This is a genomic window from Mycolicibacillus koreensis (assembly GCF_002104795.1).
GTDB lineage: Bacteria > Actinomycetota > Actinomycetes > Mycobacteriales > Mycobacteriaceae > Mycobacterium > Mycobacterium koreense.
Window position 1 is genome coordinate 1 of sequence record NZ_NCXO01000010.1, and the last position, 97,668, is coordinate 97,668.

Below are 97,668 nucleotides of genomic sequence, written 5' to 3' on the forward strand. Positions count from 1 at the left end.
GGGTAGTCGTGGACCACGTCGGGCTCGCCGCCCGGCGGCATCTGCCAGCGTTCCCACGGTGCGCGCATCGGGCGACCGGCAGCGGCGTTGTCGCCGTCACTCATGTCTTAGCGGCCTCCGAAGTGCGGTGGGTGGCGGGGTGGCGCGAGGTGCTCCTGCTTGTGCTGCGATGCACACCGAGACGCCGGGCCGCCGCGGGGATCACAGGGGAGCCGACCGGGGCGGCGGCGCAAAGCTGCTTCGATGATACTGAGCGGAGGCCTCCGACGCGATTTCGAGGGTGTCTCGATTCAGCCACCGGAGTGCATGATGTCCGCGCCGGCGGGCACCGCGCAGTCGTCGGGGTCGGCCAGCCACCCCTCGGGCAGCGCCACCTTGGCCGGCGAGCCCTGGCGGCCGCGCGGGCCGGTCGCCGTGGCCGGGAACGGCACCGTCGGGTCGAGACGGGCGAGCAGCTCGTCGAGCCCGTCGAGGGTTGTGACCAGGGCCAACGACCGGCGCAACGCCGAGCCGGCGGGCAGCCCGTGCAGGTACCAGGCGACGTGTTTGCGGATGTCGCGCATCCCCTTGTCCTCGCCGAAATGCTCGGCCAGCAGCGCACCGTGGCGGCGGATGATCCGGGCGACCTCGCCCAGCGTCGGCGGTGTGGGCGCGGGGGCGCCGGTGAACGCCGCGGACAGCTCGGCGAACAGCCACGGCCGGCCCAGACAGCCCCGGCCGATCACCACCCCGTCGCAGCCGGTGGAGGCCATCATGGCCAGGGCGTCACGGGCCTCGAAGATGTCGCCGTTGCCCAGCACCGGGATGGTCGTCACCGCCTCCTTGAGTGCGGCGATCTGGGACCAATCGGCGGTGCCGGAGTAGCGCTGGGCGGCGGTGCGGGCGTGCAGCGCCACCGCCGCGGCCCCCTCCGCCTCGGCGATCCGGCCGGCGTCGAGGTGGGTGTGGTGGCCGTCATCGATGCCGACCCGGAACTTCACCGTCACCGGCACGTCGGCGTCGGCGGTGGCGCGCACCGCGGCGGCGACGATCTGACCGAACAGCCGCCGCTTGTAGGGCAGGGCGGCCCCGCCGCCGCGGCGGGTGACCTTGGGCACCGGGCAGCCGAAGTTCATGTCGATGTGGTCGGCGAGGTTCTCCTCGACGATCATCTTCGCCGCGGCGTAGGTGGTGGCCGGGTCCACGGTGTAGAGCTGCAGTGAGCGCGGCGACTCGTCGGGCGCGAACGCCGTCATGTGCAGGGTGCCGGGGTGGCGTTCCACCAGGGCGCGGGCGGTGACCATCTCACAGACGTACAACCCGCTGACGGTGCCCATCAGCGAGCCCTCCAGCTCCCGGCACAGGGTGCGGAAGGCGACGTTGGTCACCCCCGCCATCGGTGCCAGCACGACCGGGCTGGCGAGCGTGATCGGCCCGATCCGCACCCGGGTTACCGCCGGGACAGCGTGAGGGTCCCCGCGGTGGCGAGCACGTCCTCCGCCGAGATCGACCGGCCGGTCTTGGCCTCGCGCTCCAGCCGGCGGTGCTTGGCCGCCTCGAACTTCTCGCAGGAGTCCTCGAGGTCCTTGATGACCACGGCGAGTTCGTTGCGCAGCCGGTCGGCTTCGCCGGTGAGGTCGTCGCGCTCGAAGATGCGCCACTTCTTGAGCACCGGCATCACCACGTCCTCGAGGTGGATCCGCGGGTCGTACACCCCGCCGAGGGCGATCACCAGGGCCTTGCGCCGGAACCCCGGGGTGACGAACCCGGGCATCTTGAAGTCCTTGAGGATCTTGTACATCGACTGCATGGCCAGGGTGGGGGAGAGCTCCAGGGCGGCCTCGGACAGGTCGCGGTAGAAGATCATGTGCAGGTTCTCGTCGTGGGAGATCCGCGCGAGCAGCTTGTCGGCGATCGGGTCCTCGCAGGCCTTGCCGGTGTTGCGGTGCGAGATACGGGTCGCCAGCTCCTGGAACGTGACGTAGATGATCGAGTCGAACAGGTTCTCGGCGCGCTCGTCGCCCTGGCGGTTCTGGCCGGGGGAGAACCCGCGGGTGACCTGCTCGACGCGCAGCAGCTCCAATTCGACCGGGTCGACCGCACGGGTGACCACCAGGTAGTCGCGCAGGGCGATGCCGTGCCGGTTCTCCTCGGTCGTCCAGCGGTTCACCCAGTTGCCCCAGGCGCCGTCCATGCCCATGTAGGTCGCGATCTCGCGGTGGTACGACGGCAGGTTGTCCTCGGTGACGAGGTTCTGCACCATCGCGACCTTGGCGACGTCGGAGAGCTGCGACTGGCCGGGCTCCCAGTCCTGGCCGCCGAGGGCGTAGTAGTTCTTGCCCTCCTGCCAGGGGATGTAGTCGTGCGGACTCCAGTCCTTGGTCATGGACAGGTGCCGGTTGATGTACTTCTCGGCGACCGGCTCAAGCTCATGCATCAACTGCAGATCAGTCAGTTCTGCCGACATGGCAATGGGTGCCTTTCCGAGAGGTCGAGGTATCTGTGTCGATAAGTTGCAGTCAATATATCTGTGTATGCCGGTGACATCAAGTTGATGGGTCGGTGCGCCGCGAACCGGTTCCGACCGACTCCGGGCGCCCCGCCGTGACCAGCATGTCTACGCAGAAGTCGATGAACTGGCCCCGGTCCGCGCTCAGCCGGCCGTTCAGGTAGGCGGAGAACAGCCCGGTCAGCCCGCCGATGAGGCTGGTGGCCACCAACTGTTGGCGCACCGGGTCGCCGAGGCGGGTGAGTTTGTGCTGCAGCAGCGCGATGAAGTTGGGCATCCACTTCGACCCGGAGCGGGTCAGGGCGGGTTCGGTCTCCGGGCCCAGCAGCAGCACCCGGCCCAGGATCGGGTCGTCGACCATCAGTGCGACGAACTGTTCGACGGCCTCGCGGGCGGTGTGTGCTGAGGCCAGGGCGGCCATCGCGCGGGTGCCGACGTCGTCGTAGACGGCGCGCACGAATTGGTCGCGGTCGCTGAAGCTTTCGTAGAAGTAGCGCTCGGTGAGGTCGGCCTGCCTGCACACCGCGCGCACGGTCAGCGGCGCTCCGTCGGCATCGCCGAGGACCCGCACGCCGGCGGCGAGCAGTTGGTCACGGCGCAGCGCCTGACGGTCGGCCAGGGGAACACCCGACCATCGGCCCCGGCGTTGACTCGACGTCACGCGCCCTCCTACACTCCATTGTGACAACGCCCGTAGTCAAAGTTTGACTGACGTGACAGGAAGTCCCCATCGTGACCCAAGATACGTCCCACGCCGTGCCGCTGACCAGCGAAAGCAGCGCCGAAGTCGCCGTCACCGGCGGCTGTCCGGTCTCCGCCTCCGGCTACGACGCCGTCCCGCTGGGGCCGGACTCGTTGACCTGGAAGTACTTCGGGGACTGGCGCGGCATGCTGCAGGGCCCCTGGGCGGGCTCGATGCAGAACATGCACCCGCAGCTGGGCGCGGCCGTCGAGGAACACTCCATCTTCTTCCAGGAGCGCTGGCCGCGGCTGATGCGCTCGCTCTACCCGATCGGCGGGGTGGTCTTCGACGGCGACCGGGCCCCGCAGACCGGCGCGGAGGTGCGCGACTACCACATCCCGATCAAGGGGGTGGACGCGCAGGGCCGGCGCTACCACGCGCTGAACCCGGACGTCTTCTACTGGGCGCACGCCACCTTCTTCGTCGGCACCCTGATCGTGGGTGACTGGCTGTGCGGCGGGCTCAGCGAGGACGAGAAACGCCAGCTGTTCGACGAGCACATCCAGTGGTACCGGATGTACGGGATGAGCATGCGCCCGGTGCCGGGGACCTGGGAGGAATTCCAGCAGTACTGGGACCACATGGTCCGCGAGGTGCTCGAGGACAACAAGGCCACCCGCGACGTGCTGGACCTGTCCACCCTGGACAAGCCGCCGTTCATGCCGTGGCTGCCCACCTGGCTGTGGAACTTGCAGCGACGGATGGTCAACCCGCTGTTCATCTGGGTGACCGTGGGCCTGTACGACCAGCCGGTGCGCGACCGGCTCGGCTTCGAATGGTCGGCGCGCGACGCGTGGCTGCACCGCCAGTTCGGCAAGGTCGTCAACGCGGTGTTCAAGCTGGTGCCGCGCCGCTACCGGATGCACCCGCGCGGGCGGGCCGGCTGGGACCGCGCCACCGGGCGCATCCCGGCGGATACGCCGCTGGTGCACACCCCGGCGCGCAACCTGCCGCCGCTGGAGCACCGGGACAGTCCGATTCACTACTGCCCGAAGGTCTAAGCCCCGCGGCCTGTGATTAGGTAGCTGCGCAGCCGAGTTTCAGGAGGCGAGATGGCGCGCAGCGATGCCGACAGTTGGGATCTGGCCACCAGCGTGGGGGCCACCGCGACGATGGTGGCCGCCCAGCGGGCGTTGGCGGCCGCCGGTCCCGAGCCGCTGATCGACGACCCGTTCGCCGCGCCGCTGGTGCGCGCGGTCGGCATCGACGTCTACACCCGCCTCGTCGACGGCGAGATCCCGGTCACCGAGGATTCCGGGTTCGACCCGGAGCGCATGGCGCGGGGCATGGGGCTGCGGACCCGCTTTTTCGACCGGTTCTTCCTCGACGCCGCCGCTGCCGGGGCGCGCCAGGCGGTCATCCTGGCCGCCGGGCTCGACGCGCGGGCCTACCGGCTGGCCTGGCCCGCCGGCACCACCGTCTACGAGGTCGACATGCCTGCGGTCATCGAGTTCAAGACCACCACCCTCGAGCAGTTGGGCGCCGAGCCCACCGCGCAGCGACGCACCGTCGCGGTCGACCTGCGCGACGACTGGCCCGCCGCGCTGAAGGCCGCCGGTTTCGATCCCGGCGCCCCGACCGCCTGGAGCGCGGAGGGGCTGTTGGTCTATCTGCCGCCGGCGGCCCAGGACGCGCTGTTCGACAACATCACCGCGCTGAGCGCACCCGGCAGCCGGCTGGCGTGTGAGTTCATGACCGACACCGCGCCGTTCGACTCCGAGCAGTGGCGCACCCAACAGCAGAAGATGGCCGAACTCGGGTTCAGCCTCGATGTCGCCGAGCTGATCTACCACGGGGAGCGCACCCACATCGTGGAGCACCTGAGCGCCGCGCAGTGGCAGGTCGATGCGCGCACCGTGGCGCAGCTGCACGCCGACAACGGGTTCGTCTACCCCGACGACGAGCTGGCCAGCCGGTTCGCCGACATGACCTATCTGCGGGCCGAGTTGGGCGGTTGATCGATCTGGTTGGTGCCCCCACTAGGACTCGAACCTAGGACCTGCGGATTAAAAGTCCGTAGCTCTACCAACTGAGCTATAGGGGCGCGAGCAACAGGATAACGCCTCCGGTTTCCGGGCGCGTTTGAGGATTGGGCATACTGTGCCCTAAGCTAGCGTGGCTCCCAGCGACACCACGTTGTGAGTACCCCGGAGAGATTCGGTTCTGGCCCCCTTCGTCTAGCGGCCTAGGACGCCGCCCTTTCAAGGCGGTAGCGCGGGTTCGAATCCCGTAGGGGGTACGTGCGACGCGGAGACGCGGAGCAGGTAGTAAGTAAGTAGTAGCAAGGCCCTGTGGCGCAGTTGGTTAGCGCGCCGCCCTGTCACGGCGGAGGTCGCGGGTTCGAGTCCCGTCAGGGTCGCTTAGTACGGCGAGGCACACGCTGCCTTCCGGCCAGGTAGCTCAGTTGGTACGAGCGTCCGCCTGAAAAGCGGAAGGTCGCCGGTTCGATCCCGGCCCTGGCCACCGAGATGGAGTGGGTGAAGTCCAGCAAGTTCCTACGTCGGCCGGGCATCGAAAACCCAGCGGGCTGTTCTGTGCTCGAGCAAGCCAGGTGGCCGGGTTTCGCAGGTCGACGGGATTGCTCGACAGTGGGTGGACGATCAGCGCAGCCACGCCGAGACGGTGCCGAAGTAGTTGTCGATGAACACCCGCTCGGGGGTGCGCAGCCGCAGCCGGCCGCCCCAGGTCCAGATCGTCAACGTCAGGGTGCGGTCCGCCAGGTCGGGCACCACCTCACTGAGCAGGACCACCCAGTGGTTCGGGAACAACTCGGAGATCCAGGAACTCTGCTCCTTGGGTGCGGTGTCGCTGTCGACGATGGTGCTCCCCGAGATCAGGTCGGTGTGCAGCAGAACCGCGGTGTCGGTGCCGGCGTACATGCCGATCGCCGTCGCGTCGGGGATGCCGGGGTTACTGGCCCAGCGGCCGTCGTCATCGACACGTGACCAGATACCGGTCTGTCGCATCCAGTCGGCGAGTTCCTCGGGCCGGGTCATGCCGGCCAACTCCTGGTCGGGGTCCCCGCGCCACTGCGGCTGCCAGAACGGCTGGGCGGTGTTGCGGATCGCGCCCAACATCATCCATTCGGCTTGCGATGAGATGCTTCCCCGCGCAGACATAGCGCCGAAGTCGGCGTCGAGCAGGTCCTGGCCGGCGTGGACCGCGAAGGTGCCGATCGAACCTGAGCCGGTATCGAAGAGGTCGGTGGCATAGCGGGCCACGGCGACCGGGTCGCGCCCCATGGCCATCATCAGCAGTGCTGCCGGTCCGCACAGGTTGAGCCCCGCCTGCTGCAGGCTCCGATAGCCCACCCCCGAGTCGCTGCCCTGGGTGGGGGCGATCAGTGTGGCCAAGCGCGCGGCGACGGTGGCGCGGTCCAGCGATCGCCAGGCGCCCGCGGACGGGGAGGCGGCGAACGTCGCGATGAGCGTCTGCGCATCGGTGAACGAACTGAGCGTCTTGTCGTCGGCGAAACGTTCGTCTTCCATCATGGTGCGCAGGGCGTCGGCGTCGGTGAACCAGCCGGTGTCGGTCGGGCTGGGCAGGTCGGAGTCGGTTGTCATGGCGGGGCCTCCGTCGGTCAGTCGGATCGGTTCCACCCCAGCCCGGGAGCCGGGTCGGGCGTTTTGGGCAGCCGTTTGCAGATGAACGCGAGGATGGACAACTCGTCGCTCTCGGATGTCGGTGTTGGCGGCGTCGGGGGGCCGACCGGGTGAGGCCGCGGTACCACCGCGACCGGCCGCAGTGGGCGCGCCGCGAGGCTGCTGTGCCACACCGGCCGCGCCACCGCGGTGCGCGCCGCGAGCGCGGCGGCGTGTGCCGGCGACGGTGTGGCGACGGTGAAAGTGCTGGCGTCCAGGCTGCGAAACAGGCGCGCGGTCACCGACACCGGCGGCGCGGGGGCCGATGTCGGGGTGCGCATGTCACGCACCTGCACCCGCTTCAAGATCTGCGGATCAAGCTTGACCGTCCGATGATCCCGGGCCGCCAGTAGGTTGGCGTCAAGGGTGAACCGGAGATCGCGTCGGGGCCTGGGGGTGTCGGATCCGACCTCACGGACGACGATCTTGCGGACGAACACGCAGGCGACCGGATAGGCGGGACACCTCCCCTGCGGAGGGTCGGCTCCGTCGCTGAGCCTGAGCCCGGGATCCGCGCTGCGCCAGATGCCGGAGGTCAACGCCTGGGCGTCGAACCAGGGCCGCACCAGGGTCACCGACCGGTACTCGAACGCCACGCTTTCCAGCAGTGCCCCGGTGTCGTCGTCGAGCACGACCTTCAACGAATCCGGGGCCGCAGCAACTAGTGAACGCATCTCGGCCGCGGCGAGATCGAAGCTCAGCCACGCGTTCTGCTCGGCGAAGTTCAGCGGGGAGTACCCGGTGGGTGCGTACCGGTTGCCGCCGGCGTCGGTGGCCATGTCGACGTCGGGGTTGAACGCCTCCTGCCATTCGGTCCACCGGGCCCTTGGCGCGTCGAGCGCGGTCGCCCGTAGCGCCTGCAGCGCCTGTTCGATCAGGGCGCGCTGACCCAACGTCTCCCAGTCGTTCTCCGCCGCGTCGAGTACGCGGCGGAGCGCCGGTTCGTCGACCTCGGTCCAGTGCTTGCGGGCCTCCGGGTCGTCACCCTCCTCGGCGGAGAGCTTGTGCTGCCCGTAATCCTCGCGCGCAGCGAACCACGCGTCCCGGTATTGGCGGTAACGCTTGAGGGCGTCGCTTTCCACGCGGCTGCCGTCGGAGGCCGTGGTGAACAGAATGCTCGTCTGGTCGGCGCCATCGGCGGGTTGGCGGGTGGTGGAGGCCACGTCGGCGCGGTCGAGGACATCGCGGTAGATGTCCCACAGCATCGGCCCGGAGGCGTTGGCCACCAGGCCACGCGGTACGAAATTGACGATGCGGGCGAAGTCGGCGGCGGCGGCATAGTCTGCCGCCGACGCGGGCGCGGCCAGCGCCGCGAGTTCCGCGGCGGTGAAGGTGAGCGGCGAGAGCAGCGGGAAACACAGGTCGACGTCCGGATCGACGGCAAAGACGCGTTTGGCCTTTTCGATCAGCGCCAGCTGGACGAATGCTTCCATGCCACCGCCCCTTCCGGGCCCGGTTCAGATCCAGGAGTCGGCGGGAATGTCGGCTGCGGGGTCGGGGCTCTTGGGCAGCAGATGGCACTTGAAGCCGATGAGCTGCATGCCGTCGACCGCCATGGTGTTGTTCTCGAACTTGAAGCCGTAATCCCGCCGGGTGTCCCCGGAGCCCGAACGGGTGGCCCCCTGCCCGCCGGCGAAGAACGGCCCGAAGCTGAAGTACCCGCCGGCACCGGTCGCCTGTGAGCGTGCGTTGTCGACGTAGTCGCTGAAGCTGTGGTTTTCGCCGAACTTGAGGGAGAGCTTTCGCACGAAGATCGCCGTCATCGGAATGGCCGGCATCTTGCCTTTCGGCGGCGAGCCACCGTCGGACAGCCGGTCTCCCTTGACCACCACGTTGTTCTGGTCGAAACGCCAGTAGTGGCTGGTCAGAAACGCGGTTCGCAGCCACGGCCGGGCGATGGGAACCTGGGCGATCTCGAAGCTCATGTCGACGTAGCTGCTGTCGAACGTGCCGTGGTACTCGTTGTGGCTACTCGACGACGAATGCGAGGCGCTGCCACCGAAGATGCCGAGAAAACCGCCGCCACCGCCGACACTGCTGCGCGACCATTGGTAGTTGGAGTTCGAATGGCTCTCGTAGTCGCCGGCCGTGAAGCCGAATCGGGTCCAGCCGGTCGACGTGGCGAAATTCCCGGGCACCAGCGAGGTGAAGAAGAAGTCCGAACCCGACACCGGCGAGGTGAGTCGTGCCTTTTCCAGGTCCTCGACATACTCCTGTTTGAGTAGCGCCATGTCCCGACGCCCCACCTGCTCGAAGAACGCGGCGATTTTCTCGAAGTCGGTCTTGTGCCCGGCCGTCTCCCAATCGGCCAGCGCCGCCTTTACCTTGTTGCGATAGATATCGGCGTTGATCGCCCAATCGTGCACCGCGCGTGAGTCGGTCGCGGTAAGCGCGTCGATGCGGCGTGCGTTGTACTCCAGCGCCGCATCGCTGTAGGCCGCCATCTTGGCGTTGTAGGCGACGACCAGGTCACTGGGGACTGTGCACTCGGTTTCCTCGCCGGTGATGATGTCGGTGGACTTGACGGTTTTCTGCAACAGCCCGTTGAGGCGTTTGATCTGCTCCACCGTCTCCGGCGGCAGGTCGACCTTCATGACCTGGCTCATTCTGAGTGCGTAGTCGTAGATGTCGGAGAGCGTGCCGTCGTTGTTCTGCACCGACAGGCGGGCGAACTGCTCGTTGGTGCCGGCGGCGACGTCGGGGACAAAATCCAGCAGCCGGGCCATGTTCTCCGCCTGCATGTACAGCCGCGAGGTGTCCTTGGCCATCAGGTCGGCGAGCTGCTCGGGTGTGAGCGGCGGCGGCGGTGGCGGCGTGCCGCCGGAGGCGGCCACCGCGCTGGGTTGCATGGCGTCAACTGCGGACTTCTTCACCACCCCGGTCAGCCCCTGCGTCAGGTATTCCAGGTCGGCGGGCTCGATCGGGATGCCCGGCGTGCACCAGGAAAAGAAATTGTCGTCGGACGGCGGCACGGTGTCGTCGCCGTTGGTCAGCACGTCGTAGAGCTTGCTCATAATGGTGTTGGCGAGCACGCTCGGTTCTATCAAGGCCATGGCCGCTGCTCCTGGCTAGCCGATCGGGGAAAAACGGATCTGCCGCGCTCGCCTGCCCGCAGGGCCTGCGGGCGGGTTCTGCGTACCTAATTTGTGACGGACCGAAGGTCGGGGTGCACCCCTAGGGGCAGTATCGCCGGTCGGCGCCACATCGCACACGGGTAGGCGCCTACCCCAAAATTGCGCGGGCAGCCGGACGGAGGTCCGCGCCCCGTCGGACCGTCGAACCCGGATGCGGATGTTTCGTTTTTGGCGATCCACCCCGCCCGCCGCGTTCTACGCGCTTTGGCCGATGTTGCCGAGATCGGTCTCGTCGGATAGTCGACGTATCAGATCTCGGTGTGCGGTGCCCCCGTACCCAACCAGGAGGGATGTCATGGCGCCCCACAGGCTGCGCGTGCTGATTTCGTCGGCGTTTTCACTTGCGGTGCTGGCGGCCGCTATAGGCCAGGCACCGGCGGTGGCCGAACCGTTGCCCTACGGCCCCGACACCTGCATCGACGGCTACGTCTGGCGCGACGGCCGCCCCGGCGATCACGTCTGCGTCACCCCGGCGGTCCGTGACGCGACCGCCCAACAGAACGCCGACGGCGCCGTCAACCGGGAACCGAACGGCGGAGAATACGGTCCTAACACCTGTAAGCAGGGCTTCGTGTGGCGGGAGGCGTTCGGTGGCGACGCGGTCTGTGTGACCCCCGACGTGCGCGATCAAGCCCGAGCCGACAACGGGGCGGCCGAATCGCGGAAGCTCGCCAACCAGGCGCAGCCGCCGGTCGACCCCCCGATCGGCCCGCCGCTTGACCCACCGAAACCGCCGGATGGGCCGCCGACCTGTCCGCAGGGCCAAAGCCTCGGATCGGACGGCACCTGCATCACCAAGCGAATGGTAATCACCATCCCCTGCCTCGGCCACAATCTGATCGGCGACGAGATCTGCCCGCTGTGGGCACCGCCGCCGCCCTCGGCGTGGACGTTCTGCCCGGACGTCTTCAACGCAGCCGAAACCCTCAAGGGGCCGGGAGGCTGCCCCAAGCCGTGGTGAACGGTCAGGCTTCGTCTCTCCCGGAGGACGGTGTCCTCGAACTCATCGACAACTGGCGGGCCCGAGGGCCCCGGCGTCGCTCAGGAGGCGGTCCCCTCCTGAGCCTCCGACCCGCCAGCCCCGGACTCTGCCCCCGCAGCGGGGATCGTCTTGGCCGCCCGATTGTAGTCATCCAGTTCGTCGCGGACCGCGGCCGTCAGCGCCCGGTCAAGGCTGGCGTGCGCGGCGCGCCCGGCCACCCGGCGCATCACCGCGATGATGTCGGCGGCCCAGGCGAGTTCGGCGTCGTCACCGGGATACCAGCCGGGCCCGCGTTGCCGGGTGATCTCGGTGTGGCCGTGGCGCACGATGGCGCGGGCCGCGGCGTCCAGCTTCTTGTCGGTGGCCGCGGTGGCCTTCAGGATCGCGGCCAGCGGCATGCCACGGGCGATCAGCTGCGCATAGTCGTCGATGATCCGGCGGTCCGGCACCAGGTAGCTGTCCGCGTCGCCGGTCGGCTCGATCACCCCGGTGCTGCACAGTCGTCGCAGGGTCGGCGCGTCCAAATCGCCGAGCCGCTCGGTCAACTGCGCCAACGACATCGTCCGCGACTCCGGATGCGACCACGGCGCGGTGACCAGCTCCGCCAGGTCATCGAGGTTGAGCACCTCCGCCAGTTCCTGGCCGTCGCGCAGCCCGGTCAGGAACTTCAGTATGTGCTTGACGGTGAATCCCTCGCCGAGCAACCGGATGACGGTCTGCAACTGGCGCAGGTGCCGGTCGGTGTAGATGGCGACCCGGCCGCGCCGCACCGGGCGGGTCAGCAGTCCGTTCTCCTGATAGACTCGCACGTTGCGTGTCGTCGTCCCGGCCTCCCGCGCCAGGTCGTCGATCCGGTACTCCACCACGGCCCGCCCCTAGCCGACCGCAACCGGGCTGCCCAGCTCCTGGCGGGCGACGATCTTGTAGTCCTCCAGGTCAACGTGCTTGAGCTGGTTGACGTATTGGGTGGCGAAGCCGGGGAACATGGTGGCGTTGAAGCCGTCCTCGGTCAGATACCAGCTCTGGCATCCGGAGTTCCACGTGGTGGACTGCAGCCGCTGCTGGATGTCCTCGTTGTAGCGCGCCTGCACTTCGGGGCGCACGTCCAGAGATTTCCAGTTGAACTGCAGCAGCTTGCCGATCGCGGTGACGATGTAGTCGATCTGGGCCTCCATGTACACCAGCGCCGAGTTGTGGCCCGGCCCGGAGTTCGGCCCGAACGTGAAGTACAGGTTCGGGTAGCCCGACACCGCGACGCTGCGGTAGGCGAACGCGCCGCTGCTCCACTCCGAGGCCAGATCCCGGCCATCGACACCGGTGATCGCAAACGGGGTGCCGGCTTTGGAGACGTCGAATCCCGTGGCGAAGACGATGCAATCGAATTGATGCTCGATGCCCTCGACGGTGCGGATCCCGTCGGGCGCCAGCCGCGCGATCGGCCAGGTCACCAGCGTGCAGTTGTCGGCCTGCAGCGCGGGGTAGTAGTCGCTGGTCATCAGGATGCGTTTGCACCCGGCGGAGAAGTCCGGCGTCAACTGCCTGCGCAGCCACGGGTCTTTGACCTGTCGGCGCAGATTGAGCGCGCTGACCGCCTCCACGATCCGGGTCACCGGGGTATCCCACACCAGCCCGAGAGCCATCGACTCGTGGCCCCAATACCAGGCCGACCGCGCCACCTTCTGAGCCAGAGGCAGCTCTGTGAAGACCCGCTTGACCAGCTCACTGCTGCGTGCGTTGACCCGGGGCAGCACCCAGCCCGGGGTGCGCTGAAACACCTTGACCGCGGCGGCCGTCTTGACCAGCTCCGGAACGATCTGCACCGCGCTGGCGCCGGTGCCGACCACGGCCACCCGCTTACCCGCGAAGTCGTAGTCGTGGTCCCAGCGCGCACTGTGGATCTTGTGCCCCTGGTAGTCGTCGATGCCCGGGATGGCCGGAAAGCTGACGTTGGCCAGCGGGCCGGAGGCGACGACGACAGCGCGGGCCCGCACCGGATCCTGGTCGGCAAAGCTGACGGTCCACTCGCCTGCGGTCTCGTCGTAGACGATCCCGGTCACGTTGTGCCCGAAGCGGATGTGGCCACCGATGCCGTTGGATGCGACCATGTCGTCGATGTAGTCGAGAATCTCGGCGCTACCCGAATAGGTGCGCGACCAGTCGGGCTTGGGCGCGAAACTGTAGGAGTACAGGTGCGACGGGATGTCGCACGCCGCACCCGGATAGGTGTTGTCCCGCCAGGTGCCGCCGACTTCAGTGTCCCGCTCGAAGATCACGAAATCGGTGATGCCCTGATCCTTGAGCCGTATCGCGGCGCCGATGCCGGCGAAGCCGGCACCGATGATGGCTACGGAGAGCGTCATTGCGTGCGACTCCTTCAGGCGACCGGCTCGTAGGTCAGTTCACGCGACCAGGTCGGGGTGTTCCGCACCAACGGCAGCGGGATGATGCTGGTGGCCTTCACCAGCGAGTCCGCCAGCCAGTGGTATTTCGAGGTGCGGTCGATGACCTTGCGGGCCTGCCAGGACACGATCCGGTACATCGGCAACCTGCGGGTGAATTCGCTGCGCTCGCCGACTCCTTGGAACCGGCGCATGGCCTGGTACAACTTCTCCTCGTTGACGCCCATGGCGACGATGTTGTCGCGCATCTTGTTCAGCAGCGGGAAATAGCTCAGGACCCCGATCAGGAAAGAGGGTTTGATCCATCCGCCGACCAACTCGATCAACAGCCTGTGCATGTCGGCCTGGCCGAGCAGATGCATCACCTCGAAATCAACGGCCAGGTGCCGAGATTCGTCGGAGTTGATCCGCCGGAACACCTCTTGGGCGATCGGGTCTTTGACCTCGTCGGTGATGAACTTGATCAGCGCCCCGTCCAGGGCCACCTCCAACATCGGGATGACGGTGCCCAAAAACGTCAGGCCCATCCCGTCGGAGTGCTTGTCGAGCCAGTTGATCACCAACTGCACGTTGACGTTCGGCGCCGGGATCTCGTCGTCGTCGAGCATCCCCCAGCGGCGCATCAGAGCGAGTTCGGCGTTAGCGTGCTTTTGTTCCTCGGCGTGGAAATGTTCGTAGATGCTCTTGAGGGTGGGTGTCGGAGCCTTCTTGGCCAGCGCGGCAAAACCGCGGGCGCCGACGTTCTCGATCCACATCAGATCCGACATGAACGGTTTGAGCTTGGCCCACAACTCCGGCTCAATGAGTTCCGCACCCGGTGCGTGCCAGTCGATGTCGGCCAGCGCCCACTGCCGGTCCTTGATCGTCTGGAGCATGGCGTCCATGTCCATTGCCATGATCGATTCCTTTCAGGGGAGGGCGGGTCAGTTGTCGGGCAGCAGCCGGCCGAGCAGCCCGGCGCCGCGCACGTAGAGGCCCGGGAGGTGTCGTTTCAGGTGCCAGATGACGGTGGCGTCGAGCTGCGGCACCACGTAGAGGCGGCCGGCGTCGTGGGCATCGAGGGTGCGGGCCGCGACACTGTCGGCCGACAGCCCGGTCCAGCGGGCCAGCTGCTTGCTCAGGTTCATCGAGCCGGGGGTGATGCGGCCGTCGTCGAAGACGTTGGTCTTGACGAAGGTCGGGCACAGCACCGTCACGGTGATGTCGGTGTCGTTCAACTCCGCGGCCAGGGTCTCCGACAGCGACATCACCCCGGCCTTGGAGACGTTGTAGGCCGCCATCGACGGCGCGGCGGCGAACCCGGCGGCCGAGGCCACGTTGATGACGCCGCCGCGACCCGCCTCCCGCAACAGCGGGGTGAACACCTCGCAGCCGTAGATCACGCCCCACAGGTTGATGCCCAGGGCCCAGTCCCAATCCTCGAAGCCGATGTCGCCGACGGGCTTTCCACCGATACCGACCCCGGCGTTGTTGATCACCAGGGTGGGCGGCCCGCCGAATACCTCCTGGGCGGTCGCGGCGAGTTTCTCCACCGCGGCGCGATCGGACACATCGCACTGTGCCGCGTGCGCACTGCCGGTGGGCAACTCGGCGATCAAGGCGACGGTCTCCGCGGCGCGGTCTGGATCGATATCGGCGCAGATGACCTCACCGCCGCGGCGGGCGAGTTCCAGGGCGAACGACCGCCCGATGCCGCTGCCCGCGCCGGTGACCACCGCCTTGGCGTCAGCGGAGCGTCGGTCGGTGCGCAGCATGTTGAGCAGGGAGTCGAGGCCGAACATCAGCACATCTCTTCGATGTCGCGGGTTCGCGCGGCCCGGCGTGGGGCGTGGGCAGGCGCCAGCGGCAGATGTGGTTCGTCGGATTCCGTCACGCACAGCAGTTCACCACGGATTGTGCCGTTTGACAATGGCACAGTCGAAGATGACGTGCTTGGTGGTGGTGGGTGACAAGGGGTTGCCGGCGCCCTCACCACCCGCGCCCGATACTTGCACGGGGTGTCCGGGTGGCAGGGCAGGCCGCGACGTCGTTCAGTCGGTGGAACCGGCGGCGCCGCGTGCCAGGTTCACAGTGATCGACTCCAGGGCTCGAGACAGGTCGGCCTCGGCCCGTTCGTGATCCACCCCGGCCCGATGCAGGGGACCGGCGTCGTCCTCTTCCTCGAACAGCGCCAGCAGCAGGTGTTCGGTGCCGATGTAGTTGTGGCCGAGGCGAAGTGCGGTGCGGAATGTCAACTCCAAGACCTTGCGGGCCGGGCCGCTGAACGGAATCAACGCGGGCGATTCGGTGCCGCCGGGCGGCAGGGTGACAGCGGCGACGACAGCATCGGGGTCGACCTGCTGGGCGGTGAGCAACTCGGTGGCCAGCGCGCCGCGATCGTGCAGCAGGCCCAGAACCAGATGGTCGGGGGTGATCTCGGCGTTGCGCGCCTGGTGGGCGGCGTTTTGGGCCGCCACCACCGCGCTGCGTGCCCGTGGCGTGAAGCGGTTGAAGCCCTGCTCGGCGTCGATTCCGGTGGCCTCGGCCCGCGGGACGAATCTCTTCTGCGCCGCCTGTTTGGTGACGCCCATGCACTTGCCGATCTCGGTCCACGACGCGCCGGACCGGCGGGCCTGGTCGACGAAGTGGCCGATCAGATGGTCGGCGACCTCGCTGAGGTGCTCGGCCGCCAGGACCGCGTCGGTCAACTGGTCCAGGGGATTGTCGTGCACGCCGGTGATGGCGTTGATCAGATCGTCGAGGCGTACGGATTGCGCGAGGGGTGTCGGGTCAACCATGACGTCAACCATAGGTTGACGTCATGGGGTTCGTCAACCGTGGGTTGACGACGGCGGGGCCCGGCAGCCCCAACGGGGGTCCGCCGGCGCCGGTGCTCATCGTTTGCGGCCGCGCGTGGCGGTCAGGGATCGCGGCGCCCGCAGAAACCAGGACTCCTCGATGAGTTCGTAGAGCTCGTCGACGCCGACGGCAGGAAGGCGGACCAGCACGACCGGATGCCCGTCGTAGTGGGCGGTCGTGAAGAACTTGCCCGGGTCGGCGGCCAGGAGCATGTCCTTCTCCTCCACCGACCCGACCCACACCACCAGCGCGCCCTCGTCATCGCGGATCCACGCGAACATGCGCGGTGTGGTCCGCCACGATGGGCTGCCGCCGTAGCTGGCCTGTTCGTACGCTCCTGGCAGGCCGAGCGCGAGCCGCCGGACGTCGTCCTCGGTGGCCATCACCGCCCCTTTCGTGCCTCCGGCGCGCGGCCAGCGCCGGCGGCCGTCCCCGGTGCGGGCACTCCACCCTGTCGTGGAAAACGTGTCAGCAGAGACTACCGGCGCACCGCCTGCGAGAGCGCCGAATGCAGCGTGGGCGGCGGGTACGGCGCTTAAGCTGACTCGGTGCCGACGCGGTCGCTCAACGCTGTTTCGCCGACCGCCGCGCTCGCGGGCATCACGACCGCCGTAGCCGCGGTCGCAGGGTCGGCCGCGGCGCTGCGCAGCCCCGCGGTGATCCGGCGCCTCAACGACTGGGCGCAGCGCCGCCTGACCGACGCGCAGCGCGCCGACCGGCACGCGGCGATCCTGCCCACACCCATTACGGGAACCGGTTTCTACGCCCCGGCAGGCGATCTCGCCGCCCGCAGCAACGGTGCGATCATCCGCGACGAGCGTGTTTCACCGCGGCTGCCGATCCCCGGCGCGGACGTCCGCCGGTTCATGGTGCGCTCCACCGACACCGCGGGAAGGGCGGTGCCGGTGACGGCCACGGTGATCGAGCCGCGCCGTCCCTGGCGGGGCAGCGGGCCGCGGCCGGTGGTGGTGCGCAACCAGCCGATCAACGCACTCGGTCTGAAGGCCGCGCCGTCCTACCGCATCGCGCACGGCGTGTACCTCGACGTCCCGCCCCTGTTGCCGCTGTTGTTGGCGCGCAACTACGCGGTCCTGGTGCCCGATCACGAAGGTCCGCGGATGGCGTACTCGGCCGGCCGGATGGCCGCACATGCGGTGCTGGACTCGGTGCGCGGCATGCAGACACTGCGACCGGCGCTCGCCGAATCACCGATGGTGATGGACGGCTACAGCGGTGGCGCCATCGCCACGGTGTGGGCCGCCCAGGAACAGCCGACCTACGCCCCGGAGCTTCGCTTCAGTGGCGCCGTGGCCGGTGGCACCCCGACCGACTACGCGATGCTCTACCGCAGCATGAACGGCGCCCTGGGCTCCGGGCTGTTCGCCGCGGCCGTCATCGGCCAGGCCCGCGAATATCCGGAGATGGTCGAGCTGTTCGGCGATTTCGCGTTCTACGTGGCGACCCTCATCAAGGACCTGCCCCAGGCCCCGTTGGCCGCGGCCGGCGTGGCGCGCATCGATCTGGGACGGATCGCCGCGGTCGCCGACCCGATGGAATCAGAGATCGCGCAGGCCGTGATCGCCGACAACAAGCCGGGCGCCGCGGCGCCGACGATGCCGGTCCTACTTCATCACGGTTCACGCGACCGTTTCCTCGGTGACCAGTTCGTCCCCGAGCAGGGCGTGCATGACCTCGTCGCCGCCTGGCGCTCGCACGGGGGAACCGTCGACTACCTGCCCGTGCCCGGTGAGCACCTGATCGCCGCGGGTTGGGCCATCCCCGCCGTGCTGCGGTGGATGACCGGAGTGATCGAGCCCCGCCTCGCCGGTAACTAAATAGTCAACAATTGAAAAAGTTTTCAATTGTTGTTTTCTTTGTTACGGTCTGGTGCCATGTCGGAGCCGCTGTACAAGTTGAAGGCCGAATTCTTCAAAACCCTCGGCCATCCCGCGCGGATCCGCATCCTGGAACTGCTCGTCGAGCGGGACCGCACCGTCGGCGAGTTGCTGCCCGAGGTGGGTTTGGAAGCCTCGAATCTCTCCCAGCAGTTGGCGGTGCTGCGACGAACCGGCGTCGTTGTGACAGCGAAATCCGGCAACACCGTGGTGTATTCGATCGCTTCAGCCGGCATCGCGGACCTGCTCGCCGTGGCACGCACCGTGCTCGCGGGCCTGCTGAGCGACCAGGCCGCGATCCTTGACGACCTTCGGGGCGCCCCGTGAGCTGGCTGACCCGGATGGTGCGCAGCGGTCGCTTCGCCGAGCCCGCCCCACCCGCGCCGACCGCGCGCCGCACTCCTCCCGCCGGGGTGCGGGGCAGCCTTCAGGTACGCCACGTCGACGTCGGGTCCTGCAACGCGTGCGAAGTCGAGATCGGCGCCGCGTTCGGACCGGTCTATGACGCAGAACGCTACGGAATCCGGCTGGTCGCCTCCCCGCGGCACGCCGACGCCCTTCTGGTCACCGGCGCGGTCACCCGCAACATGGTCGACCCGCTGATCAACACGGTCGCCGCCACTCCGCAGCCCCGTGTCGTGATCGCCTGTGGCGACTGCGCATTGGGGCGGGGTCCGCTCGCCGACGGCTACGGGGTGATCGGCGCGGTGGCCGATTTCGTCGATGTCGACGTCGAGGTACCGGGCTGCCCGCCGACACCGGAGGACATCATCGCCGCGCTGCGATCGGTGGCCGGGCGGTGACGGTGACACAGACACGTCCGGCCAGCGGCGACCCCACTGCGTTGCCGCGTGGCGGTGCGGCCGCTGCCGTCAGCGGAGCGGCCACGGTCGTCGTCGGCGCGGTCGGCGTCATCGTCGGTCTGATCGCACTGACCGGTTCCCGCCCGTCGGTCGATCTCGGATGGGCACTGCCGTTGATCGGTGTGCGGTTTGCGGTCGAACCGCTCGGTGGGTTCTTCATGGTGCTGATCGGCGCCGTCTCGGGGATCGTCGGCGTGTACTGGATCGGATACGCCACCCGAGAACGGTTGGGCGCCATCCCCTTGACGCTGTTGCCGGCGTTCGTCGCTGCTCTGCTGACGGTTCCCGCGGCGGGAACGATCACCACCTTTCTGCTCGGCTGGGAACTCATGGCGATCGCGTCGCTGGCATTGCTGCTGACGGGGCACCGACGTGCGCCGGTGCGCTCGGCCGCCGTGGTGTACGCGGTGATGACCCAACTCGGGTTCGTCACGATTCTCGTGGCGTTGATGCTGCTCGCCGCGGCGGGCGGTGCCGACGATCTCAGCGCGATCGGTGCGGTGCCCGACGGTGTCGCCAATACCGTCTTCGTGTTGACCCTGCTCGGTTTCGGCTCCAAGGCCGGGCTGCTCCCATTGCACGCCTGGCTGCCGTGGGCCCACCCGGAGGCGCCGAGTGCGGTATCGGCGTTGATGAGCGCCGCGATGGTCACCCTGGGCGTCTACGGACTGATGCGCATCGATCTGCAGGTGCTCGGACCCGGACCGCGGTGGTGGGGTGTGACGCTGCTGGTGGTCGGGGCGGTCTCCGCGGTCTACGGGGTGTTGCAGGCTTCGGTGGCCACCGACCTCAAACGCCTCCTGGCGTACTCCACCACCGAGAACATGGGACTGGTCGTGCTGGCGCTGGGGGCCGCGACACTGCTCGCCGCCGGCGGCGCCCATCCCGCTGCGATGGTGGCGGCGGCCGCGGCGCTGCTGCACCTGCTCGCCCACGCCGCATTCAAGACCCTCGCCTTCTTCGGCGCCGGTGCCGTGTTGGGCGCGACCGGGTTACGTGACCTGGACCGCCTCGGTGGTCTCGCCCGACGCATGCCGGCCACGACGGTGCTGTTCGGCATCGCCGCGCTGGGGGCATCGGGATTGCCGCTGGGCGCCGGCTTCGTCAGCGAGTGGCTGCTGATTCAGTCATTCATCCACACCGCGTCGAGCACCGACGCGGTGATCGCCCTGGCGATGCCGCTCGCGGTGGGGGCGGTCGCGCTCACCGCGGGACTCGGCGTCGCGTCGATGGTGAAGGCCTTCGGCATCGGATTCCTCGCCCGGCCGCGCTCCGACGCCGCCGCCGCGGCCAAGGAGACCTCGCCGAGCATGCTGGTCGCGATGGCGCTGGCCGGGATCGGCTGCATGATGTTGGCGGTGCTGCCGGTCGTCGTCACGCCGCTGTTGCGAGGTGCCCTCGACGTCCTGCCGGCCGCGGCGGGAGTCGACCCGCCGCAACTCGGGGCGATTGTGCGGTTGCCCGGCATGGCCGGGACGATGGGGCCGGGACTGCTTGCCGCGGCGCTGATCGCGGCCGTGCTGAGCGTGATCGCGCTGTCCGGTTGGCGTGCCTCACTGCGGCCCCACGCGGTGAGAGCCCCGTTGTGGGCATGCGGTGCCGATGATCTCAGCACCCGGATGCAGTACACCGCAACATCGTTCGCCCAACCCCTGCAGCGGGTGTTCACCGGGGTGCTGCGGCCCGACACCGATTTCGCGGTGACCCATCTGGTGGGATCACGGTATCTGGTCGACACGCTCTCCTACCGCAGCGCGATGACCGACATCATCGAAGACCGGCTGTACCGGCCGGTGCTGCGGGTGATCGGCGGTGCGGCGCAACTCATGCGCCGCGCCCACACCGGCAGTGTTCACCTGTATCTGGCCTACGGCGCTCTCGGGGTGCTGGTGATCCTGGTGGTGGCGCGGTGACGGTGATGGCGTATCTGGCCGGGGCTGTCCAAATCGCCCTGGTCGTCCTCGGGGCGCCGGTGATCATCGGCGTGATGCGGCAGGTCCGGGCACGCGCTGAGGGGCGTATCGGAGCCGGTGTGCTGCAGCCCTGGCGGGACCTGCGCAAGCAACTCGGCAAGCAGTCGATCAAACCCGACGGCACGACCGTGGTGTTCGCCGTCGCACCGGCGGTCGTGGCCGGTAGCACCGTGGTGATCGCCGCCGTCGCCCCGCTGGTGGCCACCGGATCGCCGCTGGACCCGGTGGCCGACCTCGTCGCAGTCGTCGGGCTGTTGTTCGTCGGAACCGTCGCGCTGGCACTCGCCGGGATCGACACCGGCACCGCGTTCGGCGGAATGGGCGCGAGCCGCGAGATGACGATCGCCGCCCTGGTGGAACCCACCATCCTGCTGGCGGTGTTCGCCCTGTCGATACCGGCCGGGTCGGCCAACCTCGGTGCGATCGTGGCGAATTCGATGGCCAACCCGACCCAGGTGATCTCCCTGGCCGGCGCTCTGGCGTTCGTCGCGCTGGTCGTGGTGATCATCGCCGAGACCGGCCGGCTGCCCATCGACAACCCCGCCACCCATCTGGAGCTGACCATGGTGCACGAGGCCATGGTTCTCGAATACGCCGGACCCAAACTGGCACTGGTCGAATGGGCCTCCGGCATGCGACTGACCGTGTTGCTGGCGCTACTGGCGAACCTCTTCGTGCCGTGGGGCATCGCCGGGACCGATCCCGCGCCGATCACCCTGCTGATCGGCGTGGCGGCGGTCGCCGCCAAGGTGATTGTCCTGGCGGTGGCGTTGGCCTTCGCCGAGGTGTTCATCGCCAAGCTGCGGCTCTTCCGGGTTCCGGAGTTGCTCGCCGGGTCGTTCCTGTTGGCTCTGCTGGCGGTGACGTCGGCCAACTTCTTCACCGGATCGGGGTGAGCCGGTGGTCGACTACGTGAGCCTGTTGGACCTCGCGGCCGGAACGGTGCTGCTGGCCGCCGTGCTGATCGTGTGGCGCCGGGACCTGCCCGCGATCGTGCGGCTGCTGGCGCTGCAGGGCGCGGCACTGGCGATGATCCCGATCATCCGCGGTGTACACGACCACGACACGGCGTTGATCGCCGTGGGGATCGCCGTGTTCGGTGTGCGCGCCGTGTTGCTGCCCTGGCTGCTGAGACGGGTGGTCGGCCAGGAACGCCGCGACCAGCGCGAAGCCACCCCGCTGGTCAGCACCGGCGTGTCACTGCTGGTCACCACCGCCCTGGTGATGGTGGCCTTCGCGGTGTCGCGCCCGGTCGTGGCGCTGCAACCGGTGGCGACGACGGCAGCGGCCCCGGCGGCGTTCGCCGTGGTGCTGACGGCGCTGTGGGTGATGACCACCCGTCGGCACGCCATCTCGCAGGCAGCCGGATTTCTCATGCTGGACAACGGGATCACCGCGGCCGCCTTTCTCCTCACCGCCGGTGTCCCGTTGATCGTGGAGTTGGGGGCGTCGCTGGACGTGCTGTTCGCGTTGATCGTGATCGGTGTGCTCACCGGCCGGCTGCGCCGTGCCTTCGGTGACGCCGACCTCGATCGGCTTCAGGAGTTGAGGGACTGATGACCACAGCGATCCTGATCGCGATCGTCGGCCCCGCGGCGGCGGCACTCGTCACGCTGATCGTCGGATGGCGCACATGGTCGGCGACACTGACCGTGGTCGCGGCGCTGGGGGTACTCGGTTGCGGGATCGCCCTGGCCGTCGGCGGCCACGGGACGGGCTGGCGCCATCTGGCCCTCGGGGGGCTGCTGCGTGCCGACGCCCTGTCGGCCACGATGCTGATCGTCATCGGCGTCGTCGGTTCGCTCGCCACCTGGGCGAGCATCGGTTACATCCGAACAGAACTGGCCGACGGCCACACCGATCGTCGCGGTGCGCGCCTCTACGGCGTACTGACGGGGCTGTTCCTGTCGGCGATGGTCCTCGCGGTCTGTGCCAACGACATCGGCGTGGTCTGGGTCGCGATCGAAGCCACCACCGTCGCCACTGCCTTTCTGGTGGGTCACCGCCGGACCCGCACCGCGCTGGAGGCGACCTGGAAGTACGTGATCGTGTGCTCGGTGGGGATCGCGGTGGCGCTGCTGGGGACGGTCCTGCTGTATTTCACCGCGCGCCTGGCCGGTGCCGGCGCGGACAACGCCCTGCATCTCGATGTACTCACCGCCCACGCCGGTGCCCTCGACCCGGCGGTCACCCGACTGGCCGCTGCCCTGCTGCTCATCGGATACGGAGCCAAAGTCGGCCTGGTGCCGTTTCACACCTGGCTGGCCGACGCCCACAGCCAAGCGCCCGCGCCGGTGTCCGCGTTGATGAGCGGTGTGCTGCTGTCGGTGGCGTTTTCGGTGTTGATCCGGATCAAACCCATCATCGACGCCGCAGTGGGGCCGGGATTTCTGCGCGGCGGGTTGCTGGCGGCCGGACTGGCCACGGTATTGGTCGCCGCGCTGTTGCTGACGGTGACCACCGACCTCAAACGGATGCTGGCCTACTCATCGATGGAGAACATGGGCTTGATCGCCGTCGCCGCCGCGGCGGGAACGCGATTGGCGATCGCCGCACTGCTGCTTCATGTTTTGGCCCACGGTGTCGGCAAGACCGTGCTGTTTTTGACCAGCGGACAACTGCAACACGGCTACTCCTCGACCGCGCTGGCCGACATCGGGGGTGTCTTCGAGCGGTCTCGTCTGCTCGGATCCACCTTCATGATCGGCATGATCGCCCTGTTGGGCCTGCCCCCCTTCGCGATGTTCGCCAGCGAGATCTCCATCGCCCGATCCCTGGCCGATGCACAGCTGTCCTGGGTGCTGGCAGTGGTCTTGGTGCTGATCGTCATCGCCTTCGCCGCGCTGACCCGCAACTCGATCCGGGTGATGTTCGCGCCTACCCGTGATGCTCCGGTGGACATCGCGGTCCCGATTCCGGTCGCCGGTGCGCTGGTGGCCGGCGTCGCGCTCACGGTGGTGCTCGGTGTGACGATCGGGCCTCTGGCGGTCCTGTTCGACGCCGCCGGAACCCAGTTCGGGGTGCGTTGATGACGACGCATCGCCAGACCCGCACCGTCGCAGACCGCGAACTCATTGCTGAGGCCCGCAGACTTCTCGATGCGGGCTTCCGCTTGGGTTTGGTCGCCGCACACGACGACGGTGACCGGCTACGGGTGGTGTACCTGTTTCTGGCCGGCAGGCCCGACCGCCGGATCGAGTTGAGCGTCACCACGTCCGCAGACCAACCCCAGGTGCCCTCCCTCGCCGGGCTCTCCTTTCCCGCCGGTCGTTTCGAACGCGAGATGGCCGACCTGTTCGGGATCGCCCCCCTCGGCCATCCACGCCCTTATCGACTGGTCCGCCACGCGCACTGGCCGCAGGACTGGTATCCGATGCGGCGGGACGCTGGACCGCCACCACCGTTCACCTCGACGGCGCGCTACCCCTTCAAGACAGTCGAAGGGCCCGGCGTCTACGAGATCCCGGTCGGCCCGATCCATGCCGGACTCATCGAACCCGGACACTTCCGGTTCTCGGTCGTCGGGGAATCGGTGCTGCGCTTGAAGATCCGGCTGTGGTTCCTGCACCGGGGAGTGGAACGGGCGTTTCAGGGACGACCCGTCGGCGACGCCACGACACTCGCCGAACACATCAGCGGCGACACCTCGGCCGGACATGCGTTGGCGCACAGCCTCGCCGTCGAAGATGCCCTCGGGGTAGCCGTACCGGATGAGGCACAACGACTTCGTGCCCTGCTGGTCGAACTGGAACGAATGTACAACCATGTCGGTGACCTCGGTGCTCTTGCCAACGACGTCAGCCTCGGTCTGGCCAACGCGCACGCCCTGCAGGTGCGGGAGCGCCTGCTACGGATCAACCGGAGCGTCACCGGTCACCGGTTGTTGCGCGGAGCCATCCGGCCCGGAGGCGTGCACCTGCGGGAGCTGCCCGACCCGGACGAGTTGCGCCGCATCGGCGACGACGTCGCCGAGATCGCTGCGTTGACCCTCGGCAACTCCGTCGTCTACGAACGTTTCGCGCGCACCGCGGTACTGCCGGGCGCCGATGCGCGGGTGCTGGGCACCCTGGGCTATGTGGCGCGGGCCAGCGGCGTGAGCACCGACGCCCGCCTGGATCACCCCGTGACAGCGTTGCCGGTCACCGAGGCCGGCGACGACGGCGGCGATGTGCTGGCCCGTTACATTGTTCGCCGCGACGAGGTCGCCGCCTCGGTCGAGTTGGCCTGCCACCTCACCGAGACCCATGGCGGACCGACGGACATCGCCGTGTCGCTACCCGAGAAGGGCCGGGCCGCCGACGGGGTCGGCATCGTGGAGGGCTGGCGCGGCACCATCGTGCACCGCGTCGAAATCGACGCCGACGGCACGCTGACCCGCGCGAAGATCGTCGATCCGTCCTGGTTCAACTGGCCGGCACTGCCGGTCGCCATGACCGACACGATCGTGCCCGACTTTCCGCTGGCGAACAAGAGCTTCAACCAGTCCTATGCGGGAAACGACCTGTGAGTCCGGTGGGGCGTGGCGCACCCGACAGGGCAGGTGCGGCGTGAGGTCGCCCAGGGGGGCCGCACGCGAACCCTCGTGCGTCGTTCGTGGTTCCGGACCCGTCTCGGACCTCAGTGGGGGACCTTTTTGGTGATGGCGCGCAAAACCGTCACCGCCGCGTCGGGCTTCTGCCCGACGTAGGCGAGGACGTCCACCACGATGTTGTTCACCGAGGTCAGCGCGTGCTGGTAGGTCCGGTTGTTGGTGTCGACGGTGGCGGTGGAGGTCACGATGTCGCCGGGGGTCACCGCGCTGATCAGCCAGTTGTAGCCAGGATCGCCGCCCGATCCGCTCACCCCGGCCGATTTGTAGGCGCACTGCTGCCACAGCGTCCGCTGCCGGGCCACGTGCCGGTCGGCCAGCTGCGGTGACGGGAACTCCACCACCGACGCGATGGTTACCGCGCGCTGCTCCGGGGTGGTGTCCGCGAAATTCTCACCGTACTGATCGGTGGCGCCGCTGTTGTTGTAGCTGGCCTTCTGAAGCGGAAACACCGTGCCCACGCAGCTGTCGTTGCCTTCTTTGACGAGCTCTGTCAAAGGCTCGCCGTTCCGCTTCGCCGGGACCCCGGTGGCAGCGGTGACCTCGTCGACCGAGACCATCAGCCCGGGCAGTTCGTCGGCGGACACGGTCGGCACCGCCTCGATGTTGGGGCCGGTCCCGGATGGATCGGTCGGGGAGTCCTTGCCGCCGAGTATCACCCCGGCGGTCACCCCGCCGGCGACCAGCACTCCGACCGCGGTTCCGAACGCGATCAGTTTGCCGCGCCGGCGCCGGGGCGGCGCGGCCGCACCGTCGGCGGAGGCACCGAAGGCGGATCGTGGGGTGACCACGAGTTCGTACTCCTGCAGTGCGTGGCGGGCGGCGGCGGCCAGTGCCCGCCCGGACGGGAACCGGGCTGCGGGATCCTTGGCCATCGCGGTGGCGATCACCGAGTCGAACGCCTGACCCAACGCCCGGTCCGGTCCGCCGACCTGCGGTGGTGGGCGGCGCAGATGCGCTGCGGCCTGCGCGGCCCCGCCGGCGGTGTCGGCGTAGGGGACTTCGCCGGAGAGCAGGTGATACAGCGCGCATCCCAGCGAGTAGAGGTCGGCGCGGTAGTCGATCTGCTGGCCGGAGAGCACCTCCGGGGCCGCGTAGGCCATCGTGGCCATCACCATGTTGGTGCCGGTCAGTCCGGCATCATCGACGGCGCGCGCGATCCCGAAATCGGCCAGCAGCGCCCGCTCGTCCGGCCCGGCCGGCCCGGTGAGCAGGAAGTTCGCCGGTTTAAGGTCACGGTGCAACACCCGATGCGCGTGCGCGTAATCCAAGGCGTCGGCGACCTGGGCGATGAGGTGCACCGCCCGGCGCGGGGTCATGGTGCCGGAGCGGATCGCCGCGTCGGCGTCGATTCCGTCGACGAACTGCATCGCGATCCACAACTGACCGTCCGGGGTTTCGCCGCGGTCGTAGATCGAGACGATGTTGGGGTGGTCCAGGCGGGCGGCGACATCGGCCTCCCGGATGAACCGGGCGCGGAACTTCGGGTCGGCCGACAGCTCCGCGGAGAGCACTTTGAGTGCGTCCAACCGGGGCAGTGCCGGATCGTCCACGGCGTAAATGGTGCCCATACCGCCGGCGCCGATGATCCGGCGCACCCGGTAGCCGGCGACCACCGAGCCGATCGGAAACGTCGTCATCGCCGGTTCACCCCCTGGTGGGTCCCCGTCAACGTCACCGCCTCAACATATCGCCCGCCGCGGCGGCGGTTGTCACCGATCCTCATTCCGGGTCATTGGGGGGTGCCGACCCAGTAACCGCCGCGATCGTCGGCGAACTTGATCTCTACGGTGCGCTTGGCCCCGGCGACGGTCGCCTCGCAGGTGAACGTGGACCCTTGTTTGATCACCGGGTTCTTCCCGTCATTGCAGTGCACGTCGGTGACGTCGCCGGCGCCATAGCCCAGGGTCGGGTCGCTGAGCACTTGGCGTACTCCGCTCTCGGCGTCGTGCACGTCGAGTTGCCGGGTGATCAGAAAGCCGGGCTTCCAGAACCCCAGCACTCCCAACGCGATCGCCGCGACGCCGACCACCGTCAACAGCGCGACCCGTCGCTTCTTCCCACCGAACCGGCGTTCTTTCGTGGCAGTGGAGGGGGTGATGACCGTGGTGGCCTCGGTCCCGGGGGGAAGGCCGCCCTCCGGGCCGGGGGCGTAGCCCGGTTGCGCCGGGGGCGCGACCGGCTGCCCGGGGGAGAACGCCGGTTGTCCGGACGGTGCCGCGGTCGGCTGCCAGGCCTGGGTGGCGGGCGGCTGGCCGGGTTGCGGAGGCTGGCCCGACGGGTTCCCCGGATCGGGCTGCCAGGCGCGGGTGGGCGGCGGTGAATTCGGTGGCTCAGTCATCATTCTCTCCCGTCGGTGGGTTATTTGGCGGTCAGCAGTAGATACTGGGCGGAGGCCTTCTGGACGATTTGCGCCTTCTGTGTCGCGGCCACGTCGACGGCGTAATCACCGACGGTGAACAGGCAGGCGTAGTAGGTTTTGGCGTCATCGGTGCCGGGCTTGTCCTCCTGCTTGTGGCAGCGGGATCCTTCGATGCCGGGCACCGGCTCCATGGCCGCCCACTCGGTGCCGGTGCCCCGGACCTCCGCCCACTTGGCGATGATCTTCTCTGCCCCCGCCGCATCGCGGGCGTGGTACACGTCGGCACCGCTCAACGCGATATCGGTCACCCCGGCGTCGGTGAGCAGTTTCTCGTCGTCGGACGGGTCGTCGGAGTAGCTGAGGAACCCTCGCACCCCGTAGGTTCCAAAACGGAACTTCCCGCGGATGTCGATCTCGGGTTCCATGGTGCGGGCCAGCAATCCGGTGGGATCCAGCGGCAGGTCGGGGATCTTGTCGACCGGGGTGGGTTTGAAGGTGTCGATCAGCGGGATCTGCTTGTCCAGGAAGGCGGTGACCAACCGGGCCGGCTCGTCCTTGTCGGTGGTTGAGTACACCTGCTGAACCAACAGGAACGGACCGTGCGGCGTATAGGAGACCACGGTGACGTTGCCTGAGCCGTAGCGCAATGCGCGGGCATCGGGGTGACCGGCGATGGCGATCGGGTCGAACGAGGGGGTGGTGTTATCGGGGTACCGGTTGGGGTCCGGCCCTCCTTTGACGCCCAGTTCCGTGGCGGCCGCCACGGCATCATCGGGACTCTGGTAGCGCAGCACCGCGGACTGCGCGACGAGGTTATGGTCCCCGCCGCGGGTACGGCTCACCATGAATCCGGTCACGTAGTTGGTGGCGGCGCTCGCGGGGAAGACGGTGTCGAGAATCGTCCCGACCGCGGTGGCGCCCTTGAACGGTCCGTTGAAGACGCTGAGAAGTCCGATTCCGCCGGTGAGATCGGCGTTGACTTCGAACGGCATCGTCATGAAGTCGGCCATCCGGCGGGCCTCGACGTAGATGCCCTGGTCGGCGGCCCTGCCCAGGTCCGGGCGCGGTTCGGTCGGGTAGTTTCCCGGGTTCAGGCCGTCCACGTCGGCGTGGTCCGGACGTTTCGCGACGTGCCCGGGAAGAGTCTGCGAACAGCCGGTCAGTGTCGCCGCACCGAGCGCCAGCAGACTCAGCGTGACGACCAGTCGCGTGGCGACCACCCCGCGCCGGCGCTGGTGCGGTCGCACCGGATTCGGCCGGTAGCCTGGGTGTGCTCGGCGCGGAATCGGTCGGTTCGGTGGCGCGGCCATCATCTTTCGGGTCTCATCATCTCTCTAGTCAACGGGTCACTCGGCGGTCAGCAACAGATACTGGGCGGCGGCCATCTGACGCAGTTTGGTCTTCTGTTTCGCGAACACGTCCACCGCGTAGTCGCCGGCGGTGAACAGGCAGGCGTATGCCGATTCTGCGTCGTCAGTGCCGGGTTTGATCACCTGCTGGTGGCAGCGTGAGCCGTCCAGGCCGGGTATCGCGTCGGCGGGGTCCCAGTCCTGTTCCCGGTCCTCGGCCCAGGCGCTGACGATCTGCTCTGCCCCGGCGGCGTCGCGGGCGTGGTAGACGTCGGTGCCGTTGAACACGATCTCGGTCACCCCTGCCTCGGCAAACAGCTTCTCGTCGGCGAATGGGTCGTCGGAGAAGGCGAGGGACCCGCGCGGTTCGTAGTGTCCATAGTTGAGTCGGTCCCGTTGATCCGGTGCAGGTTCCAGGGTGCGGGCCAGCAATCCGGTGGGATCCAGCGGCAGGTCGGGGATCTTGTCGACCGGGGTGGGTTCGAAGGTGTCGATCAGCGGAATCTGCTTGTCCAGGGTGCGTACCACCAGATCAGCTGCAGCATCCGGGTTTTCGGCGGCCGCTTGCTGGACCAGCACATACGGTCCGTGGGCGGTGAAGATGAGGAGATTGTGGTCCTTCTCCTCCCAGGCGATGCCGCGGCTCTCCGGGCGGCCCGGAATCGCGAGGTGGCGGTCCTGCGGTGCGTCCTCATCAAAGGGGGCTGCGAGTTTCGCTCCCTTGCCCGCTAGTTCGTCGGCTGCGACGCGGGCATCAGCAGGACTCCCGTAGCGCAGCACCGTGTTCTGCAGATACAGGCCGCGGGAACCAGCGCTTGCCCGTTGGACGGTGAATCCGTTGACGAAATTGTTCGCGGCTCCGTCGGGCACCGAGATTCGGAGTGTGCTGCGTAACGAACTCGCGCTCTTGACCACACCGTTGATGGCGCCCTGACTGTAACCGCCGGTGAGGTCCCGGTCGACATCGAACGGCATCGTCACGAAATCGGCCATCCGGCGGGCCTCGACGTAGACGCCCAAGTCTCCGGCTCTGCCCAAGTCCGGACGCGGTTCGGTCGGATAGTTGCCCGCATCCAGCGCGGCGGGGTCCGCGGCCGGTGGCGCGTCGCCGGCGGTCGAGCAGCCGGCCAGCGCCACCGTGGCCGTGGTAAGGATGCTCACCACGGCCACGAACTGCCGGACGGGCAGAGCACGGAGGCGTCGTCCGAGCCGGTGCGCCCCGATGGCGGCCTGCCCGGGAGAGCCATCCCAGGGTGGTGGGTTCGGTGGCGTCGTCATCATCTCTCCGGTCAGTGGATCACTCGGCGGTCAACAACAGGGATTGAGCGGCGGCCATCTGACGCAGATTGGCCACCTGCGCGGCCGTGACGGTGACCGCGTAAGCGTCGACGCTGAAGTTGCAGGTGTAGAGCGTTCGGGCCTCGTCGGTGCCGCGCTTGGACACTTGCTCGTGGCAGCGAATCCCCTCGATGCCGGTAGCCGCGTCAACCGGATTCCAATCCGTGTCCCTGTCCCGGACGTCGGACCACTCGGTGACGATCTGCTTCGCCCCGGCGGCATCGCGGGTCTTGTAGACGTTGGCACCACCGAGGACTAGCTCGGTCACCCCAGCCTCGGCAAACAGTTTCTCGTCGGCGACCGGATCGTCGGAGAAGGTGAGGAAGGCGTGCGGGCCGTAGTGACCGAAAACGAGTTGGGTCTGGCGGTCCGGCGGTGGATCCAATGTTCGGCCCACCAACCCGGTGGGATCCAGTGGGAGGTCGGTGATCTGGTCGGCCGGGGTGGGCTCGAACTCATCGATCAACGGGATTTGCTGGGTCAACGTCTCGGCAATCCACGTCAGAGCCGGGTCTGGATCCGGCTGGGAGTCCAGGAAAGCGCTCTGCACCAACAGGAACGGCCCGTGTGCCGTGTAGGCAACCACGACGGCACGGCCATCCTGCCAGGTCAGGGCGCGGGCATCCGGGTGGTCCGGTATCGCCGTCGGCGTCACCGTCGGCCCGTCCTTGTCGGTGAACCATTGGGGGTCCGGGCCGCCCTTGATACCCAACTCGGTGGCTGCCGCGGCGGCGTCCTCCGGGGTCGTGTAGCGGAGCACAGCATTGCGCAGGGCGCCCGTCTTCTCGGACCATCCACACGTGACGAAACCGGCTACATAGTTGGTGGCGGCGCTCTCCGGGAAGATCGTGTCGAGGTTCGATCCGAGACTCGCGGCGCGGCTGAGGGCACCTTGGTGGTTGCATGGATCGATGAGGCTTGGGTCGATATCGAACGGCATCGTCATGAAGTCGGCCATCCGGCGCGCCTCGACGTAACCGCCCAGGCTTCCGGCCTTACCCAGATCGCGGGGAGTGGTCGGGTAGTTGGCCGGGTCCAGTTCGATGCCGTCGGCGGGCGCCGCCGGTTTCGTCCCGTCACCGGTATTCGAGCAACCGGCCGACACCGTCGTACCGAGCGCGCACAGACATAACGCGGCCAGCAGTCTGCGGGTAAGCGTCATCGGAGCCCTCTCGAACGGCTGTGGGAACGAAAGCCGCCGGTCATCAGTCAGTTCAAACCGGCGTTGATCACCGGAACCAGCGACTCGTTGAGATAGCGGGTCGCGGCGGGGCCGCCGCTGTTCAACGCCGAAATCTGGTCGGGGTCATCGACGATGATGACGGTGTTGGAGCGGGTCTCCAATTGGGTGGGCAGCCCGTAGAAACCGCCGTTACCGGCGTCCTTGTCGGTCCGTAACACCAGCGTCACCGCGGTTTTCCCGAAGTCCCACAGCTTGTCCATGTTGGCCGGTAGCTCGTCGGTGCCATCGGCGCCGGCGGCCATCTTCTCGTTGTAGGTGAACCCAAGGCCGGTGACGTAACCGGCGGGACCGGAATTCGCCAGCAGCGCGGTCACGCCGTCGTCGCCGAACCTGAACACCGAGACGGTCATCTCGGCAAGCTTCGGGTTGTCGGCGCGGATCTTCTCCTGGTCATCCTTGAGTTGTTCACGCAGTTCGGCGGCGGCGGTCTGTTCCCCCAGGACGGCGGTGAGCCAGGACAGTCGCTGGTCGGCGGTGAGCGCCTTCCCGGCAGTCGCCGGGCGGGTGATCGTGGGAGCCACGTCGGCGAGATCGTCGTAGGCCTGCTTGCTGACATCGCCGGTGTCGATGATCAACTCCGGCTTCACCGACTCCAACTTCGAGGCATCGGCGCTGGACAGGATGGTCGGGTTGCCGTGGACGCGGTCGGCCAGCCAGGAGGGCAGTTCCGTGCTGTCAGGGCTGACCAGGGCGACCGGTCGAGCACCCAGCGATACCGCAACATCGGCGTCGGCCAGGGTAAGCGCCGCTATCGAGTCGGGGCGTTTCTCCAGCAGAGTGGATCCGTAGGTGTGTTTGAACGACTGCGCGGGATAGGGCAGCGGTCCGGGTCTGGTGGCCATGAAGACCAGCACCCCGGCAAGTGCGACGGCCACGACCGCCGCCCCGGCACCGAGAAGCCATTTCCGGCGCCGTTTCGGGTCGGATTTCAGTTTGGCGAACGTACCGCTGAACGCACCCGAGGGATAGGTCAGCGCTTCCTGGCCGTGCAAAGTCGTGACGGTGGGACTTGGCACCGGCCGATCCGGCATCCGGTTGTGCAGCATTGCGGCCTGCGCGGCCTCGAAAAGCTCCCTGGCGCTGTCGAATCGATCCTCGGGCCTCTTGGCCATCGCTATCGCCATCACCGCGTTGATCGCCGGCGGCAACTGTGGCGCGAATTCGGTGACCGTCGGCACCGGGCGGGTCAAGTGCGCCATCATGACCGCCGACATGGTGCCGGCGTCCTGGAAAGGGCTGCGCCCGGCTAGCATCCGGAACAGCGCACATCCCAGCGAGTAAAGGTCGGCGCGGTGGTCCACCGGTCGACCCTCGATGGCCTCGGGGGATGCGTAGGCGACGGTGGCCATCATCGAACCGGTGGCGGTCAGCCGGGTCGCCTCCTCCACCGCGCGGGCGATCCCGAAGTCCGCCAACAACACCCGCTCCTGTGGACCGAGCTCACCGGTCAGCAGGAAGTTCGCCGGTTTGATATCGCGGTGCAGCAGTTTGCGTGAGTGCGCGAAGTCCAGCGCCTTGGCGACCTCGCCGATGATGTGCAGGGTCTGATCCACCGGGATCGGACCCCGATCGGCCAGTGCTCCGGCATCGGTGCCGTCGATGAACTGCATGGCGATCCAGAGCCGGCCGTCCTCCGCTTCACCGCGGGTGTAGACCCGCACGATGTTGGGGTGGTCGAGGCTGGCCGCCAGGTCCGCCTCCCGGATGAACCGGGCGCGGAACTCCGGGTCTCCGGAGAGTTCTGCGGAGAGCACCTTCAAGGCGACGCTGCGCGGCAACGTGGGGTGCTTCGCCAGATACACCGTGCCCATGCCGCCGGCGCCGAGCACCCGCTCGATGGTGTATCCGGATACCTGAGCTCCTGCGGGCATGGTCATTGTGGCCTCGCTTCGCTGATCGGGGTGGTCGGGGGACTCGCGGCTACGCCGCAGCCAACATCACGTACTGGGCGGCAAACATGCGTCGTGCCTCGGTACCGTTTGCCGCGCCGGTCTCGATCACATATTTGTCGTAGTTGCCGACACAGCGCGTCGGATAGAGGTCGGTCTTCTCCGGCTTCAGGCATCGTGTGTTCGGCAGGCCGTTGACCGAGTCATCGAGGGTGTAGTTCCGGAAAGCTGTCGAGGAAATCTGGTTGACGAAGTCGTCGGCCACCTGAATCGCCGCGCTGTCATCGCGGGTCTGGTAGACGGAGCTGCCCGCCTGCACGAACTCGGTCAACCCGACGTCATCGAACAGTTCCTGACTGCGTTTCGGGTTCATCATGAAGTGCAGCGCCCCGTGCGGACCGTAGACGCCGGCATTGGGTGACCTGGTGCCCTTCACCACCGGCAGGGTGCGCGCCATCAACCCATTGGGATCGAGCGGCAGATCGGCGAGCTTGTCGACGGGGGTCGGTGTGAAGTCCTTCAATGCCGCGAGTTGCTTGTCCACCGCGGCGGTCAGCAACTTGACGGCGCCCTCGACGTTGCTGTCGCGGTAGGCGGACTCGGCGTAGTACACCAACACATACGGGCCATCGGCCTGATAGCCGAACACCGAACCGCGGCTTCCGGTGTCGGCGCTGAACGCAGCCAGATCGGGGTGGTCGGGAATCGGGTGGGGGTGCCGCGCCGGGTCCCCGTCCTTCTCATCGTGGTCGGACGCCGCGACCATCGCCTCGACGGCCGACTTGGCGTCTTCCGGTGTGGCGAACCGGACCACCGCCTCCTTGAGTTTGATCAGACCGTTGGTCTGCGGGGACTGGGCGGAATCCCCGAACCCGGCGATCAGGCGGTCGCCCGCCAGCTGCTCCCCGATCACCCGGCTGACACCGAGGTCCTCGATGAAGTAGGACGAACCGATGCCGTCGGTGCCGGTGATCAACCCGGCGGTATCACCCGAACCGGTCAACGAGGGATCGACTTCGAACGGCACCAACACCACCTCGGCCATTCGACGGGCCTCCGCGCGGGCGCCGTCGTCCCGGTTTCCTGCCGTGCCCAGGGGTTCGCTCGGCTTCGTCGGGTAGTTCCCGGTGTCCAGCAGGCTGAGGTTGACGTTCTGGTCTGCATACGGGTCACGCACCCCGATTCCGGGGTAGACCGTGGTGCAGCCACTGAGCAAAATCATTGATGCCGCCAAGGTGGCCGCACGCGACACGGTGAACCTCACGGTTTCCTCTCGATCGAACTCATCGGACGGGTGTGCAGGATTCCGCTTCCCGGCGGACGTCACCGCTGTGAGAATCTACCCGCCGGTAGCGGGGCGGCGGTACACAAATTCTCAACAACGTCAGGACGGCGCCGTTCTGCGGGGACGAACAGGCGTTACGGAGTCGGCGCCAGGTCGGGTTTGCTGCTCTACTGAGGCGGTGACGACACTGAGGATGAGGCTTCGCGAGCTGCCCGCCGCCGTGCTGCTGATCGGGCTGGTCGCGCTCGGCGGACCGGTCGGCTGCGGCCGCGATGACACCGCGGTCGCCCCGACCGAAATGTCGCCGCCGCCCGGTTCGGTGGATCTTGCGGGCGACTTCGCCGCGATGCAGGCCGACCTGCCCGCCGGGGCCGTCGGGGTGGCCGTCGTCGCCGACGGTGCCGAACAGCGCTTCGGTGACTGGTCGTCCGGGGCGGCCTGGTCGACGATCAAGGTGGCGATCTCGGTCGCGGCGCTGCGGGTGGACGCCGCGGCTGCCAAGCCGTTAGTCGACCGCGCCATCACCGCCTCCGACAACGACGCCGCGATGGCGCTGTGGCAGTTGCTGGGGGACCCCGCCGACGCCGGTGCGCAGGTCCACGCGGTGCTCGCCGAGGGCGCCAGCGCCGACACCGTGGTGCAGACCCGCCAGGTCTATCCGCCCTACAGCCCGTTCGGGCAGACCCAGTGGGCGCAGACCGACGCCGCCCGGTTCGCCTTCACGCTGCCGTGCGTGCCCGACGCCGCCCCGGTGCTCGAGCGGATGCGTCACATCAGCGCCGCCCAACAGTGGGGCCTGGCCGCCGACGACACCCCCAGCAAGGGCGGCTGGGGCCCCGACCGCGACGGCGGCTACCTGGTACGCCAGGTGGCGCTGCTTCCCGCCGCCACCGGCACGCTCGGGGTGGCGTTGGCCGCCGACCCCGACGACGGCAGTTTCACCACCGGGGTGGCCATGCTCGACACGCTCGGCGACTGGGTACGCGCCCACCGGGACGCCTGGCCGGGTGGGCACTGCACACCCCCGCGGTGACTCCCGCGATCGCCTACGGTGACAGCCATGGTGCGGGTGATGGTGGCGGTGTTGCTCGGGGTGCTCGCCGGCGGGGTGTCAGCCTGGCCGGCCCGTGCCGATGTCCCAGCCGATGTCCCGCCGGTGAGCCCCGCCGCGGCCGCCGACGGTCTCGTCGACGTGCGCACCGTGGTGGCTGACGCGGTGATCGACCTGCGCTACGCCACGCCCGACAATTTCACCGGGGTGCAGCTGTATCCCGCCGACGCACGTTGTCTGGTGCACGAGTCGATGGCCCCGGGGCTGGCCACCGCAGCGGCGACGCTGCGCGCCGGCGGTGAGCGGCTGGTGTTCTGGGACTGCTACCGGCCGCACGCGGTGCAGGTCCGCATGTTCGAGGTGGTGCCCGACCCCGCCTGGGTGGCCCGGCCCGGGTCGGCGGCCCGCAGCCATGAGGCGGGGCGGTCGGTCGACGTCACCGTGGCTGCGGTGCACAGCCCCTGCGCGCCGCAGCGCCGCCTCGGCGCGGATCTGTGCCTGCTAGACATGGGCACCGGCTTCGACGACTTCACCCCCCGCGCCCACGCCGGGGCGACCGACGGTCTCAGCGCCGAGGTGTTGCGCAACCGGGCTCGGCTGGCCGCGGCGATGGAGGCGGGCGGGCTGAGCGTGTACTCGGGGGAGTGGTGGCACTTCGACGGCCCCGGCGCCGGGGTGGACCGCCCGTTTCTCAGCGCACCGGTCAACTGAGCAAAACCGTCCCCACCCCAACGGCGCCCGCTAAGGTTTGCAGCCATGGCAGTGAAGGATTCCCGCGAAGTCGTCATCGAGGCCTCCCCCGAGGAGATTTTGGCGGTGATCGCCGACGTCGAGTCCACCCCGACGTGGTCGCCGCAGTATCAGAGTGCGGAAGTACTCGACACCTACGACGACGGTCGGCCCCGGCAGGTCAAGATGACGATCAAGGCCGCCGGCCTCACCGATGAACAGGTCGTGGAGTACACCTGGGGAGACAACGAGGTGAGCTGGACGCTGGTGTCGGCCGGGCAACTGAAATCCCAGGACGCCAAATACACCCTGACCCCGCAGGGGGACAAGACCGGGGTGCGCTTCGACATGGAGATCGACCTGGCGGTCAAACTGCCCGGCTTCCTGGTCAAGCGGACCATGAAGGGCGGCATGGAGACCGCGACCGACGGCCTGCGCAAGCAGGTGCTGAAGGTCAAAAAGGGCTGACAGCCGAGATTTTCGCCGGCCGTGTCGCGGACCCGGTGACCGGTTGGCCGCAAACGCGGCCGGCTGCCGCGAAGCGGACTACCGTGGTAGTCGATGGCTGTACGAGCATCCCGTGAGGTGAGCATCGACGCCCCGGTGGACACGATCCTGCGGGCGCTGGCCGACGTCGAGTTGTTGACGTCGTGGTCGCCGGTGCACAAGCGCGTCGAGGTCCTCGACACCTACCCCGACGGCCGGCCGCACCACGTGCGTGCCACCGTGAAAATCCTCGGGCTGGTCGACAAGGAGATCCTGGAATACCACTGGGGTCCCACCTGGGTGATCTGGGACGCCAAATCCACCTTCCAGCAGCGGGCCCAGCATGTGGAGTACAACCTGCGTGCCGAGGGCGTGGATCGCACCCGGGTGCGCTTCGACATCACCGTGGAGCCGTCCGGGCCGATCCCGGCGTTCATCGTCAAACGCGCCAGCAAACTCGTGTTGGAGACCGCCACCGAGCGGTTGCGCGACCAGGTGATGACCGGGCTGGCCGCCAAACACGCCGGTGGCGGCTGACCGGGGCAATACACCCCAGGTCATTAACCCTAGCCGCGCAGCGCCGCCAGCCGGTCCAGCCCCTCGGCGATGGTGGCGTCACGTTTGCAGAACGTGAACCGCACGAGGTGTTTCCACCGGTGGAAATGCGGGGCGTCCGGGTCGCAGAACGCCGCCATCGGAATCGCCGCCACCCCGACCCGTTCGGGCAGTTCAGCGCAGAATGCGGCTCCGTCGTCGTGGCCCAGCGGGCGCGGATCGGCGCAGAGGAAATAGGTGCCGACGCTGTCGTGCACCGCGAACCCGATCTGCGCCAGCCCGGCGGCCAACCGGTCGCGGCGGCGCCGGTGCACCCGCCGCTGGTCGGCCACCCAGGCGTCCTCGGTGTTGAGTGCCAACGCCACCGCCGGCTGAAACGGCGCGCCCGCGGAGTAGCTGAGGTACTGCTTGGCCGCGCGCACCCCGGCCAAAAGATCGGCCGGCCCGCACGCCCAGCCGATCTTCCAGCCGGTGCAGCTGAACATCTTCGCCGCGCTGGAGATGCTGACGGTGCGCTGCGCCATGCCCGGGAAGGCGGCCAGCGGCCGATGCCGGTGACCGTCGAACACCAGGTGCTCATAGACCTCGTCGGTGATCACCAGCAGGTCCGCCTCGACCGCCAGCGCGGCCAGCCCGGCCAGTTCGGTCTCGGAGAACACCGCCCCGGTGGGATTGTGCGGGGAGTTCACGATCAGTGCGCGCGTCGTCGGGGTGAGCGCGGCGCGCAGCGCATCGAGATCGAGGGCGAATCCGGCGCCGTCGGCGACCATCGGCACCGCCACCCGCCGGGCGCCGGCCATCGCGATCGCCGGGGAGTAGGAATCGTAGAACGGTTCGATGACCAGCACGTCGCTGCCGGGTTCCACCAGGCCGATCACCGCGGCCGCGATGGCCTCGGTCGCCCCGACGGTGACCAGAATCTCGGTCTGCGGGTCGTAGTCGATGCCGTAGTGGCGGGAGCGGTGCGCCGCGATCGCCTCCCGCAACTCCAGGGTGCCCATGCCGGGCGGATACTGGTTGACCCCGCCCGCGATCGCCGCGCGGGCCGCGGCCAGCATCGCCGCCGGGCCGTCCTCGTCGGGGAAACCCTGGCCGAGGTTGACCGCCCCGACCTGGGCCGCCAGTGCCGACACCTCGGCGAAGATCGTGGTGGCCGTGTAGGGCTGCAGACGCGAGACCGTCATGGTCGTCGAGGGTATCGGCACCGGGGCCCCGGGGCTCGCACCACGGCCCGGGGGCTCGTACCCCGGTGCGGGGGCTCGTACCACCGACCAACCAACAGGTTGATAGATTGCCCCTGTTAGCCTGGCGAGGCAGGGACTACGCTCCCTCGTACACGGCTCTGCGAAGTGCAACAGCGAGTTCAACAGCGATTGGAAGAAGAGACGGCCATGTCCGACGAAGCCTTCATCTACGAGGCCATCCGAACCCCGCGCGGCAAGCAGCGAAACGGCTCGCTGACCGAGGTCAAACCGCTCAACCTGGTGGTCGGGCTGGTGCGCGAGCTGCGCAACCGGTTCCCCGACCTCGACGAGACCCTGATCAGCGACGTCGTCCTCGGGGTGGTCTCCCCGGTGGGTGACCAGGGTGGGGACATCGCGCGTACCGCGGTGCTCGCCGCCGGGCTGCCCGACACCACCGGCGGGGTGCAGCTCAACCGGTTCTGCGCCTCCGGGCTCGAGGCGGTCAACATCGCCGCCCAGAAGGTGCGCTCCGGCTGGGACGACCTGGTGCTGGCCGGCGGTGTCGAGTCGATGAGCCGGGTGCCGATGGGCTCCGACGGCGGCGCCTGGGCGCTGGACCCGGAGACCAACTACAGCGTCGGTTTCGTGCCGCAGGGCATCGGAGCGGACCTGATCGCCACCATCGAAGGGTTCTCCCGCGAGGACGTCGACGCCTACGCGCTGAGCAGCCAGCAGAAGGCCGCCGCGGCGTGGTCCGGCGGCTACTTCGCCAAATCGGTGGTGCCGGTGCGCGACCAGAACGGTCTGGTCGTCCTCGACCACGACGAGCACATGCGCCCGGACTCCACACTGGAGGGCCTCGGCAAGCTCAAGACCGCCTTCGACGGGATCGGCGAGATGGGCGGGTTCGACGCGGTGGCGCTGCAGAAGTACCACTACGTGGAGAAGATCAACCACGTGCACACCGGGGGTAACAGCTCCGGCATCGTCGACGGCGCCGCGCTGGTGCTCGTTGGTAGCGAAAAGGCCGGCACGTCGCAGGGGCTGACCCCGCGGGCGCGGATCGTGGCCACCGCCACCAGCGGTTCGGACCCGGTCATCATGCTCACCGGTCCGACCCCGGCGACCCGCAAGGTGCTCGACCGTGCCGGACTGACCGTCGATGACATCGACCTGTTCGAGCTGAACGAGGCCTTCGCCTCGGTGGTGATGAAGTTCCAGAAGGACCTGAACATCCCCGACGAGAAACTCAACGTCAACGGTGGCGCCATCGCGATGGGCCACCCGCTGGGCGCCACCGGCGCCATGATCACCGGAACCATGGTCGACGAACTGGAGCGCCGGGGTGCCCGCCGTGCGCTGATCACGTTGTGCGTCGGCGGCGGCATGGGCGTGGCCACCATCATTGAGCGAGTCTGAGAGGGTTTCGAACAACAATGGCAGAGAACACCATTCAGTGGGACAAGGATGCCGACGGCATCGTCACCCTGACGTTGGACGACCCCACGGGCTCGGCCAACGTCATGAACGAGCACTACACCGAGTCGATGGACAAGGCCGTGGAACGCCTTGTCGCCGAGAAGGATTCGATCAGCGGCGTGGTCATCACCAGCGCCAAGAAGACCTTCTTCGCCGGCGGTGACCTCAAGGCGATGATCCAGGTCGGCCCGGACAACGCCCAGCAGGCGTTCGACCAGGTCGAGCACATCAAGAAGGCGCTGCGCACCCTGGAGACCCTCGGCAAGCCGGTGGTCGCTGCGATCAACGGCGCGGCGCTCGGCGGTGGGCTGGAGATCGCGCTGGCCTGTCACCGCCGCATCGCCGCCGACGTCAAGGGCAGCCAGCTCGGCCTGCCCGAAGTGACGTTGGGTCTGCTGCCCGGCGGTGGCGGGGTCACCCGCACCGTGCGCATGTTCGGCATCCAGAAGGCGTTCATGGAGGTGCTCAGCCAGGGCACCCGGTTCAAGCCCGCCAAGGCCAAAGAGATCGGCCTGGTCGACGAGCTGGTCGACACCGTCGAGGAGCTGGTGCCCGCGGCCAAGGCCTGGATCAAGGCCAACCCCGACGGTGGCGTGCAGCCGTGGGACGCCAAGGGCTACAAGATGCCCGGCGGCACCCCGAGCTCACCCGGGCTGGCGCAGATCCTGCCGTCGTTCCCGGCGTTGCTGAAAAAGCAGCTCAAGGGCTCCCCGATGCCCGCGCCGCGCGCGATCCTCGACGCCGCCGTCGAGGGCGCTGCGGTGGACTTCGATGCGGCCAGCCGCATCGAGAGCCGCTACTTCACGTCGCTGGTCACCGGTCAGGTGGCCAAGAACATGATCCAGGCGTTCTTCTTCGACCTGCAGACCATCAACAACGGCGGCAGCCGGCCCGATGGCATCGGACAGACCCCGATCACGAAGGTCGGTGTGCTCGGCGCGGGCATGATGGGTGCCGGCATCGCCTACGTGTCGGCCAAGGCCGGCTACGAGGTGGTCCTCAAGGACGTGTCGCTGGAAGCCGCCCAGAAGGGCAAGGGCTACTCGGAGAAGCTGGAAGAAAAGGCGCTCTCGCGCGGGCGGACCACCGAGGAGAAATCCAAGGCCCTGCTCGACAAGATCACGCCGACCGCCGACCCGGCCGATTTGGCCGGCGTCGACTTCGTGATCGAAGCCGTCTTCGAGAACCAGGACCTCAAGCACAAGGTCTTCCAGGAGATCGAGGACGTCGTCGAGCCCAACGCGGTGCTCGGGTCGAACACCTCCACGCTGCCGATCACCGGTCTGGCGACCGGGGTGAAGCGCCAGGAGGACTTCATCGGGATCCACTTCTTCTCCCCGGTCGACAAGATGCCGCTGGTGGAGATCATCAAGGGGGAGAAGACCTCCGATGAGACGCTGGCGCGGGTCTTCGACTACGTGCTCGCGATCCGCAAGACCCCGATCGTCGTCAACGACTCGCGCGGCTTCTACACCTCGCGGGTGATCGGCACCTTCATCAACGAGGCGCTGGCGATGCTCGGTGAGGGTGTGGAGCCGGCCAGCATCGAGCAGGCCGGCAGCCAGGCCGGCTACCCGGCGCCGCCGCTGCAACTCTCCGACGAGCTCAACCTGGAGTTGATGCACAAGATCGCGGTCGCGACCCGTGAGGGCATCGAGGCAGCCGGGGGCACCTACGAGAAGCAGATGAACGAGATCGTCGTGGAGAAGATGATCGAGATCGGCCGTCCCTCGCGGCTCAAGGGTGCGGGCTTCTACGAGTACGTCGACGGCAAGCGGGTCGGCCTGTGGCCGGGCCTCAAAGAGGTGTTCAACAGCGGATCCACCCAGATCCCGCTGCAGGACATGATCGACCGGATGCTGTTCGCCGAGGTGCTCGAGACCCAGAAGTGCCTCGACGAAGGGGTCCTGACCTCGACCGCCGACGCCAACATCGGCGCCATCATGGGCATCGGGTTTCCGCCGTGGACCGGCGGCACCGCTCAGTACATCGCCGGCTACCCCGGCGGGCAGGCCGGATTCGTCGCCCGCGCCAAGGAGTTGGCCGCCAAGTACGGCGACCGGTTCACCCCGCCGAGTTCGCTGCTGTAGGTACGTTTCCCGCAGGAGTCCCCCAAGCCTGTGGCTTGGGGGACTCCTGCGGTTCTGGGGTTTAGCGGGGTTTAGCGGGTCGCCGCACCGGCGCCGGGCTCCCGGGGCCCTTCGCCCAACGTGAAGTTGGCTTCACGCTCGAGCGCGAACGTGAGGCTGTGTTCACACTCGACGGTGAGGGGTCGGGCGGGCCCCGCCGCCGAGCCGGCCGCAGGATCACGGCGGCCGTTGTGGGCGAATCGGCGTGCGCCCCGATGTTGTGACGTAAGCCACTATTGTGGGTGTCGGGCTCAACGGCGCTCCGTTGCGCAGTCTCGTTGGCCTGCGGTTATGCTTGGGGCGCGCGGCACAGCAGCCGTGTTCGCGCGGCCGCCGGGCGGGTATCGCCCAGACGCTTAAATAAGCTAATCTAACTCTCGCGTTGCGCCATGGTCGCGGTGATGGTGCACCGCCAGACGGCCCGCGGGCGGTCGACCACACATGTAACCGGCGACGCAGGACAGGGAACTTTCAGACGATGAGCGTGCTGAGGCGGGCTTGGCTGCCGCTAGTGATCGTGATCGTGGTCGTCGTCACCGGGTTCACGGTCCACCGGATCCGGGGGTTCTTCGGTGTGGACGGCCCCGGAGGCACCGCCAGTCCCAAGTTCGAGGACACCGAACCGTTCAATCCCAAGGTCGTGACGTATGAGATCTACGGCCCCGAAGGAGCAGTGGTCGACATCAACTACCTCGACCTCGACGCCCAGCCCCAACGGGAACCGCACGCCGTGTTGCCGTGGAGGTTGACTCTGGAGAGCACGAACCCGGCGGTCAGCCCGAACATCGTGGCGCAGGGCACCACCGACACCCTCGGGTGCCGCATCTTCGTCGATGACGAGCTCAAAGACGAGAACAGCGCCACCGGCGTGCACGCGCTGACCTTCTGTCTGGTGAAGTCGGCATGAGCACCCAACACGCCGCGTCGAACGAGTACCAGATCACCAAGCGGGATTTCGTCCCGGTGTGGATCCGCCGGTTGGCGGTTCCGGTGATCTTGGCCTGGGTGGGCGGCATCGTGGTGCTCAACCTCATCGTGCCGCAGCTCGAAGAGGTCGGCGAGATGCGCACGGTGTCGATGACGCCGGAGAACGCGCCGTCGATGATCGCGATGAAGCGGATCGGCGAGGTCTTCGAGGAGTTCGAGTCCAACAGTTCGGCGATGGTGGTGTTGGAGGCCAACAACCGCACCCTCGGTGACGCCGACCACGAGTTCTACGACCGGATGGTCGAGAACCTCGAGGCCGACCCCGAACACGTCGAGCACGTCCAGGATTTCTGGGGCGACCCGCTGACCGCCTCCGGTTCGCAGAGTTCGGACAACATGGCGTCCTACGTGCAGGTGTATCTGCGCGGCAACCAGGGCGAGAGCCTGGCCAACGAGTCGGTGCGCGCCACCCAGAAGATCATCGCCGACACCCCCGACAAGCCCGACGGGCTCGATGTCTACGTGACCGGTCCGGCGGCCCTCTCCGCCGACCAGCACATCGCCGGTGACCGCAGCATGAAGATGATCACCGGGGTCACGTTCCTGGTGATCACGATCATGATGCTGCTGGTCTACCGCTCGATCGTGACCGTGCTCATCGTGCTGGCGACCGTGGCGTTGACGTTGTCGGCGGCGCGCGGCACGGTGGCGTTCCTGGGCTACCACGAGATCATCGGGCTCTCGACCTTCGCCACCAACCTGTTGGTCACGTTGGCGATCGCCGCCTCCACCGACTACGCGATCTTCCTGATCGGGCGATATCAGGAAGCACGAACGCGGGGCATGGACCGGGTCGCGTCCTACTTCGACATGTATCACGGCACCGCGCATGTCATCTTGGGCTCGGGGCTGACCATCGCCGGGGCGACGTTCTGTCTGCACTTCACCAACCTGCCGTACTTCCGGTCGTTGGGGATCCCGCTGGCGATCGGCATGACGGTCGTGGTGGCGGCGGCGTTGACGATGGGCGCCTCCGTGGTTGTGGTGGCGAGCCGGTTCGGTCTGCTGGAGCCCAAACGGGCGATGCGGGTGCGCACCTGGCGCAAGATCGGTGCGGCCATCACCCGCTGGCCGGGACCGATCCTGGTCGCCACCATCGGTTTGTCGATGATCGGGCTGCTCACCCTGCCCGGGTATCGCACCAGCTACAACGACCGGCAGTACCTGCCCAGCGACATCCCCGCCAACGTCGGCTACGCCGCCGCCGACCGGCACTTCCCGCAGGCCCGGATGAACCCCGAGCTGCTGATGATCGAAACCGATCACGACATGCGCAACCCGGCCGACTTCCTGGTGATCAACAAGATCGCCAAGGCCATCTTCCAGGTGGAGGGCATCGGGCGGGTGCAGGCGATCACCCGGCCGCTGGGCACCCCGATCGAGCACACCTCGATCCCGTTCCAGATCTCCATGAACGGCGTCACCCAGGAGATGAACAAGAACTACCAGCTGGACATGATGGCCGACATGCTCAAGCAGGCCGACGACATCCAGACCACCATCGACACGATGGAGCAGATGCAGTCCATCACCTCCCAGATGGCCGACACCACCCACAGCATGGTGACCAAGATGCACTCGATGGTGCACGACATCGAGGGCATGCGTGACGCGCTGGCCGACTTCGACGACTTCTTCCGGCCGATCCGCAACTATTTGTACTGGGAGCCGCACTGTTTCGACATCCCGGTCTGCTGGTCGCTGCGGTCGATCTTCGACGCGCTCGACGGCGTCGACGTGATGACCGAGGACTTCTCCGACATCCTGCCGGACATGGACCGACTCGATGCGCTGATGCCGCAGATGGTGGCGTTGATGCCGCACATGATCGAGACCATGACCAACATGAAGAAGTACATGTTGACCATGTACCAGACCCAGAAGGGTCTGCAGGATCAGATGAACGCCATGCAGGAGAACTCCACCGCGATGGGGCAGGCGTTCGACGCGTCGAAGAACGACGACTCGTTCTATCTTCCGCCGGAGGCGTTCGACAACCCCGACTTCAAACGCGGGATGAAGATGTTCTTGTCCCCGGACGGTCACGCTGTGCGCTTCATCATCTCCCACGAGGGCGATCCGATGTCCCCGGAGGGCATCAAGCACATCGAGCCGATCAAGACCGCGGCCAAGGAGGCGATCAAGGGCACCCCGCTGGAGGGGTCGACGATCTTCCTGGCCGGCACCGCGGCGACCTTCAAGGACATGTCCGAGGGCAGCGCGATCGACTTGATGATCGCCGGACTCGCTTCGCTGGCACTGATTTTCATCATCATGCTGATCATCACCCGCGCGATCGTCGCCGCGGCGGTGATCGTCGGCACGGTGGCGGTCTCTCTGGGTGCCTCGTTCGGGCTCTCAGTGCTGTTCTGGCAGCACATCATTGGCATGGACCTGCACTGGATGGTGTTGGCGATGTCGGTGATCATCCTGTTGGCGGTGGGCGCGGACTACAACCTGCTGTTGGTGGCGCGCTTCCGTGAAGAGGTTTATGCCGGGATGAAGACCGGCATCATCCGCGCCATGGGGGGCACCGGATCGGTGGTCACCGCGGCGGGCCTGGTGTTCGCGTTCACCATGATGTCGATGGCGGTCTCGGAGTTGGTCGTGATCGGCCAGGTGGGGACCACGATCGGGCTGGGTCTTCTGTTCGACACCCTGGTGGTGCGCTCGTTCATGACACCGTCGATTGCGGTGCTGCTGGGCCGCTGGTTCTGGTGGCCGCAGAAGCCGTGGGAGTTCACCGCGCCCGATCACCATGTCCCGGTGAGCGAGCAGACCGAACCGTTGTCGGTGCACAGCACGCCGTCGACGTCGTAGCGCCGTGAGGCCGGCGCGGGCCGGCGTTAGCGGCGCGGGCCGGCGTTTGCCGCGGCGGGCCGGCGTTTGGCGGCACATACCGGCGTTTGCCGCGCAGGTGTGTGCACTCACGGCGAAGGGTTGTGCGCTGACGGTGTCGCGCCGGCCGATTTCTGCGCCGTGAGTGCACAAGCCTTGGCGGTGGGGTCTTGGCGGCGCACAAACCTTGGCGGTGAGGCCTTGGCGGTGCACAAGCCGTCGCGGTGTGCCCGCCGGGGCACCCCGTGTGGCCAGGGCGGCCGCCGAACTAGGCGTGGCCGGTTCGTTCGCGGTGTTTACACCCCGGCCAGCAGCACGGCCGACGCTTGCCCTCGTCGAGTTCCTCGCAGGTGCGCCGTATCCGGCGGGCCCGGGTGGCCGCCTGCTTGGCGTCCTCGACCCAGCAGATGAACTCGTTGCGCGCCAGCGGCGTGATGTCGGCCCACGCGGCCAGCACCGCGGGATCGGCGGTGAGCGCGGCACGCAGATCGTCGGGCAGTGGGTGTACGACCCCGCCGGGGACCGAGGTGCTGCTCACGGTGTGCAATCTAGCAGCACACCGGCGGTGCTGACCGTCAGTGCTGCCCGGCCGCGTCGTCGATCACATAGCGCAGGTCCGGGCAGTATGTGGTGATCGACAGTCCCAGGAACTGCCATTTCTGCGCCTCGGTGCTGTGCCGGTCGAGGTTCTTGGTCAGGAACGAGATCGACTCGGCGGCGTTGGCGTCGAGGTGGGTGCCCAGCCGGTGGCAGGTGAGCTTGGCCAGGTAGGCGTTCTTGTCCTTCGGCGCGTAGATGCCGTAGGTCTGCAACTGCCGGTTGAACTGGCTGTCGACGTCGTCGGCGGACGCCGGAGCGGCCAGCGTCAACGGCAGCGCCGCCAGTGCTGCGACCAGCGCGGTGCGCCGCAGCCGGGAAGAAGAACGCAACCGGGAAGAAAAGCCACGCACCGCCATCACCGCACCCACACCGACGGGTCATCCGGCGGGTAGTTGTGGCAGTTCTCGGTCTCCTTGGCGGCCACGCCCTTGTTGTTGAAGAAGATCTTGGCGTGGTTGGGCCAGTCGAACACCAGCGGGTCGTGGTAGATGTTCGTCGCCATCTCCTCGGAGAACGCGCGGCGCTCGGCCGGGCTGATCGAGAAGAACCAGTGGAACTTGTCGCGGGTCCGCCGCTGCACGTCCGGCGACTTGTTGTTGTAGTCGGCCATGTACCGGTCGTAGTAGATCGGGGTGAAGTCGCGGGCCGCCGCCAGGATCTGCTCCGCGGTGCAGTCGGTCGCGATGATCCGGCGCGGGATCGGGTAGTCGTCGGTGGAGTCGGCCGCCGCGACCCCGCTGAACAGGGGAGCGGCGATGCTCAGCGCCAGCGCGGCGCCGGCGGCACGCAGCGCACGCTTGGTCGTCGTCGTCATACGGGAATGTTAGCCGATCTCATCTTCTGTTGTCTCCCCCGGCGGGGGCAAAAATTGTTAGATCGCCGGGCCCAGCAGGTCGTCGGCGTCCTTGATCACATAGCCGTAGCCCTGCTCGGCGAGGAACCGCTGCCGGTGGGCGGCGTAATCGGCGTCGAGGCTGTCCCGGGAGACCACCGAGTAGAACACCGCGCCGCCGCCGTCGGCCTTCGGCCGCAGCAGCCGGCCCAGCCGCTGCGCCTCCTCCTGGCGCGACCCGAACGTCCCGGACACCTGCACCGCCACCGCCGCCTCGGGCAGGTCGATGGAGAAGTTGGCGACCTTGGAGACCACCAAGGTGGGGATCTCGCCGCGGCGGAACGACTCGAACAGCGCCTCGCGGGTGGCCGTCTTGGTGGAGCCCTGGATGATCGGCGCGTCGAGTTGCTCGCCGAGTTCGTCGAGTTGATCGAGGTAGGCGCCGATCACCAGGGTCGGCTCCCCGGCGTGTTTGGCCAGGATGGAGCGCACCACCGCGACCTTGGAGTGCGCCGTCGAGCACAGCCGGTAGCGCTCGTCGGGCTCAGCGGTGGCGTAGCGCATCCGTTCGGACTCGGTCATCGTCACCCGCACCTCGATGCACTCGGCCGGTGCGATCCAGCCCTGGGCTTCGATGTCCTTCCACGGAGCGTCGTAGCGTTTCGGTCCGATCAGGGAGAACACGTCGCCCTCGCGGCCGTCCTCGCGGATCAAGGTGGCGGTCAGCCCGAGCCGGCGCCGTGACTGCAGATCGGCGGTCATCCGGAACACCGGGGCCGGCAGCAGGTGCACCTCGTCGTAGATGATCAGCCCCCAGTCGCGGCTGTCGAACAGTTCCAGGTGGCGGTACTCGCCCTTGGTGCGTCGGGTGATCACCTGATACGTCGCGATCGTGATCGGCCGGATCTCCTTGCGCTCCCCGGAGTATTCGCCGATCTCGTCCTCGGTCAACGTGGTGCGTGCCAACAGTTCGCGTTTCCACTGCCGTCCGGCGACGGTGTTGGTGACCAGGATCAGCGTCGTGGCCTGCGCCTTGGCCATGGCCGCCGCCCCGACCAGGGTTTTGCCCGCCCCGCACGGCAGCACCACCACCCCCGATCCGCCTGCCCAGAACGCGTCGGTGGCCATCTGCTGGTAGTCGCGCAGGCCCCAGCCGTCCTCGGTCAACCCGACCGGATGGGCCTCGCCGTCGACGTAGCCGGCCAGATCCTCGGCGGGCCAGCCGATCTTGAGCAGCAGCTGTTTGATGCGGCCGCGCTCGCTGGGATGCACCGCCACGATGTCGTCGTCGATGCGCTCCCCGAGCATCGGGGCGATCTTCTTGTGGCGCAGCACCTCTTCGAGGACCGCCCGGTCCAAGCTGACCAGGGTCAGCCCGTGGGCGGGGTGTTTGACCAGCTGCAGGCGCCCGTAGCGGGCCATGGTGTCGACGATGTCGACCAGCAGCGGCTGGGGCACCGCGTAGCGGGAGTAGCTGACCAGCGCGTCGACGACCTGCTCGGCATCGTGCCCGGCGGCGCGGGCGTTCCACAGCGCCAGCGGGGTGATCCGGTAGGTGTGCACGTGTTCGGGGGCCCGTTCCAGTTCGGCGAACGGGGCGATCGCGGCGCGGGCGTCGCCGGCGCGCTCGTGGTCGACCTCGAGCAGCACCGTCTTGTCGGACTGCACGATCAGCGGTCCGTCGGTCATCGGTGCGGCTCCCTGGGTTCGTCGCGGGTGGTCGTCTGGGCGGTCATCTCACCCATTATCCCGACGCGGTCGCCACCACCGAGGTGATGCGGTGGATGGCGAAGTCGCGCATCCGCTCGGAGGTGGAGTCCCAGGCCTGCAGTTGGCTGCCGCGCACCGCCACCGGGGTGACCACCCGTTGGCTGGCCATCCCCGCCGGGTCGATGTAGCCGATGAGCACGGTGTGATGGTGAAACGCCGCCTGCTTCAGCACCTCGACAGTGTCGGCCGGATCGAGTCGCGCCGGGGCGCTGGTACCGCCTCCGACGCGGCGCAGCACCGCCACCACCGCGCCGAGGGTCTCGCGGGTGGGCCCGACGTTCGCGGGCCGGGTGAGGCGGCGCTGCGCGGTCGGCGGCACCCGCGCCCCCCGCGGGGAGAGGTCGACGACGGTTCCGCTGGCGTCCTCGGCGGCCGGGGCGAACCCGGCGTCGCGCAGAGCGGCGAGCACCTCGGCGATCGGGGCCTGGGCGACGGCCACCGTCGGTGCCAGCAGCCGCAGGCCGGCCCGTTCGGCGGCGGGTCCGGCGAGGGCCTGGGCCAGCAGCGTGGTGTCCTCGCAGCGCACGAACGCCGCGGCGATGCCCACCCGCAGTTGACCGTGGCGGCGCGCCACGTCGTCGATGAGGTAGGTCAAGCCCTGCGGTACCGGGGTGCTCGAGCGTCGTTCGAAGAACGCCTGGACTCCGCTGCCGGTGCGGCCGACATCCAGCGCCCGGCGGATCGAGGATTCACTGACCCGGTAGACCATCGCCGCACCGGCCGATTCGACGTCGGCGACGACGGCGAGTTCGTCGGCCAGGTCGCGCTCCAGCGGACCGGGCACCACCACGGTCAGGTCGGCCTGCACCAGGAAGTGGTCGACGGGGGCGGGCAGGGCGCGCTCCATCGCGTCGAGCAGCGCCGACTGCGCGGCGGTGTCGTCGAGCAGCAGCCGTCCGGGTGTGCTCAGCGCGCCGCGGCCCGCGAGCCCGACCCGGTGGGCTTCCTCCAGCAGGTCGGCGACCGGGTCGGGTTGCAGCCGCCGTGCCCAGCGGGGGCGCCGCCACACCAGCGCCGCCGAGGCGGAGGTGGGGTCGACCCCGGCGCCCGGCGGCGCCTGCGCCAACAATCCGAGCAGCAGCCGCCGGTCCAGCGGCGCGGCAGTGGAGTACAGCGCCTCCGACAGCGCACCGTAGATCCGACCGTCCGGGCTGCGGTGGCCGATCAGGGAGGGCCGTGACGGCAGGTCCAGCCAGGTGCGGGCGAGCACCTGCCAGCGTCCGGCGGTGCCCAGGTCGCCGAACCGGTCGGCGCCCACCGTCGGGGCCCAGAACGGGCCGTCGCCGTCCTCGGGTTCGGGATCGGGCAGGCCGCTGGCGATGAGCCCGGCAGCGGCGGCCAGTTGCAGGATCAGGCTGAGCCGGGTCTCGCCGATCCCGGTCGCTTTGGCCAGCCGGCGGGCTTCACGCACCCCCATCCCGCCGCTGCGCAGCTCGGGGACCGGGTCGCGGGAAAGATGGTCGAGCACGACGTCGAGTTCGCGCAGCAGGTCGAGGGCGCCGCCGGCGGCGGTGGCGTCCACGTCGGCCTCGGTGGTCGTCGCGGTCACCGGGTCGGGGGCGGTCAGTGATCGCGGGCCGGGCTGCTCACCGCGCAGCACCTGCCCGACAGCGCGCGGCAGGATGACGGTCTCGTCGTCGAGTTGCCGCAGCAGCCCGGCGGCGAGCAGCCGCGGCACCGGGCGTTGCGGCGGGGTGTCGGGGGCGGCGTCGCGGGTTCGCCCCAGCGGTGAGCCCTCGACGAGCCGGTCGAGCACCGCGCGCTGCGGCTCGTCGAGGGCGTCGAGGATCGCGGAGAGCTCGGCGAACGTGCGTGTCTCGTGTTCGACGGTGACCTGACCCGGGTGCCACGGCAGACCCGCTGCCGCCTCGGCGGCGACCCGCAGGGTGTCCTCGCCCCACACCAGCGCCCGGGCGGTGAGGTCGGCGAGGGCCTCGCGCAGGGCCGGCTCCCCGGTGCGCTCGCCGATCAGGCTCACCAGCTTGGCTCGTGGCACCGGTGCGTGGTCGGCCTGCAACACCAGCAGGGCGTCGAGCACCGCCAGGCGCAGGAAGTCCAACTCATCGCAGGCGGCGTTGATCGACTGACGGGCCTGGACCCGGGCGGCGAGCGCGGCGATGCTGCCCGGCGGGGGCTGGGCGAGGTCGGGCCGCAACGTCAGCAGGCTGATCAACTGGTCATCGGACCGGTCGGCGAGCCACGACCCCAACGGCAGATCCGGGGTGTTCTCGGTCATCGCCGACCAGCGTAAAACAGACGCCTGCCAACATCGCCGGGCCTGACCTGTCAGAATGATCCCGTGGCTGACATTGTGGACAAGCGCAGGTATGTGGATAAGGGCTGGCCGGAGGTCGGCCCCGATGAGCACGCGGTGAGCGAGCTGGCGACCGACCGTGCCGGTGCGCTCTCGCCGTTCGGCGAGGTGGAGTTCCCGGTGCCGTCCGACGACCTGCCCTACGTGCATCCGGTCACGGTCGTCAACCGCTAGTCGTGGGCGGCTAGTTGTGGGCGGGGTGGCCAGGACACGGGCGGCGGCCCCGGCGGCCCCGGCGGCCTCCGGTGAGCTCTCGCACCTCGATGAGCACGGGGCGGCGCACATGGTCGACGTCACCGACAAGTCGGCGACGCGACGCACCGCGGTCGCGGCCGGAGTGTTCCGGACCACGACGGAGGTCATGGCGCTGATCTCGGCGGGAGGCCTCCCCAAGGGCGACGCGTTGGCCACGGCGCGACTGGCCGGCATCATGGCCGCCAAACGCACCAGCGACCTCATCCCGCTGTGTCACCAACTGGCACTGACCGGGGTGGATGTCGAGTTCGCCATCGGCGAGCGGGACGTGGCGATCACCGCCTCGGTGCGCAGCACCGACCGCACCGGGGTGGAGATGGAGGCGCTGACCGCGGTCAGTGTCGCGGGACTGACCCTTTACGACATGGTGAAGGCCGTCGACCGGGAGGCCCGCATCGATGACATCCGGGTGCTCCGCAAAGAGGGCGGCCGGCACGGAACATGGGAGCGTTGATGGCGGAACGGACCGCTCGGGTGATCGTGGCGTCGACGCGCGCCGCGGCCGGTGCCTACGAGGACCGGACGGGGCCGATCATCGCCGACTGGCTGGCCGACCGGGGTTTCGCCGCGGTGCAACCGCAGGTCGTCGCCGACGGTGACGCGGTGGGGGCTGCGCTGCGCGCAGCGGTCGGGGTGGATCTGATCATCACCACCGGCGGCACCGGCATCTCGCCGACCGATGACACCCCGGCACAGACCCTGGCGGTGCTCGACTACGAGATCCCCGGCCTGGCCGACGCGATCCGCGGCGCCGGGTTGCCGAAGGTGCCGACGTCGGTGTTGTCCCGCGGGGTCGCCGGCGTGGCCGGCCGGACCCTGGTGGTGAATCTGCCCGGCTCCACCGGCGGCGTCAAAGACGGTCTCGGCGTGCTGGCCGATGTCCTCGACCACGCCCTGGACCAGCTCGCCGGCCTGGACCACACCCGCTAAAGCGATGCTGCTGACGGCGACCGGCGAACTGGCGACCGGTGAACTGGCGACCGAGGAACTGAGGCGGGGCTGAGGTGATGACCGAGGTGTTGCGCGCGGCACTGACCGCGGACCCGATCGTGCTCGCCGAGCACGAGGAACTGGTGGGACACCGTGCGGCGGGCGCGGTGGTCGGGTTCGTCGGCGCGGTCCGCGACCACGACCACGGCCAAGCGGTGGTTCGGCTGGAGTATTCGGCGCACCCGTCGGCGCAGGAGGCCCTCGCCGATGCGGTCGCCGAGGTCGCGGCGGCGGCCCGGGGAGTGCGCGCGGTAGCGGCCAGCCATCGCATCGGCACCCTGCACATCGGTGATGCCGCGCTGGTGGCCGCGGTGGCCGCCGATCACCGGCGGGAGGCGTTCGCGACCTGTGCGCTGCTGGTCGACACGATCAAGGCGCGGCTACCGGTCTGGAAACACCAGTTCTTCGCCGACGGCACCGACGAGTGGGTCAACTCCGCCTGAACGCGGCGGAGCTGACCTGCTGACCGTCGTGCGATGCCCGCCGTGGGTCAGGCGGGCAGCATCTCCGGGTTGTCCGGGTGCGCCAGCGCGGCCAGCGCCTCCGGGTCGGTGATGCCCTGATCCTGCATGGCCTGCCACAGTTCCTGGACGTAGCCGGCGTCCGGGTGCCCGGCGAGGTCCAGCGGAACGTCGTTTCCGCGCGGCATCTCCTGGGGCAGGTCCAGCCCGGCCGGGCTCTCCCCGGTCATCAGCTGATTGGCGATGTCGAACACCGGCTGCGGCACGGCCTGCAGGTCGGGCAGCGCGCCCGGGTCGGCGGGCGGCAGGTCCGACGGCGGCACCGCGGTGAACGCCTCCAGGGGCGGCGGAGCATCCGCGGGCGGGGGCGGCAGGTCCTCCGGCGGCAGCGTGCGTTCGGTCGCGGCGGAGAGTCCGGTGCCGCAGACCGGCCACGCACCGCGGCCCTGGGTGGCCAGCACGCGCTCAGCCACCAGGATCTGCTCGTCCTTGCTCGCCAGATGTGCGCTCGGAGCGAACTGGCCGCCACCGTGTGCGCTCCAGGTGCTGGGCGCGAACTGCAGCCCGCCCTGGTAACCGTTGCCGGTGTTGATGCCCCAGTTGCCGCTGGACTCGCAGTCGGCGACCCGGTCCCACTCGCTGTCGGTGGCTGCGGCGGCATGCCCGGCGAGGGCGAAGCCGCCACCACCGAGCACGGCACCGGTGACCGCGATCTTGGCGACGCTGTAGTTCGACTGGCTGGGCTTGCGATGCCGTCCACTCATAGAGTCGGTGTGTCCTCTCGTGTGTGCGCCTGCGAAGTCAGCTGTCGGGTTCGGGCCGGAGAGGTAGCCCGGCTGGGCCCGTCGTGGGCACAGCTTCACCCCAAGGAGCCTGTCGGCTCCGGATCCAGGGTTGGTGGACCGGTGGGTCCCCCGCCTCCATCCGCGGTTCCGTTCGGGTCCCCGCCGAGTCGGATGGAGTTCAGCGCAACCGGCAGAGACGGAGCGCCGTGACGAAACGGATACGACGCGCCGGGACAGACGGTAGCCGGTCTTTTCGCGCACGTCACCCCGGAAGTGACCGGGCGTTTCGGGTCGCAGCGGCGGGTTCGGCGCCCCGATGCCCCCCATTTGCCCAGCTCACAGTGACCGTGATCACTTTGAGGCCGCGATGTTATCTCGTCGTTATGTGAGAGAAATCACGTCATCCGCCCGCGAACGGCGGCAGGACGTCAATCACCGCGCCCGCCTGCAGGCGGGCCGCGGGGTCGCGGACCGCCATCCCGTCGGAGAGGTACGAGCAGCGCGGCAACACCTGGGCCAACTGCTCGTTGCGGGCGCTGAGGGTGTCGACCAACTCCTCGACGGTGGCGCCGGCGGGAACCGCGACCTGCTCGCTGTCAGTGGCCGCCGCCGCCCGTGCCGCCGCGAAATAGCGCACGGTGATCTCCACCGGGGTGCTCACGCCGTCAGCCGCCGATCGCGCTCATCGGCCGGTTCGGCTGGATGAAGTTGGGATCGTTGATGCCGTGGCCGGCCGGTTTGCGCCACATCGCTGCCCGCCAGGCCGCCTCGATAGCGTCGTCGTCGGCGCCGGAACGCAGCAGGCTGCGCAAGTCGCTCTCCTCGCGGGCGAACAGGCAGCTGCGGATCTGGCCGTCGGGGGTCAGCCGGGTGCGGTCACAGGCCCCGCAGAACGGGTGGGAGACCGAGGCGATCAAGCCGACCAGGCCGGTCTCGCCGCTGGCCGTGTCGGTGACCCGCCACAGCTCCGCGGGCGCCGAACCACGCGGCGCGGTGTCCGGTTCGAGGGTGAAGTGCTCGCGCAGGGCCGCCAGCACCTCGTCGGCGGTCAGGATGGCGCTGCGGGTCCACCGGTGTCCGGCATCCAGCGGCATCTGCTCGATCATCCGCAGCTGCAACTCGTTGCCGAGGCAGTAGCGCACCAGCTCCACCGCATCCTGCAACCCGGTCTTGGGGTCGAGCACCGCATTGACCTTCACCGGTTCGAGACGGGCCTTCTTGGCGGCGGCCAGCCCGGCCAGGACGTCCGCGAGGCGGTCACGGCGGGTGATCGAGGCGAAGTGTTTGCGGTCCACACTGTCGAGGGAGACGTTGATGCGGTCCAGCCCGGCCGCTTTCAGCGTCTCGGCGCGCTCGGCCAGACCCACCGCGTTGGTGGTCATGGCGATCTCGGGGCGCGGGCGCAACGCTGCGGTCGCGGTGACGATCTGCTCGAGGTGGCGCGCCACCAGCGGCTCCCCGCCGGTGAACCGGACGTTGGTGATGCCCAGCCGGGTCACGCCGATCCGGATCAGCCGGATCGTCTCCTCGGGTTCGAGCAGCTGTTTGGCGGGCAGCCAGGGCACGCCTTCGGCGGGCATGCAATAGGTGCAGCGCAGATTGCACCGGTCGGTCAGCGAGACACGCAGATCGGTGGCGATCCGGCCGTAGGTGTCGACCAGCGGGCCGCGTGTCGGCGCCTCCGCCGGATGGCCACTTCGGCGTGGCACCGTGGGCACACCGAGTGGGCTCGTCAAGGTCATACCTGCACCCTTTCGTAACAGAGGCCAGGGGCGGGGTATCACCAGCTTACCGACCAATACCGAGGTGCTTCGCGTACCCGCGTCCGAGTACCATCGGGGGTAGTGCGTCCCGCAGCGGCGGGACGCTTCGTCATGTCGCCCCGTTCGAGTGACCCGTCAGACAAGCAGGTGAGTTTCAGTGCCGACCGGCAAGGTGAAGTGGTACGACGCCGAGAAGGGTTTCGGCTTCCTGTCCCAGGACGACGGCGAGGACGTCTACGTCCGGTCCACCGCCCTGCCCTCCGGCGTCGAGACCCTCAAGGCCGGCCAGCGGGTCGAGTTCGGGATGGCCGCCGGCCGCCGGGGGCCGCAGGCGTTGAGCCTGACGTTGATCGACCCGCCGCCGAGCGTGTCCAAGTCGCGGCGTGAAGGTCCTGCCGGAAACAAACCCGCCGGACACAAACACAGCCCCGACGAACTGCACGGCATGGTCGAAGACATGATCACCCTGCTCGAAGGTGCGGTGCAGCCGGAGCTTCGCAAGGGCCGCTACCCGGACCGCAAGACAGCACGGCGGGTCTCCGAGGTGGTCAAGGCGGTGGCGCGCGAACTCGACGCCTGATCGGCGCGACGCGCGACCACCGTCGACTCCGGTAAACCGGGTCTCGGCGCCGGGCCCGGTGGCAGGCTGGCGGGCATGCCCGACTATGTCTCCAGCGGGGAGTTCACCCGCGACACCAACTACATCGACACCCGCATCACCGCCGACGGCCGCGACGGCTACCCGGCGGAGCCCGGCCGCTACCGGCTGATCGTGGCCCGCGCCTGTCCGTGGGCCAACCGCGCCATCATCGTGCGCCGCCTGCTGGGGCTCGAGGACGCCCTGTCGATCGGGTTCTGCGGGCCGACCCACGACCAGCGCAGCTGGACGTTCGACCTCGACCCCGGCGGCGTCGACCCGGTGCTGAAGATCCCGCGGCTGCAGGACGCCTATTTCGCGCGCTACCCGGACTACCCGAAGGGCATCACGGTGCCGGCGATCGTCGATGTCCCCACTGGCGCGGTGGTCACCAACGACTTCGCTCAAATGACCCTGGACCTGTCCACGGAGTGGACCGCCTACCAGCGTCCCGGGGCACCGGATCTGTACCCCGAGGCCCACCGCGACGAGATCGACGAGGTGGCCCACCGGATCTACACCGAGATCAACAACGGCGTGTACCGCGCCGGTTTCGCCGGATCACAGCAGGCGTACGAGGCCGCCTACGACCGGTTGTTCATCGCACTGGACTGGGTCGCCGAACGGTTGGCCACCCAGCGCTACCTGGTGGGTGAGACCATCACCGAGGCCGACGTGCGGCTGTTCACCACCTTGGCCCGGTTCGATCCCGTCTATCACGGGCATTTCAAATGCAACCGGCAAAAACTCACCGAGATGCCGGTGCTGTGGGCCTACGCGCGCGACTTGTTCCAAACCCCCGGCTTCGGCGACACCGTCGACTTCGTGCAGATCAAACAGCACTACTACATCGTGCACGCCGACGTGAACCCCACCCGGATCGTCCCGAAGGGGCCGGAGTTGGCGAGCTGGCTGACCGCCCACGGCCGGGAAGCCCTGGGCGGCCGGCCGTTCGGGCAGGGCAGCCCGCCCGGGCCGCCGCGGGCCGGTGAGACCGTGCCGGCGGGCCACGGCGCCGACTGAGTCGGCCGACGGGCGCTCGGGGGTCGGCCCGGGCGCGCTCAGGGGGCCGGCGTCGGCGGCCAGATCATCGCCACCGACCACTCGGCGTGGGCGGCGCTGGCCAACTCTCCGTCGGGCAGGGTGACCATGGTGAGCAACTGGACCGCGACGCCGTTGAGCTGTCCCAGGTGCGGATCGACGGTGGGGATCGTCACCGCCAGGCGGGTGCCGGCCAGGAACGTCCGAGCGGTGTCACCGTCGTCGTAGACCATCAGCAGCCGCCAGGGCGCATCGCCGATCGCCGCGGGCACCGCCAGCTGCACCGGGTCGCGTTCGGTGACCGGCAACTCGCCTTGATCTTCGGGGGTCCGGCAATCGGTGAGGTCGAGCACGTTGCAGGTGAAATACGGACCCACCCGCACCAGATGCCGGTTGGAGTAGGCGCTGATCTGCGGCGGCTGGGCCTCACGGTGGTGCGCCACCAGCCACGCCCCCACCCCGGCGCCGGCCGACGCCAGCACCGTCAGCACCACGACCACCACGGCCAGGCTGCGTCTCATCGCGGGATCACCACCGTCGGGTCGTTGTAGCGGCCGTGCTCCTGCTCGACCCGGACCGGACGGTTACCGCCCAGCCCGGGGATCAGCGTATCGCCGTTGAAACTGATCACCGTCTGGGCAAGCCCCACGATCAGCACCGCGCCGATCACTGCGAAGCCGATCCACAACTCGGTGTAGACCAACACACCGACCGCGCCGCCGAGCACCCACGACAGTTGCAGCGTGGACTCCGAACGGCCGAACGCCGAGGCCCGTGACTCCTCGGGCAGATCGTCTTGCAGTGCCGCATCCAGGGCGGCCTTGCCGATCGCACTGGCTCCCGACGTCGCCAGCGCCGCCACCGTCACCATCATCAGGGTTCCGGCCACCGCCGAGGCCAACGCTGCCGCGGTCACCGTCATCGCGCAGCGCACCACCAGCACCGACGGACGGCCCAGCTGGAGGCGGGCGCTGGTGAAGTTCCCGGCGAAATTCCCGATCGCCGCGGCCCCGCCGACCAGCCCGAGCATCGCCAGCTGCTCCCAGCCGCCGGCGTCGTGGGATTTGACCACGAACGCCGGGTAGAGGAACAAGAACCCGACCATCACCTTGATCGTGCAGTTGCCCCACAGGGAGGTCATGATGTTGCCGCCCAACGGCTGGGTCAGCGCCCCACCGGCCTGGCGGGCGTGCTCGCGCCAGCCGCGGCGCAGCGGACCGTCGTCGTGGTAGCTCAACGTGGCCGGCACCTCCCCGGCGGTGACCTCCACCCAGCTGGGGATGCGCATCGACAGCACCGCGCCGATCACCGCCGCCGCGATCACGACGAACAGGGCGCCCGGCAGATGCAGCAGCCGGGTCATCGCGTACTCCACCCCGGCCGCCACGCCGCCGCCGACCAGGGTTCCGCCGAGGAGCCCGAACGTGGTCAGCCGGGAGTTGACCCGGACCAGATCGATGCTCGGCGGCATCACCCGCGGGGTCACCGCGCTGCGCAGCACCGAGAACGATTTCGACAGCACCATCATCGCCAGCGCACACGGGTAGAGCACCCATGACGGATAACTGCCGGCCAGCCCGTCGTAATTGAGGATCAGCACCGTCGCCAACAGGATCCGCAGGCCGAACGACGCGGCCAGCGCGACCCGGCGGCCGTGCTGCAGCCGGTCGAGCGCGGGACCGATCAGCGGCGCGACCACCGCGAACGGCGCAATCGTGATCAGCAGATACAGCGCGACCCGGCCCTTGGACTCCCCGGTGGCCGCCGCGAAGAACAACGTGTTCGCCAACGCCACGGCCATCGCGGCGTCCACCGCGAAATTGGCGACGACCGGCCAGGTCAGCGCGGTCAGGCCGGATTTGTCGGCGCCGTCGGCGGTGGCGGCCCGCTGAACCAGGTCATACATCCGTGAGCCCATCTCGCGGCTGCGCTGGGCGGCGGCTCGGGTGACGGTGACCCGGTCCCCGGAGCGGTCCGATTCGCCCTGCGGGTCGGGCGCGTCGGGGCCGGTGTGGTCCTGCAACGGCGGCAGGTAGCGATTCGCGCTCGGCGGACCGGCCGGCGCCCGGCGCGCCGCCCTGGGCGGCGGATCGCTGGGGTAGTGCGCCATCCCGGGGTGTTGACGTGCCGTTTCCGGTGCCCGCCGACGGTGCGGCGGGATCGGTCCCCGCGGCGGGGGCGGCGGTCTCCGTCCAGGCATGGATCGATTCTCTCTCATCGCCGCGTCGGGGCGCGGCAGCAGACGGGTGTGGCTGGCCGATCGGCTTTACGGCAGTATGTGGGGCGATGGACAGCATTTTCCGCACCACCGGGCAGGTGTCGGCGTCGGACGACGCCGACGCGGCCCTGTCGACGCTGCTGACCGGTGCCGTGGAGACAGCACGGTCCGCCGTCGCCGAACACAGCGGCGCCGAGACGGTGGGGGACTACCTCGGGGTCGCCGTCGAGGATGCCGTGTCGGCCACCCACCGCTTCGTGGCGCAACTGCCCGGCTACCGCGGATGGCAGTGGGCGGTGGTTGTCGCCGGATATCCCGGTGCCGAGCACGTCACCGTCAGCGAGGTGGTGCTGGTTCCGGGTCCGACAGCGTTGCTGGCGCCGGAATGGGTGCCCTGGGAGCAGCGGGTGCGCCCCGGGGATTTAGGCCCCGGCGACCTGTTGGCGGCGCCGTCGGACGACCCGCGGTTGGTGCCCGGGTACTGCGCCAGCGGCGATCCCGAGCTCGACGAGGTGGCCGGGGAGATCGGGCTGGGACGACGCCAGGTGTTGAGCCGGTGGGGCCGGGAGATGGCCGCCGAACGCTGGCACGAGGGCGACTTCGGTCCGGATTCGACGATGGCGCGCTCCACCAAACGGCTCTGCCGCACCTGCGGGTTCTTCGTGCCGCTGGCCGGTTCGCTGGGCCGGATGTTCGGTGTGTGCGCCAACGAGATGTCCGCCGACGGCCGGGTGGTGGATTTCCGCTACGGGTGCGGGGCGCACTCCGACACCCCCGCGCCGGCGGGCACCGGGTCGCCGCGTTACGAGCCCTACGACGACGGGGTGCTCGACGTCGCCGACAACCCCGTGCCGGAGGCCGAGCTGGCATCGGAGGCCGAGCCGGCGGCCGACGCCGAGCCGGTGATCACCGAGCCCCCGGAGGCCGAGCCGGTACCGGAGGCCGAGCCCCCGGTCGCCGGCACCGACGGCCCGGAGCCGCCGTCCGCCGATTAGGCGGATTCGGCGGCGGCTTTGATCGCGGCCAGCGACGCGTCCATGCCGTCGAGCAACTCCTTCTCGAAGCTGTCCGGCCCGCCCATGAACGCCTTCACCGTCATCTCCGAGATCGGCTTGACCCCGTCCTCGGCGTGGCGACTCTCGGTCAGCCGGGTGCCGGCGGCGGTGGGCTCCAACTCGTAGCTCCACAGCGTGCCGTTGGTGTTCACCCGAAACGCCAGCTTCTTCTCGGGGATCACCTCGGTGATGGTGCAGGTCGTCGGCCAGACCATGAGGCCGCGACGGTTGATGTTCACCGTGCGCGCCCCGGCGCGCAACGGCCCGAACACCTTCATCTTGCGGGTCTGCGGGCTCCACTGCGGCATCCGGTTGAGGTCGGAGACCAGCGCCCACACCGTGGCGGCCGGGGCGTTGATGTCGATATGGGTTTGCAGAAGCGGTGCTGCCATGGTTCTCCTCGGGGTCGTGGACCGCGGTGCACGGTCACAGGGCGGTAATCGGGTTAACGGTGCAGTCCGGTCTGTGCGCCGCGGGCACCGCGGCGCATCGCGGCGCGCTGCCACACGAAGATCGCGGTACCCAGCAGCCCCACCGCCAGCCCCGCCACGGTCAGCGGCCGCCACGACTGCAGCGCCGGGATCAGGAACGCCGCCACCGTCGCGATCAACCAACCGGCCGCGCCGACAGCGATCACCGGCCACGGTTCGGTGAGCGCGGCAGGCAACGGCGGCGGCGAGTCGGACATCATGAGTCAACATAGCCGAGCGCCAACTGGCCGGGGCGGGCGGTGAAGTAGGGTCGCGCCGTGGGTGAGATCGCCGTCGTCGATATCGACGATCCCGCCGATCCCCGCGTCGACGATTTCCGTGACCTCAACAGCATCGACCGGCGTCCGGACCTGCCCAGCGGCAAAGGGCTGGTGATCGCCGAAGGGGTGCTGGTGGTGCAGCGGATGCTGGCCTCGCGGTTCACCCCGCTGGCGCTGTTGGGAACCGACCGTCGGCTCGCGGAGTTACGCGTCGACCTGCGCGACTGCGCCGCGCCGTACTACCGGGCCAGTGCGGAGGTGATGGCCGCGGTGGTGGGTTTTCATCTCAACCGGGGCGTGTTGGCCGCGGCGCGCCGAGTGCCGCCGAGCGACGTCGCCGCGACGATCGGCGCGGCACGCACGATCGCGGTGCTCGAAGGCGTCAACGACCACGAGAATCTCGGCTCGATCTTCCGCAACGCCGCCGGCCTCGACGTCGACGCGGTCGTCTTCGGTGCCGGGTGCGCCGATCCGCTGTATCGGCGGGCGGTGCGGGTCTCGATGGGACACGCGCTGTTGGTGCCCTATGCGCGGGCCCAGCAGTGGCCGACGGAGCTGGGCGTGCTGCGCGACCACGGCTTCCGGCTGCTGGCGATGACCCCCGGCGGCGAGGCGATGGCGCTGCCCGAGGCGATGGCCGCGGTGCGCACCGAGAAGGTGGCGATCCTGGTCGGCGCCGAGGGCCCGGGCCTGACCAGCGGGGTGCTGCGCGCGGCCGACCTGCGGGTGCGGATCCCGATGTCGCGCGGCACCGATTCGCTCAACGTGGCCACGGCGGCGGCCCTGGCGTTCTACGAGCGGGCGCGGTGCGCGTCATGACCGGTCGCCGCGCACCCACGCCGTGGGCGCTGGGGTTGACCGTGGCGGGATTCACCGCGGCGGTGGCCGCCACCACGATCGTGGTGCTCAGCCTGGGGCTGGCCCGGGTGCAGCCGCTGTTGGCGATCGGGCTGAACCTGGTGGCGGTCGGCGGTCTCGCCCCGACCCTGTGGGGGTGGCGCACCACCCCGGTGCTGCGGTGGCTGGCGCTGGGGGTCGGTGTGGGCGTGCCGGCGGCCTGGCTGGCGGTGGCCGTTGTGGCCGCGACGGGAATCGGTTAGCGGCTACCGCTGGAGCGCACCCCGAGCAGGACGTCCTCCCAGGCCGGCACCTGCGGCTTGCCGCGGCGGGTCCGGGGCGTCGACGCGGCCGGCTCGACGTGTTCGGCAGGCGGCTCCGGGTGGCTCGTCGGCGCGGCGGCCTCCGGCGGGGCCGCCGGTTCGGTGCGGGGCGCCTCCGGTTCGGACTCGTCGAAATTGAGCTGCGCCACCGGGGCCAGCGACCGCAGTGGGCGTTCGAAATCCGGGTCGACCAACTCGGTCGCGGTGTCGTCGAGGGCGCTGACCGTCCCGCCGTGGGCGCCGGGGACGAACCGGAAGTGCGCCACGTTGTCGGTGCGGCCGACCTTCCAGGCCAGCCGCACCGTCCAGCGGCCGTCCTCGTTGCGCCAGGCGTCCCAGCTGATGCCGTCGGTGCTCAGGCCCCGGTTGACGAAGGTCGCGGTGACGGTCTCCAGCAGCGTCAGCACCGCCGGGCCGTCGGCGAGTACGGGGTGGGCTGCGGTGGCCAGCTCGGCGGCCCGGGAGCGCTCCAACAGCACCGGGTGGGCGAACCGCTCGATGCGGGCGATGTCACCGCCGGTCGCGGCGGCCACCTGCTCGACGGAGGCGCCGGCGCGGATCCGGGCCTGAATGTCCTTGGGGCGCAGGCCGTGAGACACCTCGATTTCGATCTGGGTCTGGCCGACGCGTTCGCCGTCGCCGCGCAGCGCGGCGCGCAGCCGGTCGTCGATGCGCACCTTGAACTTCTCGGCGGGATCGTCGTACTCGCAGATGATGTGTCTGCCGTCGACGTCGAGTCCTAGGACCTTGAGTTCGCGCATCACATCTCCTCGCGCGGCTGCTGGTAGACCACGGCCTGTTTACCGAACTGTAATGCAGGAACGCGCCCAGGGGTGGGTGACACGCGGAGGGCCGGCGCAGCGGTCAGAGGCGCTCGACAACCCAGTCGACACACGCGGTGAGCGCCGAGACGTCGTCGGGGTCGACGGCCGGGAACATCGCCACCCGTAACTGGTTGCGGCCCAGCTTGCGGTACGGCTCGGTGTCGACGATGCCGTTGGCGCGCAGCACCGCGGCCACCGCCGCGGCGTCCACCTCGTCGGTGAAGTCGATGGTGCCCACCACCGCCGAGCGCAGCGCCGGGTCGGTGACGAACGGGGTGGTGAACGATCGCTCCTGCGCCCACCCGTACAGCCGGCTTGAGGAGTCCGCGGTGCGCCGCACCGCCCAATCGAGCCCGCCGTTGCCGTTGAGCCAGTCGAGCTGTTCGGCCAACATCACCAGCGTGGCGATCGCCGGGGTGTTGTAGGTCTGGTCCTTGAGGCTGTTCTCCACCGCGATCGGCAGCGACAAGAAGTCGGGCACCCACCGGCCGGACGCGGCGATCGCCTCGATGCGCGCCAGCGCGGCCGGGCTGAGGATGGCCAGCCACAGGCCCCCGTCGGCGGCGAAATTCTTCTGCGGCGCGAAGTAGTAGGCGTCGGTCTCGGCGACGTCGACCGCGAGGCCACCGGCACCGGAGGTGGCGTCGATGACGACCAGCGCATCACCGGAGTCGGCGGGCCGGTGCACCGGCACCGCCACCCCGGTCGAGGTCTCGTTGTGGGCCCAGGCCAGCACATCGACCGACGGGTCGGACTGCGGTGCCGGGGCGCTGCCCGGGTCGGCGCTGATGATCACCGGGTCGCCGACGAACGGGTTCTTTTTCACCGCGGAGGCGAACTTGGCGCTGAACTCGCCGTAGGTGAGGTGCAACGACCGCTGATCGATCAGCCCGAACGCGGCGGCATCCCAGAACGCCGTCGCGCCGCCGTTGCCCAACACGACCTGGTAGTCCTGCGGCACCGAGAAGAAATCCCGCAGACCCGACCGGACCCGGCCGACCAGGTTTTTCACCGGTGCCTGCCGGTGCGAGGTGCCGAACAGTGCGGCGGCGGAGCCGCTGATCGCCTGCAACTGTTCGGGGCGCACCTTCGATGGGCCCGACCCGAACCGTCCGTCGCGGGGCTTGATCGAGTCCGGGATCGTGAGCTGCTCAGCCATGGTGACCAGCGTAATGAGGCCGACCGTCCGGCCCCCCGGCGGGGCGGCCCGCGCCAGCCCCGCCGCCAACCCACCGTTGTGACACCGATCACACTTCGAATGCGGTCGGGCGCCGCGCACAGTGGCTGCAACGCTATGGTCATCATGCGATACCTGCGGTACCGTGTAGACAGAGAACGGTCCGATGTAAACCTCTGGGGAGGTCGCCGGGAAATGGCTGAAAAAACTGCTCGCACCAAGATGATCCGACGCTGGCGTCGCAACATGGACGTCAAGGATGACATCGCCTACGTGCAGAAGCTGCAGACCCTGTCGGAAGGGTCGGTGCGGCGCAACTTCAACCCCTACATCGACATCGACTGGGATTCGCCGGAGTTCACCGTCACCGAGAACGACCCGCGCTGGGTGCTGCCGGCCACCGACCCGCTGGGTAAACACCCCTGGTATCAGGCGCAGTCGCTGGAGCGGCAGATCGAGATCGGCATGTGGCGCCAGGCCAACGTCGCCAAGGTCGGCCTGCACTTCGAGTCGATCCTGATCCGCGGGCTGATGGAGTACGCCTTCTGGCTGCCCAACGGCTCACCGGAGTACCGCTACTGCCTGCACGAGGCGATCGAAGAGGGCAACCACACCCTGATGTTCCAGGAGATGGTCAACCACATCGGCGCCGACGTGCCCGGCATGCCCCGGCTGCTCAAATGGGTGCAGCCGCTGATCCCGCTGGCCGCCGGGCCGGCGCCGATCCCGTTCTGGTTCGGGATCCTGGCCGGTGAGGAGCCGATCGACCACACCCAGAAGGCCATTCTGCGCGAGGGCAAGACGCTGCACCCGATCATGGAGAAGGTGATGGCCATCCACGTGGCCGAGGAGGCCCGACACATCTCGTTCGCGCACGAATACCTGGCCAAGCGGGTGCCGCACCTGCGTCGGCGCAAGCGGTTCTGGCTGTCGCTGTTCGTTCCGCTGACGATGCGGATCCTGTGTTCGGCGATCATGGTGCCGCCGCGGGCGTTCTGGAAGGAATTCGACATCCCGCGATCGGTGCGCAAGGAGATCTTCTTCGGCGCCCCGGAGTCGCGCCAGATGCTGCGTGACATGTTCGGAGATGTGCGGATGCTCTGCCACGACACCGGGCTGATGAACCCGGTCGCCAAGTTGATGTGGCGGATCTGCAAGGTCGACGGCCCGCCGTCGCGCTACCGTGCCGAGCCGCAGCGCGCACACCTCGCCCCGGTCGCCTAGCGCCGGCGCCGCCGCGTCCCCGACTGCGTTAACGGAAGAACCGATACATGCCCCATGTCATCGGACAGTCGTGCTGCAACGACACGTCCTGTGTGTTCGCCTGCCCGGTCTACTGCATCCACCCCTCGCCGGACGAACCCGATTTCGCCACCGCCGAGATGCTCTACATCGACCCGGAGGCATGTGTGGACTGCGGGGCGTGTGTGCGCGCCTGCCCGGTCGACGCGATCTCCCCGGACAGCCTGCTGCCGGAGAATCAGCTGCCGTTCCTCGCGGTCAACGCCTCCTACTACCCCGAGCGTGAGCCCGGCACGAAGCTGCCGCCCACCTCGAAGCTGGCGCCGATCATGCCGGCCCCGGAGCTGCGCCGCGGGCCGTTGAGCGTGGCGATCGTCGGGTCCGGACCGGCGGCGATGTACGCGGCCGACGAGTTGCTCACCCAGCCGCGGGTGCGGGTGAGCATGTTCGAGAAGCTGCCCACCCCCTACGGGCTGGTGCGCGCCGGGGTCGCCCCGGACCATCAGAGCACCAAGCGGATCACCCGGCTGTTCGACCAGATCACCCGCCGCGACGGGTTCTCCTTCTATCTCAACGTCGAGGTCGGTAAACACATCGGCCACCACGAGCTGCTGGCCCACCACCACGCGGTCATCTACGCCTCCGGCGCGCCCAACGACCGTCGTCTCGACATCGAGGGCATGGGGCTGCCCGGCACCGGCACCGCCACCGAACTGGTGGCCTGGATCAACGGCCACCCCGACTTCGTCGACCTGCCGGTGGATCTCAGCCATGAGCGTGCGGTCATCATCGGCAACGGCAACGTCGCCCTCGACGTCGCGCGCGTGCTCACCCGCGACCCGGCGACGCTGGCGCGCACCGACATCTCCGATGCGGCGCTGGCGGCGCTGTCGGCGTCGAACATCAACGAGGTGGTGATCGCCGCCCGCCGTGGCCCCGCCCAGTCGGCGTTCACCCTGCCGGAGCTGATCGGGCTGACCGGGGTCGCCGACGTGGTCCTCGACACCGCGGACCATGAGCTGGTGCGCCGCGATCTGGCCGAGGTCACCGACCGGATGACCCGCAACAAGCTGGAGATCCTCACCAACCTGCCGGACGCGGCGGACGTGCCGCTGACCCAAGCCCGCCGGCCCCGGATCCGGTTCGCCTACCAGCGCACCCCGCGGCGGGTGATCGGTGACGGGCGCGCCACCGCCGTCGAGTTCGAAGTCACCGGCACCGACGAGCTGGTGACTCTCGACGCCGGGCTGGTGTTGACCTCGATCGGCTACCGGGGCAAACCGATTCGCGACCTGCCGTTTGATGAGGGCAGCGCGACCGTGCCCAACGACCACGGCCGGGTGGTGCACGCGGTCACCGGTGCGCGCATCCCCGGCGCCTACGTCGCCGGTTGGATCAAACGCGGACCCACCGGGTTCATCGGCACCAACAAGTCCTGCTCGATGCAGACCGTGCAGCAGTTGGTGGAGGATTTCAACGCCGAGCTGCTACCGGACCCGGTCGCCAAGGCCGGGGCTTTGGAGCGGCTGCTGCAGATCCGTCAACCCGACCTGATCGACGAGGCCGGATGGCAGGCCATCGACGCCGCCGAGATCGCCCGGGGGGCGGCCGCCGGGCGGCCCCGCGACAAGTTCACCTCGGTTCCCGAGATGGTGGCGGTGGCCGCCGCCGCACCCAAACCGACGTTGCGGCAACGGATCAGCGACAAGATCCACCAGTTGGTGTAGCGAGAGACGTCAGCTCGCGGCGACCTGCGCCCAGCCCGGCACCGACTCCAGGCTGCGCGGCTGCGGCCCGACATACACCGCCGACGGCCGCACCAGCTTGCCCAGCCGTTTCTGCTCGAGGATGTGCGCACACCAGCCGGCGGTGCGTCCGCAGGTGAACATCGCCGGCATCATCGCCGCCGGCACCTCGGCGAAGTCCAGGATCACCGCCGCCCAGAACTCCACGTTCGTCTCGATCGGCCGGTCCGGGCGACGCTCCCGCAGCTCGGCGAGCGCGGCCTGCTCCAAGGCTGCGGCCACCTCGTAGCGCGGCGCACCGAGACGCTGCGCGGTCGCCCGCAGCACCCGGGCGCGGGGATCCTCGGCGCGGTACACCCGATGCCCGAACCCCATCAGCTTCTCCCCGCGGTCGAGGATCGCGGCCACCACCCGTCGGGCGTCGCCGGTGTTCTCCACCTCGTCGATCATCGGCAGCACCCGCGCGGGGGCCCCGCCGTGCAACGGCCCGCTCATCGCCCCGACCGCCCCCGACAGGGCGGCGGCCACATCGGCGCCGGTGGAGGCGATCACCCGGGCGGTGAACGTGGAGGCGTTCATTCCGTGCTCGGCCGCCGAGACCCAGTAGGCGTCGATCGCTTCGACGTGGCGCGGGTCGGGCTCACCCTTCCAGCGGGTCATGAACCGGGAGGTGATCGTCGGGCAGCCGTCGAGGACCCGCTGCGGCACCGGGGGGCGGTGGATGCCGCGGGCGGACTGCGCCACATAGGACAACGCCATCACCGCGGCCCGGGCCAGCTGGTCGCGGGCGGTGTCGTCCTCGATGTCCAGCAGCGGGGCGTAGCCCCAGATCGGGGCCAGCATCGCCAGCCCGGCCTGCACGTCGACGCGGATGTCGCCGCTGTGGATGGGCAGCGGGAACGACTCGGCGGGCGGCAGGCCGCGGCCGAACTCGCCGTCGACCAGCAGCGCCCACACGTCGCCGAAGGTGACGCGGCGGCCCACCAGATCCTCGATGTCCACACCGCGGTAGCGCAGCGCGCCGCCGTCCTTGTCCGGTTCGGCGATTTCGGTGGTGAACGCCACCACACCCTCGAGACCGGTGACGAAGTTCTCCGGGACCACAGTCATGGTCTGATTCTCGCATCATCGGCCGCCGCGGAAACCACCGGCCGGACCCGGTTACCGGGGAGTAGCCTGAGCGCGATGAGCACCGAGCGTGACGCCAGTGCCGACCTCGATGTCGGCTGGCTGGCAGAGGGTTGGGTGGCGCTGTTGCGCACCTGGTTGGCCGAGGCGCACGCCGCGGGACTCGCCGAGCCCGACGCGATGGTGCTGGCCACCGTCGCCGCCGGTCGGCCGGTGACCCGCTCGGTGCTGTGCCGCGGCATCGACGAGGCCGGTGTCAGGTTCTTCACCCACTACGGCTCCGCGAAGGGTGAGCAACTGGCGGCCACCCCGCAGGCGTCGGTGACGTTCCCCTGGTACGGGCTGGGCCGGCAGGTCCACGTGCGCGGCGCGGTGCACCCGGTGGATCGGTCGGTCAGCGAAGCCTACTGGGCGAAGAGACCGCGCGGCTCGCAGTTGGGCGCCTGGGCGTCGGCGCAATCGCAGCCGATCGCCTCACGCGCGGCGTTGCTGGCCCAACTCGACGAGGTGAGTGCCCGGTTTGCCGACACCGAGGCGATCCCGCTGCCCCCGGGCTGGGGCGGCTACTGCATCGCCGCCGACGAGGTGGAGTTCTGGCAGGGCCGGGAGAACCGGGTGCACAACCGCATCCGGGTGACCGGCGGCCGGGTGGAGCGGCTGCAGCCATAGGGCGGGCACGTGGTGCGACGGGGCGGGCCGCCGCTCGCGACCGTTGCGAAGGCGTGCCCACGCGTCAGGACGCCACTGTGCGTCCTGTCCTCCGTTCCATCTGCCCTGCATCCCCGGTCGCGTCCCTCGGTGCCCAGTGCTCCCCCGCGATCGACGTCTCGGTGCGAAAGTTCAAGTGGCGTGCGCAGAACGTCGATCGGGGTGACCGGTCGGCGTCACCAGATGAGAGGTCAGCACATCAGGTTGATGTAGAGGCGCGTTTCGGGTTGGTTGACACCGAGAGCGGCAATTGTCTTGTCGTCCGACGGACCGCGACTCCAGTCGATATGACTGCTATCTGCGGGGTCGGTACGCAACACCTCGCTGGCAAAATCGGAATCCTCCCAATATTGGTTGACCCACTGTTCCGGAATGCCGGGAGAAAACGCTGGGACGTCGGAACCATTCCGGAATTCCTCGAGGTCCGAACTCGGCAAGTCGACGATCAGCTCGATCGAGGTGTCCTGGAAAGCGCGGAAACCCTCAAGAGACACAACTTTTGCCGATGACGGGAAGTGGAGACGACCGCAACGCTCTGCGTCGGTCAGATCCCAGGTGTGGGAACACGATGCTGAGCTCCACAGCAGCAGCGTGCCTACGGTGAGCGCGGTAGCTGAGCGAATAATTCGGCAGCGCAGAAATGCGTCAAGTTGTCGAGAACACAGCGTCCGGATGGTATCTCGATAACTACGCGGGATGATGACCACTGCCTTCCTGAGGTTTAGGATAATCGGGAGATAATTGCCCTTGGAATCGTATCGCTAGCCGGGTAATTCGCCAGCCGGAGCTGTGAATTCACGAACAACAGATTCGCCTCGGACTCGGAAGCTACGTGCCGGGCTGATGTAGACGTTGCCGATCGCGTCGACCGCCACTCCCCCCGGCGCGAGCGGGTAGGGAAACGGCACCGCTGTCGGGCCGTTAGCGCCGGGCGCTAATTTCCATACGCGATCGGCGTCGGCGGCGTAGACGTTGCCGACCGCATCGACTGCGATGCCCTAGGGCGCCTCGGTGAGCGAACCGAACGGCAGCCGCTGCGGAACCGGCTGAGGAGGCGACGGAACGGTTGTGGTGGTCTCGGCGCCCGGCGTCGGCTTGCCGCCGAGTGCGACCAATCCGATCACCCCGGTCGCCGTGAGTGCAGCCACCGCGATGGCGACAGCCCTGAGCCGGGAACGCCGGGAGCGCTTCGGTGCCACCGACACCGGCGAACTCGTAGCACCGCCGAGCGTCGCGCCGCCGAAGTGGGCAGGTCAACCATGACTCGAGACCGTATCCGGTGCGCTGCGGGCCCGGCACCGGAGGCCCGCGGTTTTCTGTCCGACCCGATTCGCGGGCACCGGGGTTAAGCGACTACCGTTCTGGAGGGCAGTCCCAGTCTCACAGCGCGAAGGGGTTCTTGTGGCCGCAACCGACGACACCGCCAGCCTGCGTTATCCGGGCGGCGACGTCGACCTCGACGTCGTGCATGCCACCGAGGGCGCCGATGGGATCGCTCTGGGTTCACTGCTGGCCAAGACCGGCTACACCGCCTTCGACCGGGGCTTCGTCAACACCGCCTCCACCAAGAGTGCGATCACCTACATCGACGGCGAGGCGGGGATCCTGCGCTACCGCGGCTACCCGATCGAGGTGCTGGCGGAGAAGTCGACGTTCATCGAGGTCAGCTACCTGCTGATCTACGGTGAGTTGCCCACCAAGGAACAACTGGACAGCTTCACCCACCGGATCCAGCGGCACACCCTGCTGCACGAGGACCTCAAACTGTTCTTCAACGGCTTCCCGCGCGAAGCCCACCCGATGCCGGTGCTGTCCAGCGCGGTCAACGCGTTGAGCGCCTACTACCCGGACTCGTTGGACCCGATGGACACCGAGCAGGTGGAGCTGTCGACGATCCGGCTGCTGGCCAAGCTGCCCACCATCGCCGCCTACGCCTACAAGAAGTCCGAGGGCCAGCCGTTCCTCTACCCGGAGAATTCGCTGACGCTGGTGGAGAACTTCCTGCGGATGACGTTCGGGCTGCCGGTGGAGGACTACCACCCCGACCCCGAGGTGGTCCGCGCCCTGGACATGCTGTTCATCCTGCACGCCGACCACGAGCAAAACTGCTCCACCTCGACGGTGCGACTGGTCGGATCGTCGCAGGCCAACCTGTTCACCTCGATCTCCGGGGGCATCAATGCGCTGTGGGGCCCGCTGCACGGCGGCGCCAACCAGTCGGTGCTGGAGATGCTCGAGGGCATCCGGCAGCAGGGCGGCGACGTCAAGGAGTTCGTCCGCAAGGTCAAAAACCGCGAGGACGGCGTGAAGCTGATGGGCTTCGGCCACCGGGTGTACAAGAACTACGACCCGCGCGCGCGGATCGTCAAGGAGCAGGCCGACAAGATCCTGGGCAAGCTCGGCGGCGACGACGACCTGCTGGCCATCGGCAAGGCACTCGAAGAGGTCGCGCTGACCGACGACTACTTCATCGAACGCAAGCTCTACCCCAACGTGGACTTCTACACCGGGGTGATCTACCGGGCGATGGGCTTCCCGACCCGGATGTTCACCGTGCTGTTCGCGCTGGGCCGACTGCCTGGCTGGATCGCGCACTGGCGGGAGATGCACGACGAGGGCGACTCGAAGATCGGCCGGCCGCGCCAGGTCTACACCGGCTACACCGAACGCGACTACGTCACGATCGACGCCCGGTAGCGTCACGGCGATGAGCGCACAGTCAGACAAACCCGAGATCGATTTCCCGGCCGGACCGGCCCCGGCCGAGCTGGTCATCACCGACCTGGTGGTCGGGGACGGCGCCGAGGCCACCCCCGGCGGCACCGTCGAGGTGCACTACGTCGGTGTCGAATACGACACCGGGGAGGAATTCGACAGTTCCTGGAACCGCGGGCAGACCATCGAGTTTCCGCTCAACGGCTTGATTCAGGGCTGGCAGGACGGGATTCCGGGCATGAAGGTCGGCGGCCGTCGCCAACTGGTGATCCCTCCCGAGCAGGCGTACGGGCCGGCCGGTGCCGGGCACCGGCTGTCGGGCAAGACGCTGATCTTCGTCATCGACCTGATCGGCGCACGCTAAGCCGCACCTCAGCGCGGCGGGGGCAGTCGCAGCGCCAGCCGCGCCCCACCGAGCGGGCTGTCCTCCAATGTCGCGGTCCCGCCGTGTAATCCGGCCTGCTGGGCAACCAGCGCCAGGCCCAGCCCGGACCCGGAACGCGACGCGGTCGACCCGCGGGAGAACCGTTCGAACACCATCTGGCGTTCGTCGTCGGGAAGGCCCGAACCGTTGTCGTCGACGGTGATCTCGACTCCCGCCCGTGAACTCACCGCCGACAACTGCACCCGGGTGGCGCCGCCGTGCTTGACCGCGTTGGCGATCGCGTTGTCGACCGCGAGACGCAGCCCGGCCGGCAGCCCGATGATGATGCAGGTCGGCGACGGGACCAGCGAGACCTCCAGTCCGGGGAAGATGCGGGTGGCGTCGTGGGCGGCGCGGTCGAGCAACTCGGTGATGTCCACCGGCACATGATCGTCGGCGGTGGACAGCTCGCCTTGGGCCAGCCGCTCCAGCGCCGATAGCGTCGCCTCGATGCGCGACTGGGTGCGGATCACGTCGCCGAGCACCTCGGCGCGCTGCTCGTCGGGCAGATCCAGCGTCGTCAGCACCTCCAGGTTGGTGCGCATCGCGGTCAGCGGGGTGCGCAACTCGTGGGAGGACACCGCGGCGAAATCCCGGGCCGAGGCCAGCGCCTCGCGGGTGCGGTCCTGCTCTTTCCAGATCCGGCCCAGCATCCCCTTGACCGCCTCGGCGATTTCGACGGCCTCGGTCGCCCCACGCACCTCCACGACGGGGTCGCGGTCGCCGCCGTCGATCAGCCGGGTCTGCTCGGCCAACCGCCGCAGCGGACGCACCGCGAGGGTGGCCAGCGCCCAGCCGAGCACGCTGGCCGCCCCGATCGCGAACGCGCAGATCAAGATGACCCGGCGGTGCAGGTTGGCGGTGTCGGCCAGGGTGGCGTCGTAGGTGGCGCCGACCGCCATGGTCATCGGCCCGGTCGTCGGCGCGGTTGCGGGCACATCGACGGTGCGCACCCGGTAGCGCACCCCGTCGACGACGGTGTCGGCGTAGCCGATCGGCAACTCCGGCAACGTGACCGCCGAATGGGAGGCGACGACGTGGTCGCGGCGCACGGTGATCACCACGTCCTCGTCCTTGGGGGAGCGCGGGATCTGGCCCAGCCCGCGCGGCAGGAACGGCATCGCGAACCCGGCCGCCTCATCGAGTCGGCGATCCAGCCGCTCTTTGCGGTCGTTGGTGATCCCGACCCAGACGATGGCGCCGACGATCAGCACCACGATGGCCGCGCCGAGCGCGGTGGCGAACGCCACCCGGGTGCGCAGCGACGGCGTCCGGGCGAAAACCCGCGACAGCACCCGCGGAGCGGACCGCGGACTCGACCGGGGGGCAGCCATGCTCAGCGCGTCACTGCATCCGCAGGACGAACCCCACGCCGCGCACGGTGTGCAGCAGCCGCGGCGCGCCGCCGGCCTCCAGTTTGCGGCGCAGGTAGCCGATGAACACGTCGACGACGTTGGTGTCGGCGGCGAAGTCGTAGCCCCACACCAGCTCCAGCAGCTGCGCGCGCGAGAGCACCGCGGTCTTGTGTTCGGCCAGCACCGCCAGCAGATCGAACTCGCGTTTGGTCAGATCCACGTCCACCCCGTTGACCCTGGCACGCCGGCCGGGGATGTCGACCTCCAGCGGGCCGACGGTGATGGTCTCCGAGGAGGAACTGGCCGCCGAGCCCCGCCGGCGCAGCAGCGCCTTGACCCGCGCCACCAGCTCCTTGAGCTCGAACGGCTTGACCAGGTAGTCGTCGGCGCCGGCTTCCAGCCCGGCGATGCGGTCATCGACCGAGCTGCGCGCGGAGAGCACACAGACCGGCACGTCGTTGTCCATCGCCCGCAGCGCGGTGACCACGCTGACCCCGTCGAGCACCGGCATGTTGATGTCGAGCACGATCGCGTCCGGGCGGTTCTCGGTGGCGCTGCGCAGCGCCTCGGCGCCGTCGCGGGCGGTGGACACCTCGAACTGGAAGAGCCGCAGGCCACGCTCCAACGACGCCAACACGTCGTCGTCGTCGTCGACAACCAGCACTCGGGGGGTGTTCCCTGCAGCATCCATAGCGCCTATCTTGCCTGATTGCCGAGTGTTACCGCGGAGTGCAACGCGGTGTGGTGGCAGGATCGACAACCTAGAGATCATGGTGGATGAGGCGAGGGGACCGCAGCCGGCGATCGCTGCCGCGCCGGCGCGACAGCGCCCCGTATCGGATCTGGTGCGGCTGCTGCCCTACCTGATGCCCTACCGGGCGCGTTGGCTGACCACCGTGGCCGTCGCGGTCACCAGTCTCGCCGCCACCGTGGGCATCCCGCTGTTGACCAAGGCCGTCATCGACGGGCCGATCAGCCACCAGGATCAGCGCGGCCTGTGGATCGTCGGCGCGGCGGCCACCGCGGTCGGCGTCCTCGAGGCGGTGCTGTGGTTCTTCCGCCGGTGGCTGATCGCCCGGGCCACCATGGGCGTCGAGGCCGACATCCGCAAAGACCTCTACGCGCGGCTGCAGATCCTGCCGATGGCGTTCCACGGCCGCTGGCAGTCCGGCCAACTGCTGTCCCGCATCATGAACGACCTCGGCACGATCCGGCGGTTCCTGTCGTTCGGGCTGATCTTCCTGGTGCTCAACGCGCTGCAGATCGTGGTGGTGACCGTGATCCTGCTGGTGCTGTACTGGCCGCTGGGGTTGCTGGTGGCGGTGTCGGTGGCGCCGGTGGCGATGACCGTGCGGCATTTCCAGAAGCTCTACACCCGGCTGTCGCGGCGCGCCCAGGACCAGGCCGGCCACGTCGCCACCCACGTCGAGGAGGCCGCGCTCGGGGTTCGGGTGGTGCGCTCGTTCGGGCGGGAGGACTACGTGTTCGACCGGTTCGACACCGAGGCGCGCAGGCTCTATGACGCCGAGATCGGCAAGGTCGTCGCCAAAGCCAAGTTCTGGACGCTGCTGGAGGTCATCCCGAACCTGACCCTGATCGTGGTGCTCGGGGTGGGCGCCTACGCCGCCGGGCAGGGATCGGTCACCCTGGGCACCCTGGTCGCGTTCATCACGTTGATGCTCTCGATCGTGTGGCCGATCTCGTCGCTGGGGTTCCTGCTGTCGATGACCCAGGAGTCGATGACCGCCGCCAACCGGGTGGCCGAGATCTTCGACGCCCCCATCGAGATCACCGACGGCCCGCTGAACCGGGTGCCCTCCTCCGGATGCCTGGAACTCATCGACGTCGGGTTCGCCTTTCCCGGCGCGGACACCTGGGTGCTGCGCCACGTCAACCTCACCGTCGAACCCGGCGAGACACTGGCGCTGGTCGGGGCGACCGGATCGGGCAAATCGGTTCTGGTGGCGTTGCTGTCCCGGCTCTACGACGTCACCGAGGGCCAGATCCGCATCGACGGCGCCGACATCCGCGACCTGCCGGTCGCCGTCGTGCGCAAGGCGGTGGCCACCGCGTTCGAGGACCCCACCCTGTTCTCGATGTCGGTGGCCGAGAATCTGCGGTTGGGGCGCCCGGCCGACGACCCCGCCGACGACGCGGAGGTGGCCGCGGCGATCCGGGTGGCCGCCGCCGACTTCGTCGACGATCTGCCGTTCGGCGTGGACACCCGCATCGGGGAGCAGGGCATGAGCCTCTCCGGCGGCCAGCGCCAACGCCTGGCGCTGGCCCGCGCGCTGCTGGCCGCACCGCAGATCCTCGTGCTCGACGACACCCTGTCGGCCCTCGACGTGCACACCGAGGCGCGGGTCACCGCCGCGCTGCGCACCGTGCTCGGCGGGCAGTCCCCGGTGACCGGGGTGGTGATCGCCCGGCGTGCGTCCACCGTGCTGCTCGCCGACAAGGTGGCGCTGCTGCACGCCGACGGCGACCAGCCGGCGACGATCACCGCGGTCGGCAGCCACGCTGAGTTGCTGGCGAGGGTGCCGGACTACCGCTACCTGCTGGTCGCCGACGACGAACTCGACGACGGATGCGAACGGGAACCGGCCTGGTGCAGCGCCGAGCAGCGGGCGCGCCTGGACCGGGCCCAGTCCGAGCGCGACGCCACCGACGCCGCCTGCGTCGAGGACGAACTCACCGTCGTCGACGGCAGAACCCGATGAGCGATCAGTGGCGTGGCCGACTCGCCGAACCCGACGACACCGATTCGCCCATCGACGAGAGCGTGCCGCGCCGGCGGGAGGCGCGGACGCTGCTCGGTTCGCTGCTGTGGCCCCACCGCTGGCTGGTCGCGGGGTTGGCTGTGGTGGTGGTCGCCGAGAACGCGGCACGGCTGTCGGTGCCGGTGCTGGTGCGCCGCGGTATCGACGACGGCATCCCGCCGCTGATCGACGGGGGTCCGGCCACGGCGCTGATGACGGTGGTCGCGACGTTGGCGGGCGTGGTGGCGGTGCAGGCCGGCGCACGGTTGGTGTTCCTCAACGGCTCCGGGCGGATGGGTCAACGGGTGCTGCTGGAGGTGCGCCGTCGCGGGTTCGGCCACTTCCAGCGCCTCGACATCCCGTTCCACGACCGCTACACCTCCGGGCGTGTGGTCAGCCGGCTCACCAACGATGTCGATGCGATCCAGGATCTGTTGGAATCCGGGTTCGACAGCCTGATCACCGCGGTGCTCACCCTGGTCGGCACCGCGGTGTTGTTGATCAGCCTGGACTGGAAGCTGGGCTTGGTCTGTCTGATCGCGTTCCCGGTGCTGGTCGTGCTGATCGGCTGGTTCCGGTCGGAGTCGGCGAAAACCTACCGCGCGGTGCGCGAGGCCGCCGCCCTGGTGATCGTGCAGTTCGTCGAGACCATGACCGGCATCAAGGCGGTGCAGGCCTACCGGCGCGAACCCCGCAACCAGCAGCTCTTCGATGAGATCGCCGACCGCTACCGGGCGGTCAACGAGCGCACCTTCCGGCTGCTCGCGATCTTCATGCCGGGAGTGAAACTGGTCGGCAACCTCACCACCGGGGCGGTGCTGCTCTACGGCGGCTGGCTGGTGCTCGACGGGCAGATGACGATCGGCACCCTCACCGCGTTCCTGCTGTACCTGCGGATGTTCTTCGAGCCGATGCAGGAGATCAGCCAGTTCTTCAACCTGTTCCAGTCGGCGGCCTCGGCGCTGGAGAAGCTCGCCGGGGTGCTCGCCCAGCGCCCCGCGGTGACCGACCCGCGGAATCCGGTGCCGCTGGGCCGGGCCGAGGGCGCGGTGCGCTTCGAATCGGTGCGGTTCGGCTACCACCGCGACCGGCCGGTGCTGCCGGAATTGGACCTGGCGGTGCCCGCCGGGCAGACGGTCGCCCTGGTCGGGGCCACCGGTGCGGGCAAGACCACCTTGGCCAAGCTGATCGCCCGGTTTTACGACCCGATCGTCGGCGCGGTGCGCCTCGACGGTGTCGACCTGCGCGACCTGGCGCAGGCCGATCTGCGCCGCAACGTCGTGATGGTCACCCAGGAGAACTTCATGTTCGCGGGCACCGTGGCCGACAACATCCGCTTCGGGCGCCCTGAGGCCACCGACGCCGAGATCCGCCGCGCCGCCGAGGAGGTCGGCGCCGCGCGGTTCATCGCCGAGTTGCCCGAGGGCTTCGACACCGACGTGGCCACCCGCGGCGGGCGGCTTTCGGCCGGTCAACGCCAACTGGTGGCGTTTGCCCGGGCGTTTCTTGCCGACCCGGCGGTGCTCATCCTCGACGAGGCCACCTCGTCGTTGGACATCCCCAGCGAACGCCAGGTGCAGCGGGCGCTGCGCACCGTGCTGGCCGACCGCACCGCGCTGGTGATCGCCCACCGGCTGTCCACCGTCGAGATCGCCGACCGGGTGCTGGTGCTCGAGGATGGCCGAATCATCGAGGACGGCGCCCCTGTGGAGTTGATCGCCCGCCCCGGCGGCCGCTACGCCGCCTTGCACCGCGTGTGGGAGCAGTCGCTGGGCTGACGCGCCACACGTCGAGCCGCACGTTTTGGTGCGGTTACCCCTTGAACTCAAGGCCCTGAAATGCACGCAAACGTGAGTCTGGTGGTGTGGGCGCGAGTCGCGAGCCCGCCGCACGGCTACACCCCAGGCACCCCGATGCTCCGGTAGCGCTGCAGCCGCGCGTCCAAGCGCTCGTTGTCGGCGACGGTGCGCACGCTGTGCAACTCGGTGGCGATCACCCGCGACAGCCGTTTGATGAACTCGATCGGCTCGTCGGCGGCGTCGGGCTGTTCGGGCACGATCGTGTCGACGATCCCGGCGGCCGCCAACTCCGACGAGCGGATCCCCTGCGACGCGGCGAGCTGATCGGCGTGCTCGGTGTCGCGGTAGACGATGGCGCTGGCCCCCTCCGGCGGCAGCGGCGCCAACCACCCGTGCCGGGCGGCCACCACCCGGTCGGCGGGCACCATCGCCAGCGCGGGCCCGCCGTTACCCTGCCCGAGCAGCACCGACACGGTCGGCACCGGCAGGGTCACCAAGTCGGCCAGACAGCGGGCGATCTCCCCGGCCAGCCCGTCCTGCTCGGCCTCCGGGGAGAGTGCCGGGCCGGGAGTGTCGATCACCAACAGCAACGGCAGCCGCAGCCCGGCCGCCAGCGCCATCCCGCGGCGGGCCTCCCGCAGCGCGGCCGGCCCGGTCATGCCGCCGACCCGTCGCTGACCCAGGACCACGGCCGGCTGCCCGCCGAACCGGGCCAACGCCAGCAGCATGGCCGCGGCCTCCGACGTTCCGGTCGCCGACAGCACCACCCGCTCGGTGGCGCCGTGGCGCAGCAGCATCCCCGCGCCCGGACGGCCGGGACGCCGCGAGGCGAGCACCGACTCCCAGGCCGGCACCGGTGCGGGCGGCTCGTCGGGCATCGGCGCCGGGGCCGGAGCCGGGGGATCGATGAGCACCTTCAACGCTCGCCGCAGGGTGCGCCGCAACCATTTCAGCGGCACCACCCCGTCGATCACGCCGTGGCGTTGTAGGTTCTCGGCGGTCTGCACCCCGGCCGGGAACGGCTCACCGTAGAGCTGCTCGTAGACCCGCGGGCCCAAGAACCCGATCAGCGCACCCGGCTGGGCGATCGTGACATGCCCCAGCGACCCCCACGACGCGAACACCCCGCCGGTCGTCGGGTGCCGCAGGTACACCAGGTACGGCAGGTGCGCGCGTTTGTGCAGTTCGACCGCGGCGGTGATCTTGACCATCTGCAGGAACGCCACCGTGCCCTCCTGCATCCGCGTGCCGCCGGAACTCGGCGACGCCAGCAGCGGCAGACGCTGGGCGGTGGCCCGTTGCACCGCGGTGGTGATGCGCTCGGCAGCGGCCACCCCGATCGAGCCGGCCAAGAACCCGAACTCGCAGACGATGACCGCCACCCGCCGGCCGTGCACCCGCCCCTCCCCGGTGATCACCGCCTCGTCCAGGCCGGTCGCCGTGCGTGCCTCGGCGAGCGCGGCGCGGTAGTCGTCGTCCTCGTCGACCGTCAGCGGGGCGGTGTCCCAACTGCGGAACGAACCGGCGTCGAGCACCGCGTCAACCAAGTCCAGGGCACCGATCCGATCCATAACCTGACCCTAATAAGCTTGGGCAATTACCGTCGGTATGAGGAGGAGCGGCGCTTGATGATTGGTGTGACCCGCGATGGCAACGTCACCACGCTGGAACTGCAGCGGCCGGAACGGCGCAACGCGCTGAACTCCGAACTCGTCGACGGGTTGCGGGAGGCCGTGACCGCCGCCGCCGCCGATGACGTCCGAGCGATCGTGCTCACCGGGCAGGGCACCGTGTTCTGCGCCGGGGCGGACCTGTCCGGCGACGCGTTCGCCGCCGACTACCCGGACAAACTGATCGCGTTGCACCAGTCCATCAACACCGCTCCGATGCCGGTCGTCGCCGCGATCAACGGGCCGGCGATCGGTGCGGGCCTGCAACTGGCCATGGTCTGCGACCTGCGGGTGGTGGCCCCGGATGCCTTCTTCCAGTTCCCTGTCGCCAAATACGGTTTGGCCCTGGACAACTGGAGTATCCGGCGACTGGTGTCGCTGGTGGGCCACGGGCGTGCGCGCGCGATGATGCTGACCGCGGAACGCCTCGGCGCACAGGAGGCGTTGCAGACCGGGATGGCCAACCGGCTCGGCGACCTCGCCGACGCGCAGCAGTGGGCCCAGGAGATCGCCGGGCTCGCACCACTGGCGCTGCGCCATGCCAAACGGGTGCTCAACGACGACGGCGCCTATGAAGACCAATCGCCGGTGCACAAGGAGCTGTTCGACAAGGCCTGGGCCAGCCAGGACGTGATCGAGGCGCAGGTCGCCCGGGTGGAGAAACGACCACCGAAATTCCAGGGCGCCTGATCGCCATGCTGCGTACCGCGCTGCGTCTGACCGCCGGAACCGCCACGTTGGCGGCCGGCGGTTGGATGATGCGGGCGTTGCACGGCGCTCCGGAGGCTCTCGGCGCCGGACCGGCCGAGATCCGGCGGGTCGCCCAGGGCTCCCCGAATTTCGTGGACGGGGCGTTCACCAACCCCGACGACGACACCGGTTTCGACATGGGGCTCCAACAGCAGTGGATGGTGCTGCGGGAACTGGTCGGCGGGCGAGGCGTCGGACGGCCCGCCGCGCCGATCCCGCTGGTCGAGCCGTCGGTCGACGGCACCGAGGGGCTGGCCGGTACCTGGTTCGGGCACTCGTCGGTGCTGATCGAGATCGACGGCTACCGGGTGCTCGCCGACCCGGTGTGGAGCCGGCGCTGCTCCCCGTCGGACAGCGTCGGCCCGGAACGGCTGCACCCCCCGCCGGCGGCGCTGGATACCCTGCCGGCGATCGACGCGGTCGTGATCAGCCACGACCACTACGATCACCTCGACATCGACGCGGTCATCGAGTTGGGGCGCACCCAGCGTGCACCGTTCGTCGTTCCGCTCGGGGTGGGGGCGCACCTGCGCCGCTGGGGTGTGCCCGAGCACCGGGTGGTGGAACTGGACTGGGGCCAGGCGCACCGGATCGCCAACCTGACGGTGGCGTGCACCCCCGCCCGGCACTTCTCCGGACGGTTCGTCACCCGCAACACCACGCTCTGGTCGTCCTGGGCGCTCATCGGTGAGCGACACCGCGTGTTCTTCGGCGGCGACAGCGGCTATACCCGGTCCTTCGCCGACATCGGAAGCGAGTATGGCCCGTTCGACCTGACGCTGCTGCCGATCGGCGCCTACCACCGGGCCTGGCCCGACATCCACATGACCCCGGAGGAGGCGGTACGGGCGCACCGCGACCTCACCGACGCCGGAATGCTCATGCCGATCCACTGGGGCACGTTCCGGCTGGCCCCGCACCCGTGGGCCGAACCGGTGGAACGGCTGCTCGCCGCGGCCGATGCCGACGGGACCACCGTCGCGGTGCCCCGCCCGGGGGGCCGCGTAGCGCCCACCGCCGAGGGGCACCTCGATCCGTGGTGGCGGTTGTAGGGCGATGCGTGAACTGGCGGCGCTGGCCGCGTTCCTCACGGTTGCCCTCATCCTCGGCGGCTGCTCGTCGTCTCCGCCCCCGCTGTCGGACACACCGCCGGACCGGTTCTCCGGGATGGACATCCCCGACGGTCGTGTCGACGACGCGGTCGCCCGCCTCGATGATCTGGCCGCCGAATTGATGGACCAGTCCGGTGTCCCCGGCATGGCCGTCGCCGTGGTCCACGGCGGGAACACCGTGTACGCCAAAGGTTTCGGTGTGCGCAACACGAGCAGGGACGCCGACGAGGGCAACCGGGTGGACGCCGACACGGTATTCCAGGTCGGCTCCCTGTCCACCTCGCTCGGTGCCACGGTGGTTGCCCACCAGGTCGGCGCGGAATCGATCAACTGGGACACCCCGGTGGGCGCCTACCTGCCGTGGTTCGCGTTCTCCGACCCCTACGTCAGCGAACACGCCACGATCGCCGACCTCTACGCGCAACGATCCGGGCTGCCGGACGCCGCCGGGGACCTGCTGGCCGAGCTCGGCTATGACCGACGTCAGGTGTTGTTGCGACTCAAACAGCTGCCGCTGGGGCCGTTCCGGACCAGCCACCGCGACACCGACTTCGGGGTGACCATTGCCGCGGAAGCCGTCGCGGTGGCGGCCGCGAAACACTGGGACGAACTCTGCGACGACGTGCTCTATCGACCCCTGGGAATGGAATCGACCAGTTCGCGCTACGCCGATTTCACCCGTCGACGCGACCGGGCGCTGGCGCACACCAAAACCGACGACGGCTACCGGCCCAGCTATCACGGCGACACCGATCCCAAATCCGCGGCGGCCGGTGTCAGCTCGACCGTCAACGACCTGGGGCGGTGGCTGGCGATGCTGCTCGCCGACGGCGACTATCAGGGGAAGACGATCGTGCCCGCCGACGCGCTCACCCCGGCACTGACCGCGCAGACCGTCATCGAACGTGCCCAGAGCCCGGAGGCGCGTGCGGACCTGTACGGCTACGGGTTCGATGTCGGCACCACCTCGACGGCGCGCACCGTCTACGGCAACCACGGACAGTTGGCATCCGGATCGGCGGCGGCGTTCGCCGCGGTGCCCTCCGCCGACGTCGGCATCGTCGTGCTGACCAACGCCGCGGCGACCGAGGTGCCGCAGAGCCTCACCGCACAGTTTCTGGATCTGGTGCAATACGGGGAACTGCGCCACGACTGGCCGCGGCTGTTCCGCGAACGACATGCCGAGCGAAGCGACGACACGCCCGGGCTGGAGACGGCGGCGAAGCCACCGCGGCGAGCCAAGCCGCCGGCGCCGCTGCGCAGCTACACCGGCACCTACTTCAACGACTTCTGGGGGGATGCCAGCGTGACCGAGACTCGGGACGGTCTTGAGCTGACACTGGGGCCGCGACGCGACACTGTGGCGCTGCACCACTGGGACGGGGACACGTTCACGTTCACCCCGAAGTCCGACACCGTGCCCGACGGGGCGGTATCCAAGGCGACGTTCACGCCCGACGCGTTGACCTTGGAATACTACGACCGGGACAGGTTGGGAATATTCTTCCGATGACCACGATGCTGGCCGGTGGGCTCACCGACGACGAGGTCGCCCGGCGCGTCGCCGAGGGCAAGACCAACGATGTTCCGGCCCGCGCGGCGCGGTCGGTGCTCGACATCATCCGCGCCAACGTGTTCACCCGGATCAACGCCATCCTCGGGGTGCTGTTCGCGATCGTGTTGACCACCGGGTCGCTGATCAACGGCATGTTCGGGCTGCTGATCATCGCCAACAGTGTCATCGGCATGGTCCAAGAGATCCGGGCCAAACAGACCCTGGACCGGCTGGCGATCGTCGGGCAGGCCAAACCGGTGGTGCGTCGGCAATCGGGGTCGGTGGCGCTGGTACCCAGCGAGGTGGTGCTCGACGACGTCATCGAGCTGGGCCCCGGTGACCAGATCGTGGTCGACGGGCAGATCATCGAGCACGCGAACCTCGAGGTCGACGAATCCCTGTTGACCGGTGAGGCCGACCCGATCGCCAAACACGGTGGCGACGAGGTGATGTCGGGCAGTTTCGTGGTGGCCGGAACGGGCGCCTACCGTGCCACCCGGGTGGGTCGGGAGGCCTACGCGGCCAAACTGGCCGAGGAGGCCAGCAAATTCACCCTGGTCAAATCCGAACTGCGCAGCGGCATCAACACCATCCTGCGGTTCATCACCTATCTGTTGGTGCCGGCGGGATTGCTGATCATCTACAGTCAGCTGTTCGTCAACAACCCGACCTTCGGGGCGGCGTTGGCCGAGTCGGTGCGTGACCTGATCACCCTGCAGCCCGGCTGGGGGAATTCCGCACGACAGCTGCGGGACCTGTTGATCAGCAGCGATTTCCGGGAGTCGGTGCTGCGCATGGTCGGCGCGCTGGTGCCGATGGTGCCCGAAGGGCTGGTGCTGTTGACCTCGATCGCGTTCGCCGTCGGGGTGGTTCGTTTGGGCCAGCGCCAGTGCCTGGTGCAGGAGTTGCCCGCCATCGAGGGACTGGCGCGCGTCGACGTGGTCTGCGCGGACAAAACCGGCACCCTGACCGAGAACGGGATGCGCCTGACCGAGGTCAAACTGCTGAGCCCGGGCTACGACGGAACCCAGGTGGGCGAGGTGCTGGCCGCCCTCGCCGGGGCGGACCGGCGCCCCAACGCCAGCATCCTGGCCATCGCGGAGGCGTATCCCGCCGACCCGCACTGGCCGGTCAGCACCAGCGCACCGTTCAAATCGGCCACCAAATGGAGCGGCGCCTCGTTCGACGGGAACGGCGACTGGGTGATCGGCGCTCCCGACGTGCTGGCCGACCCCTCCTCGGAGGCGGCCGGTGTAGCAGAGCAGATCGGGGCGCGCGGTTTGCGGGTTCTGCTGCTGGGGCGCAGCGACCGGGCCGTGGACGCCGCCGACGCGCCCGGGCAGGTCACCCCGGTGGCACTGGTGGTGCTCGAGCAGCGGATCCGCCCCGACGCCCGGGCCACCCTGGATTATTTCGGCACCCAGCAGGTCGCGGTGAAGGTGATCTCAGGGGACAACGCCGTGTCGGTGGGTGCGGTCGCCGACACGCTGGGCCTGCACGGTCGGACCACCGATGCCCGCCGGTTGCCCACCGATCCTGACGGTCTGGCCGACGCGGTGGCGAAGACGACCACTTTCGGGCGGGTGCGCCCCGATCAGAAACGCGCCATGGTGCACGCGCTGCAATCGCGCGGGCACACCGTCGCGATGACCGGCGACGGAGTCAACGACGTGCTGGCGCTCAAGGACGCCGACATCGGGGTCGCGATGGGAGCCGGCAGTTCAGCGGCCCGCGCGGTCGCTCAGATCGTGCTGTTGGACAACAAGTTCGCCACCCTGCCCTATGTGGTGGGGGAGGGCCGGCGGGTGATCGGCAACATCGAGCGGGTCGCCAACCTGTTTTTGACCAAGACGGTGTACTCGGTGCTGCTGGCGCTGCTGGTGGGGCTGGCCGGGCTGGGGGCGAAGCTGTTCGACTCCGACCCGCTGCTGTATCCGTTCCAGCCGATCCACGTCACCATCGCCGCCTGGTTCACCATCGGGATCCCGTCGTTCATCTTGTCCCTGGCGCCCAACAATGAACGCGCCCGGCCGCACTTCGTTCGCCGGGTGATGACCGCCGCGCTGCCCACGGGGTTGGTGGTGGGGGCGGCCACGTTCGCCTCCTACCTGCTGGCCTATCGCGGTGCTGACGCCACCACCGCCCAGCAGATGCAGGCGTCGACCGCCGCGCTGATCACCCTGTTGGTGGGCGGGGTGTGGGTGCTGGCGGTGGTGGCCCGGCCCTACCAGTGGTGGCGGGTGGCATTGGTGGTGGTCTCCGGGCTGGCGTATGTGGTGATCTTCGCGATTCCCCAGGCCCGCGCGTTGTTCCTGCTCGATGTGTCGAACCTGGCGGTCGTGGCCAGCGGCCTGGCCGTCGGCGTGTTGGGGGCTGCCGGGGTGGAGGCCGCATGGTGGATCCAGGGAGCGGTTCTCGGTGAAACCCGCCAAGTGTGGCGCAGGTAGGCTCTGCTCCGCAGAGTTCATGAGTTGACTTTGAAAGGACGATTGCGATGGGTTTCCTGGACAAGGCGAAAGACCTGTTGTCGAAGAACGCCGACAAGGTCGATCAGGCGATCGACAAGGCCGGGGACTTCGTCGACGGCAAGACCGAGGGCAAATACGCCGACACCGTCGACAAGGTGCAGGACGCGGCCAAGAAGGCCGTGAACAAAACCGACCCGGAGAACTAGCCGATGGCGAAGCTCTCCGGGGCCATCGATGTCCCGCTCCCGCCGGAGGAGGCCTGGGGGCACGCCGCGGACCTCACCCGCTATCGGGATTGGCTGACCATTCACCGGCTCTGGCGCTCGCCGCTGCCCGACACCCTGGAGAAGGGCACGGTCGTGGAATCGATCGTCGAGGTCAAGGGCATGCCCAACCGGATCAAGTGGACGATCGTGCACTTCAAGCCGCCGCAGGCGATGACCCTCAACGGCGACGGCAAAGGCGGGGTGAAGATCAAACTGATGGCCAAGGTCAAGCCCCAGGGCGACGCCTCGGTGGTCAGCTTCGACGTGCACCTGGGCGGCCCGGCGCTGTTCGGGCCGATCGGGATGCTGGTGGCCGGCGCGCTGCGCAGCGACATCAACGAGTCGCTGAAACGGTTCGTGACGGTGTTCGCGCCGCAGTAGCGCGGCGTTACCGGCGGCGCGCGACGCACCCGATAGTCTCGACGCCATGCCCCGCCCCCACCCCGGATGGTCGGTCGCCGTCTGCGCGGTCGCGGTGTTCGCCAGTAGCTGGCTGCCGTGGCTGCATTCGGCGGACGGTCGCGCCAACGCCGTCGGCGGGGTGGTCGGCGCGCTGCCCCGCGCCGACGGGTTCGGCGCCGGCCAACTCGTCCTGTGGCTGGCTGCGGTGCTGCTGGTGGCCGGGGCCATGATCGGCCGGGGTATCTCCACGTTGACGTCTTCGATTGGGGCGCTGGTGATTTCGCTGTTGCTGGTGGCGACCGTCACCTGGTACTACCGCGACAACGTCACCGCATCGATTGCCGCCGGGTACGGACTGTTCACCGGGGCGGGCGCGGTGGCGGCCGCCACCGGATGCTCAGTCTGGGCGCTGCTGGTCGCGCTGCGCGACCGTTGACCCTCTGGCCTGCTCTCTGACTAATTCTCTGAGGAGGGCGCTGACGACGTCGTCACCGGGGCGGTGTCCGCGGTGGTGCTCACCGGCCGGGCCCGGGCCGGTTTGGTGGGCAGGTTCATCGGCCACCAGAACCAGCGACCCAACAGCGCGGCGATCGACGGGGTCATAAACGAGCGCACGATCAAGGTGTCGAACAACAGCCCCAACGCGATCGTGGTGCCCACCTGGCCGATGATGCGCAGATCGCTGACGACCATCGCGCCCATCGTGAACGCGAACACCAGGCCCGCGGCGGTCACCACCTTGCCGCTGCCGCCCATCGCCCGGATGATGCCGGTGTTGAAACCGGCGTGGACTTCCTCTTTGAACCGTGACACCAGCAGCAGGTTGTAGTCCGAGCCCACCGCCAGCAGCACGATCACCGACATGGCAAGCACCATCCAGTGCAGCTCCATGCCGACGATGTACTGCCAGATCAGTACCGACAGACCGAACGACGCCCCCAATGACAGCGCCACTGTCCCCACGATCACCATCGCGGCGACCAGACTTCGCGTGATCAGCATCATGATGATGAAGATCAGGCACAGCGCGGAGATCCCCGCGATGAGCAGATCGTATTTGGATCCGATGCTCATGTCCTTGAAGACCGCGGCGGTGCCGCCCAACGAGATACGCGCATCCTCCAACGGGGTGCCCTTCACCGCCTCGATCGCGGCTTCGATGATCGGGGTGACGTGGGAGATCCCTTCCTCCGACGCTGGGTCGCCACGGTGGGCGATGATCATCCGCACCGCCTTGCCGTCGGGGGACAGGAACATCTTCAGCCCGCGTTGGAAGTCGGGGTTGTCGAAGATCTCCGGCGGCAGGTAGAACGAGTCGTCGTTCTTGGCCGCGTCGAACGCCTTGCCCATCTCGGTGGAGTCTTTGCCGAGTTCCTCCATCTGCGCGTACATCCCGGACATGGTCGAGTGCATCGTGAACATCATCGTCTGCATGTTCTGCATGGTGTCGATCATCGGCGCGAACTGCGACACCATCTGCGGCATCAACGCGTCCATCTTGTTCATGTTGACGATCATCGCGTCCATCGTCTCGGTCATCGCGTCGATGCCGTCGAGGGTGTCAAAGACCGACCGGATCGCGTGACACACCGGGATGTCGAAACAGTGTGGTTCCCAATAGAAATAGTTGCGGATCGGCCGGAAGAAGTCATCGAAGTCGGCGATGTTGTCCCGCATGTCGTGGATGGTGCCCTGCAGGTCGTTCATGTCGGTGACCATGTCGTGGGTGACGCCGCTGAGCTCGGTCATCAGCGAGTACATGTTCTTCATGGTCACGATCGTCGTGCCCATCTCATCGGCCTGGGTGAGCATGTCGTCCATGCGGTCCTTGAGCAGTTTCATGTTCTGCATCTGACCGGCGCCCTGCATGCTGATGATGAAGGGGATCGAGGTGTGCTCGATCGGGGTTCCCGACGGTCGGGTGATGGCCTGCACCCGCGCGACGCCCGGCACCCGGAACACCGCCTTGGCGATCTTGTCCAACACCAGGAAGTCCGCGGAGTTGCGCATGTCGTGGTCGGCCTCGAGCAGCAGCACCTCCGGGTTCATCCGGGACTGGGAGAAGTGCCGGTCCGCGGCGTCGAAACCGGCGTTGGCCGGGATGTCCTTGGGGATGTACTGACGGTCGTCGTAGTTGGTCTTGTAGCCGGGCAGCGCGGCCAACCCGACCACCGCCAGTCCCAGCGAGGCGGCCAGCACCGGGGCCGGCCAGCGCACGATCACCGTGCCCACCCGGCGCCACCCGTGGACCTCCAGCTTGCGTTTCGGGTCGAACAACCCGAACTTGCCGCCCACGACGAGCACCGCCGGGCTCAACGTCAACGCCACCGCGACGGCCACCAGCATGCCCACCGCGCAGGGCACCCCAAGGGTTTGGAAGTAGGGCATCCGGGTGAACGACAGACACAGCAACGCCCCGGCGATGGTCAGCCCCGAACCCAGAATGACGTGGGTGGTGCCGTTGAACGTGATGTAGTAGGCATCCTCCCGGGTGTGACCGGCCTGGCGGGCCTCCTGATAGCGACCGATGAGGAAGATGCAGTAGTCGGTGGAGGCGGCAATCGCCAACGACACCAACAGGTTCACCGCGAACGTCGAGAGTCCGATGATCTCGTAATGGCCGAGTGCGGCGACGAGTCCGCGAGCGGCGCTGAGTTGGATACCGACCATCGTCAGCAGCAGCACCACGGTCGTGATCGACCGGTAGACCAGCATCAGCATCGTGATGATCACGGCGAACGTGGTGATGGTGATCTTGAGCATGGTGCGGTCGCCGGCGTGGTTCATGTCCGTCTGCAGCGCACCGAAACCGGTCACGTAGGTGGTGACCCCGTCGGGGGCCTCGGTCCCGTCGATGATCGTGCGCACCGCTTCGACCGATTCGTTGGCCAGCGTCTCGCCCATGTTGCCGGCCAGCGTCATCTGCACATAGGCGGCCTTGCCGTCGGTGCTCTGTGCACTGGCCTCGGTGAGCGGGTCACCCCAGAAGTCCTGGAAACTCTGCACATGCTCGGGGTCGTTGCGCAGCTTTTCCAGAATTTCGTCGTAGTAGCGGTGGGCCTCGGTGCCCAGCGGCTCCTTGCCTTCCAACACGATCATCGCGATGTTGTCGGAGTCGCCTTCGTCGAACAGCTCGCCCATCCGGGTCATCGCGATCATCGACGGCGCCTCGGTGGGACTCATCGAGACGGTGCGCGCCTTGCCGACGTCCTCCAGCGAGGGGATCGCGGTGTTGAGCACGAACACCAACGCCAGCCATCCCAGGATGATCGGGACGGCCAGGCGGCGGATCCAGCGGGCGAAGAAGGTGTGGTCGGTGTTGCCGCTCTGGAAATGGGCGGTACTCATGCCGACTTCGCGAAGCAGTAGATGTAGGCGTTCACAGCGGTGGCCGACCTCTCGTCCTTAACGTCGCCGTTGGCGGTGATCCGGCAGCCAATCGTGTTGGCGTCTCCTTGCGCGACGATGTTGCCGACCATCGCCGGCGCGGTCGTCACGATCGTGTGCGACCAGGGCAGGTGCGCGCCGTTGACCTGGTTGGTCTGCCCCTCGTCGTCGAAGTAGTTGATGTCGGCGGTCGCACCCGGCGGGCCGAACACCTCGTAGGTGACCGTTTTCGGGTCGGAGTTGGTCGAGTCGTCCGACATGCTGCCGGCATAGGTCTCGTAGACGTGCGAGCCGAAGATGCCGCGCACCTTGTACACGGCGAACCCGCCGACCCCGATCACGACGACCATGACCACCGGCATCCACAGCATGCCGGCGATCTTGAACAGCGGGAATCTCCTCATGCGACACCGTCCCCGGAAGACGGTTGCGGCAGGCCGCGTTTGAGCTGGGCGTAGCCGGCGCGCACCGCCGCCGCCAGGGTTTGCCGGCACGGCGGCTCACCGGAGGCGATGTGCAGTTCGATGACGGCCGCCGCGACCGCCGAGGCGGCGTGATACACCAACCGCGGGTACACGTCGGTGTCTGGATCGGTGCCGCTGCGGCGCGCGATCTCGGCGAGCATCGGCACCGACGACAGCTCGTAGTGGGCGACATGTTGGGCGATCAGCGCCGGATGGTTGGCCATCAGCCGGGTCACCGCGATCATCCGCTCTAGCCCCGCGGCCGATTCGACGAAGTCGACCTGGACCTCCTCCAGGGAGTCCAGCACCGGCTCGGCGGGATCGCGGGCGGCGAACGCCTCCAGCATGTGCTGCACCGACTTGTCCACCTCGAACAGCACGGCGTCTTCCTTGCAGGAGAAATAGTTATGGAAGGTGCGGGTCGACACCTGTGCGGCCTCGGCGATGGACTCCGCGGTCACCGCATCCAGACCCCGCTCGACGGCCAGGTCGAGTGCGGCGCGCCCGAGGGCTTCCTTGGTGGCGAACTTCTTGCGTTCGCGCAGGCCGATCTCCGACATTGAGTGGAGCCTGCCCTATGTTGCACGAGCGCGCAAGTTTTCCCGACGGTGCAAGATTGTGTCGCAGGTCACCGCCGGCGGGCGACGGGTGGGTGGCGGTCAGCCCTGCGGGGGAGGAGAGGTAAGACTCGTGGGCGCGCCCCACCCAGCATCTCGGTGGGCACCAGCGACGCTGGTTCGGAGTCACCGCTAGATGTACCGGTTGCAGACCTTGTGGTCGGGGAGGAACCGCTTGCCTGAGAGGGCGAAGGCTTCGCCGCGCAGGCTGGCCGGGTCCGTCACAGCGACTAGCTCGTAGGGCACGGGGGAGCCGGTCCGCGGATCCACGGTGGAAGACCGCCTGATCGTCACGCTCACGGCGAGCTCCTCGGCGAGTGCGGTGACCTGATCCGGATTGGCCACTAGCCCGTCGTGCCACTCGATGGTTTTCTTCATCCGGGGCAGGATCTCCTTGTTGCAGCGTTCCCAGTGAGGTGAGTCCCTCGTAGTGGTCCAGTTGTTGTGCGACTCTGATGTCCGGTGTTCGGGCAGGAAGAATCGATGACGACATGGCAGCCAAGAAGCGCCGGCGGCATACGCCGGAGCTGGCCGAGGTGTGCGGGCACTTGGAGATCACCGAGTCGACCTGGCATCGGTGGGTGGCCCAGTACGGCGGGATGAAGGCCAGCGGCGCCAAACGCCTCAAGGAGATCGAGGCCGAGAACGCCCGCCTGAAGAAGCTGGTCGCCAACCAGGCCCTCGACATCGACATGCTCAAGGAGATCGCGTCGGGAAACTTCTAACCCCGAATCGCAAGCGCAGCGCCGTGACGGTGCTGCGTGAGCGGTTCGGGGTCTCCGAGCGGCGAGCCTGCGCGGTCGTGGGCATCCACCGCTCCACGATGCGCCTACAACCGCCGCCGATCTCCGGTGAGGAGGCTGAACTGCGGGCCTGGCTGCGCACGTTCTCCACCGAGCGGCCCCGCTGGGGCTGGCGACGCGCCGCCGAAATGGCCCGCCGAGCCGGCTGGCAGGTCAACAACAAGCGCGTTCGCCGCCTGTGGTGCGACGAAGGTCTACGAGTTCCGCAGCGGCGCACGAAGAAACGCCTGACCGGCATCGGCGTCACGGTCGGGGCAATGTCTCCGATCCGACCGAACGTGATCTGGGCGATAGACTTCCAGTTCGACACCACCGCCGATGGGCGCACCTTGAAGCTGCTCAACGTGATCGACGAGTTCACCCGCGAGGCGTTGGCGATCCATGTTGATCGCTCCATCAACGCCGACGGCGTCGTCGACGTCCTCGACCGCCTGGCCGGCCAGCACGGGGCGCCGCACTACGTGCGGTTCGACAACGGGCCCGAGTTCATCGCCCACGCGGTCAATGACTGGTGCCGGTTCAACGGCACCGGCTCGCCGTGGCAGAACGCTGGATCGAATCGTTCAACGGCCGACTGCGCGATGAGTTGCTCAACTCCTGGCGCTTCGACTCCCTGCTGGAAGCCCGGGTGATCATCGAAGACTGGCGCCGCGACTACAACGCCAACCGACCGCATTCGGCCCACGGCGAGCTCACCCCGACCGAGTTCGCTCTACAGTGGAACCGTGACGACGGTTCGCCGTATGCGCGGCCTTGGAATCGCGATGGCGCTGCTGGCACTAGGCACCACTTCCTGCGCGCCCCAGCAGCGCCACCCCCGAAGTACGGAGACATCTGTGGAGACCGCCGCACGTAAGAGCACCGACAACAACACCATTCGCCACGACCTTGAGCCGTTAACGAAGCGCTTCCCAGCGCTTGGTACGCCCGACGCGGCATCGTGGGTCAGCGGAGTTATGGGAGACCCTAGAATGCCGGGACTGTCGACGTATTGGATCGACGCCATCGTGGACGTGAATCCCGCGACCATGACCGAGTTAAAGTCCAGGTATCAACCTGTGCCGACCACCGCGCGCCCCGACGTGTGGAACACCCTGACCGGTCTGTTGCCCGCTGGCGGCTACCTCGCCAATGACGCACTGAACAGCGCATTTGCCACCCAGCAGAGTCGAGCCAAGGTGTTCCTTGCCGAGCAGGTACCTGTTGTCGTGATCACCTCGATTAGCGAATGACGACACCAGTAACACTGCGCCCCGTGGGCAGCATCGGCCTGGCTGATCTGGCCGCGATCTGTCAGATAGAAGGTCTCGAATATCTGCCGTATCCGTTCTTCACCCACACGTGGCTTTGGGGAGCCTCCCATCACAGCGACGCCATTGCAGACCCATAGACTGTCGTAATCGCACTCAGCGTCAACAAACATGCTGGTAGAAGTGCCCCCGGGCAGATTCGAACTGCCGACACCGGCTTTAGGAGAGCCGTGCTCTATCCCCTGAGCTACGGGGGCCCGGGGCGTGGTTAATGAGTTGACGAAAACTCTAGCGGGTTGACGATGATTGTCGACCGCCTCGTCGCCACCGGCTATGCCTCACCGAGTCGCGTCGGTGAACGCACGCAGCGTGTCGTTGGTGGCGCCGGTGATCGGGACGGATTTCATGGTGCCCGTTCCTCGCGGTGGAAGGGCCTGTCAGCGCTTGACCGCGGCCACCAGGTTCTCCCAGTTGCCCGACGCGATTCGCTGCCGGTCGCTGTCCTCGAGGTTCGCCTCCTCGAGAAAGCGTCGGGCTCCGCCGCACGGGGCGCACTGGAACGGGTAGTCGGTCGAGAACAGGATGCGCTCGACGCCGACTATCTCGATCGCCCAGCGCAGGTAGCGGTGATTGAAAATGCCACTGGGGGTGACGAAGACGTTGTTGCGCACATAGTCCGATAGCGGGCGCGCAAGCTTGGCGGCTGGCGTCAACGTGTCGATCCTGTCGAGGTAGAACAGCACCATCTCGCCCCAGTGGCCCACAATGACCTGCAGGTCGGGGAAGCGGTCGAAAACGCCGCTGAGGATCAAACGCAGCAGCTGAATGCCGGTCTCGTAGTGCCAGCCGATGCCGTGGGTGGCGAAAGCGTCGTCCAGCCCACGGTTGAAGCCACGGTAATACGCGGCCCGCACCATCGGCCGCGGTGACTGCGGGTGCAGGTAGAGCGGCGCGCCGAGCGCCGCCGCTGCTTCGAAGATCGGCCAGAAGTCGCGGTGATCGAGGTTGTGGTCGCGTGTTCGACCGAACAGCATCGCGCCGTTCAGCCCCAGCTCGGTCACCGCCCGTTCCAGTTCGCGAGCCGCTGCGGCTGGTGCCGGGGTGGCCAGGGTCGCGAAGCCTTGCAGGCGGTCGGGATGTGCCCGCACGGTGTCGGCGAGCAGGTCGTTCGCTGCGATCTGCAGCGTGACGGCGTTATCGGGTGCCAGATTCTGCACGCCGGGCGCGGTCAGGGACAGGACCGCGACATCGAGTCCGGTTTCGGCCATCGCCGCGAAGCGGTCGCGGGTCAGGTCGGCGAGGCGGCGCCCGCTCTCCTCGTCGGTCACGTAATATCCCAGCGTCGGATCTTGCCATTGCGGGTCGAGCGTGCGCCACGCCTCCACGACATCTGCGGTGACGAAATGCTCTTCCAGGCCAATGGTTTTCATGACTCCATTAGCTCCGGAATGAAGATGTCCTCGCAGATCAAGCGCCGACCGGACAGCCCTTGTTCGAAGTGGTAGCGCAAGAAGGTGTCGATCGCCGCACGATTTGCGTCGACGCCGCACGGCCACCAGTCCGCACCGAGGAGTTGGCGGTTCCTGTCGAACAGCGAGGTGAACCACGGGATCATGATGCTCATGTGTTGTTTGGTCATCCCGTCGCGATAATGTTGCGTCGCCACGTCTTTGGCGTCACAAAAGCCGCGGTAGAGGGCGTCGGCAAGACCGGGGTGCCCCTTGAGCAGGTCTCGGCGAACGACAACGGTATGCATGATCGGGAAGATGCCGGTGCGTCGGAAGTAGTCGCGTTCGACCGATTCGGGGTCGGGGAACAGCGGCGCGACCTGCGGTGAATTCTTCAACACGCTCTCCGGTACGTCGACCGAGATCAGGGCGTCGATCTCGCCGGCTTCCAGCATCGGCCCCAACGCCTTGCCTTCCGGAGTGGGCGTGACAACGACGTCGTCGGGATGGGGCTGGGCAATGAAATCGAAAGGCGCAATGGGCCGATTGGTCCCGCCCACGATCCATCGGGACTGGTCGGGTTTCACACCGTACTCGTCGGAGAGGATGCCCCTGACCCACACGCCCACGTCGGTTCCATACATGCCGAATTCGCCAATCGTCTTGCCGACGAGGTCTTGTGGTGTGTCGATGCCGCTGGAGGTGTTGACGAAGACGTTGGAGTGCCGGAAGTGTCGCGCCGGAAAAATCGGGATCGCGATGAAGGGCGGATCGGCGAGGTCGAGCGTGCGCAGATAGAAGGTCAGCCCCAGTTCGGAGACGTCAAACGCCCGATGGGTCACCATGCGCTCGAAGATCTCGGAGATCACGGGTGCGCCTTCGACGGTCGCGTCGACCCCGGCGATCGTGACGGTGCCGTCGACCAACGCTCGGGTGTTGTCGTGATCCCCGAGACCAATGTTCAGATGCAGTGCGTCTGCCATGACCGTCTCCTCATTCCGTAAATGTTCATTTACTATGGTGCGGTACGGACGTGTTCGCGTCAAGGTAAACGGTCATTCACGTAAACTTCTCGGTCACCACCCAGGAGGAGGTCCTGCGATGCCCCGCCTCACCCCCGAGCGGCGCGAAGCGCGACGCGCCGAGATTCTCGCCGCAGCCAGGCGGTGCTTTTCGCGCGACGGCTTTCATCAGACGTCGATGCCCGATATCGCCGACGAGGCAGGCCTTTCGGCGGGCGCGGCCTACCGCTACTTCTCCAGCAAGGAGGACATCATCATCGAGATCGCCGGGCAGGCGTTCGCGGCGATGTTCGCGCCCCTTGACGCCCAGCTCGTCGCGGGGGGCGCGCCCCCGACGGTCGCCGACCTGGTCGCCGCTGCAATCGGGCCCGTCAGCGGCGAGATTACCCGCGACGCCGCGGGTCAACCCGTTCCGGTGGATGAGCTGCTGCGTTGTGCAGTCCAGGCGTGGGCCGAGCTGCTGCGCCATGAGGAACTGCGGCAGCGCGCGGTGGCGGGTATCGAGCGCGTGCGGGATCAGATCGCCGCGGCACTGCGTCGAGGACAGCAGGCCGGCACCGTTCCGGCAAACCTGGACCCGAAGCGCGGTACCCGGGTCATCCTGGCGCTGCTGCACGGATTCGTCTTGCAGCGCACAGCGTTCGGCCTCGATGATGCCGAGGGCTTCACCGAAGACGTGCGCACAGTGTTGACCGACCCGGTGCTGGGTGGCGAACGTCGGGCCCGGTCAAAGCGGTGAGGCCGGGGGTGACGCTCTTCGCCCCGATCACCCGTTCCCCTCGCCTATTGACCCGATGGTCCTAATGTCCTAGTTTGGAGTTAATAGGACATCATTAGGGCGGAGAGCCACGTTGAGTAGCGTCACTGAGAGCCTCGTTAGCCGCCCGCGGCATGTCGACCACAGTTATCGAGCGCCCCGGCACGCGAGATATTGTCAAGACCTGTGGATCGGTGAGTTTCAGGCGACCTCCGATCCGACGGTTTGAGGCTCCGCCGTCGATGCTTCGGGGGTGATGTCGATGGGCCGTTCGAGCAGTTTGCCCTTGTGGAAGACAGCGCCGGCACGGACGAGGGCAACCAACTCGGGGGCGTTGACCTTGCGCCAGCGGTTCTGGGCGGCCTCGATGAGCTTGTAGGCCATCGCCAGCCCGGCCGCACGTGAGCCCGGACCTTTGGTGACTTTGGTCCTCAAACGCACTGTGGCAAAGGTACTTTCGATCGGATTCGTAGTGCGAAGATGAACCCAGTGCCCGGCTGGGTACTTGTAGAACTCAAGGAGGACATCGGCGTCGTCGACGATCTTGGCGACCGCTTTGGGGTACTTGGCGCCGTAGTCGACCTCGAACGCCTTGATCGCCATGTGGGCTTTGTCGATATCCTCGGCGTTGTAGATCTCCTTGAGTGCTGCCAGCGCTCCCGGCACGAGATATTGTCAAGACCTGTGGATCGGTGAGTTTCAGGCGACCTCCGATCCGACGGTTTGAGGCTCCGCCGTCGAT

91 protein-coding genes, 5 tRNA genes, 2 pseudogenes and 1 riboswitch are annotated in these 97,668 nt (G+C 68.4%); of the genes and pseudogenes, 49 read left to right on the forward strand and 49 right to left on the reverse strand.

The annotated features are described in order from the left end of the window. Positions 1-290 precede the first annotated feature (290 nt). From dusB to B8W67_RS06520, 3 genes are all read right to left on the reverse strand, one after another. Positions 291-1,424, reverse strand: a complete 1,134-nt coding sequence (gene dusB / locus B8W67_RS06510; RefSeq protein ID WP_069393003.1) for a tRNA dihydrouridine synthase DusB — start codon at positions 1,422-1,424, stop codon at positions 291-293. Between the two features lie 5 nt (positions 1,425-1,429). After that, positions 1,430-2,446 (reverse strand): acyl-ACP desaturase, encoded by a 1,017-nt coding sequence (locus B8W67_RS06515; protein WP_069393004.1) that lies wholly within the window; start codon positions 2,444-2,446, stop codon positions 1,430-1,432. Between the two features lie 79 nt (positions 2,447-2,525). After that, positions 2,526-3,149, reverse strand: a complete 624-nt coding sequence (locus B8W67_RS06520) for a TetR/AcrR family transcriptional regulator (RefSeq protein ID WP_069393005.1) — start codon at positions 3,147-3,149, stop codon at positions 2,526-2,528. A 71-nt stretch (positions 3,150-3,220) separates the two neighbouring features. Between B8W67_RS06520 and B8W67_RS06525 the strand changes: the two genes are divergently transcribed. Together B8W67_RS06525 and B8W67_RS06530 are read left to right on the forward strand one after the other, a co-directional pair. Next, positions 3,221-4,231: an oxygenase MpaB family protein gene (locus B8W67_RS06525; protein WP_069393006.1), complete on the forward strand. Its 1,011-nt coding sequence runs from the start codon at positions 3,221-3,223 to the stop codon at positions 4,229-4,231. 51 nt (positions 4,232-4,282) lie between these two features. Then, on the forward strand, positions 4,283-5,188 hold the full coding sequence (locus B8W67_RS06530; protein WP_069393007.1) for an SAM-dependent methyltransferase: 906 nt from the start codon (positions 4,283-4,285) through the stop codon (positions 5,186-5,188). Between the two features lie 10 nt (positions 5,189-5,198). On the opposite strand, the gene B8W67_RS06535 is transcribed toward B8W67_RS06530, so the two are convergent. Then, positions 5,199-5,274: transfer RNA gene (locus B8W67_RS06535), tRNA-Lys, on the reverse strand. A gap of 122 nt (positions 5,275-5,396) precedes the next feature. Between B8W67_RS06535 and B8W67_RS06540 the strand changes: the two genes are divergently transcribed. The 3 genes from B8W67_RS06540 (at position 5,397) to B8W67_RS06550 (ending at position 5,693) form a co-directional block, all read left to right on the forward strand. Then, positions 5,397-5,469 (forward strand) — tRNA-Glu (locus B8W67_RS06540). Positions 5,470-5,515: 46 nt separating this feature from the next. Beyond that, positions 5,516-5,589, forward strand: a tRNA-Asp gene (locus B8W67_RS06545). A gap of 30 nt (positions 5,590-5,619) precedes the next feature. Then, positions 5,620-5,693, forward strand: a tRNA-Phe gene (locus B8W67_RS06550). Between the two features lie 137 nt (positions 5,694-5,830). Here the strand turns inward: B8W67_RS06550 and B8W67_RS06555 are convergent. The 3 genes from B8W67_RS06555 to B8W67_RS06565 are packed head-to-tail and all read right to left on the reverse strand — an operon-like array spanning position 5,831 to position 9,924. Continuing rightward, positions 5,831-6,793, reverse strand: a complete 963-nt coding sequence (locus B8W67_RS06555; protein WP_131814643.1) for a hypothetical protein — start codon at positions 6,791-6,793, stop codon at positions 5,831-5,833. Positions 6,794-6,810: 17 nt separating this feature from the next. Continuing rightward, a complete protein-coding gene (locus B8W67_RS06560; protein WP_069391281.1) occupies positions 6,811-8,304 on the reverse strand; it encodes a hypothetical protein in 1,494 nt (497 codons plus the stop codon). Positions 8,305-8,328: 24 nt separating this feature from the next. Beyond that, entirely contained in the window at positions 8,329-9,924 is a 1,596-nt protein-coding gene (locus tag B8W67_RS06565; protein WP_131814644.1) for a hypothetical protein, read from the reverse strand. 376 nt (positions 9,925-10,300) lie between these two features. On the opposite strand from B8W67_RS06565, the gene B8W67_RS06570 reads away from it, so the two are divergent. Then, entirely contained in the window at positions 10,301-10,966 is a 666-nt protein-coding gene (locus B8W67_RS06570; protein ID WP_085303068.1) for a hypothetical protein, read from the forward strand. Positions 10,967-11,046: 80 nt separating this feature from the next. Here B8W67_RS06570 and B8W67_RS06575 read toward each other — a convergent pair whose 3' ends face one another. The 6 genes from B8W67_RS06575 to B8W67_RS06600 all read right to left on the reverse strand — a co-directional run bounded on the left by B8W67_RS06575 (position 11,047) and on the right by B8W67_RS06600 (position 16,607). After that, positions 11,047-11,853, reverse strand: a complete 807-nt coding sequence (locus tag B8W67_RS06575) for a MerR family transcriptional regulator (RefSeq protein WP_069391284.1) — start codon at positions 11,851-11,853, stop codon at positions 11,047-11,049. A 9-nt stretch (positions 11,854-11,862) separates the two neighbouring features. Next, positions 11,863-13,347, reverse strand: a complete 1,485-nt coding sequence (locus B8W67_RS06580) for a flavin-containing monooxygenase (RefSeq protein ID WP_069391285.1) — start codon at positions 13,345-13,347, stop codon at positions 11,863-11,865. Between the two features lie 14 nt (positions 13,348-13,361). Next, on the reverse strand, positions 13,362-14,282 hold the full coding sequence (locus B8W67_RS06585) for a ferritin family protein (RefSeq protein ID WP_069391286.1): 921 nt from the start codon (positions 14,280-14,282) through the stop codon (positions 13,362-13,364). A 27-nt stretch (positions 14,283-14,309) separates the two neighbouring features. Continuing rightward, complete coding sequence (locus B8W67_RS06590; protein WP_109470045.1) at positions 14,310-15,167, reverse strand: SDR family NAD(P)-dependent oxidoreductase; 858 nt, start codon at positions 15,165-15,167, stop codon at positions 14,310-14,312. A gap of 249 nt (positions 15,168-15,416) precedes the next feature. Beyond that, positions 15,417-16,163, reverse strand: a complete 747-nt coding sequence (locus tag B8W67_RS06595; protein ID WP_069391433.1) for a Clp protease N-terminal domain-containing protein — start codon at positions 16,161-16,163, stop codon at positions 15,417-15,419. A gap of 96 nt (positions 16,164-16,259) precedes the next feature. After that, positions 16,260-16,607, reverse strand: a complete 348-nt coding sequence (locus B8W67_RS06600) for an MmcQ/YjbR family DNA-binding protein (protein ID WP_069391434.1) — start codon at positions 16,605-16,607, stop codon at positions 16,260-16,262. A 165-nt stretch (positions 16,608-16,772) separates the two neighbouring features. Here B8W67_RS06600 and B8W67_RS06605 point away from each other — a divergent pair, with 165 nt between their 5' ends. From B8W67_RS06605 to B8W67_RS06640, 8 genes are read left to right on the forward strand one after another with little or no spacing between them, the layout of a single operon-like run. Then, on the forward strand, positions 16,773-18,059 hold the full coding sequence (locus B8W67_RS06605) for a lipase family protein (RefSeq protein WP_069391287.1): 1,287 nt from the start codon (positions 16,773-16,775) through the stop codon (positions 18,057-18,059). A 57-nt stretch (positions 18,060-18,116) separates the two neighbouring features. Further along, positions 18,117-18,446, forward strand: coding sequence for an ArsR/SmtB family transcription factor (locus B8W67_RS06610; RefSeq protein WP_069391288.1), 330 nt, complete (start codon positions 18,117-18,119; stop codon positions 18,444-18,446). A 14-nt stretch (positions 18,447-18,460) separates the two neighbouring features. Further along, positions 18,461-18,922 carry an NADH-quinone oxidoreductase subunit B family protein gene (locus B8W67_RS06615; RefSeq protein ID WP_275080297.1) on the forward strand — a complete coding sequence of 154 codons (462 nt, stop codon included), beginning with the start codon at positions 18,461-18,463 and terminating at the stop codon, positions 18,920-18,922. Then, the gene (locus B8W67_RS06620; RefSeq protein WP_372507426.1) at positions 18,919-20,895 is read left to right on the forward strand and encodes a proton-conducting transporter transmembrane domain-containing protein; all 1,977 of its coding nucleotides are present in this window, start codon (positions 18,919-18,921) and stop codon (positions 20,893-20,895) included. Before B8W67_RS06615 ends, B8W67_RS06620 begins: the two co-directional genes overlap by 4 nt. Before the next feature lie 5 nt (positions 20,896-20,900). Next, positions 20,901-21,851, forward strand: a complete 951-nt coding sequence (locus B8W67_RS06625) for a respiratory chain complex I subunit 1 family protein (RefSeq protein ID WP_109561726.1) — start codon at positions 20,901-20,903, stop codon at positions 21,849-21,851. A 4-nt stretch (positions 21,852-21,855) separates the two neighbouring features. Then, complete coding sequence (locus B8W67_RS06630) at positions 21,856-22,512, forward strand: hypothetical protein (RefSeq protein WP_085303072.1); 657 nt, start codon at positions 21,856-21,858, stop codon at positions 22,510-22,512. After that, entirely contained in the window at positions 22,512-23,984 is a 1,473-nt protein-coding gene (locus B8W67_RS06635) for a proton-conducting transporter transmembrane domain-containing protein (RefSeq protein WP_069391292.1), read from the forward strand. Before B8W67_RS06630 ends, B8W67_RS06635 begins: the two co-directional genes overlap by 1 nt. Next, entirely contained in the window at positions 23,984-25,462 is a 1,479-nt protein-coding gene (locus B8W67_RS06640) for a hydrogenase large subunit (RefSeq protein WP_085303074.1), read from the forward strand. Before B8W67_RS06635 ends, B8W67_RS06640 begins: the two co-directional genes overlap by 1 nt. 110 nt (positions 25,463-25,572) lie before the next feature. Here B8W67_RS06640 and B8W67_RS06645 read toward each other — a convergent pair whose 3' ends face one another. The 7 genes from B8W67_RS06645 to B8W67_RS06675 form a co-directional block, all read right to left on the reverse strand. Then, complete coding sequence (locus tag B8W67_RS06645; protein WP_069391294.1) at positions 25,573-27,183, reverse strand: serine/threonine-protein kinase PknH/PknJ; 1,611 nt, start codon at positions 27,181-27,183, stop codon at positions 25,573-25,575. A 92-nt stretch (positions 27,184-27,275) separates the two neighbouring features. Then, the gene (locus B8W67_RS06650) at positions 27,276-27,884 is read right to left on the reverse strand and encodes a DUF4333 domain-containing protein (protein ID WP_085303076.1); all 609 of its coding nucleotides are present in this window, start codon (positions 27,882-27,884) and stop codon (positions 27,276-27,278) included. Positions 27,885-27,904: 20 nt separating this feature from the next. Beyond that, a complete protein-coding gene (locus B8W67_RS06655; protein ID WP_131814645.1) occupies positions 27,905-29,152 on the reverse strand; it encodes a DUF7373 family lipoprotein in 1,248 nt (415 codons plus the stop codon). Positions 29,153-29,251: 99 nt separating this feature from the next. Continuing rightward, entirely contained in the window at positions 29,252-30,415 is a 1,164-nt protein-coding gene (locus tag B8W67_RS06660; RefSeq protein ID WP_133056072.1) for a DUF7373 family lipoprotein, read from the reverse strand. A gap of 136 nt (positions 30,416-30,551) precedes the next feature. Then, positions 30,552-31,754, reverse strand: coding sequence for a DUF7373 family lipoprotein (locus tag B8W67_RS06665; RefSeq protein ID WP_133056073.1), 1,203 nt, complete (start codon positions 31,752-31,754; stop codon positions 30,552-30,554). A 47-nt stretch (positions 31,755-31,801) separates the two neighbouring features. Then, positions 31,802-33,712: a serine/threonine-protein kinase gene (locus tag B8W67_RS20785; protein ID WP_069391299.1), complete on the reverse strand. Its 1,911-nt coding sequence runs from the start codon at positions 33,710-33,712 to the stop codon at positions 31,802-31,804. A 43-nt stretch (positions 33,713-33,755) separates the two neighbouring features. Continuing rightward, positions 33,756-34,946: a DUF7373 family lipoprotein gene (locus B8W67_RS06675; protein WP_131814648.1), complete on the reverse strand. Its 1,191-nt coding sequence runs from the start codon at positions 34,944-34,946 to the stop codon at positions 33,756-33,758. A 241-nt stretch (positions 34,947-35,187) separates the two neighbouring features. Between B8W67_RS06675 and B8W67_RS06680 the strand changes: the two genes are divergently transcribed. The 4 genes from B8W67_RS06680 (at position 35,188) to B8W67_RS06695 (ending at position 37,812) form a co-directional block, all read left to right on the forward strand. After that, the gene (locus B8W67_RS06680) at positions 35,188-36,042 is read left to right on the forward strand and encodes a hypothetical protein (protein ID WP_234806684.1); all 855 of its coding nucleotides are present in this window, start codon (positions 35,188-35,190) and stop codon (positions 36,040-36,042) included. Between the two features lie 27 nt (positions 36,043-36,069). Then, positions 36,070-36,771, forward strand: coding sequence for a M15 family metallopeptidase (locus B8W67_RS06685; protein ID WP_085303082.1), 702 nt, complete (start codon positions 36,070-36,072; stop codon positions 36,769-36,771). Between the two features lie 45 nt (positions 36,772-36,816). Next, positions 36,817-37,257, forward strand: a complete 441-nt coding sequence (locus B8W67_RS06690) for an SRPBCC family protein (RefSeq protein ID WP_069391302.1) — start codon at positions 36,817-36,819, stop codon at positions 37,255-37,257. Between the two features lie 93 nt (positions 37,258-37,350). Continuing rightward, positions 37,351-37,812: an SRPBCC family protein gene (locus tag B8W67_RS06695; protein WP_069391303.1), complete on the forward strand. Its 462-nt coding sequence runs from the start codon at positions 37,351-37,353 to the stop codon at positions 37,810-37,812. Between the two features lie 29 nt (positions 37,813-37,841). On the opposite strand, the gene B8W67_RS06700 is transcribed toward B8W67_RS06695, so the two are convergent. Further along, positions 37,842-39,014 carry a pyridoxal phosphate-dependent aminotransferase gene (locus B8W67_RS06700; protein ID WP_069391304.1) on the reverse strand — a complete coding sequence of 391 codons (1,173 nt, stop codon included), beginning with the start codon at positions 39,012-39,014 and terminating at the stop codon, positions 37,842-37,844. Between the two features lie 207 nt (positions 39,015-39,221). Between B8W67_RS06700 and B8W67_RS06705 the strand changes: the two genes are divergently transcribed. The 4 genes from B8W67_RS06705 (at position 39,222) to B8W67_RS06720 (ending at position 46,429) form a co-directional block, all read left to right on the forward strand. After that, positions 39,222-40,433, forward strand: coding sequence for an acetyl-CoA C-acetyltransferase (locus B8W67_RS06705; RefSeq protein ID WP_069391305.1), 1,212 nt, complete (start codon positions 39,222-39,224; stop codon positions 40,431-40,433). A gap of 17 nt (positions 40,434-40,450) precedes the next feature. After that, positions 40,451-42,583 carry a 3-hydroxyacyl-CoA dehydrogenase NAD-binding domain-containing protein gene (locus tag B8W67_RS06710; protein WP_069391306.1) on the forward strand — a complete coding sequence of 711 codons (2,133 nt, stop codon included), beginning with the start codon at positions 40,451-40,453 and terminating at the stop codon, positions 42,581-42,583. A 517-nt stretch (positions 42,584-43,100) separates the two neighbouring features. Continuing rightward, on the forward strand, positions 43,101-43,529 hold the full coding sequence (locus B8W67_RS06715) for an MmpS family transport accessory protein (protein ID WP_069391307.1): 429 nt from the start codon (positions 43,101-43,103) through the stop codon (positions 43,527-43,529). Further along, a complete protein-coding gene (locus tag B8W67_RS06720; protein ID WP_085303084.1) occupies positions 43,526-46,429 on the forward strand; it encodes an MMPL/RND family transporter in 2,904 nt (967 codons plus the stop codon). Before B8W67_RS06715 ends, B8W67_RS06720 begins: the two co-directional genes overlap by 4 nt. Before the next feature lie 286 nt (positions 46,430-46,715). Here the strand turns inward: B8W67_RS06720 and B8W67_RS06725 are convergent, their stop codons facing one another. Genes B8W67_RS06725 through B8W67_RS06745 form a run of 5 tightly spaced genes read right to left on the reverse strand, consistent with a single transcriptional unit; the run spans position 46,716 to position 51,885 of the window. After that, the gene (locus tag B8W67_RS06725; RefSeq protein ID WP_069391308.1) at positions 46,716-46,985 is read right to left on the reverse strand and encodes a YdeI/OmpD-associated family protein; all 270 of its coding nucleotides are present in this window, start codon (positions 46,983-46,985) and stop codon (positions 46,716-46,718) included. A 37-nt stretch (positions 46,986-47,022) separates the two neighbouring features. Next, positions 47,023-47,403 carry a DUF732 domain-containing protein gene (locus tag B8W67_RS06730; protein WP_085303137.1) on the reverse strand — a complete coding sequence of 127 codons (381 nt, stop codon included), beginning with the start codon at positions 47,401-47,403 and terminating at the stop codon, positions 47,023-47,025. Continuing rightward, positions 47,403-47,861 carry a DUF5078 domain-containing protein gene (locus B8W67_RS06735; RefSeq protein WP_085303086.1) on the reverse strand — a complete coding sequence of 153 codons (459 nt, stop codon included), beginning with the start codon at positions 47,859-47,861 and terminating at the stop codon, positions 47,403-47,405. Before B8W67_RS06735 ends, B8W67_RS06730 begins: the two co-directional genes overlap by 1 nt. A gap of 57 nt (positions 47,862-47,918) precedes the next feature. Beyond that, positions 47,919-49,568 (reverse strand): DNA repair helicase XPB, encoded by a 1,650-nt coding sequence (locus B8W67_RS06740; protein ID WP_085303088.1) that lies wholly within the window; start codon positions 49,566-49,568, stop codon positions 47,919-47,921. A gap of 55 nt (positions 49,569-49,623) precedes the next feature. Then, entirely contained in the window at positions 49,624-51,885 is a 2,262-nt protein-coding gene (locus B8W67_RS06745) for a helicase-associated domain-containing protein (protein WP_085303089.1), read from the reverse strand. A 63-nt stretch (positions 51,886-51,948) separates the two neighbouring features. Between B8W67_RS06745 and B8W67_RS06750 the strand changes: the two genes are divergently transcribed. From B8W67_RS06750 to B8W67_RS06765, 4 genes are all read left to right on the forward strand, one after another. Next, positions 51,949-52,137, forward strand: a complete 189-nt coding sequence (locus B8W67_RS06750) for a hypothetical protein (protein ID WP_069391311.1) — start codon at positions 51,949-51,951, stop codon at positions 52,135-52,137. Positions 52,138-52,162: 25 nt separating this feature from the next. Further along, positions 52,163-52,672 (forward strand): cyclic pyranopterin monophosphate synthase MoaC, encoded by a 510-nt coding sequence (gene moaC, locus B8W67_RS06755; protein ID WP_085303139.1) that lies wholly within the window; start codon positions 52,163-52,165, stop codon positions 52,670-52,672. After that, entirely contained in the window at positions 52,672-53,148 is a 477-nt protein-coding gene (locus tag B8W67_RS06760) for a MogA/MoaB family molybdenum cofactor biosynthesis protein (protein ID WP_165757312.1), read from the forward strand. The genes moaC and B8W67_RS06760 overlap by 1 nt, the downstream gene beginning before the upstream one ends. Positions 53,149-53,225: 77 nt before the next feature. Next, positions 53,226-53,651: a molybdenum cofactor biosynthesis protein MoaE gene (locus tag B8W67_RS06765; RefSeq protein WP_069391440.1), complete on the forward strand. Its 426-nt coding sequence runs from the start codon at positions 53,226-53,228 to the stop codon at positions 53,649-53,651. Positions 53,652-53,698: 47 nt separating this feature from the next. Here the strand turns inward: B8W67_RS06765 and B8W67_RS06770 are convergent, their stop codons facing one another. The 3 genes from B8W67_RS06770 to moaA form a co-directional block, all read right to left on the reverse strand. Then, a complete protein-coding gene (locus tag B8W67_RS06770; RefSeq protein WP_085303093.1) occupies positions 53,699-54,433 on the reverse strand; it encodes a transglycosylase family protein in 735 nt (244 codons plus the stop codon). 9 nt (positions 54,434-54,442) lie between these two features. Further along, positions 54,443-54,608, reverse strand: a riboswitch (cyclic di-AMP (ydaO/yuaA leader). Between the two features lie 246 nt (positions 54,609-54,854). Next, on the reverse strand, positions 54,855-55,115 hold the full coding sequence (locus B8W67_RS06775; RefSeq protein ID WP_085303095.1) for a MoaD/ThiS family protein: 261 nt from the start codon (positions 55,113-55,115) through the stop codon (positions 54,855-54,857). A 4-nt stretch (positions 55,116-55,119) separates the two neighbouring features. Then, positions 55,120-56,196 carry a GTP 3',8-cyclase MoaA gene (gene moaA / locus B8W67_RS06780; RefSeq protein WP_085303097.1) on the reverse strand — a complete coding sequence of 359 codons (1,077 nt, stop codon included), beginning with the start codon at positions 56,194-56,196 and terminating at the stop codon, positions 55,120-55,122. A 178-nt stretch (positions 56,197-56,374) separates the two neighbouring features. On the opposite strand from moaA, the gene B8W67_RS06785 reads away from it, so the two are divergent. Next, positions 56,375-56,797, forward strand: a complete 423-nt coding sequence (locus tag B8W67_RS06785; RefSeq protein ID WP_069391317.1) for a cold-shock protein — start codon at positions 56,375-56,377, stop codon at positions 56,795-56,797. A 75-nt stretch (positions 56,798-56,872) separates the two neighbouring features. Continuing rightward, positions 56,873-57,877, forward strand: coding sequence for a glutathione S-transferase family protein (locus B8W67_RS06790; RefSeq protein ID WP_085303098.1), 1,005 nt, complete (start codon positions 56,873-56,875; stop codon positions 57,875-57,877). A gap of 38 nt (positions 57,878-57,915) precedes the next feature. Here B8W67_RS06790 and B8W67_RS06795 read toward each other — a convergent pair whose 3' ends face one another. Both B8W67_RS06795 and B8W67_RS06800 read right to left on the reverse strand, forming a co-directional pair. Beyond that, positions 57,916-58,416: a DUF2771 domain-containing protein gene (locus B8W67_RS06795; RefSeq protein ID WP_069391319.1), complete on the reverse strand. Its 501-nt coding sequence runs from the start codon at positions 58,414-58,416 to the stop codon at positions 57,916-57,918. After that, the gene (locus B8W67_RS06800; protein ID WP_069391320.1) at positions 58,413-60,005 is read right to left on the reverse strand and encodes an MFS transporter; all 1,593 of its coding nucleotides are present in this window, start codon (positions 60,003-60,005) and stop codon (positions 58,413-58,415) included. The genes B8W67_RS06795 and B8W67_RS06800 overlap by 4 nt, the downstream gene beginning before the upstream one ends. 176 nt (positions 60,006-60,181) lie before the next feature. Between B8W67_RS06800 and B8W67_RS06805 the strand changes: the two genes are divergently transcribed. Beyond that, positions 60,182-61,108, forward strand: a complete 927-nt coding sequence (locus B8W67_RS06805; RefSeq protein ID WP_085303099.1) for a DUF3027 domain-containing protein — start codon at positions 60,182-60,184, stop codon at positions 61,106-61,108. Here B8W67_RS06805 and B8W67_RS06810 read toward each other — a convergent pair. Beyond that, complete coding sequence (locus B8W67_RS06810; protein WP_069391322.1) at positions 61,105-61,560, reverse strand: SRPBCC family protein; 456 nt, start codon at positions 61,558-61,560, stop codon at positions 61,105-61,107. The genes B8W67_RS06805 and B8W67_RS06810 overlap by 4 nt on opposite strands. 53 nt (positions 61,561-61,613) lie before the next feature. Then, a complete protein-coding gene (locus tag B8W67_RS06815; RefSeq protein WP_085303141.1) occupies positions 61,614-61,856 on the reverse strand; it encodes a DUF2530 domain-containing protein in 243 nt (80 codons plus the stop codon). 60 nt (positions 61,857-61,916) lie between these two features. Here B8W67_RS06815 and B8W67_RS06820 point away from each other — a divergent pair, with 60 nt between their 5' ends. Both B8W67_RS06820 and B8W67_RS06825 read left to right on the forward strand, forming a co-directional pair. Then, positions 61,917-62,738, forward strand: a complete 822-nt coding sequence (locus B8W67_RS06820; protein WP_085303100.1) for a TrmH family RNA methyltransferase — start codon at positions 61,917-61,919, stop codon at positions 62,736-62,738. After that, positions 62,735-63,019 carry a DUF2537 domain-containing protein gene (locus tag B8W67_RS06825; protein ID WP_069391324.1) on the forward strand — a complete coding sequence of 95 codons (285 nt, stop codon included), beginning with the start codon at positions 62,735-62,737 and terminating at the stop codon, positions 63,017-63,019. Before B8W67_RS06820 ends, B8W67_RS06825 begins: the two co-directional genes overlap by 4 nt. On the opposite strand, the gene sepH is transcribed toward B8W67_RS06825, so the two are convergent. Then, positions 63,016-63,840, reverse strand: coding sequence for a septation protein SepH (gene sepH, locus B8W67_RS06830; RefSeq protein WP_085303101.1), 825 nt, complete (start codon positions 63,838-63,840; stop codon positions 63,016-63,018). The two genes, B8W67_RS06825 and sepH, sit on opposite strands and share 4 nt — an antisense overlap. A gap of 103 nt (positions 63,841-63,943) precedes the next feature. Then, entirely contained in the window at positions 63,944-65,062 is a 1,119-nt protein-coding gene (gene serC, locus B8W67_RS06835; RefSeq protein ID WP_085303143.1) for a phosphoserine transaminase, read from the reverse strand. A 213-nt stretch (positions 65,063-65,275) separates the two neighbouring features. Between serC and B8W67_RS06840 the strand changes: the two genes are divergently transcribed. After that, a complete protein-coding gene (locus B8W67_RS06840) occupies positions 65,276-66,304 on the forward strand; it encodes an AurF N-oxygenase family protein (RefSeq protein ID WP_085303102.1) in 1,029 nt (342 codons plus the stop codon). Positions 66,305-66,351: 47 nt separating this feature from the next. After that, complete coding sequence (locus tag B8W67_RS06845; protein ID WP_085303103.1) at positions 66,352-68,049, forward strand: FAD-dependent oxidoreductase; 1,698 nt, start codon at positions 66,352-66,354, stop codon at positions 68,047-68,049. A 9-nt stretch (positions 68,050-68,058) separates the two neighbouring features. Here B8W67_RS06845 and B8W67_RS06850 read toward each other — a convergent pair whose 3' ends face one another. Continuing rightward, a complete protein-coding gene (locus tag B8W67_RS06850; protein ID WP_069391328.1) occupies positions 68,059-69,177 on the reverse strand; it encodes a citrate synthase 2 in 1,119 nt (372 codons plus the stop codon). Positions 69,178-69,252: 75 nt separating this feature from the next. On the opposite strand from B8W67_RS06850, the gene pdxH reads away from it, so the two are divergent. Next, positions 69,253-69,864 (forward strand): pyridoxamine 5'-phosphate oxidase, encoded by a 612-nt coding sequence (gene pdxH, locus B8W67_RS06855; protein ID WP_085303104.1) that lies wholly within the window; start codon positions 69,253-69,255, stop codon positions 69,862-69,864. A 230-nt stretch (positions 69,865-70,094) separates the two neighbouring features. Here the strand turns inward: pdxH and B8W67_RS20510 are convergent, their stop codons facing one another. Beyond that, positions 70,095-70,610, reverse strand: a complete 516-nt coding sequence (locus B8W67_RS20510; RefSeq protein WP_133056074.1) for a hypothetical protein — start codon at positions 70,608-70,610, stop codon at positions 70,095-70,097. Positions 70,611-70,901: 291 nt separating this feature from the next. Then, positions 70,902-71,051 (reverse strand): hypothetical protein, encoded by a 150-nt coding sequence (locus B8W67_RS21095; RefSeq protein WP_197747570.1) that lies wholly within the window; start codon positions 71,049-71,051, stop codon positions 70,902-70,904. Between the two features lie 253 nt (positions 71,052-71,304). On the opposite strand from B8W67_RS21095, the gene B8W67_RS06870 reads away from it, so the two are divergent. After that, positions 71,305-72,600 carry a citrate synthase gene (locus B8W67_RS06870; protein ID WP_069391330.1) on the forward strand — a complete coding sequence of 432 codons (1,296 nt, stop codon included), beginning with the start codon at positions 71,305-71,307 and terminating at the stop codon, positions 72,598-72,600. Between the two features lie 10 nt (positions 72,601-72,610). Beyond that, positions 72,611-72,982, forward strand: a complete 372-nt coding sequence (locus tag B8W67_RS06875; protein WP_085303106.1) for an FKBP-type peptidyl-prolyl cis-trans isomerase — start codon at positions 72,611-72,613, stop codon at positions 72,980-72,982. Between the two features lie 8 nt (positions 72,983-72,990). Here the strand turns inward: B8W67_RS06875 and B8W67_RS06880 are convergent, their stop codons facing one another. After that, positions 72,991-74,376 (reverse strand): sensor histidine kinase, encoded by a 1,386-nt coding sequence (locus tag B8W67_RS06880; protein ID WP_085303107.1) that lies wholly within the window; start codon positions 74,374-74,376, stop codon positions 72,991-72,993. Positions 74,377-74,386: 10 nt separating this feature from the next. Then, positions 74,387-75,088: a response regulator transcription factor gene (locus B8W67_RS06885; protein WP_069391333.1), complete on the reverse strand. Its 702-nt coding sequence runs from the start codon at positions 75,086-75,088 to the stop codon at positions 74,387-74,389. A 79-nt stretch (positions 75,089-75,167) separates the two neighbouring features. Here B8W67_RS06885 and B8W67_RS06890 point away from each other — a divergent pair, with 79 nt between their 5' ends. Both B8W67_RS06890 and B8W67_RS06895 read left to right on the forward strand, forming a co-directional pair. Beyond that, a complete protein-coding gene (locus B8W67_RS06890) occupies positions 75,168-77,117 on the forward strand; it encodes an ABC transporter ATP-binding protein (protein ID WP_085303108.1) in 1,950 nt (649 codons plus the stop codon). Further along, positions 77,114-78,934, forward strand: coding sequence for an ABC transporter ATP-binding protein (locus B8W67_RS06895; protein WP_085303110.1), 1,821 nt, complete (start codon positions 77,114-77,116; stop codon positions 78,932-78,934). The genes B8W67_RS06890 and B8W67_RS06895 overlap by 4 nt, the downstream gene beginning before the upstream one ends. A gap of 116 nt (positions 78,935-79,050) precedes the next feature. Here B8W67_RS06895 and B8W67_RS06900 read toward each other — a convergent pair whose 3' ends face one another. Then, complete coding sequence (locus tag B8W67_RS06900) at positions 79,051-80,526, reverse strand: carboxyl transferase domain-containing protein (RefSeq protein ID WP_085303112.1); 1,476 nt, start codon at positions 80,524-80,526, stop codon at positions 79,051-79,053. Between the two features lie 57 nt (positions 80,527-80,583). Between B8W67_RS06900 and B8W67_RS06905 the strand changes: the two genes are divergently transcribed. The 7 genes from B8W67_RS06905 to B8W67_RS06935 are packed head-to-tail and all read left to right on the forward strand — an operon-like array spanning position 80,584 to position 87,614. Then, on the forward strand, positions 80,584-81,315 hold the full coding sequence (locus B8W67_RS06905) for an enoyl-CoA hydratase (protein ID WP_085303113.1): 732 nt from the start codon (positions 80,584-80,586) through the stop codon (positions 81,313-81,315). 5 nt (positions 81,316-81,320) lie between these two features. Then, positions 81,321-82,427: an MBL fold metallo-hydrolase gene (locus B8W67_RS06910; RefSeq protein ID WP_109561725.1), complete on the forward strand. Its 1,107-nt coding sequence runs from the start codon at positions 81,321-81,323 to the stop codon at positions 82,425-82,427. A 4-nt stretch (positions 82,428-82,431) separates the two neighbouring features. Then, complete coding sequence (locus B8W67_RS06915) at positions 82,432-84,000, forward strand: serine hydrolase (RefSeq protein ID WP_085303115.1); 1,569 nt, start codon at positions 82,432-82,434, stop codon at positions 83,998-84,000. Beyond that, positions 83,997-86,489 carry an HAD-IC family P-type ATPase gene (locus B8W67_RS06920; RefSeq protein WP_085303117.1) on the forward strand — a complete coding sequence of 831 codons (2,493 nt, stop codon included), beginning with the start codon at positions 83,997-83,999 and terminating at the stop codon, positions 86,487-86,489. Before B8W67_RS06915 ends, B8W67_RS06920 begins: the two co-directional genes overlap by 4 nt. A gap of 47 nt (positions 86,490-86,536) precedes the next feature. Beyond that, positions 86,537-86,716, forward strand: coding sequence for an antitoxin (locus B8W67_RS06925; RefSeq protein WP_085303119.1), 180 nt, complete (start codon positions 86,537-86,539; stop codon positions 86,714-86,716). 3 nt (positions 86,717-86,719) lie between these two features. After that, positions 86,720-87,157 (forward strand): type II toxin-antitoxin system Rv0910 family toxin, encoded by a 438-nt coding sequence (locus tag B8W67_RS06930; RefSeq protein ID WP_085303121.1) that lies wholly within the window; start codon positions 86,720-86,722, stop codon positions 87,155-87,157. Positions 87,158-87,203: 46 nt separating this feature from the next. Then, positions 87,204-87,614: a hypothetical protein gene (locus B8W67_RS06935; RefSeq protein WP_085303122.1), complete on the forward strand. Its 411-nt coding sequence runs from the start codon at positions 87,204-87,206 to the stop codon at positions 87,612-87,614. A gap of 20 nt (positions 87,615-87,634) precedes the next feature. On the opposite strand, the gene B8W67_RS06940 is transcribed toward B8W67_RS06935, so the two are convergent. The 4 genes from B8W67_RS06940 to B8W67_RS06955 form a co-directional block, all read right to left on the reverse strand. Further along, positions 87,635-90,526, reverse strand: coding sequence for an MMPL/RND family transporter (locus B8W67_RS06940; RefSeq protein ID WP_085303124.1), 2,892 nt, complete (start codon positions 90,524-90,526; stop codon positions 87,635-87,637). Continuing rightward, on the reverse strand, positions 90,523-90,969 hold the full coding sequence (locus tag B8W67_RS06945) for an MmpS family transport accessory protein (RefSeq protein WP_197747571.1): 447 nt from the start codon (positions 90,967-90,969) through the stop codon (positions 90,523-90,525). Before B8W67_RS06945 ends, B8W67_RS06940 begins: the two co-directional genes overlap by 4 nt. Then, complete coding sequence (locus B8W67_RS06950; RefSeq protein ID WP_085303126.1) at positions 90,966-91,589, reverse strand: TetR/AcrR family transcriptional regulator; 624 nt, start codon at positions 91,587-91,589, stop codon at positions 90,966-90,968. The genes B8W67_RS06945 and B8W67_RS06950 overlap by 4 nt, the downstream gene beginning before the upstream one ends. A gap of 189 nt (positions 91,590-91,778) precedes the next feature. After that, positions 91,779-92,024, reverse strand: coding sequence for a hypothetical protein (locus B8W67_RS06955; RefSeq protein WP_085303128.1), 246 nt, complete (start codon positions 92,022-92,024; stop codon positions 91,779-91,781). A gap of 113 nt (positions 92,025-92,137) precedes the next feature. Here B8W67_RS06955 and B8W67_RS06960 point away from each other — a divergent pair. The 3 genes and pseudogenes from B8W67_RS06960 to B8W67_RS21510 all read left to right on the forward strand — a co-directional run. After that, a pseudogene (locus B8W67_RS06960) lies at positions 92,138-93,170 on the forward strand (IS3 family transposase); the annotation flags it as partial. 115 nt (positions 93,171-93,285) lie between these two features. Further along, entirely contained in the window at positions 93,286-93,681 is a 396-nt protein-coding gene (locus tag B8W67_RS06965) for a hypothetical protein (RefSeq protein ID WP_133056075.1), read from the forward strand. Between the two features lie 23 nt (positions 93,682-93,704). Next, on the forward strand, positions 93,705-93,839 hold the full coding sequence (locus B8W67_RS21510; RefSeq protein ID WP_264033363.1) for a hypothetical protein: 135 nt from the start codon (positions 93,705-93,707) through the stop codon (positions 93,837-93,839). A gap of 44 nt (positions 93,840-93,883) precedes the next feature. On the opposite strand, the gene B8W67_RS06970 is transcribed toward B8W67_RS21510, so the two are convergent. The 3 genes from B8W67_RS06970 to B8W67_RS06980 all read right to left on the reverse strand — a co-directional run bounded on the left by B8W67_RS06970 (position 93,884) and on the right by B8W67_RS06980 (position 96,130). Continuing rightward, positions 93,884-93,956 (reverse strand) — tRNA-Arg (locus B8W67_RS06970). Between the two features lie 180 nt (positions 93,957-94,136). After that, positions 94,137-95,129, reverse strand: coding sequence for an amidohydrolase family protein (locus tag B8W67_RS06975; RefSeq protein WP_085303131.1), 993 nt, complete (start codon positions 95,127-95,129; stop codon positions 94,137-94,139). Beyond that, a complete protein-coding gene (locus B8W67_RS06980; protein WP_085303133.1) occupies positions 95,126-96,130 on the reverse strand; it encodes a type 2 periplasmic-binding domain-containing protein in 1,005 nt (334 codons plus the stop codon). Before B8W67_RS06980 ends, B8W67_RS06975 begins: the two co-directional genes overlap by 4 nt. Positions 96,131-96,248: 118 nt before the next feature. Between B8W67_RS06980 and B8W67_RS06985 the strand changes: the two genes are divergently transcribed. Then, positions 96,249-96,908 carry a TetR/AcrR family transcriptional regulator gene (locus B8W67_RS06985; RefSeq protein WP_085303135.1) on the forward strand — a complete coding sequence of 220 codons (660 nt, stop codon included), beginning with the start codon at positions 96,249-96,251 and terminating at the stop codon, positions 96,906-96,908. A 219-nt stretch (positions 96,909-97,127) separates the two neighbouring features. On the opposite strand, the pseudogene B8W67_RS06990 reads toward B8W67_RS06985, so the two are convergent. After that, positions 97,128-97,589 (reverse strand): annotated as a pseudogene (locus B8W67_RS06990) (transposase); the annotation flags it as partial. Positions 97,590-97,668 lie beyond the last annotated feature (79 nt).

Excerpts from the sequence above, each read along its gene's own strand:
- B8W67_RS06515 (WP_069393004.1), bottom strand. The coding sequence starts at position 2,446 with ATGTCGGCAGAACTGACTGATCTGCAGTTGATGCATGAGCTTGAGCCG.
- B8W67_RS06530 (WP_069393007.1), top strand. The coding sequence starts at position 4,283 with ATGGCGCGCAGCGATGCCGACAGTTGGGATCTGGCCACCAGCGTGGGG.
- B8W67_RS06555 (WP_131814643.1), bottom strand. The coding sequence starts at position 6,793 with ATGACAACCGACTCCGACCTGCCCAGCCCGACCGACACCGGCTGGTTC.
- B8W67_RS06560 (WP_069391281.1), bottom strand. The coding sequence starts at position 8,304 with ATGGAAGCATTCGTCCAGCTGGCGCTGATCGAAAAGGCCAAACGCGTC.
- B8W67_RS06565 (WP_131814644.1), bottom strand. The coding sequence starts at position 9,924 with ATGGCCTTGATAGAACCGAGCGTGCTCGCCAACACCATTATGAGCAAG.
- B8W67_RS06570 (WP_085303068.1), top strand. The coding sequence starts at position 10,301 with ATGGCGCCCCACAGGCTGCGCGTGCTGATTTCGTCGGCGTTTTCACTT.
- B8W67_RS06580 (WP_069391285.1), bottom strand. The coding sequence starts at position 13,347 with ATGACGCTCTCCGTAGCCATCATCGGTGCCGGCTTCGCCGGCATCGGC.
- B8W67_RS06585 (WP_069391286.1), bottom strand. The coding sequence starts at position 14,282 with ATGGCAATGGACATGGACGCCATGCTCCAGACGATCAAGGACCGGCAG.
- B8W67_RS06590 (WP_109470045.1), bottom strand. The coding sequence starts at position 15,167 with ATGTTCGGCCTCGACTCCCTGCTCAACATGCTGCGCACCGACCGACGC.
- B8W67_RS06595 (WP_069391433.1), bottom strand. The coding sequence starts at position 16,163 with ATGGTTGACCCGACACCCCTCGCGCAATCCGTACGCCTCGACGATCTG.
- B8W67_RS06600 (WP_069391434.1), bottom strand. The coding sequence starts at position 16,607 with ATGGCCACCGAGGACGACGTCCGGCGGCTCGCGCTCGGCCTGCCAGGA.
- B8W67_RS06610 (WP_069391288.1), top strand. The coding sequence starts at position 18,117 with ATGTCGGAGCCGCTGTACAAGTTGAAGGCCGAATTCTTCAAAACCCTC.
- B8W67_RS06615 (WP_275080297.1), top strand. The coding sequence starts at position 18,461 with ATGGTGCGCAGCGGTCGCTTCGCCGAGCCCGCCCCACCCGCGCCGACC.
- B8W67_RS06625 (WP_109561726.1), top strand. The coding sequence starts at position 20,901 with ATGGCGTATCTGGCCGGGGCTGTCCAAATCGCCCTGGTCGTCCTCGGG.
- B8W67_RS06635 (WP_069391292.1), top strand. The coding sequence starts at position 22,512 with ATGACCACAGCGATCCTGATCGCGATCGTCGGCCCCGCGGCGGCGGCA.
- B8W67_RS06640 (WP_085303074.1), top strand. The coding sequence starts at position 23,984 with ATGACGACGCATCGCCAGACCCGCACCGTCGCAGACCGCGAACTCATT.
- B8W67_RS06645 (WP_069391294.1), bottom strand. The coding sequence starts at position 27,183 with ATGACGACGTTTCCGATCGGCTCGGTGGTCGCCGGCTACCGGGTGCGC.
- B8W67_RS06650 (WP_085303076.1), bottom strand. The coding sequence starts at position 27,884 with ATGACTGAGCCACCGAATTCACCGCCGCCCACCCGCGCCTGGCAGCCC.
- B8W67_RS06665 (WP_133056073.1), bottom strand. The coding sequence starts at position 31,754 with ATGACGCTTACCCGCAGACTGCTGGCCGCGTTATGTCTGTGCGCGCTC.
- B8W67_RS20785 (WP_069391299.1), bottom strand. The coding sequence starts at position 33,712 with ATGACCATGCCCGCAGGAGCTCAGGTATCCGGATACACCATCGAGCGG.
- B8W67_RS06675 (WP_131814648.1), bottom strand. The coding sequence starts at position 34,946 with ATGATTTTGCTCAGTGGCTGCACCACGGTCTACCCCGGAATCGGGGTG.
- B8W67_RS06685 (WP_085303082.1), top strand. The coding sequence starts at position 36,070 with ATGGTGCGGGTGATGGTGGCGGTGTTGCTCGGGGTGCTCGCCGGCGGG.
- B8W67_RS06690 (WP_069391302.1), top strand. The coding sequence starts at position 36,817 with ATGGCAGTGAAGGATTCCCGCGAAGTCGTCATCGAGGCCTCCCCCGAG.
- B8W67_RS06695 (WP_069391303.1), top strand. The coding sequence starts at position 37,351 with ATGGCTGTACGAGCATCCCGTGAGGTGAGCATCGACGCCCCGGTGGAC.
- B8W67_RS06700 (WP_069391304.1), bottom strand. The coding sequence starts at position 39,014 with ATGACGGTCTCGCGTCTGCAGCCCTACACGGCCACCACGATCTTCGCC.
- B8W67_RS06705 (WP_069391305.1), top strand. The coding sequence starts at position 39,222 with ATGTCCGACGAAGCCTTCATCTACGAGGCCATCCGAACCCCGCGCGGC.
- B8W67_RS06710 (WP_069391306.1), top strand. The coding sequence starts at position 40,451 with ATGGCAGAGAACACCATTCAGTGGGACAAGGATGCCGACGGCATCGTC.
- B8W67_RS06715 (WP_069391307.1), top strand. The coding sequence starts at position 43,101 with ATGAGCGTGCTGAGGCGGGCTTGGCTGCCGCTAGTGATCGTGATCGTG.
- B8W67_RS06720 (WP_085303084.1), top strand. The coding sequence starts at position 43,526 with ATGAGCACCCAACACGCCGCGTCGAACGAGTACCAGATCACCAAGCGG.
- B8W67_RS06730 (WP_085303137.1), bottom strand. The coding sequence starts at position 47,403 with ATGGCGGTGCGTGGCTTTTCTTCCCGGTTGCGTTCTTCTTCCCGGCTG.
- B8W67_RS06735 (WP_085303086.1), bottom strand. The coding sequence starts at position 47,861 with ATGACGACGACGACCAAGCGTGCGCTGCGTGCCGCCGGCGCCGCGCTG.
- B8W67_RS06740 (WP_085303088.1), bottom strand. The coding sequence starts at position 49,568 with ATGACCGACGGACCGCTGATCGTGCAGTCCGACAAGACGGTGCTGCTC.
- B8W67_RS06745 (WP_085303089.1), bottom strand. The coding sequence starts at position 51,885 with ATGACCGAGAACACCCCGGATCTGCCGTTGGGGTCGTGGCTCGCCGAC.
- B8W67_RS06760 (WP_165757312.1), top strand. The coding sequence starts at position 52,672 with ATGGCGGAACGGACCGCTCGGGTGATCGTGGCGTCGACGCGCGCCGCG.
- B8W67_RS06765 (WP_069391440.1), top strand. The coding sequence starts at position 53,226 with ATGACCGAGGTGTTGCGCGCGGCACTGACCGCGGACCCGATCGTGCTC.
- B8W67_RS06770 (WP_085303093.1), bottom strand. The coding sequence starts at position 54,433 with ATGAGTGGACGGCATCGCAAGCCCAGCCAGTCGAACTACAGCGTCGCC.
- moaA (WP_085303097.1), bottom strand. The coding sequence starts at position 56,196 with ATGACCTTGACGAGCCCACTCGGTGTGCCCACGGTGCCACGCCGAAGT.
- B8W67_RS06790 (WP_085303098.1), top strand. The coding sequence starts at position 56,873 with ATGCCCGACTATGTCTCCAGCGGGGAGTTCACCCGCGACACCAACTAC.
- B8W67_RS06795 (WP_069391319.1), bottom strand. The coding sequence starts at position 58,416 with ATGAGACGCAGCCTGGCCGTGGTGGTCGTGGTGCTGACGGTGCTGGCG.
- B8W67_RS06800 (WP_069391320.1), bottom strand. The coding sequence starts at position 60,005 with ATGGCGCACTACCCCAGCGATCCGCCGCCCAGGGCGGCGCGCCGGGCG.
- B8W67_RS06805 (WP_085303099.1), top strand. The coding sequence starts at position 60,182 with ATGGACAGCATTTTCCGCACCACCGGGCAGGTGTCGGCGTCGGACGAC.
- B8W67_RS06810 (WP_069391322.1), bottom strand. The coding sequence starts at position 61,560 with ATGGCAGCACCGCTTCTGCAAACCCATATCGACATCAACGCCCCGGCC.
- B8W67_RS06815 (WP_085303141.1), bottom strand. The coding sequence starts at position 61,856 with ATGTCCGACTCGCCGCCGCCGTTGCCTGCCGCGCTCACCGAACCGTGG.
- B8W67_RS06825 (WP_069391324.1), top strand. The coding sequence starts at position 62,735 with ATGACCGGTCGCCGCGCACCCACGCCGTGGGCGCTGGGGTTGACCGTG.
- sepH (WP_085303101.1), bottom strand. The coding sequence starts at position 63,840 with ATGCGCGAACTCAAGGTCCTAGGACTCGACGTCGACGGCAGACACATC.
- serC (WP_085303143.1), bottom strand. The coding sequence starts at position 65,062 with ATGGCTGAGCAGCTCACGATCCCGGACTCGATCAAGCCCCGCGACGGA.
- B8W67_RS06840 (WP_085303102.1), top strand. The coding sequence starts at position 65,276 with ATGGCTGAAAAAACTGCTCGCACCAAGATGATCCGACGCTGGCGTCGC.
- B8W67_RS06845 (WP_085303103.1), top strand. The coding sequence starts at position 66,352 with ATGCCCCATGTCATCGGACAGTCGTGCTGCAACGACACGTCCTGTGTG.
- B8W67_RS06850 (WP_069391328.1), bottom strand. The coding sequence starts at position 69,177 with ATGACTGTGGTCCCGGAGAACTTCGTCACCGGTCTCGAGGGTGTGGTG.
- pdxH (WP_085303104.1), top strand. The coding sequence starts at position 69,253 with ATGAGCACCGAGCGTGACGCCAGTGCCGACCTCGATGTCGGCTGGCTG.
- B8W67_RS06875 (WP_085303106.1), top strand. The coding sequence starts at position 72,611 with ATGAGCGCACAGTCAGACAAACCCGAGATCGATTTCCCGGCCGGACCG.
- B8W67_RS06880 (WP_085303107.1), bottom strand. The coding sequence starts at position 74,376 with ATGGCTGCCCCCCGGTCGAGTCCGCGGTCCGCTCCGCGGGTGCTGTCG.
- B8W67_RS06885 (WP_069391333.1), bottom strand. The coding sequence starts at position 75,088 with ATGGATGCTGCAGGGAACACCCCCCGAGTGCTGGTTGTCGACGACGAC.
- B8W67_RS06890 (WP_085303108.1), top strand. The coding sequence starts at position 75,168 with ATGGTGGATGAGGCGAGGGGACCGCAGCCGGCGATCGCTGCCGCGCCG.
- B8W67_RS06895 (WP_085303110.1), top strand. The coding sequence starts at position 77,114 with ATGAGCGATCAGTGGCGTGGCCGACTCGCCGAACCCGACGACACCGAT.
- B8W67_RS06900 (WP_085303112.1), bottom strand. The coding sequence starts at position 80,526 with ATGGATCGGATCGGTGCCCTGGACTTGGTTGACGCGGTGCTCGACGCC.
- B8W67_RS06905 (WP_085303113.1), top strand. The coding sequence starts at position 80,584 with ATGATTGGTGTGACCCGCGATGGCAACGTCACCACGCTGGAACTGCAG.
- B8W67_RS06910 (WP_109561725.1), top strand. The coding sequence starts at position 81,321 with ATGCTGCGTACCGCGCTGCGTCTGACCGCCGGAACCGCCACGTTGGCG.
- B8W67_RS06915 (WP_085303115.1), top strand. The coding sequence starts at position 82,432 with ATGCGTGAACTGGCGGCGCTGGCCGCGTTCCTCACGGTTGCCCTCATC.
- B8W67_RS06920 (WP_085303117.1), top strand. The coding sequence starts at position 83,997 with ATGACCACGATGCTGGCCGGTGGGCTCACCGACGACGAGGTCGCCCGG.
- B8W67_RS06925 (WP_085303119.1), top strand. The coding sequence starts at position 86,537 with ATGGGTTTCCTGGACAAGGCGAAAGACCTGTTGTCGAAGAACGCCGAC.
- B8W67_RS06930 (WP_085303121.1), top strand. The coding sequence starts at position 86,720 with ATGGCGAAGCTCTCCGGGGCCATCGATGTCCCGCTCCCGCCGGAGGAG.
- B8W67_RS06935 (WP_085303122.1), top strand. The coding sequence starts at position 87,204 with ATGCCCCGCCCCCACCCCGGATGGTCGGTCGCCGTCTGCGCGGTCGCG.
- B8W67_RS06940 (WP_085303124.1), bottom strand. The coding sequence starts at position 90,526 with ATGAGTACCGCCCATTTCCAGAGCGGCAACACCGACCACACCTTCTTC.
- B8W67_RS06945 (WP_197747571.1), bottom strand. The coding sequence starts at position 90,969 with ATGAGGAGATTCCCGCTGTTCAAGATCGCCGGCATGCTGTGGATGCCG.
- B8W67_RS06950 (WP_085303126.1), bottom strand. The coding sequence starts at position 91,589 with ATGTCGGAGATCGGCCTGCGCGAACGCAAGAAGTTCGCCACCAAGGAA.
- B8W67_RS06955 (WP_085303128.1), bottom strand. The coding sequence starts at position 92,024 with ATGAAGAAAACCATCGAGTGGCACGACGGGCTAGTGGCCAATCCGGAT.
- B8W67_RS06975 (WP_085303131.1), bottom strand. The coding sequence starts at position 95,129 with ATGAAAACCATTGGCCTGGAAGAGCATTTCGTCACCGCAGATGTCGTG.
- B8W67_RS06980 (WP_085303133.1), bottom strand. The coding sequence starts at position 96,130 with ATGGCAGACGCACTGCATCTGAACATTGGTCTCGGGGATCACGACAAC.
- B8W67_RS06985 (WP_085303135.1), top strand. The coding sequence starts at position 96,249 with ATGCCCCGCCTCACCCCCGAGCGGCGCGAAGCGCGACGCGCCGAGATT.